68 protein-coding genes, 2 tRNA genes and 2 pseudogenes are annotated in these 84,529 nt (G+C 39.1%); 40 read left to right on the forward strand and 32 right to left on the reverse strand.

Features of this window, described 5'->3' with window-relative positions; genetic code table 11:
- Window positions 1-100 precede the first annotated feature (100 nt).
- From GGR21_RS18035 to GGR21_RS18060, 6 genes are all read right to left on the reverse strand, one after another.
- A complete protein-coding gene (locus tag GGR21_RS18035; protein ID WP_183308666.1) occupies window positions 101-967 on the reverse strand; it encodes an outer membrane beta-barrel protein in 867 nt (288 codons plus the stop codon).
- 7 nt (window positions 968-974) lie between these two features.
- Complete coding sequence (locus tag GGR21_RS18040) at window positions 975-3,269, reverse strand: M12 family metallo-peptidase (RefSeq protein WP_183308667.1); 2,295 nt, start codon at window positions 3,267-3,269, stop codon at window positions 975-977.
- Window positions 3,270-3,480: 211 nt separating this feature from the next.
- Entirely contained in the window at window positions 3,481-5,502 is a 2,022-nt protein-coding gene (locus GGR21_RS18045) for an OPT family oligopeptide transporter (RefSeq protein ID WP_183308668.1), read from the reverse strand.
- Window positions 5,503-5,606: 104 nt separating this feature from the next.
- Window positions 5,607-6,062, reverse strand: a complete 456-nt coding sequence (locus GGR21_RS18050) for a hypothetical protein (protein ID WP_183308669.1) — start codon at window positions 6,060-6,062, stop codon at window positions 5,607-5,609.
- A 6-nt stretch (window positions 6,063-6,068) separates the two neighbouring features.
- On the reverse strand, window positions 6,069-6,806 hold the full coding sequence (locus GGR21_RS18055) for a DUF4184 family protein (RefSeq protein ID WP_183308670.1): 738 nt from the start codon (window positions 6,804-6,806) through the stop codon (window positions 6,069-6,071).
- Between the two features lie 2 nt (window positions 6,807-6,808).
- On the reverse strand, window positions 6,809-7,576 hold the full coding sequence (locus GGR21_RS18060; protein WP_183308671.1) for a tRNA threonylcarbamoyladenosine dehydratase: 768 nt from the start codon (window positions 7,574-7,576) through the stop codon (window positions 6,809-6,811).
- 125 nt (window positions 7,577-7,701) lie between these two features.
- On the opposite strand from GGR21_RS18060, the gene purD reads away from it, so the two are divergent.
- The 8 genes from purD (at window position 7,702) to GGR21_RS18100 (ending at window position 16,721) form a co-directional block, all read left to right on the forward strand.
- Window positions 7,702-8,973, forward strand: a complete 1,272-nt coding sequence (purD, locus tag GGR21_RS18065; protein WP_183308672.1) for a phosphoribosylamine--glycine ligase — start codon at window positions 7,702-7,704, stop codon at window positions 8,971-8,973.
- Window positions 8,974-9,981 (forward strand): hypothetical protein, encoded by a 1,008-nt coding sequence (locus GGR21_RS18070; protein ID WP_183308673.1) that lies wholly within the window; start codon window positions 8,974-8,976, stop codon window positions 9,979-9,981.
- 102 nt (window positions 9,982-10,083) lie between these two features.
- Window positions 10,084-10,557, forward strand: a complete 474-nt coding sequence (locus GGR21_RS18075; RefSeq protein ID WP_183308674.1) for a DUF4251 domain-containing protein — start codon at window positions 10,084-10,086, stop codon at window positions 10,555-10,557.
- Between the two features lie 125 nt (window positions 10,558-10,682).
- Window positions 10,683-11,720: a UDP-3-O-(3-hydroxymyristoyl)glucosamine N-acyltransferase gene (gene lpxD / locus GGR21_RS18080; protein ID WP_183308730.1), complete on the forward strand. Its 1,038-nt coding sequence runs from the start codon at window positions 10,683-10,685 to the stop codon at window positions 11,718-11,720.
- A 22-nt stretch (window positions 11,721-11,742) separates the two neighbouring features.
- Entirely contained in the window at window positions 11,743-13,128 is a 1,386-nt protein-coding gene (locus tag GGR21_RS18085) for a bifunctional UDP-3-O-[3-hydroxymyristoyl] N-acetylglucosamine deacetylase/3-hydroxyacyl-ACP dehydratase (RefSeq protein ID WP_183308675.1), read from the forward strand.
- A 7-nt stretch (window positions 13,129-13,135) separates the two neighbouring features.
- Complete coding sequence (gene lpxA / locus GGR21_RS18090) at window positions 13,136-13,921, forward strand: acyl-ACP--UDP-N-acetylglucosamine O-acyltransferase (protein WP_183308676.1); 786 nt, start codon at window positions 13,136-13,138, stop codon at window positions 13,919-13,921.
- Window positions 13,922-14,015: 94 nt separating this feature from the next.
- Window positions 14,016-15,815, forward strand: a complete 1,800-nt coding sequence (gene typA, locus GGR21_RS18095) for a translational GTPase TypA (protein ID WP_183308677.1) — start codon at window positions 14,016-14,018, stop codon at window positions 15,813-15,815.
- A 72-nt stretch (window positions 15,816-15,887) separates the two neighbouring features.
- Window positions 15,888-16,721, forward strand: coding sequence for a bromodomain-containing protein (locus GGR21_RS18100; RefSeq protein WP_183308678.1), 834 nt, complete (start codon window positions 15,888-15,890; stop codon window positions 16,719-16,721).
- Between the two features lie 4 nt (window positions 16,722-16,725).
- Here the strand turns inward: GGR21_RS18100 and GGR21_RS18105 are convergent, their stop codons facing one another.
- The 7 genes from GGR21_RS18105 to GGR21_RS18135 all read right to left on the reverse strand — a co-directional run bounded on the left by GGR21_RS18105 (window position 16,726) and on the right by GGR21_RS18135 (window position 23,798).
- Entirely contained in the window at window positions 16,726-18,027 is a 1,302-nt protein-coding gene (locus tag GGR21_RS18105) for an NAD(P)-dependent oxidoreductase (protein WP_183308679.1), read from the reverse strand.
- Window positions 18,028-18,675: 648 nt separating this feature from the next.
- Entirely contained in the window at window positions 18,676-19,215 is a 540-nt protein-coding gene (locus GGR21_RS18110) for a DUF4269 domain-containing protein (protein WP_183308680.1), read from the reverse strand.
- A gap of 8 nt (window positions 19,216-19,223) precedes the next feature.
- A complete protein-coding gene (locus tag GGR21_RS18115) occupies window positions 19,224-20,450 on the reverse strand; it encodes an alpha/beta hydrolase family protein (protein WP_183308681.1) in 1,227 nt (408 codons plus the stop codon).
- Window positions 20,451-20,499: 49 nt separating this feature from the next.
- Window positions 20,500-21,096: a hypothetical protein gene (locus GGR21_RS18120; RefSeq protein WP_183308682.1), complete on the reverse strand. Its 597-nt coding sequence runs from the start codon at window positions 21,094-21,096 to the stop codon at window positions 20,500-20,502.
- Window positions 21,097-21,098: 2 nt separating this feature from the next.
- A complete protein-coding gene (locus GGR21_RS18125) occupies window positions 21,099-22,247 on the reverse strand; it encodes a porin (protein ID WP_183308683.1) in 1,149 nt (382 codons plus the stop codon).
- 28 nt (window positions 22,248-22,275) lie between these two features.
- Complete coding sequence (locus GGR21_RS18130; RefSeq protein WP_183308684.1) at window positions 22,276-22,932, reverse strand: SanA/YdcF family protein; 657 nt, start codon at window positions 22,930-22,932, stop codon at window positions 22,276-22,278.
- Window positions 22,932-23,798 (reverse strand): nucleoside phosphorylase, encoded by an 867-nt coding sequence (locus tag GGR21_RS18135; protein WP_183308685.1) that lies wholly within the window; start codon window positions 23,796-23,798, stop codon window positions 22,932-22,934. The genes GGR21_RS18130 and GGR21_RS18135 overlap by 1 nt, the downstream gene beginning before the upstream one ends.
- Window positions 23,799-24,066: 268 nt before the next feature.
- On the opposite strand from GGR21_RS18135, the gene GGR21_RS18140 reads away from it, so the two are divergent.
- The 3 genes from GGR21_RS18140 (at window position 24,067) to GGR21_RS18150 (ending at window position 27,457) form a co-directional block, all read left to right on the forward strand.
- Window positions 24,067-24,819 carry a sugar phosphate isomerase/epimerase family protein gene (locus tag GGR21_RS18140; protein ID WP_246348115.1) on the forward strand — a complete coding sequence of 251 codons (753 nt, stop codon included), beginning with the start codon at window positions 24,067-24,069 and terminating at the stop codon, window positions 24,817-24,819.
- A gap of 82 nt (window positions 24,820-24,901) precedes the next feature.
- Window positions 24,902-25,375 carry a 23S rRNA (pseudouridine(1915)-N(3))-methyltransferase RlmH gene (gene rlmH / locus GGR21_RS18145; protein WP_183308687.1) on the forward strand — a complete coding sequence of 158 codons (474 nt, stop codon included), beginning with the start codon at window positions 24,902-24,904 and terminating at the stop codon, window positions 25,373-25,375.
- Window positions 25,376-25,489: 114 nt separating this feature from the next.
- Complete coding sequence (locus tag GGR21_RS18150) at window positions 25,490-27,457, forward strand: carbohydrate-binding domain-containing protein (RefSeq protein WP_183308688.1); 1,968 nt, start codon at window positions 25,490-25,492, stop codon at window positions 27,455-27,457.
- 79 nt (window positions 27,458-27,536) lie between these two features.
- Here GGR21_RS18150 and GGR21_RS18155 read toward each other — a convergent pair whose 3' ends face one another.
- The 10 genes from GGR21_RS18155 to GGR21_RS18200 form a co-directional block, all read right to left on the reverse strand.
- Complete coding sequence (locus GGR21_RS18155) at window positions 27,537-27,962, reverse strand: amino acid-binding protein (protein ID WP_183308689.1); 426 nt, start codon at window positions 27,960-27,962, stop codon at window positions 27,537-27,539.
- Between the two features lie 12 nt (window positions 27,963-27,974).
- Complete coding sequence (locus GGR21_RS18160; protein WP_183308690.1) at window positions 27,975-29,276, reverse strand: phenylacetate--CoA ligase family protein; 1,302 nt, start codon at window positions 29,274-29,276, stop codon at window positions 27,975-27,977.
- Between the two features lie 112 nt (window positions 29,277-29,388).
- Window positions 29,389-30,699 (reverse strand): aminotransferase class I/II-fold pyridoxal phosphate-dependent enzyme, encoded by a 1,311-nt coding sequence (locus GGR21_RS18165; protein WP_183308691.1) that lies wholly within the window; start codon window positions 30,697-30,699, stop codon window positions 29,389-29,391.
- 3 nt (window positions 30,700-30,702) lie between these two features.
- Entirely contained in the window at window positions 30,703-31,293 is a 591-nt protein-coding gene (locus GGR21_RS18170; RefSeq protein ID WP_183308692.1) for a hypothetical protein, read from the reverse strand.
- A complete protein-coding gene (locus GGR21_RS18175) occupies window positions 31,293-31,880 on the reverse strand; it encodes an indolepyruvate oxidoreductase subunit beta (RefSeq protein ID WP_183308693.1) in 588 nt (195 codons plus the stop codon). The genes GGR21_RS18170 and GGR21_RS18175 overlap by 1 nt, the downstream gene beginning before the upstream one ends.
- Window positions 31,877-33,454: a thiamine pyrophosphate-dependent enzyme gene (locus GGR21_RS18180; protein ID WP_183308694.1), complete on the reverse strand. Its 1,578-nt coding sequence runs from the start codon at window positions 33,452-33,454 to the stop codon at window positions 31,877-31,879. Before GGR21_RS18180 ends, GGR21_RS18175 begins: the two co-directional genes overlap by 4 nt.
- Complete coding sequence (locus GGR21_RS18185; RefSeq protein ID WP_183308695.1) at window positions 33,455-34,216, reverse strand: amidohydrolase; 762 nt, start codon at window positions 34,214-34,216, stop codon at window positions 33,455-33,457.
- Window positions 34,217-34,385: 169 nt separating this feature from the next.
- The gene (gene fabG, locus GGR21_RS18190; protein ID WP_183308696.1) at window positions 34,386-35,132 is read right to left on the reverse strand and encodes a 3-oxoacyl-[acyl-carrier-protein] reductase; all 747 of its coding nucleotides are present in this window, start codon (window positions 35,130-35,132) and stop codon (window positions 34,386-34,388) included.
- A 23-nt stretch (window positions 35,133-35,155) separates the two neighbouring features.
- Window positions 35,156-35,752: a TetR/AcrR family transcriptional regulator gene (locus tag GGR21_RS18195; protein WP_183308697.1), complete on the reverse strand. Its 597-nt coding sequence runs from the start codon at window positions 35,750-35,752 to the stop codon at window positions 35,156-35,158.
- Between the two features lie 140 nt (window positions 35,753-35,892).
- Window positions 35,893-36,306, reverse strand: a complete 414-nt coding sequence (locus tag GGR21_RS18200; protein WP_183308698.1) for a phBC6A51 family helix-turn-helix protein — start codon at window positions 36,304-36,306, stop codon at window positions 35,893-35,895.
- Window positions 36,307-36,778: 472 nt separating this feature from the next.
- Here GGR21_RS18200 and GGR21_RS18205 point away from each other — a divergent pair, with 472 nt between their 5' ends.
- The 5 genes from GGR21_RS18205 to GGR21_RS18225 all read left to right on the forward strand — a co-directional run bounded on the left by GGR21_RS18205 (window position 36,779) and on the right by GGR21_RS18225 (window position 43,471).
- A complete protein-coding gene (locus tag GGR21_RS18205; protein ID WP_183308699.1) occupies window positions 36,779-38,389 on the forward strand; it encodes a CTP synthase in 1,611 nt (536 codons plus the stop codon).
- A 51-nt stretch (window positions 38,390-38,440) separates the two neighbouring features.
- Window positions 38,441-40,399 carry a membrane protein insertase YidC gene (yidC, locus tag GGR21_RS18210; RefSeq protein WP_183308700.1) on the forward strand — a complete coding sequence of 653 codons (1,959 nt, stop codon included), beginning with the start codon at window positions 38,441-38,443 and terminating at the stop codon, window positions 40,397-40,399.
- A 33-nt stretch (window positions 40,400-40,432) separates the two neighbouring features.
- Window positions 40,433-40,990 carry a YdeI/OmpD-associated family protein gene (locus GGR21_RS18215; RefSeq protein WP_183308701.1) on the forward strand — a complete coding sequence of 186 codons (558 nt, stop codon included), beginning with the start codon at window positions 40,433-40,435 and terminating at the stop codon, window positions 40,988-40,990.
- 3 nt (window positions 40,991-40,993) lie between these two features.
- Window positions 40,994-41,863 carry a beta-1,6-N-acetylglucosaminyltransferase gene (locus GGR21_RS18220; RefSeq protein WP_183308702.1) on the forward strand — a complete coding sequence of 290 codons (870 nt, stop codon included), beginning with the start codon at window positions 40,994-40,996 and terminating at the stop codon, window positions 41,861-41,863.
- Window positions 41,864-41,929: 66 nt separating this feature from the next.
- On the forward strand, window positions 41,930-43,471 hold the full coding sequence (locus tag GGR21_RS18225; protein WP_183308703.1) for a sulfatase-like hydrolase/transferase: 1,542 nt from the start codon (window positions 41,930-41,932) through the stop codon (window positions 43,469-43,471).
- A 61-nt stretch (window positions 43,472-43,532) separates the two neighbouring features.
- Here the strand turns inward: GGR21_RS18225 and GGR21_RS18230 are convergent, their stop codons facing one another.
- Window positions 43,533-43,904, reverse strand: a complete 372-nt coding sequence (locus tag GGR21_RS18230; protein WP_183308731.1) for a 2-amino-4-hydroxy-6-hydroxymethyldihydropteridine diphosphokinase — start codon at window positions 43,902-43,904, stop codon at window positions 43,533-43,535.
- Window positions 43,905-43,975: 71 nt separating this feature from the next.
- On the opposite strand from GGR21_RS18230, the gene kdsB reads away from it, so the two are divergent.
- Window positions 43,976-44,719 (forward strand): 3-deoxy-manno-octulosonate cytidylyltransferase, encoded by a 744-nt coding sequence (gene kdsB, locus GGR21_RS18235; RefSeq protein ID WP_183308704.1) that lies wholly within the window; start codon window positions 43,976-43,978, stop codon window positions 44,717-44,719.
- A gap of 3 nt (window positions 44,720-44,722) precedes the next feature.
- Here the strand turns inward: kdsB and GGR21_RS18240 are convergent, their stop codons facing one another.
- Window positions 44,723-45,439 carry a hypothetical protein gene (locus GGR21_RS18240; RefSeq protein ID WP_183308705.1) on the reverse strand — a complete coding sequence of 239 codons (717 nt, stop codon included), beginning with the start codon at window positions 45,437-45,439 and terminating at the stop codon, window positions 44,723-44,725.
- A gap of 144 nt (window positions 45,440-45,583) precedes the next feature.
- On the opposite strand from GGR21_RS18240, the gene GGR21_RS18245 reads away from it, so the two are divergent.
- The 8 genes from GGR21_RS18245 to GGR21_RS18280 all read left to right on the forward strand — a co-directional run bounded on the left by GGR21_RS18245 (window position 45,584) and on the right by GGR21_RS18280 (window position 61,966).
- Complete coding sequence (locus tag GGR21_RS18245) at window positions 45,584-46,213, forward strand: TetR/AcrR family transcriptional regulator (RefSeq protein ID WP_183308706.1); 630 nt, start codon at window positions 45,584-45,586, stop codon at window positions 46,211-46,213.
- A 12-nt stretch (window positions 46,214-46,225) separates the two neighbouring features.
- A complete protein-coding gene (locus GGR21_RS18250) occupies window positions 46,226-50,485 on the forward strand; it encodes an acyl-CoA dehydratase activase (protein WP_246348113.1) in 4,260 nt (1,419 codons plus the stop codon).
- Between the two features lie 399 nt (window positions 50,486-50,884).
- Window positions 50,885-51,436, forward strand: coding sequence for an RNA polymerase sigma factor (locus GGR21_RS18255; RefSeq protein WP_183308707.1), 552 nt, complete (start codon window positions 50,885-50,887; stop codon window positions 51,434-51,436).
- A gap of 186 nt (window positions 51,437-51,622) precedes the next feature.
- Window positions 51,623-52,810 carry a FecR family protein gene (locus GGR21_RS18260; RefSeq protein WP_183308708.1) on the forward strand — a complete coding sequence of 396 codons (1,188 nt, stop codon included), beginning with the start codon at window positions 51,623-51,625 and terminating at the stop codon, window positions 52,808-52,810.
- Window positions 52,811-52,995: 185 nt separating this feature from the next.
- Entirely contained in the window at window positions 52,996-56,304 is a 3,309-nt protein-coding gene (locus GGR21_RS18265) for a SusC/RagA family TonB-linked outer membrane protein (RefSeq protein WP_183308709.1), read from the forward strand.
- A 24-nt stretch (window positions 56,305-56,328) separates the two neighbouring features.
- Window positions 56,329-58,176 (forward strand): RagB/SusD family nutrient uptake outer membrane protein, encoded by a 1,848-nt coding sequence (locus GGR21_RS18270; RefSeq protein ID WP_183308710.1) that lies wholly within the window; start codon window positions 56,329-56,331, stop codon window positions 58,174-58,176.
- A 12-nt stretch (window positions 58,177-58,188) separates the two neighbouring features.
- Window positions 58,189-59,643 (forward strand): discoidin domain-containing protein, encoded by a 1,455-nt coding sequence (locus GGR21_RS18275; RefSeq protein ID WP_183308711.1) that lies wholly within the window; start codon window positions 58,189-58,191, stop codon window positions 59,641-59,643.
- 178 nt (window positions 59,644-59,821) lie between these two features.
- On the forward strand, window positions 59,822-61,966 hold the full coding sequence (locus tag GGR21_RS18280; protein WP_246348114.1) for an alpha-galactosidase: 2,145 nt from the start codon (window positions 59,822-59,824) through the stop codon (window positions 61,964-61,966).
- A 107-nt stretch (window positions 61,967-62,073) separates the two neighbouring features.
- Here the strand turns inward: GGR21_RS18280 and obgE are convergent, their stop codons facing one another.
- From obgE to hpt, 3 genes are all read right to left on the reverse strand, one after another.
- Window positions 62,074-63,255 carry a GTPase ObgE gene (obgE, locus tag GGR21_RS18285; RefSeq protein ID WP_183308713.1) on the reverse strand — a complete coding sequence of 394 codons (1,182 nt, stop codon included), beginning with the start codon at window positions 63,253-63,255 and terminating at the stop codon, window positions 62,074-62,076.
- A 200-nt stretch (window positions 63,256-63,455) separates the two neighbouring features.
- Window positions 63,456-64,028: an adenylate kinase gene (locus GGR21_RS18290; RefSeq protein ID WP_183308714.1), complete on the reverse strand. Its 573-nt coding sequence runs from the start codon at window positions 64,026-64,028 to the stop codon at window positions 63,456-63,458.
- 8 nt (window positions 64,029-64,036) lie between these two features.
- Window positions 64,037-64,573: a hypoxanthine phosphoribosyltransferase gene (gene hpt, locus GGR21_RS18295; RefSeq protein ID WP_183308715.1), complete on the reverse strand. Its 537-nt coding sequence runs from the start codon at window positions 64,571-64,573 to the stop codon at window positions 64,037-64,039.
- 273 nt (window positions 64,574-64,846) lie between these two features.
- Between hpt and GGR21_RS18300 the strand changes: the two genes are divergently transcribed.
- The 8 genes and pseudogenes from GGR21_RS18300 (at window position 64,847) to mobA (ending at window position 71,941) form a co-directional block, all read left to right on the forward strand.
- Entirely contained in the window at window positions 64,847-65,668 is an 822-nt protein-coding gene (locus tag GGR21_RS18300) for a patatin-like phospholipase family protein (protein WP_183308716.1), read from the forward strand.
- A 498-nt stretch (window positions 65,669-66,166) separates the two neighbouring features.
- A complete protein-coding gene (locus GGR21_RS18305) occupies window positions 66,167-67,858 on the forward strand; it encodes an alpha-amylase family protein (RefSeq protein WP_221233039.1) in 1,692 nt (563 codons plus the stop codon).
- Between the two features lie 84 nt (window positions 67,859-67,942).
- Entirely contained in the window at window positions 67,943-68,881 is a 939-nt protein-coding gene (locus GGR21_RS18310; RefSeq protein WP_183308717.1) for a ribose-phosphate pyrophosphokinase, read from the forward strand.
- 149 nt (window positions 68,882-69,030) lie between these two features.
- Window positions 69,031-69,696 carry a phosphatidylserine decarboxylase family protein gene (locus GGR21_RS18315; protein WP_183308718.1) on the forward strand — a complete coding sequence of 222 codons (666 nt, stop codon included), beginning with the start codon at window positions 69,031-69,033 and terminating at the stop codon, window positions 69,694-69,696.
- A gap of 7 nt (window positions 69,697-69,703) precedes the next feature.
- A complete protein-coding gene (locus tag GGR21_RS18320; RefSeq protein ID WP_183308719.1) occupies window positions 69,704-70,420 on the forward strand; it encodes a CDP-alcohol phosphatidyltransferase family protein in 717 nt (238 codons plus the stop codon).
- An 89-nt stretch (window positions 70,421-70,509) separates the two neighbouring features.
- A tRNA-Ile gene (locus GGR21_RS18325) sits at window positions 70,510-70,583 on the forward strand.
- Between the two features lie 263 nt (window positions 70,584-70,846).
- A pseudogene (locus GGR21_RS21140) lies at window positions 70,847-71,008 on the forward strand (site-specific integrase); the annotation flags it as partial.
- Window positions 71,009-71,446: 438 nt separating this feature from the next.
- The gene (mobA, locus tag GGR21_RS18330; protein ID WP_221233040.1) at window positions 71,447-71,941 is read left to right on the forward strand and encodes a conjugal transfer protein MobA; all 495 of its coding nucleotides are present in this window, start codon (window positions 71,447-71,449) and stop codon (window positions 71,939-71,941) included.
- Here mobA and GGR21_RS21065 read toward each other — a convergent pair.
- Complete coding sequence (locus tag GGR21_RS21065) at window positions 71,895-72,758, reverse strand: helix-turn-helix domain-containing protein (protein WP_183308720.1); 864 nt, start codon at window positions 72,756-72,758, stop codon at window positions 71,895-71,897. The genes mobA and GGR21_RS21065 overlap by 47 nt on opposite strands.
- Before the next feature lie 153 nt (window positions 72,759-72,911).
- On the opposite strand from GGR21_RS21065, the gene GGR21_RS18340 reads away from it, so the two are divergent.
- The 3 genes from GGR21_RS18340 to GGR21_RS18350 all read left to right on the forward strand — a co-directional run bounded on the left by GGR21_RS18340 (window position 72,912) and on the right by GGR21_RS18350 (window position 75,483).
- Window positions 72,912-73,541 carry a porin family protein gene (locus GGR21_RS18340; RefSeq protein ID WP_183308721.1) on the forward strand — a complete coding sequence of 210 codons (630 nt, stop codon included), beginning with the start codon at window positions 72,912-72,914 and terminating at the stop codon, window positions 73,539-73,541.
- A gap of 74 nt (window positions 73,542-73,615) precedes the next feature.
- Window positions 73,616-74,260 (forward strand): porin family protein, encoded by a 645-nt coding sequence (locus GGR21_RS18345; RefSeq protein WP_183308722.1) that lies wholly within the window; start codon window positions 73,616-73,618, stop codon window positions 74,258-74,260.
- A 35-nt stretch (window positions 74,261-74,295) separates the two neighbouring features.
- Complete coding sequence (locus GGR21_RS18350; RefSeq protein ID WP_183308723.1) at window positions 74,296-75,483, forward strand: BamA/TamA family outer membrane protein; 1,188 nt, start codon at window positions 74,296-74,298, stop codon at window positions 75,481-75,483.
- A 288-nt stretch (window positions 75,484-75,771) separates the two neighbouring features.
- Here the strand turns inward: GGR21_RS18350 and GGR21_RS18355 are convergent, their stop codons facing one another.
- The gene (locus tag GGR21_RS18355) at window positions 75,772-77,673 is read right to left on the reverse strand and encodes a DUF4139 domain-containing protein (RefSeq protein WP_183308724.1); all 1,902 of its coding nucleotides are present in this window, start codon (window positions 77,671-77,673) and stop codon (window positions 75,772-75,774) included.
- 186 nt (window positions 77,674-77,859) lie between these two features.
- Between GGR21_RS18355 and GGR21_RS18360 the strand changes: the two genes are divergently transcribed.
- The 3 genes and pseudogenes from GGR21_RS18360 to GGR21_RS21150 form a co-directional block, all read left to right on the forward strand.
- The gene (locus GGR21_RS18360; RefSeq protein WP_183308725.1) at window positions 77,860-78,867 is read left to right on the forward strand and encodes an aspartate-semialdehyde dehydrogenase; all 1,008 of its coding nucleotides are present in this window, start codon (window positions 77,860-77,862) and stop codon (window positions 78,865-78,867) included.
- A gap of 82 nt (window positions 78,868-78,949) precedes the next feature.
- Window positions 78,950-79,036 (forward strand) — tRNA-Ser (locus GGR21_RS18365).
- Window positions 79,037-79,276: 240 nt separating this feature from the next.
- Window positions 79,277-79,447: pseudogene (locus tag GGR21_RS21150) on the forward strand (IS982 family transposase); the annotation flags it as partial.
- Between the two features lie 599 nt (window positions 79,448-80,046).
- Here the strand turns inward: GGR21_RS21150 and GGR21_RS18375 are convergent.
- Window positions 80,047-81,534 (reverse strand): hypothetical protein, encoded by a 1,488-nt coding sequence (locus tag GGR21_RS18375; protein WP_183308727.1) that lies wholly within the window; start codon window positions 81,532-81,534, stop codon window positions 80,047-80,049.
- A 1,514-nt stretch (window positions 81,535-83,048) separates the two neighbouring features.
- Between GGR21_RS18375 and GGR21_RS18380 the strand changes: the two genes are divergently transcribed.
- Window positions 83,049-83,273 (forward strand): hypothetical protein, encoded by a 225-nt coding sequence (locus GGR21_RS18380; RefSeq protein WP_183308728.1) that lies wholly within the window; start codon window positions 83,049-83,051, stop codon window positions 83,271-83,273.
- Window positions 83,274-83,955: 682 nt separating this feature from the next.
- On the opposite strand, the gene GGR21_RS18385 is transcribed toward GGR21_RS18380, so the two are convergent.
- On the reverse strand, window positions 83,956-84,529 hold a 574-nt coding region (locus GGR21_RS18385), incomplete at its 5' end, for an integrase core domain-containing protein (protein WP_183308729.1).

Consider the following 84,529-nt stretch of genomic DNA (forward strand, 5'->3'; position numbering starts at 1 on the left):
GTACTGCGTAACAGTGGGAGAGTAGGTTACCGCCGTTTTTTAAGAAAGTGAAGTCCGCATACTAAAATATGCGGACTTTCTTGTTTTTTAGGCTATCGTATCAGAATTGGTAGAAGGAAAACCTTAACTTTAGACCGATAGACATAGGAATTACCTTGTTTGTTAATTCAATATCTTCGTTTGTATAGCTAGAGAGCATACTATGGTTATAAAATTCACCTTTATTATTGTTTATGATTTGATAATTAATGACATTCTGTTTGTTTTTAATTATATCATTAAGACCATAGTCGAAATATGCTCCTGTGTAAAATGCTTTATTGTTCTTGAGAGAAAATCTAATTCCCAGTTCGATACTCGCTATAAAAGCTATTTTAAGATCCAGATCTTCCTCTACTTTCTTATCCGGATATTCTCCGAATCCCATAAACTGAGGAGTATTAGTCCATATTCCCGGCTCATAAAAGAATCCCTGATTGGTATAATTTCCGGTTGACTTGTAACAGGCAGAAATGGGAATGCCAATTTTAACTCCGATATTAGTATAAAACTGATTAGTTCCTCCTGTCTTATATTGTATCATTACAGGAATATTCAGGTAATGAGCTGTTTGCTTTTCTTCGTACTTGTTTATCTCTGTTTTGAAATCGAAAACTTCCTGATCGCTAGGGTCTGTTATTCCTGTCAGTGTATTACTAAATGCAGCATTCTCTATCTTTGCATTATATAGCGAATATTCAAATCCAGAGAGCAGTCCGATTTTCTTTGTCAGGGCATAAATATAGTTCAGACTTATGCTTCCGCCCATTCCATTCTTAGAATCTCCAGAAGAAGGAGAGTAATTCAGAGTAGATAGCCCGCCTCCCATTCCAATAGAAAGTTCATGTTTATAGTCTTGTGCAACAGCATATCCATTCGAATATCCGTACAGGACTGCTAGTATGATTATCTTTATAATAAGCTTCATGATAATGTTATTTTACGATGGCTTTTAATTCTTTACTATATCCGTCTTTCCCTTTAAACCTGATTATATATGTGCCTTTATTGGCAGGTAAATCCAACGGTGTGGAATATTCCCTGATATGCACTGTTTTTATCAAGTTCCCTGATAGATTATATATTTCTGCTATTGCTCCTTCCAACGCATCCTCATCTATATCTGCCTCTAAGTATATTGTTTCGTGTATACTTTTGGGGTTAGGATAAACTTTTATATCGAAGCTTTTGAGGCGTATCAGGCTTTCGGTAGTATTGATATATCCATCCAAAGTTTTTATTTGGACTGAGTAGAGAGCTGTTGCATCCAATAAATCTGTGTTTTCAGGGCCAACTGAATATGAATAGTTTGTAGCTCCTAGTATAACTGTTCCATTCTTATACCATTGGCAGCCGGAAACTCTGAATCCATCTTCTGTTATTTTTGCAACCTTGAGCATTAATGTATTATTCCATTTAACCTTGACTACATCATCGAAATTATAGTTTATTGAGAATGTCCCGGTTGTCGATGCTTCGTTATAATTAGGATTTCCCGAGGCCTTTGCTGTTATCATATATTTACCCACAGCTAAAGCATAGTCTGTATAAGTCCCCTTCTTTTCATAGTAATAGCTATAAGATATTTCTATGTTATCTCCATCTATTAATCCTTCTATTGTTACAGGATCTGTGTAAATATGATTTCCTGTATATACTGCTGTTTTATCTTCTAATTTTAAAGTCAGTGTCCGGGGATTTATTGTGAACGTGGAGTTTGTTAGTAAAATCCTATATTCTGATGATACATCTTCATCTTCTCTGAGTATTTTGCATACAATAGGATAAGTTCCTGCATTTTCCCCGGATTGTCTCTCTAATAGAATCAGATCTCCTGATTTAGGACCTGTCCCAATGATGGAGTAACTCAATTCCGGCTCTGCTTCGCCGTAAGTTTTCGAATAATTCTCTATTGTTATATTTATCTGATTATCAGGTATTGTGTATCCTGCTGTTACATGCTTTGTCTTTTTCAGGTTAAGCACATTATTTCCGTCATCTGCGTGCCCTATGCTAACGCCGCTTACTTGTATGTCTGGTGAAGAAAAGTATGGTATCCGGTAATAGGTTCGGTTGTCAGCATAATATGATCCGCTTTCATATGACATTATAGTAGTATAACCACCTAATTGAGTGCCACGCCATCCGGCCGAATAGTTATATAAACCCGGACCGGCCTGGTAATTTTGCTCTTTGTGATGTCCACATCCCATATTATGCGCCATCTCGTGTACTACGGTATATCCTGTGGCAGCTTGTTGTACCCGGCATAATGAAAAACTACACCAGGCTTTATTGCCGTCCTCGTTAGAAAGCCTATAAGCCACACCTCCTGTATAAGATACGAGAGGTATGAGTACGATAAGGTCGGCTTTATATAGTTCCCTCAAGACATGTACTTCATCCAGATATCCATCGCCATCGTTCTGAAGTCGGCTCAGGTCCAGACTACTATCGGTTTCTTCATAATCAGTCTGATATTTATGTACTAAATTGAAAGAGATTCCTGTACCGGAATTGGCCATAGCAGTGTTTGATTTTTCCATAGCCATATTGATTACATTATCGATGCCCGAAGAAGAATAATCGGCCCATTCCTTTGCCTTTTGTGTATATACAACCATTACATCTATTACAACGTCTTCCTCTATATTATTCGATTGAAAGGTGCCGTTCTCATCAGATTTTAGCGTAAGGTCATTATTACTAGAAATATTATCGGGTATGATTGGTTCAGAGCATTCCAGTATATTTTTTCGTGCCACCGATATTTTATGCTGAGAAAGGTATGTCTGTCCGTTTATTACGGTGACATCAAATTGCTCATCCGATCCGGGTAACTCTGTTGATACTAATATGCCTTCATTAGATATGGATATATAACAGTATCCGAACTTCACGTCTACAAGTTCGGCGGATATGGATATTTCTTTATTTTCTCTTAGTGTCACATTTTTTATCACAGCTTTGTACGCCTTGTCTTCGAAGAAATCAAGCAGAATTGTGTCGTTCACATTCGATTGGGTTAGTTCCCGAAGCTCCTGATTGTAGCTGAAACGACGATAGTTCTCGGCATCTTCAAAATGAGATATAATCTCAGCAGATTCATTTTTTAGATACGGGATTTTTTGGCTGTCATTGATATTAATAGATTTCTGTGCCTGTATATTATTTGTAAGGCAACACAATAGAACAGCACTGGCAAAGACGACTCTTTGTAGCTTATTCATAGTATTTCAGATTAGAAAAGTTAGTCAGACAAAGTTATAGTTATTTAGAGAAAATGCAATAAAACAGCAGATTTATTTTAGATTTATCTTTTTGACTTATAATTAATTGTTGTATAGTTACTTCCTTATAAGATAAAGAAAAAGGGTTGCTATATGATGGCAACCCTTATGAAGCGGTTTTATTTCTTTAATCCGTAATCAATATTCTGGTTTATTGCTTTTTAGCCTGTAATGAAGAATATCCGAAATAGAATATTATAGCAGCGTACATCGCTAATGCAAGATATTGTGAGAGATTACTTTCAGCCCAGACTTCATTCATCAGGTCTAATCCTGAAAATTTGAGTATAGCGCTGACAACCCCCATCAAAGCCCCTCCGGCAATGAATCCGGAAGCCAGTAATGTTCCTTTGTCTACACGGGCCTCGTTTAATGCTTTATCCTTGCTGCGACTACCTACATACCAGTTAACGGCTCCTCCTACTACTAAAGGAATATTTAAATGTAATGGGATGAACATCCCTAAAGCGAAGGCAAGTGAAGGAACTTTCATAAAGTTAAGTATAAGCGCTATTGCTGCCCCAATACCATATAATATCCATGGTGCACCTGTCCCTGACATTAACGGATCAATAACCGCAGCCATGGCATTTGCCTGTGGTGCTACCAGTGCATCTTTTCCTGTAAAGCCATATGTTTCGTTCAGTATGATCATTACTCCACCCACAGTAGCAGCAGAAACGAGAGTCCCAAGGAATTTCCATGTTTGTTGTTTTGCAGGAGTAGAACCTAACCAGTAACCGATCTTGAGGTCGGTAATAAAACCTCCGGCCATAGAAAGAGCGGTGCAAACCACACCTCCCATAATCAGAGCTGCAACCATTCCGCCAGTTCCATTTAATCCTACGGCTACCATTATTACTGAAGCAAGGATAAGAGTCATCAGTGTCATTCCCGATACAGGGTTTGTTCCAACGATCGCAATTGCATTAGCCGCCACTGTTGTAAACAGGAAAGTAATAATACCTACAACTAGTATCGCAATAACAGCAAAGAACAGATTATGCATCACTCCAAGCCAGAAGAAAATGAAAGTGGCTATCAGGGCAAGGATCACACCTGTACCTATTATTTTCATCGATATATCGCGCTGTGTACGTTTATCCACCATTGCAGCAGCCTTTTTATTCCCTTTCATTTCTCCTGCGGCAAGGCTTATCGCACCTTTGATGATGGGCCACGATTTTATAATGCCAAGTATTCCGGCCATTGCTATACCTCCGATACCAATATGACGTGCCATCTCCGAGAAAATCACTTCGGGGGCGACATTACTGATACCATCCGCTAAAGATCCTCCTTCAAGGTAAGGAGCAGGATTAATACTTTGCAATAATGAATCGCCAAGGAAAGGTAATAGCGGAACGATGACGAACCATACAAGCAATGAACCCGCGCAGATAATAGCAGCATATTTCAATCCTACTATATATCCTAATCCGAGCACAGCAGCCCCGACATTCACACTGAATAATACTTTTGCTTTATTCGCGACAGTTTCGCCGAAAGGTAATACACGTGATGTGAAGACTTCCGACCATGCGCCGAATGTAGCGATTACAAAATCATAAAGTCCTCCTATGAGGCCGGCCAGTATAAGTGGTTTTGCCTGATTTCCTCCTTTCTCTCCTGATATCAGCACCTGTGTTGTAGCAGTTGCTTCAGGGAAAGGGTATTTTCCATGCATATCGGATACGAAATATTTGCGGAAAGGTATAAGGAAAAGAATACCTAAAACACCACCAAGCAAAGAACTTAAAAATACCTGAAAGAACTGTACCGAGATTTCATCACCATATTTTGCCTGAAGAATATAAAGTGCAGGAAGCGTAAAGATTGCACCCGCAACGATAACACCACTACTAGCACCGATGGATTGAATGATCACGTTTTCGCCCAGAGCATTCTTTCGCTTTGTAGCGCTGGACAGACCTACGGCAATAATGGCTATTGGTATGGCTGCTTCAAAAACCTGGCCTACTTTCAGTCCGAGATAAGCAGCAGCGGCACTGAAGATAATGGCCATTATCAATCCCCAGATCACTGACCATGGAGTTACTTCTTTATACTGTTTGTTTGGAGACATTATGGGAATATACTCTTCCCCCTGTTTCAATTCTCTGAAGGCATTTTCGGGTAATCCGGTCACCTTCTCTTCATTTTCTGCTTTCACGTGTCAGTAAATTTTATAGGTTAAATTATTATAGATGCAAATCTACATTATTTCCTGTAAACAAAAAAGCTGCCATGCAGCAGCTTTTTATAAGTGTGTCTATTTTAATCATTCCTGTAAGAAATATTCTTATGCTCACATAATTCTATTACCTTCGATTTTACGGCAAGAAGATCGTTGTATTTTAATTCTGCCAGCTCCAGTTTCCTTTGTTTCTGTCCCCCGTTGGTAAAGAAAACAATGTATGATTGTCCGATATTTATATTACTTACCGTTGCCCAATCTATAAGTATCTTTTTCTGTCCAGACAAATTGGCTTCTATCTTTTCGTTTGATATGTTCACCAAAGGGGCAGGAAGCCATAATGTATTCTTCAATAGTAAAATAATGGCCAGTAACGAGAGTATAGCAGATCCTATGAAGATTAAGCTTTTATAGTTACTGATCAGAGCTTGTGTAATCACAAAATATAATCCGAACAGCGTAAAGTATGAAAAGATAACAACGTTTGTCATTCGTTGGTTTTTGGTCGTGGCATAACTGATTCTTAATTCTTCCATGAGATTTTATATTGAAATTTTTATGAGATTCTTTATTAGTAAAGGCGTTACTATCAAAGCAATCAATGTTGCTGATATAAGATTAACAATTACCAGTCCGTATAGTTTATAATCGAGCCCGGTTAAGAACCGTATTCCTAAAACTATTCCGATAATTATAATAAAGGTCAACCAATATAAGTAATTTATCTTCTGAGGTTTCTTATCGCTTTCCGGTAGTCTTAAAATTACAAATATAAGGATGGCTCCTCCAATTAACGTACTCCCATGTTGCAATATTTTAAAAACAGGGATGGAAAATGAGGATATATCCACATTATCTTTCATTAAGGATATTCTTTCCACAAAATAACCTGTTTCATGCGTAAAATTATCCCATAACAAATGTGTTAAGATGCCTGTCAAGGTGGACGTGATCATAATAAGCCAGTTTTGCCTGAAATAACTGTTCCATTTAAAATCTTTAAATCCGGTAAGTCTTTTTTGAAAGAAAAGAGGCAGGTTACTGTACAAGCTGTCTCTTACTATATTATGAAAAATAAAAGCGATCAGTATAGCCAGCGGCAGATCGAACCAGAAAATCCCGTCAATTGTATGACTGTACTGGCTATTTATTTTCATTCGGATGAAATATTCGAAATCGGGAATCGTACTTCCGATAATTAGCCCTGTGAGTGAAACCCATTTCTGAGGTAAAAAAGTTAAAGGAAATACTGCAATAGGATGAGAAAATGTAAAGGGCATTGTCAGTTTCTTTTTACAATATCCTGAATAACCAGACTGGCGAGTGTAAATCCGAAAATCGCTGTAATATGCACTAATGTTCCATTTGTTTGCGCTTTAACACTGGGGTTTTCCTGTTTAATTATCTCGGAACTTTTCGATTCGTCAAACTCATATTTCATACCTTTATTCTCTAACACTTCATCACTATACACGCATAGGAACTTTTTAGCGGGTTTTATCCCTTGCTTCATTTTACGGCGAAGCGCGGCGCCCAACGGGCAACCTTTTACTTTCCAGAATTCGGCCACTTTTATCCGTGTAGGATCTATTTTCAGGGCGGCGCCCATCGATGAAAATAGCCTGGCTTTGGTACGGGTGGCAGTCTGTATCAGGTGTACTTTGTGTTTCAGGCTATCTATGGCATCTATGATGTAATCATAGGTATCCAGATGGAACGAACCGGAGTTCTCTTCACTGTAAACTTCAGCGATAGTTTGTATTTCAGCGTCCGGATTAATTTCTAACAATCTGTTTTTTAATACATCAACTTTCCTTTGTCCGACGGTTTTGGTTGTAGCCATTAGCTGGCGATTGATATTTGTTTCGCAAACTTTATCCGAATCTACTATTGTCAGGTGTTTAATACCTGTTCGTATAAGACTTTCAGCACACCAGCTGCCAACTCCGCCCACTCCGAAAAGAATAACTTTTATATCAGCTATTTTATCCATCATTTCGCTGCCAAGTAGTAGCTCTGCACGTTTAAATATCCCTTTTTCTTCTGTCATTATAACTTTTATCTACTTTTTAAGGTTGTAAACTTACAATAAATATTTTTGATTTTCATGTTAAAGAAATAATCATGTATCTTTGTCATCCAAACAATTAGAATCTTATTTTATAATCATCATCTATGAATATCTTATTATTAGGAAGCGGAGGTCGTGAGAATGCATTAGCATGGAAAATAAAGCAAAGTACAAAAGTAGAAAATCTGTATGTAGCGCCCGGAAATGCAGGGACACAATTCATCGCCCGGAATATAGAAATTTCTATAAACGATTTTCCGGCTATTAAGAAATTCGTTTTAGAGAATAAGATCGATATGGTGGTGGTTGGTCCCGAAGAACCATTGGTAAAGGGTATTTACGATTATTTTGTAAATGACACGGACGTAAACCATATTCCTGTAATTGGTCCTTCAAAAGAAGGCGCGAAACTGGAAGGGAGCAAGGACTTTGCCAAGCAGTTTATGATACGCCACGAAATTCCAACAGCACGCTATAAAAGTTTTACGTTGGCCGAATTAGATGATGCATACACATTTTTAGAAGAACTGGAAGCTCCTTATGTATTGAAAGCCGATGGTTTGGCTGCAGGAAAAGGGGTCCTGATTATAAATGATTTGGACGAAGCTAAGAAAGAACTCAAAGAAATGCTTAGCGGAATGTTTGGCGACTCCAGTAAAACTGTTGTTATTGAAGAATTTCTATCCGGTATAGAATGTTCGGTTTTTGTGTTGACTGATGGTGATTCATATAAGATACTTCCTGTCGCTAAAGATTATAAGCGCATAGGAGAGGGTGATACCGGGCCAAACACTGGCGGTATGGGTGCTGTTTCTCCCGTTTCGTTTGCCGATGATGTATTTATGAAAAAAGTGGAAGAGCGCATTGTTATCCCTACTATAGCCGGATTGAAAAAGGACAATATAACTTATAAAGGCTTTATTTTTTTAGGCTTGATCAGTGTCAAGGACGAACCTATGGTCATTGAATATAATGTGCGCATGGGTGATCCGGAGACCGAAGCGGTAATGCTACGTGTCAAATCTGATTTTGTGTCTTTGCTCGAAGGTGTAGCTTCGGGGACATTAGCCTCTAAAGAATTGGAAGAAGACACTCGTTACGCTGTGACCGTTATGCTTGTCTCGGGAGGCTATCCGGGCGATTATGAGAAGGGAATGGAAATCTCAGGACTTGATTCTGTAAGCGGTAGTATATTATTCCATGCGGGAACAAAAACAAACGGAGATAAAATTTTGACCAACGGAGGGCGTGTGATAGCTGTAAGCTCCTATGGCAATACAAAAGAAGAAGCGTTGGCTGCCTCATTTGGGAATGCAGAGAAAGTGAATTTCGATAAAAAGTACTACAGAAAAGATATAGGTTTCGACCTCAACTAAATGGGCGATATACTAAAGTCATATAAAAAACAGGTAGCCGAGGGTAAGACTTTTCTTATCATAGCTATTGCTTTCGCAATTGTTGTCCGGCTGGTCTATTTCTTTTATCTTGACTTTCCCGGGTTTATACAAACCGATGCATATATCTGGAATCAGTTCTCCTTTATTTTCGATACTTCATCGATTTCATTGTTGGCGAGTAGTATGGTTACCGCCGGCATGGCTGTTCTGGCAGCACATATCAATACCGAGCATGTCTTTGTCCGTCGCCGGACATTACTACCTTCTGCATTTATTATATTGCTTTTTAGCTGCAATCCTGCGTTTATATATATAACTCCTGAATATGTAGGCGGATTATTGGTGTTATACATAATTAATCTTTTCTTTACCTCATATAACTCGGAAAGGAAAGCACAGGCTTCTTATAAAGTGAGTTTCATGCTTGCTTTGGGTAGTTTCTTTGTTCCTGTTCTGCTATTGTATCTGCCAATAATGTGGTTAACTCTTGCTATTGCCAGGTGTTTTAATTTTAAGTCGTTTCTCGTATCACTACTGGGAGTGTTTACTCTCTATTTCTCAGCTTTCTCATTTTATTTATTCACCGATAGTTTAAATGTATTCCTGTCTCCGTTCACTTCTTTGAGCCTGGATACTTTAGAAGGTCTTCCTTTCTTCGATTTTGAAGCTACGCAATGGGCTATACTGGGTGTATCTTTGATTATGCTTATTATAATAATTTGTGATAATTATATAAACCGGCACAAAGATAAGATCAGGATACGTGCCTATTTGGGAACGCTTGATCTTCTGGCGGTGATGGCTTTACTGTTTTTTGTCTTTCTTAATTTAGGCACACAAATGCATTTGTTCGTCGCCTTGATATCAGGGAGTTTACTTTTAGCTCATTTTTATGCTTTGGTAGAACAAAGAATCACTATCTGGCTGTTTTATTTTCTGCTTATTTTCTATATTCTCATTTGTTTTTCATCATTTTTATCTTTGTAAATAGAACATTTCATGAGTTTTAAATGTTTTAAAATATGAGTTTCTATATATTTGTAAGTGTAGATATATTATTTTATAATTGATAATTAAAGGAGAAATGATATGAAAACATATGCTTCAATAATAGTTTTAGGGCTTTCTTTACTATTCTTTAGTTGCAAGTCTACCGATAGCGTGACTAAAGCAGAACAAAAGGCCCTGATTACTCAAAAAATAGAAGGGATGAATTATAAATTTGTTCCTCGCACAGCAAATCCCTCTCGCGGGAATTCGATCAATTTGAATTATTCTTACTATCTGAAAGTAAATAAAGACACGGTCAGTGCCTATCTGCCTTATTTCGGACGGGCATATTCTGCCCCTTACGGAGGCGATGGGGGTATCAATATCCTTAGCACAGATTTTGAATATACAATAAAGGAAAAGAAAACAGGAGAATGGGATATCAGCATAAACATAAAAGATGATCAGAAGAGATACGAACTGAATTTAAGCGCAGGAGATACCGGATATGGTTCATTGTCGGTACGTGATAATAACAGATCTCCGATCTCTTTTTACGGAAGTATTGAGTAATAAAAACAATATTTCACTTAGCCAAACTGTTTTTTTAAGGATAAAAGTCATATATTTGGAAAATTATTATTTATTTCGCATCTTCGAAGAGATGCAAAGTAAGTTTTGAACATTTTTTTATGCAAATATCCTTCACTGCAGAGCAAATAGCTACAGTATTAAATGGTACAATTGAAGGTGATCCTTCAGTTGTGGTACATAGCTTTTCCAAGATAGAAGACGGTAAGCCCGGAACTTTAACTTTTCTAGCTAATCCCAAATATACCCATTATATCTATTCAACCAATGCTACTATCGTATTGGTAAATAATGATTTTGTCGCCGAGTATCCAATTCGGGCAACATTGATTCGTTGTAGTAATGCATATGCTGCATTAGCTTTACTTTTGGATATGGTGGAAAAGATGAAACCTCAAAAGACAGGCGTTGAACCAATGTCTTATATCGCTGAAACAGCAAAACTGGGAGATAATGTCTATGTAGGTGCCTTTGCATATGTTTCAGATAATTCCATAATAGGATCTAACACTAAAATATATCCTCAGTCCTATATTGGGGACAATGTCAAGATTGGCGATAATACAATAATTTATCCCGGCGCAAAGATTTATTCGGGATGTATTATTGGTAGTAACTGTATCATCCATGCCGGAGCAGTGATCGGTAGTGACGGTTTTGGCTTTGCACCTGATAACGGTTCTTATAAGAAAATACCACAGATGGGAATTGTAATTCTTGAAGACGATGTGGAGATAGGGGCTAATACAACGATAGATCGCGCCGTGATGGATGCGACTATTATACATAAAGGAGTAAAACTCGACAATCTTATACAGATAGCTCATAATGTAGAAATAGGTGAAAATACCGTTATGGCTGCACAGGTTGGCATATCTGGTTCTACAAAAGTTGGGAAACATTGTATGTTTGGAGGCCAGGTAGGTTTGGGCGGTCATATTACAGTTGGCGATAATGCCAATATTGGTGCACAGTCAGGCATTATAAGCAATATAGAGCCTGGTGCCAAGATTATGGGTGCGCCGGCTATACCGGTAAGGGATTATTTTAAATCGAGCATTATATTCCCTAAGCTCCCCGAGATGTATCGTCAGATAGCCCAATTACAAAAGGAGCTTGAGGTGTTGAAATCTAACCAAAAATAAAATACGAAATTTAACTAACATAATGAGTAAGCAACATACGCTAAAAGATAGCTTTACTTTACAAGGAAAAGGTTTACATACAGGGCTACCCATTACAATAACATTCAATCCGGCACCGGATGATTTTGGTTTCAAAATAAAGAGAGTTGATCTCGAAGATCAGCCTGTTATTGATGTCCTGGCCGAAAATGTAGGTAATACCCAACGTGGAACTGTCCTTATTAAGGATGGTGTACAAGTAAGTACTATCGAACACGCAATGGCTGCATTGTATGCCCTAAGGATAGATAATTGTCTCATAGAGGTTAATGCACCGGAATTTCCAATTCTGGACGGAAGTTCGATACAATATGTCGAAGCCATTCATAGAGTAGGTGTCTTGGAGCAGACCGAAGAAAGAGACTATTTTGTTGTAAGACACAAAATGGAAGTAGTGGACGAGGAGACAGGTTCCAAGCTTACACTTCTTCCGGATGATAGTTTCTGTATTAATTCATTTATAGAATTCGAGTCGAAGTATATTCCAAATCAGTCGGCGACGTTAGAGGATCTGTCTGATTTTGAAAAAGAAATAGCCGGATGCCGCACTTTTGTGTTTGTAAGGGAAATCCAAAAATTACGTGATGCGGGACTAATTAAAGGAGGAGACCTTGATAATGCGATTGTAATATACGAACGTCAGATATCACAACCGGAGCTTGACAGTCTTGCAGATCTTTTAGGAGTCCCTCATAAAGATGCAACAGAGCTTGGATACCTGAACAATAAGGCAATACAATACCCGAATGAACCGGCACGTCATAAATTGCTGGATATAATCGGCGATATGGCTCTCATTGGGAAGCCTCTCAAAGGAAGGATTATAGCCACCCGTCCGGGGCATAAAATCAATAATAAACTGGCACGTTTGATCCGTAAGCAGATCAAACAGAACGAGGTGCAACCTCCTGTTTACAACCCCAACAAGGAACCTGTATTCGATATAAACAGGATAAAGGAACTGCTTCCTCATCGTTATCCATTTTTAATGGTGGATAAGGTTATCGAAATAGGTAACAAATATATTGTCGGAATCAAGAACCTTAGCGTAAATGAGCTTTTCTTTCAGGGACACTTCCCTCAGGAACCGGTAATGCCCGGAGTATTGCAGATAGAAGCTATGGCACAAATCGGAGGATTGCTGGTACTGTCTCAAGTGGATGAGCCCGAGCGTTACTCTACCTATTTCCTGAAGATCGATAATGTGAAATTCAGGAATAAAGCAGTGCCTGGTGATACCTTAATATTCAGGCTGAACCTTATGTCTGAGATACGGAGAGGTATTGCTAACATGAAGGGATATGCTTTTATCGGAGACAGGCTTATTTCAGAAGCCGAATTTACCGCTCAAATTGTAAAGAATAAATAATATTGTTATGTCAGGAATATCGATTCAGGCCTATGTTCATCCAGAGGCAAAGATTGGCGAAAATGTAGTAATCGAACCTTTTGCGTTTGTTGATAAGGATGTAGAAATAGGGGATAACAGCTTGGTTATGTCCGGAGCCAATGTTCGCAATGGATCTCGTATCGGTAAAGGATGTCGTATTTTTCCCGGAGCTGTAATTGGAGGAATTCCTCAAGACCTGAAATTTAAAGGAGAGGACAGTCTGGCCATTGTGGGCGATAATACCACAATAAGAGAATGTGCAACGGTAAACAGAGGTACCGCATCGAAAGGATATACTCAGGTTGGCAGCAATTGTTTGCTTATGGCATACAGCCATGTGGCGCACGACTGTGTCGTTAAAGACTTTGTTATTTTGGGTAATGCTTCGCAATTGGCCGGAGAGGTAGAAGTCGATCATCATGCCATTTTAAGTGGCGGTACTTTAGTTCATCAGTTTACCCGGATAGGTGCTCATGTGATGATACAGGGGGGGACCCGCCTGGGAAAAGATATTCCTCCTTATATAATAGCAGGTCGAGAACCCGTTTGTTATTCAGGAGTAAACCTGGTGGGTTTGAGACGAAGCGGATATTCAAATGAAAAGATAAATGAAATACAGGAAATATATCGTACAATATATCAGGCAGGCTTCAATTTTTCGGATGCTGTGAATAAAATAGAACTGGAATTTGAAGAAACCCCTGAAATGAGAATTATAGTTGATTTCATAAAAGGTTCTCCAAGAGGTATTGTAAGAGGTTATATGGGATAATGATTATAATGATATATATGCAAATCCATTTAGATATTCTAAATGGATTTTTTTAGCTAAAAAAATAGTACCTTTGCAGCCTCAATTTATACATATGCAAAATATTAGAAATATTGCGATTATCGCACACGTCGATCATGGTAAGACTACTCTTGTAGATAAGATGCTGCTTGCCGGACAACTTTTCAGAGAAAATCAATCATCGGGAGAACTTATACTTGATAACAACGACCTGGAAAGGGAAAGGGGAATAACCATCCTGTCCAAGAATGTATCTATTAACTATAAGGGAACCAAGATAAATATAATAGACACTCCGGGGCATGCCGATTTCGGGGGTGAAGTGGAACGCGTATTAAATATGGCCGATGGTTGTCTGCTATTGGTAGATGCATTTGAAGGACCTATGCCACAAACACGCTTTGTTCTTCAGAAAGCCATACAGATAGGATTGAAACCGATCGTTGTGATCAATAAGGTAGATAAGCCGAATTGCCGTCCCGATGAAGTACACGAAATGATCTTCGACCTGATGTTCAGTCTGGATGCGACTGAAGAGCAGCTCGACTTTCCTACGATATACGGATCGGCCAAACAGGGATGGATGTCTATTGACTGGACGAAGCCAACTGAAGATATAACCCCTCTCCTGGATGCTATCGTGGAATATATTCCTACACCCGAACATATAGAAGGTACTCCACAGATGCTGATAACATCGCTCGATTATTCCAAATATGTAGGACGGATCGCTGTCGGACGTGTACATAGGGGGACTCTGAAAGAAAATATGGATGTGTCTCTATGTAAGAGAGACGGGAGCATTGTAAAGACCAAAATCAAGGAAATAAATACATTCGAAGGTTTGGGACGGGCAAAAGTATCACAGGTAGAATGTGGAGATATATGTGCCCTGATTGGAATAGAAGGTTTCGAAATTGGCGATTCCATCGCAGATATTGAAAATCCGGAACCACTACCAACCATTGATATCGATGAGCCTACTATGTCGATGTTGTTCACTATCAATGATTCCCCTTTCTTCGGGAAAGATGGTAAATATGTGACATCACGACATATCCATGACCGGCTGATGAGGGAACTTGACCGTAACCTTGCGTTAAGGGTAGAGCTGACAGATAATGCCGACTCATGGACTGTATACGGGCGTGGCATATTGCATTTATCTATTCTTATAGAGACTATGCGCCGTGAGGGCTATGAATTGCAGGTAGGACAGCCGAAAGTGATCATTAAAGAAATAGACGGCCAGAAATATGAGCCGGTGGAAGAGCTTACTATTAATCTTCCGGAAGAGTATTCAAGTAAGATCATAGACTTGGTGACCCGCCGTCGCGGCGAACTAACCATGATGGGAAGTAAAAAAGACAGGGTATATCTTGAGTTCACTATTCCATCCCGTGGCATTATTGGGCTGAATAATACTGCTCTGACCCTATCGGCAGGAGAAGCTGTTATCGCTCACCGTTTCCTTGAGTTTCAGCCCTGGAAAGGAGATATAGACAAACGTGCCAATGGCTCTATTATAGCCAGCGAATCGGGGAATGCATTTGCCTATGCATTAGATAAACTGCAAGACAGAGGACGTTTCTTTGTAGAGCCTCAAACAGATATTTATATGGGACAGATCGTAGGCGAACACAACAAAGAGGGAGATCTTGTGGTAAATCTGACCAAATCCAAGAAGCTTACGAATGTACGCGCTTCCGGTACAGACGATAAGGCAAGACTTGCTCCGGCAATAATCTTTAGTCTCGAGGATGCCCTTGAATATATCAAAGAGGATGAATACGTAGAGGTTACCCCGCATTCAATCCGTCTTCGCAAGATATTTCTGGATGAAAATGACCGCAAACGTATAGCGAAAAAATAGGCTGTGGCATATTGCATAAGTCATGATTAAGTAATACCTTGCAGGTATTAAAACTCACCTTACTTGTGCAATATGAAACATATTATATATATCCTTACAGCAGTATTGCTATCGTCTTGTAGCTCTACATTCTACTATTCTTCACTGAATACTGCCAACGAATATGTGGAAAAGGTTGATAACGGAGACTTCCTCATCGAAACAGACAGCCTGTGGATAGCTTACTGTTTCAAAGGTCCCGGCGCTCCTATGCAGATCACTGTTTTTAATAAACTGGATGAACCTTTGTACGTTGACTGGGAACGTTCAGCATTGATTATAGATGATAAGGCTTTCTCCTATGCCGAAGCAGCAGGCTCTTTTACCTGGAATAACTATAACCCCGATGGCACTGTCTATAGCCCGGATTCTACATATACTTTCGATGATGAAATCCGTATGATGTCAGATCATATTAGTTTTATTCCTCCAAAAGCTATGATCAGCGAAATTCCTCTTAGTCTCGATCCTACTTTTAAGCATCTGGATAAGAAATTATACCGGAATGCTACCATGGCCGATAAGTATCAGGAAGTGGTTAAAACCCAGCGGGCCGATTTCTCCATGTCAGACAGCCCTCTCCGGTTTAGTAGTTACATCACTGTCTATGCCCAGCCGGATGAACCAATGGTGTTCGAACAGGATTTTTATCTGGCATCCTTATTTAAAACCGGGATCAGGCCTGGTAATATGGCCGGCGATATGATCAACCGTGGCGACTTATTCTATGTTGAGCAACCAGCAAATAATAACGCCCTGTATACAACACTGGGAATTGTTGCTGCCAGTGGGCTTATAGTCCTGGGTGCCTTGTATGGTGATGGTACATATGAATATGTTGACGACGGCTACGACTATGACTATTAACCTGTTATTGGCTTAACAGTTTCACTGCGTCCACATACTGTGCAATTCCCTTTGCCACCTGTTTTGCTTCCCGCATAGCCAATACTACTGTTTGCGGAGTGTGTACCACGTCTCCGCCGGCAAATACGCCTTTTCGTGTAGTCATTCCATATGGATGATCTTTTGTGATCACATATCCGTTATTGTCTACATCTATGCCCAGCGAAGTAGATACGATACGGTTGGCCGGTTTTGAGCCTATGGAGATAAGCACTCTGTCCATTGGTATCACCTTTTCCCCCTCAGGTGTTTCCACACGTATGGCTTTCAGTGTATTACCTTCCCCTATACATTCAATGGTACGGCTTTGCCATAAGAAATTAGTCCCTTCTTCCACGGCCTCGGTATATTCGGTTTTTAATGCGGGGATATTTTCTTCTGTTCCACGGTATATTATGTTTACTGATCTTGCACCCATTCTTAGCGCAGTGCGGGCTGCATCCATTGCTACATTTCCTGCTCCGATAATGGCTATATTCTCCCCTTCCAGTAAAGGTACCGCTGCACGGCTTATATCACCGTTATTGTAAAGATTGGCCATTCGCAGGAAATAAGAGGATTGCAGTACGCGGTACAAGTTTATTCCCGGAATATCGAGGGTTTTAGGGACTGATGTTCCTGAACCGATAAACACAGCGTCGTATTCTTTGTTTAAAAGATCGTCTACAGTCGCTTTTTCACCTATAATGAAATCATTGATAAAATTTACACCGAGAGTCTCTATCTTTTTTATTTCCCTGCGTACTATTTCTTTTGGTAAGCGGTATTCGGGAATGCCATACATAAGCACTCCACCCGGTTCTTTCTGTCCTTCGAATACTGTCACATGAAAACCTTCTCTTGCAAGGTCTCCGGCTACAGTAAGCCCTGCAGGGCCTGAACCTACGATGGCGACTTTGCCACGGGTTTTTGGTTTGATCCTTTCTTTGATCAGGTTCATATCACTATCGAAGTCGGCAATAAAGCGTTCCAGTCTGCCGACCTTCACAGGATTGTTTTTCTTGTTGAGGATGCAATGACCTTCGCATTGCTTCTCGTGAGGACATACTCTTCCGCAAATAGCAGGCAGATTACTTTTCTCATTTATGATCTGCATGGCTGCACCTACATTACCCATCGAAAGCTGATGCACAAAGCCCGGTATATCGTGTTCTATCGGACATCCCTGTACACACAGAGGGTTTTTGCAATTAAGGCAACGTTTAGCCTCATCTATAGCTTCTTTGGTTGTATAGCCTGTATTTATCTCGGCGAAATTATTCTTCATATAAAAAATCTTATTTTGTAATCTTGAGTTTGCAAAAGTATATCTTATTTTGTAAACTTCATATAGCAAAATGGATATTTTGTGTAAAAAGTTGACAAAGTTGACACATATTTTAGTTTAATAGTTTTTAAGTTTTAGCTACACTCTGTTCCGCTGAACGCTGTTTCTAGCTTGCTAGTTTTATTCTTCAATATTCCCTCTAGTAAACCAGTATACTTTTCGCTAGTACACAGAATTGTTAAAACCTGACAAATCTGACATATTTTCATAGTACATGACAAAAAATAGAATATAAACCTATACTGCCCTTACAGGGCGCCCTTTCAGTATTTATGTTTCCCGACCCAAGGCGTTGCCATTGGGCTATATTATGTAGCCCTTTCAGGCCATCCGGAAAGATAATAGGCTGAAAGCCTGATATATTCTAGCCCGGGGCAACGCCCCGGGTACTGATAACCCAAGAGGTTGCGCCCTGTAAGGGAAACATAATAAGTCTTTTAGATATATGTAAAATATTTTTTGTCATGTACTATGCATATTTTACTCCTTTTTTTATACTTCATCTTTTTTATTGGCACATTGGCATATCACCGCATTTGCTCATTGTTTACAACATAGATAAAGCAGTTGTAAAATAATGAAAAGTTTTTATGGAAGAATACTTTTTAATTCTGTGTCAGATAGTTTTTCCAGTTCGAGAAGGTCGGTGTAAGGTTTTGTGAGGTTTAGTAATTTCCCGAATGCAGGTTCTGTTTTGTAGCCTTGTTTTTTCAGTTCTATAATTTCCTCCCGGAATTTTTCTCCTGCCATATTTAATATCCGGTGCTCAATAAGCATATGCCTGTATCCGTTTTGTGTAAAAGAGGGCTTATCTTTTGCATATATTTCTATCTCTGTGCCGTCATACCTGAATGAGGCGACAAAGGCATCTTCTTTAAAATATCCGGCAAAGGGTTTATATTGAGAAAAGTTTTCTGCAACAATTTTCTGAAATCCTTTTAAATCCCGTGTATTACAAATAATATCCAGATCGCTGTCTTTAATATCTATCCCAATCGGTATAGTTCCCACAAGAATGGGATCGTATTCTTGTAAAACAGATAAAACATTCGTTTTTTTCAGAACATGATAAGCTTTTTGTTGCCTTTCGTTTCCTGATGAGAGATACTCAATATCCTTCCAGTTCATAGGCAAAACTATAGCTTGCTTAATGCTTTCAGGACGAAGACAGGGTAGGTTGTGGAATGAGTGCCTCCATCGTAGAGGTATTTATCTACATCTACCTCTCTTTTTTGTAAGCGGATAAATGCCGAATCGGTATTGAATGTGGGTACCCATGTATCCTTTGTGCCATGTACAAGTTCAACTTTGCCTAAGGCATTGAAATCACTTACGTCATTGTCTTCCAGGGCTTTCATGAATGCGTTGTCGGTTCTTTCCACAATTCCTTTCACAAATTCAGGGGAAAAAGCTTTTGAGGGAGCAGAAGGTATTTGTTTCGACTGCATGATCTTATCTGTCCCTGCATATTTTTCAATAACCGGTATCAGGTCAGGTTGTACTAACTGGTTTAAATCCTTGTTGATGCCATAAACAGTATTATATGTCAGCAATACCCATAGGTAGGATGCTGTAAAGTTAGGAGAATCGCCGGTGGTCTGCTGAATGACGTGGGTCGCCGTAGCCACTTTGTCATAAGCGCCTGCCCCTGCAACGGTGATAATGTCTGTAAAATTTGATCTGTTTTCGCTGAACGATTTTAGTGTAGACATGGTTGCGAAACCTCCTTCGGAATAACCAAAGAGGAAGAGTCTGGAAGTATCTGTATGCAATGATTTATCTTTTGTAAATGAAGGAATGGCCTCAATTAATTTTCTTGCGGCCTCAGCCAGAGAAGGTCTTACTTCATAGTAATGTATATCTTTTTCATCACTTCCATAACCGAAATAGTCGGGAACAACAATAATATATCCGTTTTCGTGGGCAGGAGGGATCAATGTAAGGGCGTCTCTTAATGTGCCAGCATCTTTGAAAGTATTGAAAGACGGAGCTTCCGATTCGGAAAATAAAGTTCCGTGTTGTACCGAAACTATTGTCAATGGTTTCTCTTTTTCATTATCCGGAAGATTTGGATAGCCGATAAGCCCCGATAATATTTTTGTATTGCCGGAAGGATCGACAGCCTCGTATGTCACTTTACAGAAAGTGATATCATATTTTATCTTTGCTAATTCTTCGTTTACCCGCGATTCAGATACTTTCAGGTAGTTTATGGCATATTCCTTATAACTTTTCTTTATATCATCGGCTTTTATTGTGCGGACGTTTTTCTCACTTTTTATTAAAGATGGTTTGCTGGCTGACTCGCAGGATATGGAGAAAACAAATAAAGTTGCTATTAAGTAAGGGACATACTTTTTCATGATTCCGTCGTTTAGAATGAATCACAAATATATCAATAAATCCCAATGATCAGGGTAGGTCGTAGGTAATTCTTTCTAGGTCGCTGTAATCGTATTGTCCCGAATTTACCAGCTTTTCCATATTCTCAAAACAATTCAATCCTGCTAATCCCAATCCGTTCGGAGCTATTGACATTTCCGTGATAAGGAAACCGTTACTCAACAGGAAAAGACCTTTTTTATCTTCTTCGGTGTCCCATATGAAGTCGATAATTCTTTGGCCTTTGATTTCGAGGATTTCGTTTGATAAGTTTTCTGTTTTATGGGGTTTACTTTTTGGAGCTATTTCTTCATAACTGGCCATCCGTCCCAGATGTTTTCCTAATTGCCGGAAGAATGCCCGTCTTTCTTCTCCTTTGTTCAGGACTTTGTTTTTTTCTTTATCAGGTTTATTTACAGTCTCAATAGCCTGATTTGACGAAAAACTTGTCGCTCTTTTATCTATATTCTCTACAGCTATTTCTTCATCTTCGAAATAAGGAATCTTTACAAAAAAATCTTTGTCAATTTCGAGAAAGCATTCTCCCTGATCGAGTCCGCCGATTTCATATTCTACCCATTGATAAATATCGGTGATGGTTTTTCCTATAATATCTTTTGCCTGCATCTTTAAAATACGATTTGTAATTGTCCTTGTACGAGGTTTGAATTAGGCGCTCCCCATTTGTTGGAGTAGTCCGAATAAGTATAATTCAGTTGCACACGGCACGATTTGTAAAAGTAATAATTTACTCCGGCTGTATAATCAATCACTTCGCTATTTATATCCTTATCAGTATTTAAATAATCTACTCTTCCAAAAGCGTTCAATTTCTCAGGAATGAAATACCATAATCCAATGCCATGCAGGCTCTCTTTCTTTATTCCGCCATCATTTGCCCTGATATATTCGGCACGGGCATAAAGCCTGTCCGATTTATAGTCCGTACTTGCGATCCAGCGGTTGCGCACATGGTCTCTCGTTTCTGTTTCCCCGTTTTTTGTGTAGGTAGCTTCTCCGAAGTATGCGCCGCCACCTATGCGGAATCCTTTTACGGGCTGTAATAATATATTCCCGGCAAAGTCTTTCGTATTATTGGTTTCACTGGTAATAAGACCTGTTCCCTGATATAATCCTATTTTATATTCCAGCAAATGATGTGTTTTTGTTTCGAACAGATTTCCGTAGACTTGTATTCCCAGGTCACGGCCTCCATTGTTTTTCCCATTTTGTAATCGTAAAACGTCATCACCCATGCCGATCAGTGTTGAAACGGAACGACTGTTAGAAACAGATTCCAGCACCGTGGCCGAAAATTGGTTCTCTAGCGATAAAGGTATTTTTGCCTGCCCAAGTTTTACATTGAAAGCGCTGGATGGTGTCCAGTCTATATAGAATTCGGTCAGGGTAGGATTCACAAACTCCATCATGGCAAAATAGCTGAAATTCTTGAACAATTCGCCCCGCATATGCAGAAAAATGACGCGGGCGTTTACATCATGCTTTATATTGCTTACATCATTGTATCTGTACATCATCAGTCCATATCCACCGAACTGCATATAAGGCGTATTAAATGCGGTTCTTACTTTCTCTATTGCCTGATCGAATGATCCTGGTTCCTTTTGGGGTTGGGCACTTATCTGTATGGAATCGGCTTCGTTCTGGGTTAAAATATTTTTCTCTACCAGTTTCTTTAAAAGCTCATTATTTACGTCTTGTGCATAGGTAAAAGTGTATACTGTAAATAAAGTAAGCGCGAGTAAAAGTTTCTTCATTAGTTCGTTGTCGTATCTATCTATTCCGTTAATCTATATTTATTGGCTCTCCCAAATGCCGTGGCTGCTTATTTGTAACTATATCCACAAATACCTTTACACGGGCAAATATTTCCCGTATTTTAGTTTTAAATGACCATTTACTTAGTCTCAGGTCTTTTGCGTTGTATCCGTATGCATCCAATCCTTTTTGCCGGGCAATGAATACGGCCCGTTCGTTATGAAATTTCTGAGAGACTATGATAAATGAATCCTGCCCGAATATTTTATTCATTCTTACAACGGAGTCAAGTGTTCTTAGTCCTGCATAATCGCAATGGATAATGCTGTCCGGCACTCCGGCCTCGATAAGGGCACTGCGCATATCGTCGGCTTCGTTGTAGTGATGCCAGCGATTGTCTCCACTGACAACAAAGGCCTTTACCTTACCTGCCTCATAAAGCTCTTTTGCGGCCTGTATGCGATAGGTAAAGTAAAGGTTTTGCCTGTTGCCGATATATCTGGCCGCCCCTAAAACTAAAGCAGCCTTTTGTGAAGGGACGCTGTCGGTATTATTAAAAATATATTCTTTTGCATCGTGTGGTATTTTCCAGTTAGCAAAGGCAATAACTGCACCGACAAGCAATACTGCTATGAAAATTATCCCCACGGTCCGTTTAATGATTTTCTTCGTTCGGCCTTTCATTAAATTCTATCCAGTACTTTTCTGATAAGGTCTTCTATCGATCCTTTATAATTAGCATTCGATTCTCCGGCCAGGCGGTTGGCAATAATTGTGCAGACAGTCATGGCCTTATGTCCCATCAGTCTTCCTAATCCGGCGAGCGGTGCGCTTTCCATTTCATAGTTGGTGATTTTGTCGCCTTTAAATTCGAACGTTTCTATTTTGCTGTTCAGATCGGGATTGGCTAATGGCATGCGCACATATCTACCCTGAGGTCCGTAGAATCCGATAGCAGAAATGGTCATTCCCATTATCATATCATGGCCTACACGTTGAACCAGTTCTTCATCTGCCGGAACAAAATATGGCGCACAGTGCTGAGGGTTCCAGTCTACATATTTCTTGAACGCTTCTTCATAAGCAAGCAGAGCCACTCCGTTGCGCCCTTCGTAATAATTTAGTACGCCGTCGAAACCGATAGATTTAGCAGCTACGACATACGAACCTATTGGACAGTTGGGTTGTAACCCACCCGAGGTCCCTACACGAACCATTGTCAGTTGTTTGAAATCTTTTTTTACCTCCCGGGTTTTAAAGTCTACATTTGCCAAGGCGTCCAGTTCGGTAAGTACAATATCGATATTATCCGGGCCTATCCCGTGCGATATTGCTGTAATACGTTTGCCTTTATACACTCCTGTGATGGTGTGAAACTCACGGCTTTGAACGTCAACTTCGATGCTGTCAAAGAATGAAGCTGTAAGGCTTACCCTGTCGGGGTCACCCATCATTATTATCTTATCAGCTAGTTGTTCGGGTTTGATATGAAGATGGAATACACTACCATCTCCGTTGATAATTAATTCTGATTCCGGTATTATTCTCATAATTATTTCTTTATAGTTTAAATGCAAAGATATGCAAATCCGGTTGTATATTCTATAATCTTACTTTTTTAAATAAGTTTAGTTAATAAAACGGGATATGTGAAATAGCTATAGAAGCAAATTTCATATATTTGTAGTATATAATAAAACTTCTTAGAAGAATCTTAAATTTATACCATATAATATGAATAAAATCAAGCACTTTCTATTTATTGTGTGCGTGTGCACATTTGTTTTTAGTGATACGGCCCGGGCAAATGAACCTGAAATGAATCTGCGAGACGATGGTGAATTGTTTAAAGTGGCAATAGCAGGTTATACTTTTGTTAATTTTAATCTGGATGAAACCCTGAAAATGATGGAAGAGGTAGATGTCCATTATTTATGTATTAAAGATTTTCATCTTCCACTGAATAGTACAGATGAACAAATAGCTGAGTTTCATGCAAAACTTGCGAAACATAATGTCACAGGGTATGCTGTAGGGCCTATTTATATGAAAACGAAAGAAGAAGTAGACAAGGCTTTCGATTATGCCAGAAGAGTAGGAGTGAAGTTGATTGTCGGTGTACCTAACCATGAATTACTCCCTTATGTGGAAGAGAAAGTGAAGGAATATGATTTTAAATATGCCATCCACCTGCACGGTCCTGATATTAAATTATATCCGAATGCAACAGATATTTATGAGCGTGTGAAAGATCTTGATCCGCGTATTGGCATGTGTCTCGATATTGGCCATAATTTGCGCGACGGACAAGATCCTATTGCAGATCTTAAAAGATACAAAGACAGGGTTTTCGATATTCATATGAAGAATACGACTGCGGCCAGTAAAGAAGGTAAGACCGGAGAAATAGGTCGTGGAATTATCGATATTCCGGCTTTTGTAAAGATGCTGCGCGAGGTTAAATATGATGGAGCATGCAGCCTTGAATATGAACGGAATATGAAAACACCGTTGGCAGGTATAGCCGAGTCGATCGGATATTTCAGAGGAGTAATCGATGCAACTAAATAAAGGAATGAAATGAGCGGGATAAGTTTTATCCCGTTTTTTATTTTGGTCAATTATTTATATTTTTGGCATAAATAAAGATTTTATGAAGATAACCCTTCTTGTTATAGGCAAAACCGATGCCGGTTATTTTGTGGATGCGATCACTGAATATCAGAAAAGGCTGGAACATTATATACCTTTCGATATTCAGATTATTCCTGATCTGAAAAACACTAAAAGTCTGACTGTTGAGCAACAAAAAGAAAAAGAAGGGGAACTAATCCTTAAATCAATACAACCCGGTGATTACATTGTTTTACTCGATGAAAAGGGGAAGGAATATACTTCCGCGCAGTTTGCATCTTACATCGAAAAGAAAACTCATACTGTATCGAAACGCCTTGTGTTTATTATCGGAGGGCCTTACGGCTTCTCTCAGGATATCTATAACAAGGCGAATGAAAAACTGACTCTTTCCCGTATGACTTTTTCACATCAAATGGTGCGTCTTATATTCGTAGAGCAGCTTTATAGAGCTATGACAATCCTCAATAATGAGCCCTATCATCATGAATGATACAACTTCGGGTAGATTTTCCTATTTGTCGATAGAATAACCCTATTTGTCGAAACTGTTTGCCTCATTTTCAGAAAGAGAGTAATATTGCATTCAATCACATACTTTCTGATTATGAATATTAACAAATTATTTATCGGATTTTTTAGCCTTATTTGTCTGATTGCATTTTCATGTAGCAATGATGATGTTTCAGATATAATAGATGATGGCGATATTGATGATGACGATGAAGAAGTTGTTATTGACGATGACTTCAAGACGGACACAAAAGATACGACATTTGTCAATGCTGTACTTATAACCTTTACTAATGACGGGGTTTCTATAACAAATCCTTATGAAGATGACGGGGTTTCCATAACCGAGAGCAACGGAAATGTTGTTGTCACATCCACAAATACTACTACAGAATTTAATTACGTTTTGTCAGGACAAACAAAAAGCGGATCTGTCAAGATTTATAGCGATCTGAAATTCGGACTTGGTTTTAATGGTATCGATATAACAAGTACCGATGGTCCTGCGCTCAATATTCAATCGGGTAAAAAAGTGACGATTACCCAGGTAGGAGGAACATCCAACCGCCTTATCGATAGCAGTACATATACTCCGTATGGCGATGAGGACATGAAAGGAGCTTTCTTTAGCGAAGGGCAATTGAACTTTGAAGGTAGCGGTAGTCTCACAGTATATGGCTTTTATAAACATGCTATTGCCAGCGATGATTATGTCAGGGTAAAAAGTGGAACTATCATTGTGAAAACGGCGGTAAGCGATGGTATTCATGCCAAGGATTATTTCCGCATGGATGGCGGAACTGTAGAAATTAAAGCTTCCAGCGATGGCATTGATTGTGATGAAGGCTATATCCGCATCGATGGAGGAAACATTACGATAAAAAGCGCCGACGATGGTATTGTGGCCTCTTATGAAGATTCTGATGCATCTATAACTCCATACATTACTATAGACAACGCTACAATTGATATCACAACTACGGGGCAAAAGGCTATGGGTATAAAAAGTGATATAAGTTCGGTAACCGTGAATAGCGGGACAATTAATATCAATGTAAAAGGTGAGGCATCAAAAGCTTTTAAGACCGGTGGCGATATGGTTCTGACCGGTGGCGATCTGACTCTTGCAACTTCGGGTAGTGCATTTTATGATACCAGCGATCAGGATATATCTTCTGCAGCCGGAATAAAGTGTGATGGTAACCTTACCATTAATGATGGAACAGTTCTGAAAATAACCAGCTCGGGCGCCGGAGGTAAGGGTATCAGTGTCGATAATGATTTTATAATGGAAGGCGGAACGGTAACCGTTACAACAACAGGTGAACAGTATAAATATGGCTCGGACGACACAGCTGCTAAAGCTATAAAAGCAGATGGAAATGTTACAGTAAATAATGGTAATATTACAATAAAGACTTCCGGAGTTGAAGCCGAAGGCTTGGAAAGTAAAAAGACACTGACCATAAACAATGGTAATATAATTATTGAAGCTTACGATGACTGTATCAATGCCTCAAATCATATAGCGATAAACGGAGGAAATATTTATTGCTACAGTACAACTAATGATGGAATAGACTCAAACGGGACTCTCACTGTAACAGGAGGAGTTGTGATAGCTTCCGGAACGACTTCACCCGAAGAAGGATTCGATTGCGACAACAATACTTTCAAAATAACAGGGGGCATCCTTATCGGCACAGGAGGGGCTACCAGCAGTCCTACATCGAGTGTCTGCACACAACGATCCCTGGTTTATAGCACTACCGGGACGGCGAATGAACTGATACATATAAAATCTTCGGACGGTACTGCTATCTTAACTTATAAGGTGCCAAGGACATACAATACAATGACATTGTTGTTTAGCAGTCCCGACATGAAAGCAAATACTAGTTATACGATATATAAGGGCGGAAGCATCACCGGAGCTACGGAGTTCTATGGATTTTATACCGGAGGCACGTATACCGGAGGAAGTTCGGCAAATACATTTACTGCCAGTTCCAGTTCTATGGTGAATACTGTAGGAAGCTCATCGGGTGGAGGACGTCCTTAGAAAATATAAGTTCTTGTTTAAGATAGATAATTGATGTTGAGGAACGGGTTTTGCAGTGATGCAAGACCCGTTCCGTCTTTTATTGCTGTTTCAGATTTGACTTATTCAGAATATCGCATTTATAGGATATTAGTATTTCAACGCATTTATCTATATCGGTAGGTCTGATCACTACACTTGCTGTTTCTCCTTCCGAAAATGCATACATATATTCTATGAATATATTTTCTTTGGCCAAGTATTCCAATACAATTGCCAGAGCACCGGGCTTGTTCGGGCAGTTGAAACATACTACATCTGTTACACTTACACCGAAATGTGCTTCTTTTAAGACTTTAACCGCATGTTCCACATCGGATACAATCATACGCAGTATGCCGAAGTCTGCGTTTTCTGCGAGGCTAAAGGCTGTCATGTTTATTCCGTTGTTGCCCAGTATATGGGTAACGTCATTTATCCTGCCTGTTTTGTTTTCTATGAAAACCGATAGTTGTTTTATTGTCATGGTCAATCGATCTTAGTTAAATGTTCTCTTATCTAATACCCTTTGTGCTTTACCTTCACTGCGCTTTATGCTGAACGGTTCTACGAGCTTGATATCTGCACTAATTCCCAGAACGCTTTGCAGGCGTTGGGCTATTTTCTTTTTGAGTGCGAGCATCTTTGTTATTTCATCCGAATAGAATCCATCCCGCACTTCTACTTGTACTTCCAGTATATCCAGATTGTTTATTCTATCGACCACAAGCATATAGTGAGGTTCAAATTCTTCCATTTCCAGTATAACGCTTTCTATCTGCGACGGGAATACATTTACTCCACGAATAATAAGCATATCGTCGCTGCGTCCCACGATACGGCTCATTCTCACATTTGTGCGCCCGCATTTGCATGGTTCATCCATCAGTGTACACAGGTCTTTTGTCCTGTATCTTAATAGTGGTAAACCTTCTTTTGTTAATGTCGTGAATACTAATTCACCTTGCTCTCCGTGTGGCAATTGCTCAAGGGTATCAGGAGAGATGATCTCTGCATAGAAATGATCTTCAATGATATGAGAACCATCTTTGTACTCACATTCATGCGCTACCCCCGGGCCCATTATCTCGCTTAGACCGTATATATTATAGGCATCAATACCCATTTTTGCTTCGATTTCCTTACGCATATTTTCTGTCCATGGTTCAGCTCCGAAAATACCTGTGCGCAATTTGAATTCTTCACGGGGTATTCCTGTTTTTGCCATGGCTTCTGCCAGATAAAGGGCATAGGATGGTGTACAGGCAAGGGCCGTTGCACCGAAGTCGTGAAGTAACTGGATATGTTTCGATGTATTACCGCTCGACATAGGAATGACAGTTGCCCCGAGATGCTCAACTCCATAATGTAAACCCAGTCCTCCGGTAAACAATCCATAGCCATATCCGACCGAAAAAATATCGTTTCTTGTTGTTCCGAATGCGCTAAGGCAGCGGGCTGTCATTTCCGACCAGATAGAGAGATCTTTGCGGGTATAGCCCACAACAGTGGGAGAGCCTGTTGTTCCCGAGGATGCATGTAATCTGACAATCTCCGACATCGGTACGGCAAACAGTCCATACGGGTAATTATCCCTCAAATCCTGTTTGGTCGTAAACGGGAGTTTTACGACATCATCAATTGTATTAATGTCTTCGGGAGTAACATCCATCTCCTGCATCTTCTGCCGATAGAAGGGGGTGGAGTGATATACCCTTTCTACAAGTTTACGCAAGCGCTGCCCCTGAAGATTCCGTTTTTCTTCAGTACTCATGCACTCTTTGGGTTTATTCCAAATCATAGTATATTTTAGTTTTTAGTTTTATCGTTTATTTTGTCATTTTGAACGGAGTGAAAAATCTCCTGAGTATAAAGATGCTTCGCTTAGCTCCAGAATGACAAAAAGAAATTTCTTAATGATCTATACTGAACGCCTTTAATCTATTATCCAATACATCATACAAATCTTCACTCATCCGAGAACAGCATGCCCTTACGCCCTGTTGCTCGCTTCCGGTAGTTGATAAGGCAATAGAACTAATTCCATAATAAAGTAATTCCTGCATCAGTTCGCCGCAACTCATATCCTGATAACCGATCGTAAAGAAAAAGCCATCGGAAATATCTCTGTCGATATCCTTATCATACACTACATGGAAACCATACTTTTTGAAAGATTCTTTCATCCGGTGTGCACGTCTGGCATATTCGCTGGTTTCTTCCACGAAGTTGAAATCGCCATCTGAAGCTGCTTTAAGCATGGCTGCATATCCGTATTGGGTGGTATGCGTAATACCCGAAGTAATCATATATAATATTGCTCCTACGAATGTAGGGCCGAAAATCCCTGCTCCTGAATATCGCTTTGCCAACGCTTCTGATTTCAAAGAAAACAGTTTGTCCGATACACAGACTACTGCTGCCCGCTGTCCCGCATAACTGAATATTTTGGATGAAGACAGCATCAATATGTAGTTTTCTGTATATTTTGCTACTGTCGGTACATATGGCGATTCGAACGGATGTCCGAAATCGGTACGAAAATCCATGCCGAAGTAGGCAAGGTCTTCCAAGATGATTACTCCGTATTTGGTTGCCAGTTCACCTATTATTTTCAGTTCGCTTTCGGTAAGGCAAATCCATGCGGGATTGTTAGGATTGGAGTAGACGATAGAGGAGATGTTACCTGCTTGAAGTATATCTTCGAGTTTTTCTTTTAGCTTCTCTCCTCTGAAATAGTGAATGTCAAATTCCAGATAATTGATTCCCAATACTTTCAATTGCGATTTTTGGATAGGGAATCCCGGATCGATAAAGAGTACGGTGTCTTTCTTTTCATCGTATTGATTGCAAACAATAAATGAACCAAAAGAACCTGCGACCGATCCTGTAACAGGAATGCAAGACACAGGAGAAATATTCACATCAAGAAATGCTTTTACAAATCGTGCGGCCTCATTCTTCAATACAGGGATACCTTCTGCTGCTGGATACATGGACGCTACTCCGGCGTCGAGTGCTTTTTTCTCGGCTTCTAATCCTATCTGGCATGGCTTTAATCCGGGTACTCCCTGATCCATACGGATAAACGGAATGCCTGTGACCTGCTCCAACCGGGAAGCTATTAATAATACTTCGCCGATAGTGGCATTTTCCAGATTTGTTATTTTTAGATCGTCAATAACCTGTTTAATGAGTTCCTGACTGAATACTCTGTTTTGCATTTGTTAGCTATTTAAGAGTTCTTCTATTTGCTTTATAAATTTATCTTGTTTTAGCCTTAGCTTTTTTATTTCTTTTTCTAACCAGATTTTTGAAACGGTTAAATTTACTTTAGTATTTTCATCTACATCTCCTTCCATTTGTTCTGAGAATTCGATATAGTCTTCATTATGCCTGTAATAAGGATATGGATGTCCTATCCATAACATTTGCCACTTTTGATTTGTGTCAGTAAAAATATTTTCCCATTCTTCCAGATTAGACAAATCCCCACAACAACTGGTCGTTAATTTTATTTCTTCATTTTCGGGAATAATAACTATTCCTCCATAGAATTCTTTCTCAAGTTCTTCGCCAAGATCTTTATCTGATTTCTTAACTTCTGCTAAAATTCTAAAATCAGTATTACTAATAGTATCAATATTAACCAGCCAGGAACGTTTTTGTATAGGTTCTAAATAGGATAAACCGCTGTCATGCATACACCTTTTCCAATAGATATACCAATCTTCGTCGGTGTCATCATAAATTGGAGACTTATGATTTTCTTTAGCATAATCATAAGGTGCAAATTCAAGAGTATTGATAATATGCATTATATTTTTATCTGTTCTTCTCCTGCTTTCTTCCCTCCTTCAAAAGCCTTGAGATTCATTTCTACTATTTTTTCTCCTTTGCGGGAGAATACTTGCCGTATGGCGTCTTCTAGTTTTTCCTGATCGATACCTAAAATAACAGATGCGGCCCCCAGCAATGCCATGTTGGTTGCCCTTCCAGAACCCGCTTCTTTTGCCAGAGTGTCTATATCCAAAAGAATCACATTCGGTAATAAAGAAAGTTCCTTTGTTATGGCATCCTGATCGGGGTAATTCGGAATATTGATAAACGGAGTTGAATTCGTTACTATCCATCCTTTCTGAGAGAGATAGGGGAGATAGCGTAATGCTTCCATCGGTTCGAGGGATATAATGGCATCCGCGCTCCCTTTTGCAATAAGGTCGGAATATATTTCTGATGAGGATATACGTAAATTCGACTGTACATCTCCTCCGCGCTGGCTCATACCATGTACTTCGGCCTGCTTGATGTGTAAACCCTCTTTTAAAGCGGCTTCTCCTATTATGGCTGCAATGGAAAGTATTCCTTGCCCCCCGACTCCCGAAAGTATTATATCTAGTTTCATTTTTTCCTTTTTAATGTTTGAATACATTCTCTACGTGGGATAATAACCGATACACCCTTGTATTCTATCTCTTCTTTTATCACGCTTTTTATCTCATCCATATTCTTAGGGAGAGGAATAACCACCCGTACGTGCTCTTTCTCTACGCCTATGCCATAGCAGATTTCTTCCAGTTTTTCAGTCCCAGCCGAATCCTGTCCTCCGGTCATGGCTGTTGTCAGGTTATCAGATATGACGACTGTTATGTTCGCCTTTGAATTTACGGCATCCAATAGCCCGGTGATACCCGAATGGGTAAATGTAGAGTCTCCGATCACAGCGACAGACGGGAACAATCCTCCGTCGGCAGCCCCTTTTGCCATAGTAATAGATGCCCCCATGTCCACACAGGTATCGATCGCCCTGAATGGAGGTAGTGCCCCGAGCGTGTAACAGCCTATGTCGCTGAAAACTTTAGCATCTTTATATTCCTCAACTACTTCGTTCAGAGCTTTATATACATCAGAGTGTCCACAACCTGAACATAAGGCTGGCGGACGGGGTACTATATTTTTGCTCGCTTCAAATTGTTTCTCCATTTCAAAGCCCAATGCCGCACGGACATTATCGGGAGTGAGTTCTCCTACTCGTGGTAATTCACCAGTCAATCGCCCTTTCACTTTGCCGCTTTCATCGAGTAATCCGCGAAGTTGTTCTTCTACAAAAGGCTGCCCGTCTTCCAATATCAGAACTTCGTCACATTCATCCATTACTTTTCTGATCAGTTCCTTTGGCAACGGATATTGGGATATTTTCAATACAGTGCGGTCACATCCCTGTGGAAAATTCTCCATCAGGTAGTTATACCCGATACCGCATGCGATAACCCCTTGCTTATTTCCTTTCTTGTATGAATTGTATTCGGATGCGGTTGATAGTTTCTCCAGCTCAGGCTGGCTGGCTAACAGTTCGTTATATCGTCTTCTGGCATTTACCGGAAGGAGTACCCAGCGGGATTTATCTTCCGGAAATTTTATCGGGTTCTGTTCTTTAATTCCGGATGTAACCACTTCTGCCCGGGAATGAGCCATACGTGTGGTTAGCCGTACTAATACAGGAAGTTCGTATTTTTCGGATACTTCGAACGCATACCTGATCATATCGTAAGCTTCCTGCTGTGACGATGGTTCGAAAACAGGAACAAAGGCAAATTTACCGTAAAACCGGGAATCCTGTTCATTTTGTGAAGAGTGCATCGACGGGTCGTCGGCAACCAGTACAACCAATCCTCCGTTTGTTCCTGTCATCGATGAATTCACAAATGCATCGGCGGCAACATTCAACCCGACATGCTTCATGCAAACCAGCGCCCTTTTTCCAATATATGAAACTCCGAGGGCAGCTTCCATCGCTGTCTTTTCATTCGCACACCAACGGCTGTGTATCTTTCTTTCCTGTGCTAAAGGCTGCTCTTGTATATATTCCGTTATTTCGGTGGATGGTGTTCCCGGATAAGCGTAAACACCTGCTATACCGGCGTGGATTGCTCCTAAGGCAATAGCCTGATCGCCCAGTAATAATAGTTTTTCTTTCATTTATATTAGTGTAAATTTATCAGCGTCATGTAAAGCGGGGAATGATTCCCTGAATCTGGTCAAGGATTTTAGTTCTATACTCCCTGATACGGCTTCCTCAATATTATTCTCTGCTGAAACGATTGTTTTACCCAGATAGTCTATTAATGCCGTTCCGCCACAATAGTTATTGTCCGGATCGTTTCCTGTACGATTAACTGCAGCTACATAACACTGGTTTTCGATGGCTCTTGCCCGTAGCAGTATATTCCAGGGTTCGATGCGTTGTGTCGGCCAGTTCGCTACATAGATAATCATGTCGTAATCTCCTTTATTCCTTGAAAACACAGGGAAACGAAGGTCATAACATATCTGCAATAATATTTTTACTCCCTGATATTCTACTATCACACGGTCTTCTCCGGCAGTGTATTCGTTATGTTCTCCGGCATAGGTGAAGAGATGTTTTTTGTTGTATGTAGCATAGCTGCCATCGGGTTTCACGAAGTAGAAGCGGTTATAATAATTCCCGTTTTCTTCGGTGGCTACACTGCCGGCAACGGCCGCATTCTTTTCTCCGGCTACATGTTGCATCCATTGCAGGGTTTCGGTAGCTGCCTTTTCAGCAATGCCATTGGGTGTCATACAAAAGCCCGTAGTGAACATTTCCGGCAGGATGATAAGATCGGCATCAGGTGAAGCGTCGATTATCTTTCTTGCCTGATTTTTGTTGTATGTAGGGTCCTGCCACTTAATATCGGTTTGAATTAAAAGTATATTCATGTGTATCAGATATGTTAGTCCAAACAGACTTCGAAGATAAGTCTTTTTAGTAAGATATAAAATAGCAGATTGCTAATTTATCGTAAGATTATTGGGCGCTTGTGTAAAAAGAAAAGCGGTCTGGAATGCTAAATGTTCCGGACCGCCCTGTTATTCTTGTGAAAATGTATTACATGTTCATTCCGCCGCAAACAGGAATAGCTTGCCCTGTAACGTAGGCAGATAGGTCAGACCCTAAGAATACGGCTACATTAGCTACATCTTCAGGTGTTCCTCCACGGCGAAGGGGAATTTGTTCAGCCCATTTTTTCTTTACGTCATCAGAAAGTACACCTGTCATTTCGGTGATGATGAATCCCGGGCAGATAGCGTTCGCACGAACGTTTCTCGATCCAAGTTCCTTTGCTATTGATTTAGCCAGGCCGATCATTCCTGCTTTAGAAGCAGAATAGTTAGTCTGTCCTGCATTTCCTGACAAACCTACAACCGAACTCATATTTATGATGTTTCCGCTTTTTTGTTTAATGAAAACAGGTGTAAGCGCATGGATGAAATTGAACGCTGATTTCAGATTGATGTTTATCACCATATCCCATTGTTGTTCATTCATACGCATCATTAGTCCGTCACGGGTGATGCCGGCATTGTTAATAAGGATATCTACCTGTCCGAAGTCTTTTACTATTTCTTCCACTACTTTGTGAGTGTCGTCGAAGTTAGCAGCGTTTGATGCATAACCTTTTACTTTCACGCCGAATTTAGCTATTTCGGCTTCTGTGGCCTTTGCATTTTCATCGATAGCCAGGTCAGTGAAAGCGATGTTAGCTCCCTGCTCTGCATATTTAAGAGCGATAGCCTTACCGATTCCTCTGGCTGCTCCTGTAATAATAGCGGTTTTACCTTCTAATAATTTCATAATTTTATAAATTAATATATGATTTAATCTTTTTTCTTCTTTTTAAGGCCTTCAAAGATCAGATAAGCGATATTCTCCCTTTGCGATTCGGTTTTCAGGCTTTCGGCTCTTATCTGCCCGCGGATGTATGGTACCTCCAGTCCTTTCAGCGCATGGTGAAGTATTTCGGCTGTAGCCTCAGTGTCCGGCATTTCGAAAATATCTTCCTCTACTCCTTTGTTGAGGATGTCCTTTAAAACCTGTATCTCTTTCCTGTCAAAAGATTTCCTTACGTTCTGCACACGCCATATATCACGGAAAAAATCTGCTTTGAGTGTCCCGTTACGGGCCACTACATTTTTTACCGCATCGAAACGGGTATAAAAGAACAGCATAAGCTTTTCGTCAGCCGGAAGTTTCTTGCTGGCAACAGTTTGCAGGGCCTGGTACATCTGGTTTAGTTCCGATTCCAGAACGGCCTGATAAACCTCGTTCTTGTTGTTGAAGTATGTGTATAATGTGCGCCTGCCTTTGTGCGAAGCCAGAGCTATATCGTTCATAGTCGTATTTTCTACTCCCAGTTTGGCGAATAGTTGACGTGCTACGTCGATCAATATATTTCGGGTTTTGTTTATGGTCATATATTAAAAATGCACACAAATATTATAAGTGTGCAAATTTAGTATAAAAATTATGGAATCAGTAATAACTTTTGCGTTTTTCTGAATTCTTCCATTGCTTTTTGTTAAAAGTTGACAAAGTTGACGCATTTTTCACTTTTTTATTTTCCTGTTTTTCTCGTTTCAGAGGATGTGTGTGATTGCTTGTCGTTTCTGTCCAGTATCATTCTTACAGTGCGTAAGTCGGGCATATAATCCTTGGTTGTGATAGTTCTCGATTTAAATTTCAGCCTTGAGTCATCCGTTTCGTCAGGTATATATGTGTCTTTTTCTACAACCGTTGTGCCTTCTTTCAGCCGTTTTTTGATGGACATATAAGCCAGTGACATTAATTCTTCATTGCGGTACTTGATGGCTTCTTCCACCTCTGTCTTAAATTCGGGCTTTTCGTTCATCCATGTATAAAATATCTGTCTGCTGATGCCTAGTATTTTGCAGGTTTGCGAGATAGAGAAAAATTCGGTTCCCAGTAATTCGATGATTTTAGTTTGTAGTTCTTCATTAAATTTTGCCATAAGAGTTTTCTGATACAGATAAAACAGCAAGAATTTAATAGATTTTTTTTAACAATCAGCATATGCATTGTTAAGTTAATAGCCATATTAACAGAGCAATGGCAAAAATCAACAACGAGGTCATGAACATAAAACCCCCGGTGCGATCGTTTTTTTTCGATTCGTCATTATTCCTTCGTCTGATAACTCCGGCTCTGAACCAAAGGTAAATACTCGAAATAAAAAGAATGCTGCCTATCGTTATTAAGATTGAATAAATGTTCATGATATAACTGTTTGATAATAGATTAACATTTTGAAACGACCTATTGTTTTGCGTTACGCCAGAATCCTAATAGTCACTGATTTATAATTTAATAATTATTTTGATTTAAGAAGTTCAGGCGTTTGTCTTTTTGCTGATTACTTCTAAATATTTTTTGTACTTTTGTGCTTTCTTTTTAGTATCTAAAAAATATAAAAACTAAAAGTCGTGGCTAATACGAAGTACATATTTGTGACAGGAGGAGTAATATCCTCATTGGGAAAGGGAATCATTGCGTCTTCACTGGGAAAACTATTACAGGCCAGAGGGTATAAAGTAACAATTCAGAAGCTCGATCCGTATATCAATATCGACCCGGGTACACTGAATCCGTATGAGCATGGTGAATGCTATGTTACGGTCGACGGGCATGAAGCCGATTTGGATCTTGGGCATTACGAACGTTTTCTGAATCAGCCTACACATAAGGATAATAATATCACTACCGGACGTATTTATCAGAATGTGATAAGTAAAGAACGTAAAGGCGATTATCTGGGTAAAACCGTTCAGATAGTTCCTCATATCACCGATGAAATCAAGCGAAACATTAAGATGCTCGGTACAAAATATGACTATGATTTTGTAATAACTGAGATTGGCGGAACAGTCGGCGATATAGAGTCACTGCCTTTTATCGAGAGTATACGCCAGTTGCGCTGGGAGCTCGACAAAAATTGCCTGTGTGTGCATCTTACTTATGTGCCATATATAGCTGCGGCAAGAGAAGTAAAGACTAAGCCTACGCAGCACTCCGTGAAGCAACTTCAATCGGAAGGAGTTCAGCCCGACTTGCTTGTTCTCCGTACCGAACACCAGTTGGATAAAGATATCCTTCGCAAAGTGGCATTATTCTGTAACGTAGAAGTCGATGCAGTAGTACAATCAGTCGATGTGCCTACTATTTACGAAGTGCCTTTAAATATGCAGGCTCAGAATATGGATGAGATCGTGCTTCGTAAACTTGGTATGCCTATCGGCGATAAACCGGAAATGAAACCCTGGCGTGAATTTCTTGATAAGAAGAAAAATGCCAAAGAGACAGTCCGTATAGGCTTGGTCGGTAAATATGTTGCACTGCCCGATGCTTACAAATCTATCAATGAATCTTTATTGCAGGCGGCAACATACAACGACAGAACGCTTGATCTTCAATTTATATTATCTGACAAACTGACCGAAGAAAATGCAGAAGCTACACTTGCTTCGTTGGATGGCATAGTTATTGCTCCTGGTTTTGGGCAGAGAGGGCTCGAAGGAAAAATTCATGCCCTGAAATATGCTAGAGAGCATGATGTGCCTACTTTTGGGATTTGTCTGGGTATGCAATGTATGGTAATAGAATTTGCCCGTAATGTATTGGGCTTGGAAGATGCAAATTCGACAGAAATGAACCAGCATACTCCATTCAAGGTGATTGACCTGATGGAAGAACAAAAGAATGTTACCAATATGGGCGGAACAATGAGGCTTGGCGCGTATAAGTGCGAACTGGAAAAAGGTTCGCTCGTCTATCAGGCTTATGGTAAGAAGCTGATAGAAGAACGTCACCGCCATCGTTTCGAGTTTAATGGCGATTTCAGGGACGACTATGAAAGTCATGGGATGAAATGTACGGGTATCAATCCGGAAATGGGTTTGGTTGAAGTTGTGGAGATGCCTGAAAAAAAATGGTATCTCGGAGTACAGTTCCATCCCGAATATAATAGTACGGTTGTTTCTCCCAACCCTTTATTTATGAGCTTTATTAAAGCAATAGTAGAGAACAAGAAAAAATAATAAATAGGTCTGTGACCTCAAGAAAGGAATTTAACTTTATACAATTTTTAGATGGATAAGAATACGGTTATCGGGTTTATACTTATTGCTGTAGTAATAATAGGCTTTGGTATATTGAATCAACCTTCGGCGGAAGATATCGAACGCCAGAAACAGCAACGCATAAAAGACTCGATTGAATACGCTCAAACACTTCAAAAGGAACAGGAGAAACTAACACTTGATACAACACTGGTTTCCAAAGAGAATAATGTTGTCGATGATTTTTTTGCACAACCTGTTCAAAAACAGGATTCCTCTTCGCAGACAATAGATTCGTTGCAAAATGCTTCAAAACAACAGCAGGAACAATTTACCACCCTTGAAAATAATAAGCTGAAACTTGTTTTTTCTACGAAAGGCGGGCGCATGGTAAGCGCTCAGCTAAAAGAGTATATGAGTTACAATAAAGATGCAAAAGAGAACTCCGATTCTCTTTATCTTTTCAATAACGACGGGGACTTTTCATTGGCTTTGACTAACAGGCAAAATAAGGTTCTGCATACCAATAACCTTATATTTACTCCGTTAAAATCAGAAAACGACAATTCGCTTATCATGCGTTTCTCATATTCTGATAGCCAGTATGTCGATTTCATTTACAAGCTGGCGGATGACGATTATACAATGAAGTTCGATATCAGTATGGTAGGAATGCAACCGCTTCTCGATAGGGAAAAAGCAGATGTGTTTGAAATAAACTGGGCACAAAAACTTCGTCGTCAGGAAAAAAGTGTAAAGAATGAGCAACGCTATTCTCATCTTTATTATAAATATGTAGGTGGTGATGTGAAAGAGTTGAGCGCAGATAAAAACGAGCAGGTGGAAGTAAAAGAGCCTGCCAAATGGATCGCGTTCAAAAACCAGTTCTTTGCCCCGATATTGATTGCCGATGAGAAGATCGAAGTCGCTCTTCTTGATTCAAAAGTATTACAGACAACCGAAGATAGTGAATATCTGAAAGCCTTTGACGCTACTCTATTTGTCCCTGCTCAGGTAGATATGAATGCAGGAACAATGAGAGCCGGGTTCTCATATTATATGGGGCCGATGTCATTCTCACTGTTGAAGGGGTATGACAAACATATTGACGATGCCAGCAAACAACTCGATTTAGATAAGCTTGTTCCACTGGGATGGACGCTGTTCCGCTGGATAAACCAATATGTTGTGATTCCAATTTTCAATCTGTTGAAAGATACAGGGCTATCGATGGGTATTGTTATTCTGCTACTGACAATAATAGTAAAACTCGTTATCTCTCCATTGACATATAAATCGTTTATGTCATCTGCCAAAATGCGGGTATTGCGCCCTCAGGTTGAGGAGCTCAACGCCAAATATCCGAAGCAGGAACAGGCAATGGAAAAACAGCAGGCTACGATGGCACTCTATAATAAGGTCGGGGTTAATCCGATGAGTGGTTGTTTTCCCCTGCTGCTGCAAATGCCTATACTGATTGCTTTGTTCCAGTTCTTTCCCAATGCGATAGAACTGCGTCAGCAGAGTTTCCTCTGGGCAAACGACTTGTCTACCTACGATGCTGTAATAAACTGGGGAACTCACATCCCATTGATCGGGTCGCATCTGAGCTTGTTCTGTATATTGATGACTATAACAAATATCATCTATACAAAATTCAACATGGAAATGACCAATACCGGGCAACAGCAAATGCCGGGTATGAAGTGGATGATGTACCTGATGCCGCTGATCTTCCTGTTCGTGTTGAACGATTATCCTTCAGGTCTTACATACTATTATTTCTTATCGCTGCTGATGACTATTCTATTGACTATTGCGTTCCGCTATATGATCGATGAGAAAAAGGTGCTTGCCAAACTGGAAGCCAATAAAGCGAAGCCGAAAAAGAAATCGGGTTTTATGGCACGCCTCGAAGAAGCACAGCGTATGCAACAGCAACAGCTGAAAGAAAAGAATAAAACCAATAGTACAAAACGTAAAAGATAAAACCTCTATTACCTTACCAAATCTCTTTCTGTGATGAAAACATTATATGTAAAAGACAGAGAAGAATGGCGTAAATGGCTGGAAGTTAGTTTTCAGACAGAGAAGGAAATCTGGCTTATCTATCCAAAAAAATCTTCAGGAAAAGAGGTTATATTATACAACGATGCCGTAGAAGAAGCACTGTGCTTCGGATGGATCGACAGTACACTGAAAACGCTGGATGAATACCATACCATCCAGCGTTATTCTGTTCGTAACCCAAAGAGTACCTATTCCCAACTGAATAAAGAAAGGATCATCTGGCTGCATAAGAATAATATGATCCATTCGACCGTTGTTGATTCCATACGCTTTATTCTGGAAGAAGAATATATTATTCCCGGCTACATTATCGAAGAAATAAAAAAAGATGAACTGGCATGGAAGAATTTTTCCTCTTTCTCTGATTCTTATAAACGTATAAGGATCGCCTATATCGATATGGCCCGCGATTATCCCGATCATTTTCAGAAACGCCTGAATCATTTTATCGAAAAAACAAGGGCTAATAAGCTTATTAAAGGCTATGGAGGTACAGATAAATACTATTGAAAAATGAAAATCTGCTATCTGATACTGGCTCATAACAATTTCCTGCATCTCGACAGGCTGATCGACGCGCTTGATGACGCAGACAGCACTTTCTATATCCATGTAGATAAGAAATCGGGTGATGCTTACAATCCTTCAAAAGATAATGTCAGAATAATTCCCGAACATATCGATATAAACTGGGGAGGTTTCACTATGGTTGAGGCTACTCTCGCTTTGATGCGTAATGCGGTGAGCGGTAGTCCTCTGGCCGATTATTTTATACTTATCAGTGGTGTTGATTACCCTGTCCGGTCAAAAACGTTTTTACTTGATCAGCTGAATCAGCGAAAAGAGTATATTGATATCGCTCCCGTCCCGGTTCCTTATAAACCCTTAGAGCGTTATCTATACTATTTTTTCGACTTTAAGAGACGCGATGCCCGGCTTTACAATCCGCTTTTGCTGGCGGAGGTATTATTGAAGAAACTGAACATAAAACGTAATCCTCCTTTTAAAATATATGCAGGTACACAATGGTTTGCCCTGACAAATAATTGTGTGAAGTATATTCTGAAAACAGTGGAAGAAGATAGGCGATATGTAAGCTTCTTTAAATATACCTTAATTCCGGATGAAGCATTCTTTCAAACGATCATAGGTAATTCTCCATTTTCAGACAATACGGCCGCCAGTCTGACATATACTGACTGGGAGGTGCCTGTTCCTCCTGCGACGATGACAGACAATCATATTGAATTTCTGAAAACACATATTGAATTTGACGACGAGTACGGACAACGTTTCCCTTACTTTGCCCGCAAGTTTGATGGTAATAGCAGGGAACTATTGGATAAAATCCAAGAAGAATTATGGAAAGATATAAAGAATTAAAAAAGATATAATTATATTTAGCCTTTGATTTTTTTTAGCAAACCCAGCCCTCATTTTATCTATGAAATGAAAACACACACAGCCTTATCAGCGTCATCATTCGCCCTTGGACTACTGGCATGTAACCTTGGGACTATTCACGGTCAGAATACACAGCCGAACGTTATACTCATCCTTGCCGATGATATGGGAATCGGAGACATCAGAGGACTCAATCCCGACTCGCAGATAGATACCCCAAATCTCGACGAAATGTGTGCTCATGGTATATCTTTCAACGATGCGCATTCTTCATCAGCCTTATCCACGCCTTCGCGCTATTCTATTCTCACAGGACGCTATAACTGGCGGACAACTAAAAAAGGTGGTGTTTTGGGTGCTACTTCACCCGCGATGATCACTCCCGGCCGCAAAACTATTGCCGATATGTTCAAATCAAAAGGTTATACGACAGCAGCTATCGGCAAATGGCATCTTGGACAGGACTGGGCTTACAAAAGTAATAAAGAAAACGTCGATAATATCGATTTTACAAAACCGATTACTAATGGTCCCACCGACAGAGGATTCGATTATTTTTATGGTATAGTCTCTCCAACGGGAGCACCTCACCTATATATAGAAAACAATATGGTGGAAAAACAACCGAATACGACTTTCGAAGACTCGGGCACAGGATTATATAAAATCAAAGGCGGTATCGGGCATAGCGACTGGAGTGCAGAAAGTATGCAACCACATTTTGCAGATAAGATGCTCAACTATCTGGAAAACGGCAAAAATTCGGAACAGCCATTTTTTCTTTATATGGCTTTGACGGCACCGCACATACCATTATTACCGAGCCCCGAATTTAAAGGTAAATCTTCAATCGGCGATTACGGCGATCTTGTGATGATGATAGATGATATCGTAGGACGGCTTAACCAAAAACTGAAAGACATAGGCAAATATGAGAATACCATCGTGATGTTTGCTGCAGACAACGGTTGTGCAGGATATATCCATGTGGATAATATGAATAAAAATGGCCATTATCCCAGCTATATATACCGGGGATATAAGTCGCATGCCTGGGAAGGAGGACATCGTATTCCTTTCATATTATCGTGGGGTGACAAATATGACCATGTAAAAGAAAATTCACTTGTGTCGCTTACAGATTTATATGCTACTTTTGCCGATATGTTGGGCTATAAAAGTGGTGATGCCGAGGCAGAAGACAGCTATAGCTTCTGGCCTGTACTTGCGGGAAAAGGTACGACATCCCGTTCTGATCTTATTGCTACTTCCGGAGGCGGTTATTTCACCTATCGGACTCCGGAGTATAAGCTGATATTTAATGCGGGCAACGGCTCCGACCAGCAATATAAAATGAATGGTCATCCTCCTTTGCAGCTCTATGATATGTCGAACGATCCGGAGGAAAAGGTGAACTGTATAAATAACCCTGAATATGACGGTCAGGTTAAGGAAATGGTTGCTCAAGTAAAAAAATATATAGAAGATGGCAGATCGACACCCGGTCCGAAATCCTCTAACGATGGCGGCAATTTATGGAAGCAGATAAAGGATATAATGGATGGCACTTATGCTGGTAAGCCTTAGGTGCTTGATTATTAGGTGATTTTTAACAGCGCTTTTACTTGCAATTTCTATTTATATTGCCTTATTTTTGTAGGCTGGGTAGCAATTCTGTAATATAGCTTCGTGAAATATCACCGGGCTTCAATACTTCATCATTCCAGATAACGAGGTCTATATCTATTTTTACAATTCCTTTTACCTTATCCTCTTCTTTTCTGCCAATCTTCTTCTCGATCTCCTTTAATGATAAGGCGATTTTTTCCTTTTCTTTATTTGTGTAGATAACGGCGAGTTGATTAAGAAAATCATTTTTATATGTTATGCCGTAAGGAGAGGTAATCGAAGTTTCCGAATAATTAATTTCTTCAAATAGATCATTCAGCATCTGATGACAAAGGGCCAGATTAGCCTCTCTGTCTTCATTTGTTCCTATACTTAATAGTGCCTTGTTCATAACAGATGCAAATATACATTCCATTTCTAAAATATACTTTATCTTTACGTATTCTTTTAAAGTAATTATTGATGAATTTTATAGCTATAATTCCCGCCCGTTACGCATCCACCCGCTTTCCGGGGAAGCCATTAGCCGATATGGGCGGAAAGCCGATGATCCAACGGGTATATGAACAAGTAAAAAAGGCTGTGGATGAAGTCTGGGTAGCAACCGACGATACCCGTATTTTCGATGCGGTAGAATCTTTCGGGGGAAAGGCTGTAATGACTTCTCCCTATCATCGTAGCGGGACTGACCGTATTCAGGAAGCATATGCTACAATAAATAAACCGTTCGATGTGATCATCAATGTGCAGGGTGACGAGCCGTTCATTCAACCGGAACAAATAGAGGCTTTAAAAAATTGTTTCGATAGTAAAGATGTTGAACTTGCGACATTAGTGAAGCCATTCAAAAAAGAAGACGGTTTTGATGTGCTGTTCAATGCCAATTCTCCGAAAGTGGTGATCAACAAGAAGAACGAAGCTATCTATTTTAGCCGTTCCATTATTCCATATATACGTGACGTGCATCATACCGAATGGCTCGATAAACATACATTTTATAAACATATCGGTATGTATGCTTACCGGTCAGATATTTTAAAGGAAATAACACAACTGCCACAATCTATTCTCGAAAAAGCTGAATCGTTGGAACAGCTTCGCTGGATAGAGAATGGATATCGCATCCGTGTAGGCTATACTGATTTGGAAACCATTGGTGTAGATACTCCTGAGGATATGGAAAAAGCTTTGAAGTTCTTTCAATAATGTTTAATCGCTTAAAAATAAAGCCCCTGTTATCCTGTAATATTCATATTCTATTCCTCCGAACAAAGGACTCTTATAACTGAAGCTTGCTCCGGTGTCCATATCAGGATCTTCTCTGTATGTATTGTTCAATATGAGTATGTTTCCGAAATCATACGATATATGTATTTGTCGATTGTCATAAAAAACACTTTTAGCCCCTTTCAGTGCCAGTTGTTTGTCTTTTTTGAGATCAACATTTCTCTCTTTCTTAAAATCTGATAGCCTTATTTTTTTATTTACTTTAAAGTTTTCAGTATTATTTTCTTTAAATCCATATTGCTCGCAAATTTGCTTTTGTTGTTTGCTTAGCTTGCCGAAATCGAGACCTGTTTTAAATATCCAGTCCCAGTGCTTTGTCAACTTCAGGTATTCATCCTCAGTGATTTTTCCTTTGGACTTGTCAGAACCATATTCTATGGTTCCGGGATCGAGAGTCTTTGTCCTGAATTCTATGATCTTGCCATTGCTGATAACGCACAGGCCGTATTCAATTCTCTGATATGAATGTCCACCGTTATCATTTTTAACAAAACGTGTCCGGCAAAGTATTTCTCCTTTGTCGTTAACCGAAACTGGATTCATTTCACTGTGCACATAAGAAGGGCCTGTGGCAAATGCGGTAAAGGGATAAAAAGCGAGTAGGAAAAATAGAAAATTTGTGTAGAATAATCTTTCCATAAAGGTCAGGTTTTACTTCCAAAAGTAAAAATAAATAAGATTAGTTCCGGTTTTTTTAAATAATTATCTTTAAATTTTAATTAAACACTTGTTTAGTCTAATAGTCTTTCTTATTTTTGTATCTTAAACAATCGTTTAGAACACATGTTTAATAATGAAGAATCGTCGGTAGTTAAAGACCGTATACTCAACGAAGCGCAAAAACTTTTTATAAAAAACGGCTTTAAAGGCACAAGTGTCAGGGATATAGCAAAGGCATCGGGGACAAATGTCGCCATGGTAAATTATTATTTCAAGTCGAAGTACAGCCTGTTTGAAATTATTTTTGAAGAGGCATTGGACGTATTGACCGGAAGGGTATTTGCTACCATAACATCAGATCTCCCTATCTATGAACTGATAGAAACATGGATTCATACCTATTATGAAATCCTTTTCGAGTACCCCCAGATAGCCGCATTTATCCTTAATGAAGTGACACTCAATCCGGAAGGACTGACTCACCGCATTAAAAACCGCAATCCGCTGAATGCTTTCACCAAGATAGAAGAACGAATAGAGGAAGAAGCGAGAAAGGGAACGATCCGCAAGACTCCGGCTGCCGATTTTCTGCTGAATATTCTATCCCTATGCATGTTTCCGTTCTTGTTTGGTAATCTGGCAATGACACTTATGGAAGTGCCGCGTGAAACGTATAATATGTTGATTGCTAATCACGAGAAATATGTAATAGAGTTTGTGATAAATGCGCTGAAACCTTGTGACAATAATTAAAATCCACACTTCATGATACAGAATAAACAACAATATAAGATGGGGATCGACGTGGGCTCTACCACTGTCAAAATTGTCGTTTTGGATAACAATACCCACATTATCTATAAATCGTATTGCCGCCATCAGGCGAATATACAACAAACATTGGTGTCTGAGTTACAAAAAGTAGCGCAACAATTCCCGGATGCAATGTTCAATATTAATATTTCCGGTTCGGCAGGCATGGGTATAGGTGAGCGCATCGGTATTTCTTTTGTACAGGAAGTAGTGGCAGCCGTTGAGGTGGTCAAGACTGCATATCCTGATGCGCATACGCTGATTGACCTCGGAGGAGAAGATGCTAAAATGGTGTTTTTTGCCGAAGGGCGTCATCCTGATATCCGTATGAATGGTAGTTGTGCCGGAGGTACGGGTGCTTTCATCGACCAGATGGCCAGCCTGATGAATATAACTATTGAAGAACTTGGGGAAAAGGCACTCGATTATACAAAAATATTACCCATTGCTTCCCGCTGCGGTGTATTTGCCAAAACCGATGTGCAAAACCTGATTAGCCGTAATATACCTGTTGCCGATATATCTGCGTCTATTCTGCATGCAGTGGCTTTACAGTCGGTGACAACTCTGGCACGTGGTTGCGAGGTGATTCCTAAGGTTATTTGCATCGGAGGGCCACTGACGTTTATTCCTGCTTTACGAAATGCATTTCAGGATGTTTTGAAAATACAGGCGTCTGATATCATAGTCCCTGACAACGGGGAATACTTTCCGGCATGGGGTTCTGCTCTTTACGAAGGAGAAAATGCGAAATATAAAGAATTAAACGGATTAATTGAAAAACTATCAGAATCCACATCATCAAACCATATCGATGCATTAGAGCCTCTCTTTAAAGATGAATTGGAATATATAGAGTGGGATGCTAACCGCAGGGTGAAGGAATTACATTTTAAAGCATTAGGTGAAGATAAATATGTAGAATGTTTTCTGGGTATCGATTCGGGATCTACCACATCGAAGATTGTAGTCATGGATTCCGATGCCAATATTATATACAAGTTCTACGGAAACAATGAGGGTAATCCGCTTAAAAAAGTAATGGAAGGATTATCTCAATTCTATAAGGAAGCAGAAGAAAAAGGAGTAACAGTTAAATTCCTTTCATCGGCAGCTACCGGTTATGGTGAAGACCTGATGAAATCGGCACTGGGACTTGATTACGGTATTGTGGAAACAATCGCTCACCTGTCCGGAGCACAGTATGTCGATCCGGATGTGTCATTCGTGCTCGATATTGGCGGACAGGATATTAAATCTATATTTATCAGTAATGGTGTAATTTCCAATATCGAACTGAATGAGGCTTGCTCGGCGGGCTGTGGTTCCTTCCTGCAAAACTTTGCGACAACGATGAATATGGAACTGGCTGATTTTACACGGGCAGCTTGTCTGGCGAAGTTTCCGAGCGATCTGGGGTCGCGTTGTACCGTATTTATGAATTCGAAAGTAAAGCAATCTTTGCGGGAAAATGCAGGAAATGATGATATTGCAGCAGGGCTGGCATATTCCGTAGTGAAGAATTGCTTATTTAAAGTCCTGAAAATATCCAATCTGAACCAGCTGGGCGATCATATTGTCGTGCAGGGAGGTACATTCCGTAACGATGCCGTTTACCGTGCATTGGAAATGCTTTCGGGTAAGACGATCAGCTCTACCGATCATCCTGAATTAATGGGTGCGCTTGGTGCTGCACTCTACGCCCGGCGATTGACCGAAAAGAATATAGCGAAGACTGTGTTCTCAGGTAAAGAAGCCTTGTTCGACATAAGCTCCATCGACTCCAAAGAACTGACATGTAAGGGCTGTACTAATATGTGTTCGGTACTGCGTTTCAAGTTCAATAACGGGAATATAAGTTATGCCGGTAACAAATGTGAGAAGGTATTTTATAATAAAAATATTGACCGTAAAGAAGGGTATAACGCCTTTGACAGAAAAAATAACATATTATTCGATCGTCCGGTAAAGGCTGAAAATATAGAAAAGGGCAAGACAATAGGTATACCTCGAGTGCTTAATATGTTCGACGATTATCCGTTCTGGCATACTCTCCTTAGCGAGTGCGGGTTTAATGTCCGTCTTTCTCCTGAATCTACTTTTCCGCTTTATCAGAAAGGGGTAGGAGGGGTGATGTCGGATAATATCTGTTTTCCGGCTAAATTGGTGCATGGGCATATCCTTTCTTTGATCGAGCAGAAAGTTGACCGTATATTTTATCCGATCGTACCTAAGGAAGAAAAAGAATTCGGACAATCATCCAATTCATTTAACTGTCCTGTTGTGAGTGGTTATCCGGATGTTATTCAAAGCTCGATAGACCCGCAAGGGCGTCATGGTATTCCATTTGATGAACCTGTGATAACATTCTGTAGCGACAATGCTCTGTATAAAGGATGCTATAATTATCTGTCAGGTTTAGGTGTGTCAAAATCAGTTTTTGAAAAGGCATTTCAAAAAGCATTGGGTGTAAAAAATGATTTGAAGAAAAATTTATATGATTTCCAGAAGGATTTGTTAGATGAGGGCATAAAATCCGGAGAACTGACATTTGTTGTCGCAGGACGTCCCTATCATACCGATCCTTTAATACATCAGAAAGTCGGTCAGATCCTTTCCGATCTGGGTGTTACTGTCCTTACAGATGATGTTTTCCGTAAACCGGACAGCCATGGCTTTGGCAAGTTAAATATCGTTTCGCAATGGGCATTTCCAAACCGTGTGGTACAAGCTGCGATGGAAGTCGCTAAATTACCTCAGAATGTACAATTGATACAGCTCAATTCTTTCGGTTGTGGCCCCGATTCATTCTTTATGGACGAAACGCGCGATATACTGAAAGCTGTAGGCAAGAATATAACTGTCCTCCGCATTGATGAGATAGCCAGTCCGGGATCGATACGTTTGCGGCTTCGTTCACTGGTGGAATCTTTGAAGGCTGTAAAAAGTACGGATATTGTCACAGATACATCATACAAAGGCTATTCGGTGCCGTATAAGAAAGCAAAAGACGCTCATAAAACCATCCTTCTGCCCTGGCTTTGCGACTTTATCTCTCCTTTTGCCCCGGCATTGGGTGAATTGCTGGGATTGAAAGTGGAAAATCTGCCAAAGTCAAATAAGATATCGGCCGACCTGGGGCTGATGTATGGAAATAATGAGGTTTGTTATCCATCCACACTAGTACTGGGAGATATAATCAATGCCCTGCAATCGGGTAATTATGATGTGAAAGATATTGTGCTGGCTATCACCCAGACGGGAGGCCAATGCCGTGCTACAAATTATATAGCACAGATAAAGACCGGCTTGCAAAATGCCGGATTTAATGATATTCCAGTCATCGCTTTATCTTCGGGAGAAACATATCAGAATGGAGAAAGTGAATTTTCCCTTGACTGGAAAAAGGTTGCTAAACTGGCAATTCCGTTGGTATTGTATGGCGACGGACTGCAACAAATGCACAGTGCCATTTCTGTGAGGGAGAAGAAAAGCGGAGCTTCACAGGAAGTATTCGATTTTTATATAGAAAGAGGTATAGACGCTGTACGGGCTAAAGATGTCAGAACGTTATTCCGTTTATTAAAAGAAGCTGTTGAAGATTTCAATAATATCCCGATTTATGAAAGGAACTTCACAAAAGTTGGTTTGATCGGCGAAATTTTTGTGAAGTATAATAACTATGCGCAGGCTAATATTTCAGAATGGTTGCGATCGAAAAATGTAGAAGTATCCACTCCGCCATTATTGGATTTTCTCACACAATTCTTTGTGAATAGCAAAGTAAATATTGAAAACGGACTGGCAGAAGAAACCATCTTTTCAAAAACTCTGAAACCTCTTATCTGGTGGTATATCAATGGAAAAGTGAAGAAGGCAGAGAAGATACTCAGCAAATTCAAATTCTATGAAGCATCAGAATCTATTTATGCTAAGGCTGAGGCTGCATCGGAAGTGCTGAACCTGTCCAACCAGTTTGGTGAAGGATGGCTTATTCCGGGAGAAATTGCGCACTATGCACGTAAAGGCGTAAATAAGGTGGTTTGCCTGCAACCTTTCGGGTGTATTGCCAATCATATTGTGGCAAAAGGGGTAGAGAAGAGAATGAAGGAGATCTATCCGAATATGAATATTCTGTATCTGGATATTGATGGCGGAATAGCCGAAGTAAACCTGCAAAACCGCCTCCACTTTATGATACAGGAGATATAAGTGACTGTATTTGCTATAAATAATGGAAAAAGTATACTATAATTTTGTAAGTTCACAAAATTCTTATACTTTTGTACCGCCTTTTTAAGGTAATAGGATTGTCTCGTGGTGTAATGGTAGCACTGCAGATTTTGGTTCTGCCTGTCAAAGTTCGAATCTTTGCGAGACAACAAAAAAATATACGCAAAATAATAATTCCCTGACTTTCGAATAGAGAGTCAGGTTTTTTATTTTACCTTTAGGAAATAGATATTTGAAGTAACCTTTTGATAGCTTGTTAATATTATCTTTATCGCTGTTTGTTGTTTTTGAGTTTACCTTAACATACTTGTAACATAGTGTAGATATCTTTATGTGAGATTTTTATATACCTTTGCTTTACCCAACATACTTTTTTTAATGCAGAGTAAGGAAACAATAAGTTCTTATCTATATAGGAAACACGTGAATGACCTTTTCAGTTATGGAGTCAGCATGGGGTTTTCAGACCAAATATGTATGGATGCTATTCATGACGTATTTTGTGTTTTATATGCCAATGATAAGAAGCTGGAAGATATCCTGAATGTAAAACATTACTTGTTTATTAGTCTTAAAAATAGATTAATAGATATATATAGAAGTTCCCGGAAAATAAATATGCTTGAAAAAATTGAAGATTTTCCTTTTGTAATTGAAGTCTCTATTTTAGATTCGATAATTGCAGATGATGAGCATGCTATTCTAAAAGCGAATGTAGAAAAGCTGATGGAACAACTCACCGACAGACAACGGGAAGCTATCTACCTGAGATATATGCAGGAATTAAGTTATGAGGACATAGCTCCCCTGTTGGATATGACTCCCGAATCAGTTAGAAAGCTTGTATATAGAGGCATTGAGAAAATGCGAACACATGTTAAGGATGATAGTAAACTATTGATGTTGTTATTATTCCTTTTCCCTTTGTAATTAAAACAGGAATCTTGCCCAGACCTGTATCTCTACTCCAAATATTGATTTTCAAATTGGCCGAATAGTTAAATTTGAATTTTATTTTTAAAAGTGTCCACAAATTTCTGAGATATCCGTCTCTAATATAGAATAGTTTCACTGGATTTATTATAATTCAGTTTTAACCCAGAAAAACACATGTCAATGAAAGAGAAAAAGGAGTATATATATTTTCTTAATAATAAAAATTTTATAGAATGGAGAATTGCCCGCTCGGAAGAGTTAAATGAATATTGGAAAGAATATCTGCAAAATCATCCGGAAGACGAGGAGGCTATTAATACCGCAATCGAGAAATGTAAATCCATAAGATTGAATGATAGGAAATTGTCTGATATTCAAATAGAAATTCTCTGGAATAGGATAGTGCAGGATGCTGAGTCCGTGACAAGCTTAACAAAGAGGAAGAAAAGGAAGAAAGTAACTTTATACCTGTCTATAGCTGCCTCTATTGCAATATTGATTGTTTCCGGCATCTTTATAAATAATAAAATAACAGAACAATCCAATATTGTGGAAACTATTGTCGGAGAAAAGCTTCCGGACGAAAAAATTCAACTTCTTTCAGGAAATAAAGTGATAGCTCTCAATTCCGACACTCATCTCACCGTAGATAAAAATAATAAAATAGTAATAGAAGGAGATGAAGATAAGAAAGAAGAAAAGCTGTCGGCTTCGGGTAAAATGAATAAACTGCTTGTCCCCTATGGGAAAAGAACTACCCTGACATTAAGTGATGGTACTAAAGTATGGATCAATTCCGGATCTGAATTAGATTTCCCTTCTCAATTCGGCTCTGATAAGAGAGAGATAAAAGTGAAAGGAGAAATATATATAGAGGTCGCTGAAAATAAATCCAGCCCCTTTTTCGTGCGAACCTCCGAATTTGATGTAAAAGTACATGGTACGAAGTTTAATGTTTTGGCGTATGGGGATTCCTCCGAAAAGTCGGTAGTGTTAGTTGATGGAAAAGTAGAAGTGAATACAGGTGATGCGGCACCGGTACTCTTGTCTCCGAATGAAAAACTAGCGGTGAATTCGGGACAGGTACACAAATCGGTAATAGATCCAATAGAATATATATCGTGGAAGGATAATGTTCTGGTATTAAATAGTGTAACTATATCTGAGATTCTGAAGAAGATAGAGCGGTATTACAATTTTTCATTCGAAACAACATCTACAGATCTCGCGCTCTATAAAAGAACGTGTACCGGGAAACTGCTGTTGTCAGAAAATATTGACGACATAATGAGAGCCCTGTCTGTATTTTCATCAACGACATACACAAGAGAAGATAATAAAATATATATAACCAATAAAAACGAATAGCCTATGTAAAGACACATTGTTAAAAGAAAAATCGGACAGTAGTGGAAGTACTATCCGATTATAATTTAATTCATAACCTACTGACCAAAGAAGAATTACAAATTAAATCTATTTACAAATGTATGAAAGAAAGAATTAACTTTAGTCGACAAGTTCTTAAAAAGAACTATAGAGTCCGAAAAATTATGAAAATCACAACATTCTTTTTATTCGTATGCATGATTTCGCTTAGTGCCGGAAATCTGCATTCGCAGAAAGCAAACATTTCACTTAATGCTAAAAACATTACACTAAGACAGGTTCTGGATAGGATAGAGCGTGAAAGCGATTATGTTTTTCTGGTAGCTGACGATGCTTCATCAGAGCTAAGCCGAAAGATAGAAGTAAAATCAGAAAATGAAAATATAGCAAGTATTCTCGATCGCATATTGAATAAAACCAGTTTAGCCTATTTGATTACAGGACGACAAATTTCAATTTATAAAAATGCCTCAAATAACGTTGTATCGTTGGCCAGTAAAGAGGAACAAGAAGAACAACAGCAAAAAGGATTCCCCGTAAAAGGAAATGTAACCGATGTCGATGGCAATCCTCTTATCGGAGTAACAGTTAAAATAAGAGGGAACGCGACGCAAGGAACAGTTACGGATATTGATGGAAGTTATTCTATTACGGTAGCAGACAATAGAGATGCGTTGGTCTTTAGTTATATTGGCTTCAAGACACAAGAGGTAGACATCGACAATCGTAAGATTGTGAACATTACTTTATATGAAAACACCGATGAACTGGCCGAAGTTGTTGTAGTTGCTTACGGAACTCAGAAAAAAGCGAGTATTATCGGTGCAATATCTTCATTACCTCCACAAAATATAAAAGCTCCGGTTGCCAAAGTATCATCTCAATTAGCCGGACAATTGGCCGGAGTGATTGCCGTTCAACGTTCGGGAGAAGCCGGAGTAGGATCTACATTCTGGATCCGTGGGATGAGCACATTCAGTGGAGAGAATAAACCCTTGGTTCTGGTAGACGGGGTAGAACGTGAACTAGACCTCGTTGATCCTGAAGATATAAGTGAGTTCTCTATTCTGAAAGATGCCGCAGCCACAGCCATTTATGGAGTTCGCGGGGCAAACGGGGTTATTTTGGTTACAACCCGTTCGGGAGAAATAGGTAAACCCAAAATTACAGTAAAAATGGAACATGGTATTGTTGCTCCTACGCGGGTTCCTAAAATGGTCAATTCTCATCAATATGCTGAAATGTATAATGATGCGGTCGGTTATTCTTTCTATAGTCCTGAGGCAATAGAAGCTTACAGGACAGGATCGGATCCGGTACTATACCCGAATGTGGATTGGGTTGACGAATTGTATAACAGCACATCTTCCAATACCCGTATCAGTACAAATATATCCGGAGGATCGCAAAGTGTCAGATACTATGTTTCGGCCAGTTATTACAACGAAGGCGGGCTTTTTATCAATGACAATTCGAATGAGTATAAAACATCACTTAATTATAGCCAGTTCAGATTCCGCTCGAATATCGATATCGATATTTTTAAATATACAACTATAAATGTAAATCTGGCAACATCGTTTGAGAAGAAAAACCAACCGGGAACCAAAGGTAGTGAAATATGGAAATATGCTTTACAAACTCCGTCGAACCGTTTCCCAATGGTCTATCCCGATGGAAGTCTGCCGGGGCCGGGTGAAAGGCAGGGATTCAACCCATATTCCCTGTTGACACAAACCGGATATGCAGAAAGATTCTGGAATAATACGCAATCGCTTTTCGGAATTACCCAGGATCTTGGCGAGTACGTAACAAAAGGGTTGAAAGCCAATATTAAGGTTTCTTTCGATGCGCAAAACTACAATCAACTGAGCAGAAGTAGGACCGCAGATGAATGGAGTGCCACACGCAATGCGGATGGAGAGTTGGAATACCACCAATTAGTAAAAGGGGATGAAGCCTTGCAGTACTCGGAAAGTAATAGTGGACGGCGGACACTATATCTTGAAGGATCGCTTAGCTATGCCCGTACTTTCGATGCGCATAGTGTTTCAGCTTTATTCCTCTACCAACAGTCTCAAAAAAACAATATAGGAAACAGTGATTCAGACGCAGCACTACCCTATCGTAACCAGGGGATTGCCGGACGTTTGACCTACGATTACGACCAGCGTTATTTCATAGAAGGAAACTTTGGATATAACGGATCGGAGAATTTCTCGAGAGGACACCGGTTTGGTTTTTTCCCTTCAGTTGCTGCAGGCTGGATGGCTTCCGGTGAAAAATTCTTTCAGCCATTGACCAATGTTATTGATATGCTGAAGTTTAAAGCTTCTTATGGTTTGGTAGGAAATGACCAGATCGGAGGTAATCGCCGCTTTATCTACCTTCCGACAATTCAGAGCGGAAACGATTATTTTTTCGGCGAAAATGCCCAGAAATATACCAGTATCCGTTTAGGTGACTGGGCCAACGAAGATGTGGGCTGGGAAACAGCTCATAAGCTTAATATTGGAGCTGATATTTCGCTTTTTAATAAAGTAAAGATTCAGGCAGATTATTTTTATGAAAAAAGAGATGGTATTTTTCTGTCACGAAGTGCAATTCCTTATTATGTAGGACTAACAAATCAACCCTGGGTAAATATCGGAAAAATGAAGAATAGAGGTATTGACGCTTCTATAGAATATCATCAAAAAGTAGGACAGGTTAATATTACAGCCCGAGGGAATTTTACCCATGCGCGGAATGTTATCCTCGAACGGGATCAGCCGGAGTGGAAATACGCACATCAAAACAGACAAGGCCAGTCTATATACCAAAGTTTTGGCTATGTAGCTGCCGGAATATTTAAAGATCAGGCAGATGTAGATTCATGGGCCGATCAGTCGGCAATCGGAGGTTCACAGCCCGGAGATATCAAATACCTGGATCTGAACGGAGATGGTATAATCGATGGTTACGACCAGAAAGCAATAGGATATACGGATATTCCCGAAACAGTATATGGCTTCGGCGCTTCATTCGAATGGAAAAACTTCGATTTCTCTATATTCTTCCAGGGTAATGCCAATGTAAACTTTTCGATGCGTACCAACATGACTCAGCCATTTATATCTGCTAACATGAATGAATCGAATGTTTTCGCCGATATATACAATAACTATTGGACTCCCGATCGTCAGGATGCCAAATATCCCCGTTTATCTATGGGGACAGGTTCCAATGATGTTACATCTTCATTCTGGCTTGCGGACGGATCTTATATGCGCCTGAAAAATATCGAGTTGGGATATACATTGCCTAAGGCGATCACAAAGCGTCTTCGTATAAATGATTTGCGTTTCTATTTCTCGGGAGTGAATATATTGACATTCAGCAAGTTTAAACTTTGGGATCCAGACTTACAAACAGGTGCGGCAGAATATCCTCTTAATAAAGTATATAGCCTGGGCTTAGCCTTATCTTTTTAATCGTAAATAATAATTTGACATATTATGAAAAAAATAAAATCACTGATAATTCTCGCTCTATTGTTTATTTTACCGGGATGTGATTCTTATCTGGATCGCCAGCCTGATGATCCGTTGAATGTCGATAATATCTTTTTGAAATATGAAACTACCCTTCAATATCTGGTAAATGTTTACTCATGGCTTCCTGACGAATCAGATCCCTCGGGACAAGTATTGTCAGTAGCCGGAAGTTCGGATGAATGTTCAGTTTCTTTTACCAGTCGCTTTTTCGGGCTATATAACCGGAATATGATTTCTCCCGAAACAAGTAATTCAGCATTCAGGAGTTATACGTATATCAACCTGTACACAGGTATACGGGAAGCTACTTATTTCATGCAGAATCTCTACAAGTATCCTGAAAAAAACACCGAAGACATTACAAACAAGAAAATATGGTATGCAGAGGCCCGTTTCCTAAGAGCATATTATTATTTTCTGATAATGCGTTTTTATGGACCGGTTATCCTTCTGCGTGATGAGATTGTCGATTTCAAGTCTGATGACCTTGCCGATAGGGATAGAGCCCCATGGGACGAATGTGTGAATTGGGTAACTGACGAACTGGATGCAGCAGCGGCCGATTTGCCGATAACCCAAAATTCCACATGGTGGGGTAGAGCTACACAGGGTGCTGCTATGGCAGTAAAAGCCCGTTTGTTGTTGTATTCGGCACGTCCCTTGTTCAATGGGAATAGCCTATATAAAAATATGAATAACAAGGATGGGGAAGCTCTTTTCCCTCAGAATAAGGAGGCAAGTAAATGGCAACAGGCAGCGAAAGCATCAAAAGATATCATCGATTTGAACCGGTATTCCCTTATCAATAATGATAAAGTCACACCTTTCGAAAATATTCGCAATGTATTTATCACCAGATATAATTCTGAGATGATATACACATCGGAAAGAAGTGCATACAAGGCAAGGGTAGCTACCACGCCATCTAATATAGGTGGAACAAGCTATGGAGGAGTCGCTCCTACCCAAAAGCTTGTAGATGCCTTTGCTATGGATAACGGAAGATATCCGATTACAGGATATACCAATAGCGGTGCAAACCCTGTTATCGACCCCCAATCAGACTATACCGAATCCGGATTTTCTAATTTTACCAACCCATTCTTCAATAAAACGTTGAACACGTTCAAAATGTATCAAAATCGTGAGCCTCGTTTCTATGCTAATATTTTCTGGAGTGGACAAAGCTGGATAGCCGAGAATAAGACAGTAGACAATATTCAATTTTATACGGGAGGAGTCTCCGGACCTTCAAATACTCAAAACTATTCTCCTACCGGATATTTACCGTTGAAATTTATAGATACAAGATTGAATACAATTGATGGACAATGGGGCAATATTTCTCATCCTTTGTTCCGATATGGAGAAGTACTACTCAACTACGTTGAAGCATTGAACGAATATGATCCGGACAATGGTGATATCTTAAAATACTGGAATGAGATCCGACAGCGGGCCGGCGTCCCTAATATAGAGGAAGTATATCCCGAAGTCGTAGGAAATCAGGATTTACAGCGTGAATATATCCGTCGCGAACGGCAGGTAGAATTGTGCTTCGAGAATTTACGTTACTTCGACACCCGTACATGGATGACTTCGGAAAAAGATGACGATGGCCCTGTATACGGAATGAATATATCCCACACCAACCATGATCCTGACGGAGCATTCTGGAGACGTACGGTTATACCGTCCGAAGGTGGATACCCGGGGGTACGAATTTTTGCAAAAAAGAAATATTTATTACCTATAAATCAGGGAGAACTTGACCGTGTAAAAAATATCACACAAAATTATGGTTATTAAAATCCAAGAAATATGAAAATCCATAAATATATATCACTTTCAATAATGATGCTAAGCATGTTGACAGCATGTGAACCAAGTCATCTGAATGACAACCTTCTCGATTCCAAAGTTTCTTTTTCCCGTGGTGGAATTAATTCTGTATTATTTTATGATGTGGAAGGAACCTTTACTCATTCTTTCTATGCAGTAAATCCAGGTTACTTTGAGGGGGAAACCAAGGTGACAATAACCAAGAGTACTGAAATTCTTAATAAATATAATGAGGATAATGAAACTGCTTTGAAAGAACTTCCTGCCGATTGTTATACAATCCTGAATGCAGAAGGGCAAATAACCAAAGATGGAAGGGCTTGTAAATTTGATATCCGGTTCGATTGTGATAAGTTACGCGATTTGTCTCAAGTAGAAGATTACAGTGACCTGGCTGACTATATTGTTCCTTTCCTACTCACTACCGATGGAGGCATAGACGTAAATGAAGATTTAAGCACCGTGCTTTTTCATCCGGACATGAGACGGATTTTGGTGTCAATTTTAGAGCCGGGTGATACTATCGTGCAGAAAAAGGATATAAAAGGCACTCTGGAATATAAAATCTTTATTAAACCGGCTACTGATAATAACTGGGAATCAATATTCGATGTTACCTCAGGAGATGCCGCCATTCAATATATAAATGAATCTCTTATCAAGAGAGCGTCTCTTAGCGCATATTCTGCTCTTACACCTATGCCTTCGGAGGCATATACTATCGATTTCACCAATGTTATCAATCTTGGCACACATGTAGCTACCATGACAGTTAAAGTAGACGCATCCAAAATTCCGGAAGGATGCTTCTCTATTGCCTGTTACCTGAACGGCGCGACTATAGCCGGAGAAGATGTCCCTATTGAAGGAAAACCATATAGGATTATTAATTTCCAGAATGTCGATCCTATCAGTACAGTCGGAAAAGTCCCGGTCGACAAGAATAATGATGATGAATCGTATCTTGGCAAGTATCTGACAGATTTCGGTTACACTGCCCTTTCAAGATCAGGATGGGTATTCTCTCCGGAATCGTACCATAATAATTCTTACAGTAACGCTATTGATGGAAATACGGGTTCAAACTGGGAAAACCGTTACAATGACAATGCGAATTCAGCAGGACCTAAGAGTACACTCCCGTTCAATGCTATATTGGATCTTGGATCAGTGCAGGATTTCACCGCTATTGAAATATGGAGGCGTATGCATGCAACTTATGTGAAAGACTTGCGGGGATATGAAATATATGTCTCGGATGATAAAGAAAACTGGAAGTATGTAACTACGATTGACTATGGCACAGAAGCAGAGCAAAGGGCTATGTATAATATTTTCCAAAAAGTAAGTGGTCGCTATATCAACTTATATATCACCAGAAGTAACAGAAGCGCTAATGTTTCTTTTGCCGAAATATTCATATGGAATAAATAATTGCCCATAAAATCCCATAAGCAAAAAGAGGGAGAAATTCTCTCCCTCTTTCTTCTTTAAAATATTAACAGACTTATCAAAGTATAATATTAAAATGAGTAGACCAATAATTATAATAATACAATCGTTTGTTATTTTCTTATTATTTCATTTCTGCGGAGTTATAAATGCAAACTCCATGAATACAGAAAAACTGATTAATCTGCAGACTAAAGACCTGTCGATGGTAATGACAATAGGTAAAGACAGCGTTGTCTACTTCCAGTATTTTGGAGAGAGAATAGATGATGCCTCGCCTTTTTTGAATAAACAAACTTACCGCAGGTGGGACTATGGAACCGACCCGCAAGCTTATCTGGCTTCGGGTGGACAAAACTACAGGGAGCCAGCCTTGCGGGTAACGCATTCCGATGGTGATTTGAATACAGAGTTGTTTTATACCGGTCATAAGCAGACCAAGTTAGCTGACGGAAATATTATACAAACCACTATAACCATGCATGATAAGAAACTGCCGCTTATAGTCGAACTTGTCGTAACGGCTTATCAACGCGAGAATGTATTCTCCCAAAAAATCAATATTAAAAACAATGAGAAAAAGGATGTGATTTTACATAATTTCTATTCCTCTTACCTGCCTGTGCGGGCTAAAAAATACTATCTCAATTCTTTTTATGGAGAATGGGCGCAGGAGATGTCCATGGAAGAATCATTATTAAATCATGGGATAAAAACAATTGAGAACAAAATGGGTATACGCACTTCTCACACCGAGAATCCATCTTTCGTCCTGGCTTTAGATACACCATTGAACGAGAATGTAGGGAATGTTATCGGAGGAGCGTTAGCATGGTCGGGCAATTATAAGTTGAATTTTCAGGTAGATGAATTTGATATTCTTTCTATTACAGCCGGAATGAATCCTTATGCGTCGGAGTATACACTTGCGCCGGACGAGACTTTCCATACTCCCGAAATGATCTATACTTACAGTACATCCGGAGCCGGGGGAGTTACCCGTAATCTGCACGACTTGGCGCGTAATTATGGCGTATATGATGCTAAGACCATTCGCCCGACATTGCTTAACAGCTGGGAAGGGGCTTATTTTAAATTTGATGAGAAGACCATTACGGATATGATAGATGATGCCGCCGGTATGGGACTGGAAATGTTTGTCCTCGATGACGGCTGGTTCGGAAACAAATATCCACGCCGCAATAGCAGTCAGGGACTTGGCGACTGGCAGGTGACAAAAGAGAAGTTGCCTAATGGTATAGCTCATCTTGCCGATTACGCAGTGAATAAGGGGCTGAAGTTTGGTATCTGGATAGAACCCGAGATGGTAAATCCGAAGAGTGAATTGGCAGAGAAGCATCCCGACTGGGTTGTAAAAGTTAAAGGCCGGGCAGTACCTACTACCCGTAACCAATGGCTGTTAGACCTTACTAATCCGGAAGTTCAGGATTTTGTGTTCAGCGTGTTCGATGATGTGATGAAACAATCAAACAATATCTCGTATATCAAATGGGATGCTAACAGGCATGTGGAATCGGTAGGTTCGATGTATCTTCCTGCTGACGGGCAGTCACATTTCTGGATCAAATACATACAGGGCTTATACAGCGTATATGAACGGATCAGGGCTAAGTATCCGCATGTTATTATCCAGGCTTGTTCTTCGGGAGGAGGGCGTGTCGATTACGGCGCACTGAAATACCATCAGGAAATATGGACAAGTGACAACACCGGACCACGAAGCCGTATGTTTATCCAGTACGGGACAAATATGATTTACCCGGCACTGGTAACCGGGTCGCATGTGTCATCTTCACCAAACCATCAGACCGGGAATGTAACGCCGATCAAATTCAGGTTTGATATGGCTATGAGTGGACGTTTGGGCATGGAACTACAACCAAAAGATCTGTCAGCTAAAGAAAAGGAATTTGCTAGAGTTGCCATCGAAAACTATAAAAAGATCAGAGACATTGTTATGCAAGGTGATTTGTACCGCATCATATCACCATACGAAGATAAAGGATTATATGTAATCATGTATGTGAGCAAAGATAAGAAGCGGGCTGTTGTTTTCGATTACTGTTTCGAATTTCAGGGAAGAGCAAATAACTCTCAGCAAATTAAGCTCAATGGCCTCGATCCCGGTAAAAAATATAAGATAACAGAATTGAATGTCGAAAAATCTAATTTCTGGGGGAATGGGAAAATTTTATCCGGACAATATCTTATTAATGAGGGCATTAATCCTAAATTGGAGAAAATGTATGAGAGTGCTGTTTTTTATATCGAAAATGTAGACTAGGCTTGGTACACTTTCTGAAATTTTTAAATATAGAAAAACGGGGTTGTCCAATTGTGCAGCCCCGTTTTTTTATAATCGTTTTTCCGGCTTCTGTCGCCCCGGTAAAATTAATCCTCTTTATCATCGAATTCTTCGCCCTCTTCGTAATAGAATTCGGGATCGAAATCATCTTCTTCGTCTTCCCATTCTTCTTCTATATCGTCATCTTCCAGAATATCCTCATCATCGTTTTCTTCAAAGCCCAGCTTCTTCAGGTCGAGATTACGATGGCTTATTTCGAATGATTTTTGATACTCTCCATCGGCATTCAGTTCTTTCCATAACAGGTCTTTCAGTTGTGTTATATTATAACCTGTAACAGAAGATATAAAGATATGTGGTATGTCAGGTAAATCTTCACTCAGTGCTTCCATGAGTTCTTCATCCAGCATATCCGATTTGGAAATGGCCAATACCCTGCGTTTGTCCAGTAGCTCGGGATTATATTGAGCCAGTTCATTTAATAATATCCTGTACTCTTTATGAATGTCATCGGCGTCAGCAGGAACCATAAACAGTAAAAGTGAATTACGTTCGATATGACGAAGAAAACGCAATCCCAGTCCTTTACCATCACTCGCGCCCTCAATAATACCCGGAATATCGGCCATGACGAATGATTTGAAATCGCGATAACCGACAATGCCGATCTTCGGTTCGAGTGTGGTGAACGGATAGTTGGCGATTTTCGGTTTTGCAGCAGATACTACTGATAGCAATGTTGATTTTCCTGCGTTAGGAAAACCTACCAGACCGACATCTGCCAATACTTTCAGCTCCAGGATAACTCTCCGTTCCTCATAAGGTTCACCCGGTTGGGCATAGCGTGGAGCCTGGTTAGTCGGCGTTTTGAAGTGATTATTGCCACGTCCGCCACGTCCGCCTTTTAGCAGTATAACTTCTTGCCCGTCTTCGGTCACATCGCAGAGGTACTCTCCGGTTTCGGCATCATAAGCGACTGTCCCGCATGGAACTTCGATGATCTTGGAATCTCCGCTCTTTCCTGAGCTCAAGCGCCCCGAACCGCTTTCTCCATGTCCGGCGAGTATGTGTCTTTGGAACTTGAGGTGGAGCAATGTCCACATGTTGCGGTTGGCACGCAGGATAATATCTCCTCCGTTACCTCCGTCTCCCCCATCGGGACCTCCTCTCGGAATATATTTTTCGCGACGGAAGTGTGTAGATCCCCGTCCTCCTTTACCCGACCGGCAATAGATTTTGACGTAGTCTATAAAATTTGATTCAGCCATAATTTATATATTTCAAAATTTCAGGATTTCAGGTTTCAAGATTTTGCATATATACAGATCTATTCTGAGTTTATATTCAATATCCTATTCTATAAATATTGAAATCTTGGAACCTGAAATCTTGAAATATAATTTAGATAACAAAGGAAGTTATAAGCCGGTTCACGACCTATAACTTCCCCGATATATTGTTTTAAGTATTATTTTACCTTGTCTACAGCTTCGGCGATCTTTTCAAAGATTTCGTCTACCGTACCTATTCCTTTGATGGAAGTCAGTTTACCTGTATTCTGATAATGTTCTTTAAGCGGAGAAGTCTGGTTTTTATACACATCGAGGCGTGATTTTATTGTTTCCAGATTATCGTCCGAGCGTCCCGACTGTTGTCCTCTCTTTATCAGGCGGTCTATCAGCTCCGGTTCTTCTACTTCAAGGCTTACAACAATAGAAACTTCCTGACCTCTTTCTGCCAATATCTTTTCAAGAGCATCACTTTGAGCAATTGTGCGGGGAAAACCATCGAAAATTACGCCTGCGCAATCCTTTTTGCTATCGAGTACATTGGCTAGCATGCCGATCACTACGTCATCCGGCACTAACTGGCCTTTCGAAATATAATCTTCCGCCAGTTTACCCAGTTCTGTACCGTTTTTCATTTCTGCGCGCAGAACATCACCGGTCGATATATGTGCAAGGTTATATTTCTTTATAAGATTTTCGCTCTGAGTTCCTTTTCCTGAGCCCGGAGCTCCAAAAATTACAATATTAAGCATGATTAGATTTATTTTTTGATTTTGTAAATATCTGATAAATTACGTCCGTAGCCGTCATAATCCAAACCGTAGCCAACGATAAAATCATTTGGTATTTCCAGCGCTACATAGTCCAGTTTTAACTGCACCTTCAGTGCATCGGGTTTTAAAAGCAATGTAGCTACCCTGATTTCTTTAGGTTCGTCACATTCCAGTTGTTCCAATATCAATGACATGGTATGTCCGGTGTCTACTATATCTTCCACTATGACAACAGTGCGGTCTTTAATGTCTTCTTCCAGGCCATATATTTCTTTCAATTTGCCTGTCGAAGTTATACCTTTGTATGACGATACTTTCACAAATGAAACTTCGCACGGAATAGTAACCCGTTTCATCAGTTCCGCTGCAAATATAAATGATCCATTTAGTACACAGACAAATAAAGGATCCTTGTCGGCTAAGTCTTTATTCAGTTTATCGGCAACTTCGCCTATTGCTTTCTCTATAACCTCCTGAGAGAGGAATAAGTCGAATTCCTTATCTCTAATTTTCACCGTTTTCATGCGGGTGCCTTTTCTTAAATATTATTAAACTGCAAAAGTAGTATAAATCGCTCAATTGTGAGTAATTAATTCCATATTTTAATAATCCGGCTATGAATTATCTATCTAAACAAAGAGGGCTATTTCCCTTTTTAGAAATAATTATGCCTTTGTTTATCTAATATTTTGTCTTACTATTTGATTAAATGTTAAATACTGTTTTATCTGACATAATTTTTTCAGTATCTTTATTATCATTACTTTTGAAACTCATTTACCGGTTATTGGAGATGTATGGAAGAAAATAAGAGTATTTACAAACTGGGAGTTGCGCTTAGCGGAGGTGGAGCGAAAGGCTTTGCTCACTTAGGTGTTCTCGAGGCACTCAACGAAAAGGGATTGTACCCTGAAGTAATATCGGGAACCAGTGCCGGAGCATTTGCCGGGGTTCTGTATGCCGATGGATATACACCCCTGGAGATCAAAGCTCTTTTTCAAAAAAAAGTATTCAGGGAGTTTGCCGAATTTACAATTCCTCATGGCGGGTTCTTTAAAAGTGAGGGCTTCCATTCTTTCCTGAAAAAACATTTGCGAGCTAAACACTTCGAAGACCTGAAAATTCCTTTGCGCGTAGTTGCTACAGATATAGAGTACGGAGACAGTCATGTGTTTACCTCCGGAACATTGATCCCTTCAGTAATTGCCTCTTGTTCGGTGCCGATTATATTCAGGCCGGTTGAGATCAATGAACATTATTATGTGGATGGGGGTTTATTTAAAAACTTCCCTGTATCTACTATTAGGAAAGAATGTAAAAAGATAATTGGTGTAAATGTGAGTCCTTTGATGAAATCGGAATTTAAAAGTTCGATAAAGTATATAGCAGAGAGGTCTTTCCATTATATGTCGGTTTCGAATACATTGCTCGATCGTAATCTGTGTGATTACCTCATCGAATCAGACTCACTATTCAAATATTCGATGTTCGATCTCGATCATGTGGAAGAAATATACCAGGCTGGTTATGAGCTGGCTTTGGATTTTCTGGAGGCAAATAAAGAATCATTAGCTGAAGATTTTCCGGAATCAGCGATCGGTGAAATGAGGATGGGTTAAATAGACCCCGGATGCGAAACAACTACATAAATGGATTAATAGTATTTTATTTTTTGTGGATATGTTTATCTATGTAAGATAGGAATTATAAGTTATGAATTATGAGTTATGAATTGGCTAACGCCGAACGTTGTTTCGAAGTATCGACGAAGCCAATTAAGGAGAATTATACTTTGCGACTTAGCGTCTTTGCGAGAAAATCTGTCAGGTGTGTCAGGTTTTAGTTAGTGTACTAGAAAAAAGTATACTAGTTTACTAGAAGGGATATTAATAAAACTAGCAAGCTAGAAACAGCGTTCAGCGGAACAGAGTGTAGCTAAAACTTAAAAACTATTAAACTAAAGTATGTGTCAGTTTTTAACTAAAAAGCCAATAGCTAATAGCCAACAGCTAAAGAAGTGTCAGGTTTTAATAAAATAAATGCACAACAAAAAATTCTGCAAAAGTGTAACTTTTGTAACTTTTTAACAATTCTTGCAATAATAATATTCAATTATAATGAGCGAAAAAGTATTTATTTATCAGGTGTTGCCCCGATTATTCGGTAACGATAAGAGCGTAAATAAAGAAAATGGTACCATTGACGATAATGGTGTCGGAAAATTCTCTGATTTCGATAATAAGGCCCTGAAGGAAATCAAAAAAATGGGCTTTACCCATATCTGGTACACCGGAGTCTTAGAGCATGCATCAAAAACAGATTATTCTGCTTACGGGATACAAAAAGATCATCCGGATGTAATAAAGGGTAATGCAGGTTCACCTTATGCTATCCGTGACTATTATGATGTATCTCCCGATCTGGCAAACGATGTCAATAGCCGTATGGCAGAATTCGAAGCGCTGATAGAACGTACACAAAAAAACGGGATGAAAGTTATAATAGACTTTGTTCCCAATCATGTGGCACGCCAGTATCATTCGGATGCCAGACCAAAGAAAGCGGAGGATTTTGGTATCGATGATGATACTTCTGTCTTTTTCGATCCTGATAATAATTTTTATTATATTCCGGATCAGCCATTGGAACTTCAATTCGAAGTACAGCAAGGTGATGATGCATATAAGGAATTTCCCGCAAAAGCCACGGGAAACGACTGTTTTAACAATAAGCCGGGTATAACCGACTGGTATGAAACCGTAAAGCTTAATTATGGAGTCAATTATAATAACGGGCACAGCACATCTTTCACTCCTATTCCCGATACATGGCTAAAAATGCGGGATATTTTACTCTATTGGACGGCCAAAGGTGTCGACGGATTCCGTTGCGATATGGCGGAGATGGTTCCTGTGGAATTCTGGAATTGGGTTATCCCTAAAGTCAAGTCGAAGAAAAAATCATTGATCTTTATTGCTGAGGTCTATAACCCTTCACAATATCAGAATTATGTACATTGGGGACTGTTCGATTACCTCTATGATAAGGTAGATCTTTACGATACTCTCCGGGATGTTATCTGCGGACACAAACCGGCTTCTGAAATCACTTTCTGCTGGCAGCGTATAGATGGTTTACAACCTAAAATGTTGAACTTTCTCGAAAATCATGACGAACAACGCATTGCCTCTGATTTTTTTGCGGGGGATGCCTTTAAAGCAATTCCGGGGATGATCGTGACTGCTACAATGAATGTGAATCCGGTTATGCTATATTTTGGCCAGGAGCTAGGCGAACGTGGTATGGATAAGGAAGGATTCAGCGGACAGGACGGCCGTACTACCATATTTGACTACTGGTCGGTAACATCTGTCCGTAACTGGCGTAATGGAGGCGCTTTTGGTAATTCGGGATTGAATGATGAGCAACTCCGGTTGAGAAAATTTTATTTACAATTGATCAAAATTGCGAAAGAGGAAGAGAGTATCGTTTCGGGCAAATTCTTTGACCTGATGTATGCTAATTATGAAAATCCTGAGTTCGATTCTACAAAGCAGTATGCATTTCTTCGCTCAGGTAAAAAAGAATTTCTATTGATTGTAGTTAATTTTGATTCTCAGTCAAAAGATATATCGGTACAGATTCCGGAAAATGCATTTTCCTATATGGGAATAGACTCCCAAAAGGTAAAAAACGCGAAGGAACTCCTTTCCAATAAAAATGTAGTCTTAGGATCTCGTTGGGATAAAGTGCTGTTTATGAGCATGGAAGCATATTCGGGTAAAATCATTAAATTTTCTATTGATTAAGATTCTATATAGTGATTAGTTTTTTATAATTTTGCACCGTAAGAAACTAAAAACAAACTAAAACCTTAAAGATTTATTGTAGAGATGGATAGTAATATACCTTTCAAGATTTTCTCGGGAACAAAATCCCGTTATTTGGCTGAAAAAATATGTGCAAGCCTGGGATGTCCTCTTGGAAAAATGAACATCGAACGCTTTGCTGACGGCGAATTCTCAGTATCATATGAAGAATCTATTCGTGGGGCACAGGTGTTTCTGGTGCAATCGACTTTTCCATCTTCCGATAATCTTATGGAACTATTGCTGATGATAGACGCGGCAAAAAGAGCTTCCGCTCATTCAATAATAGCCGTGATTCCATATTTCGGATGGGCGCGTCAGGACAGGAAAGATAAACCCCGTGTGTCGATAGGAGCCAAACTGATCGCAGATATGCTGGCTGCGGCAGGAATAAACCGCCTTATCACAATGGATCTTCATGCAGATCAGATACAAGGCTTCTTTAATGTGCCTGTAGATCATTTGTACGCGTCGGCTATATTTGTCGATTATATCAGATCGTTGGAGAAAGACAACCTGGTTATAGCTACCCCTGATGTAGGAGGGACAAAACGTGCCAGTTCATACGCCAAATATTTTGGTATACCAATGGTTATCTGTTACAAACTAAGGAAAAAAGCAAATGAGATATCGGAGATGCAGATAATCGGAGATGTAGCGGGTATGGATGTTTTACTGGTAGACGATATCGTAGATACAGCAGGAACTATTACCAAAGCCGCAGACCTGATGATTGCAAACGGAGCTAAATCGGTGCGGGCGGTAGCCAGCCATGCAGTGATGTCAGATCCTGCATCGGAAAGGGTGGATTTGTCAGGGCTAACGGAAATGGTCTTTACCGACAGCATCCCATATTCCAAGAAATGCGAGAAAGTTGTCGTCCTTTCAGTAGCCGATGTGTTTGCCAATGCTATACGGCGTGTGCTTTGCAATGAATCTATAAGTTCGTTGTATGTTTTATGATCAGGTGGTGCCTATAAACTAAAATAACAAGGAGAGATTGAGCAAATCTCTCTTTTCGTTTATGATAAATTCAGGAGCCAAATTTGTATATATCGTCAAATAAAGATACTTTTGCAACTTACAATAAATATGCATTATAAATTATAATAATGAAAGTTCATCACGAGGGACGCGGAGTTTTAGTAACATACTTTATAATACTTGTTCTGTTGAACGGGGCTTTGTGGTACTTCTTTCACCATTTGGCTCTTTCATATATTATCGGAGCAATCTCGGTTGTCCTGTATCTTGTTGTATTGAATTTTTACAGAAGCCCTTATCGCCGGTTTAAAGGAAACACTGACGGTATAGTTGTGGCTTCGGCTGATGGTAAGATTGTCGCTATTGAAGAAGTATATGAAGGTGAATACTTTAAGGACAAACGAATCGTTGTATCTATCTTTATGTCGCCGTTTAACGTTCATGCAAACTGGTACCCTATAAATGGGAAGGTTTTGCTTTCGAAACATCATGAGGGTCGTTTTATGGCAGCTTATCTACCAAAGTCAAGTACCGAGAATGAAAGGTCTACTGTAGTTATGGAGACTCATGATGGTAAATATCAATTATTACTGAGACAGGTTGCCGGAGCAATGGCGCGTCGTATAGTGACGTATGCACAAGTAGGTGAAACTGCGCATATAGATGAACATCTCGGCTTTATAAAACTAGGTTCTCGCGTAGATGTGTATTTACCTTTAGGAACCGAGATCCTTGTAGAGATGGATCAGAAGGTTATAGGTAACCAGACTGTTATCGCGAAGCTAAAATACTAAATAAGAAATGAAAAGACATATACCCAATTTATTTACGTCTCTTAATCTGTTTTCCGGTTGTATTGCTACAATAATGGCCTTTCAGGGAGATTATTTATGGGTGGTGGTATGGGTTATTGTTGCCGCTTTTTGCGATTTTTGCGATGGCTTTTCTGCCAGGTTGCTGAAGGCCTATTCGCCAATGGGGAAAGAACTCGATTCATTGGCCGACATGGTTAGTTTCGGAGTAGCCCCGAGTGTAACGATATATGCATTTTTGTCCGAAAACATATATAAGATAACCCAAGTTCCTTTTTTGCAGGAGTATCTGCCTTATATAGGATTTTTGATAGCTGTGTTTTCTGCTTTGCGCCTTGCTAAGTTTAATATCGACACACGTCAGTCCGATTCATTTATCGGTTTAAATGTGCCGGCAGACGCATTATTCTGGGTGAGTTTTTGTTATGGCCTGACTTATGATGTACCTTCTGTCAGCCCTACATTAATGTATATATTTATAGCAGCCATACCTGTATTTGCTTCACTCATGGTTTCGGAGATTCCAATGTTTTCACTTAAAGTAAAGAACATTAAGTTTAAAGGTAACGAGTACCGGTATTTCTTATTAGTATTTATAATCGGGATGGTGGCCTATATTGGTGTATTAGGAATTACCGGTGGAATATTATTGTATATTGCGCTGGCAATCATCGATAATAGGAATAATGTGCCCCAGGAAGAATAAAAAACAGTATGTTTTTTTATCAAAAGTTTGTAGTTCTCGCTAAAAAGCAGTAATATTGCATCCGATTTCGGGATAACCTCCGAAAATCAGGTCCTATAGCTCAGTTGGTTAGAGCATCTGACTCATAATCAGGGGGTCCCTGGTTCAAGCCCAGGTGGGACCACATTTCACAGATTTTTAGAGGACTTTAGAGTTCCTAAAACATTGAAAAATAAGAGATTATCCTTTTTGGGTAGTCTCTTAATGTTTATTAAAGACCCTTGTAATCTTTAATTTTTGGGTATAGTTTTGGGTACGGTTTAAATATCGTACCCAATTTTTTTTTAAGTAATTTATCTATACCTAAAATTTTAAATTATGATTATTAAGAGAAATATTATTTTTGATTTATAAGCTAAAAAAGTAAAAGGAGAAACAAGCAACACGAATTTATTAATTCGCATGCGCGTTAATTATGGCGGTGTTAGGATTGATTTTCCTACGGGTTATAGAATTGATTCTAATAAATGGGATAAAAGCTTACAACGTGTAGAAAAAGGAAGTATAAACAAGTTAGAACAAACAGCATCGGATATAAATGCTCATTGAGATAAAGAATGTATGCCACAGGCATAACAAAATAGAAACAATAAGACAATCTCAAACAAGGATGACCGCTTTTTTGCGACTGCAAACTATTGCTTTCCGAAGTATGCGGCTCCTTACCTATAAATATTGAAAAGGCGAATTGTAGCATATTGATGTCTACTGATAGAAGGTTGTTTTTATAGTAAAATGTTTGAGAAAGGTTTTTTGAAGCCATGCAGCGATACCTGTAACAATAAAAAGAGGATGAATAATTACCCTCTAATATAAATAGTTACAGTGTAACGCAGGAAGTTTATGCTGGCAGGTTGCTCCTCAGCAGAGCCTACTTCCTCTTCAACATCCTAATACAAAGGAAATTATTTTTAATAGTAGCTTAAATATTAGGATTACAACATAGAAGTCGTAATCTATGTTTAATCTCAATAAAAGTAGAAATATATGGAAAGTAATAACCCAAGAAAATGGAAAAAGGGAGGGCGAAAACCAAAGTTAGACGCTGCGGTTTATCGGTATTCAATTAGTTTTAATTCTGTAGAGAATGCAAAATTTCTATCATTATATGAACAATCGGGAGCTAAAAATAAAGCTTATTTTATAACCGCGTGTATTTTCAACAGGACACTGAGAGTAGTCAGAATTGATAAAAGTGTACAAGATTATTACATGAGATTGACAACATTTTTCGGAGAATGTAGAGCCGTAGGAGTTAATTATAATCAGGCAGTGAAAGCTTTAAATTCTAATTTTTCAGAAAGGAAAGCGATGGTTTTACTTTATAAGCTTGAACAAGCTACCATCAAGTTGGTACAAATTCAGCAAAAAGCGATTGAATTAACGAAGGAGTTTAATGATAATTTTTTTCTGATTTCAGATAGGCTTTGTCAAACTATTTTTTCTTATATTCCCTTGGAGATAAGCCCGCGACCCGTTTAAAATATTTGCCGAAAAATGATTGGGAAGGGAAACTCAGTTCATCACTGATTTGCTCAACCGTCATATTGGTGGATTTGAGCAGTGCTTTGGCTTCCAATATTACATAACTATCTATCCAATCATTAGCAGACCGGCCTGTATTCGCTTTTATCAAAGTTGACAAATATTTGGGCGTCAGGCATAATTTATCCGCGTAAAAGCCGACACTTCGTTCTTGTCTATAATGATCTTTAACCAGCGTAAGGAATTTATCAGCCAAAATTTCATGTTTAGATTTGTTTTTATCATCCGGCACCTTGTGGAAACTATGGCCTGCACCATAAAAAAAGGCCTTGGTCAGATGCCTTACTGTTTCCATGCGATAGGGATTATCTACATTTTGTATAGCCTCTTTCATCATCGCATAAAAAAAGGTTACTGATCTTAATCCTTTATCAGATAAGGGTACGGTCGGATTGTCACTGATAGAATAGAATAAGGAGGATTTCGCCTGTATATTCAGATTATTTATAAATTGCTGGGACATGACGATGATGAGTGCATTGAAATCCTCACTCATATATTTATGCTGGAGTATCTGTCCTGGCAGGAGAACTGTCAGGCATGGAGCTTCGGAAATATGAGGCTTCAGGTTAATCTCGCCCTCCGATCTTCCCGACAGACAAATCTGGGCTGTTGTAACATCAACCTTGAACGGATATCCGAACTTAGATTTTATTATTGGTTTATCCAGTAGTATAAGGTCATTGCCGATAGAAGTGATTTCCGCCTCTTTTATATCAACCTGCCAATTTAGTAATTGTATATTTCCTTTCACGATCGTCTGATATTTCCAGTAAAATTAGACTATTAAATTAAATAAACAACAACAATCCGACCTTTCGTCCAAAATTGCATCCTTTTTGACCTTTTGTGTGCAAGAGACTCCAGATACCTTTGTCCCCGGATATAAAGCGAATCAAATAACGAAATGAAGAAAATCGTATTAGCGTTTGCCATAGTAATGATGGCTGGAATTACATCAGTAAAAGCACAGGGATTAATGGGTTTTATCAAGGAAAGGGTCTCCATAGGGGTTAAAGCGGAAGCTAACTATTCAAACTTCATTCTTTCCGATATGCCGGATACAAAAAGTGAAATGGGTGTTGGAGCGAACTTTGGTCCGGCTATCAGGATCAACCTCTCTAAACATTTCGCCATTCAGGAAGACATCCTGTTTACGTATTCAACTTCGGAATATACTCAAAATGGTGTAAAAGATACTTATCAGTATTTCGGAACGGAGGTCCCTATCTATCTGGTGGGACAATGGCGTACATTTTCTGGTGGACGTATTTACGGTGGTGTTGGTCCATATTTCGGTTATGGGTTTAATGCCAAACGAAAGGACAGTGATCTGGACTTGTACAAGAAAGTAGAAGGAGAAACACCGATGAAGCGCATGTCTTATGGTGCAGCAGCACATGTAGGATATGAGTTCAGGTTCGGATTACAAATTAATGCCAGCTATAAAATCGGAGCCAATGTGTTGGATACCAAAAGTGGCGATTCTAAAATGTGCCCCCAATCAGTTTCATTGGGAATCGGATACAATTTTTAAATATAAAGAGCAGGCGGCAGGTACATCTTAGGATTAAAGTAAATCTGTCTTCTATTTATTAGAAAAAATATAATATGATGAAAAAATTCATACTCATTTTGATGATAGGATGTTGCATCTCTTTGAATGCACAGGAAAGCAATAAAAAGCATTTGGATGTGAAGGCTACATGGGGAATAAAAGCAGAAGCCAATATCTCCAATTTTTTCATATCAGGGACTTCGGTAATAGACAGTAAGATGAAATTGGGATTTACCGGCGGGGCATTCTTAAATTTAGAGTTTTCAGAACATTTTGCTTTACAGGGAGAACTGATATATCACTATAAATCATCTGATTTCGATAGAGAAGATTTAAAAGGAAAGTATGAATATTGGGGTACGGAAATTCCTATATATGCTGTCTATCAATGGAAATTAGCAAAAGGAAACCGGCTATATGCCGGAATAGGACCTTATACGGAATTCGGATTCAGTGCCAAACTGAAAAGAAATGGAGAAAAGATTGATCTGTACGAAAAGGAAAAACTGGCAGAAGTCTCTGCTATGAAAGATAGCAACGTTGGGTTTGGTGTGATCGTCGGTTATGAATTTGCCAATGGCATTCAGATAAATGGCAGTTATAAAGTAGGAATAACAAATATCTTGGATTCTAATAGCAACTCTGTTTCATTGCATCCAAACACTTTTAGCCTGGGAATCGGATACCGTTTCAAATAATCGGTCAGTAATAATACAAGAAGAAAAGTTCATCAATGAGAAATGAAGTAAAAGTCAAGATAATATTATGTTTTCTGTTATCCTTAACATTGCCATTGTATTGCCAAGAGAAAAAAGATCAGGCCTTAACTACGTATAATGGGAATATTGCGGATACCATTAAAGCAAAAGAGAAAAAGAAAGATTCCTACTGGAACAGGCTGATTCATGGCAATATTGACCGTTCTTATGAAAAAACAATAGATATTACATTTGCCGGTGCGCCATCTTATACACGGGAGGCCAGTTTTGGCATAGGAGGTATGGCAACAGGGCTATACCGCTTAGACCGGAGAGATTCAATCATGCCTCCCTCTGACATAACATTGGTTTTCAATGCCTCTGTAAAAGGTTTCTTCGCTCTTGAAGCAAGAGGCAATAATTATTTTAAAGGAAATAAGACCTTATTGTCATATAATGTAGGGTTTACAAGAAAACCTCTCGATTTTTGGGGTATCAGTTATGATGCCTCCAATGTTAATCCTGTAATCAGTTATACCCGCCAACAATTTAAGATCGATGCTAATTATCAATATAAGTTGCATAAAAACTTTGCGATAGGAGGAACACTCGATTTCACTTATACAGATGTTTCCAGGATAGATGATATTACATATCTGGAAGGACAAAACCGCTCTTTTATTGCTACAGGCTTAGGCGTATCCTTAAAATATGACAGCCGGGATTTTATCCCTAATCCCCAACGGGGATGGTATATTATGTTTCGCCAATCCATATTCCCCGAGATATTCGGAAATACAAGCAGGACGCTATACCGGACAACTTTCATTGCAGACACTTATCAAAGGGTATGGAGTGGGGGATTATTAGCATTCGATCTTTTTGCCCAGTTCAATAGTGATAATTCACCTTGGGCTCTCAGGGAAGAGCTTGGTGGAAATCAACGTATGCGTGGATATTACTCCGGACGCTATATTGATAATAATATTGTATCGGGGCAGATTGAATTAAGACAACATATTGTCCAACGTTTCGGATTTACGACATGGATTGGTGGCGGAACTGTATTCCCGTCTATTAAGAAGTTTGATATGAAAAACATCCTTCCTAATTATGGTATTGGCTTACGTTTTGAAGTCAAACGCAATGTCAATGCAAGGATAGATTATGGGTTCGGAAAAGAAACCGGAGGATTTGTGTTTAATATAAGTGAAGCGTTTTGATGATTACAAAATAAATTTCATAAAATACCAATAAATTTTGAATAATATAAAAGGTGCGTGTAATAGAATTGTGTACAACTAGTTACGTCCTTATTAGACTCTTTGAAAAGTATAGTGCAAACTGATTTTTAGTATTGTTTTATTTTTTGAGAAGAAAGAAGCATTGTGCAATAGAAAATTAATATTCACAAAATAGAAATAGCATACTCAGTACACCTATAGAAATAGATATTACCCCATTACCTATACTTAAAAATATAAGTAATGGGGAATCAACAGTTTCTTGTATTATTCAACAGTGAGATTTCTGCTTCTGGGAGATTTAACTTTATATTTTAAAACAATCTCTTTCCTGTCCGAAGGCTTTAGTTCCATGTTCCATTTCACTTCTCCTGTTTCGGCATTCAGAGCTCCTCCCGACAGGTTTTCAGATTCTACTTCTATTTCAGATATTGTCGATACAGGTATCTGGTCGAGTAATACGAAATTAATAGCTTGATTCTTATTGTTCCTGATGCTGATTTTCCATTCACGAATATCTTCCTTCTTCGATCCTAAGAATTTCTTCGAACTGTAATCTTTCCCTTTTTCGCGGTTAACCATTATGCTTTTATCCTTGCCCAGCGAGATATTCAAAGTATCGGATGTGTTTCGTGTATCCAGAATGGTTTTTCCGATATAAGTGTTTTCAAAAAATATGTTGGCTTCACCATCCAGTAGATTGTATTTCTCCCAGTCTGTGATATTTGCCAATAGAAACGCATCCTTGCTGATCTTTGGTATGGCAAAGTATTCATAATCGGCAGGCAATTCGTATCGATCTACTTCTATAATGGTATTTTTATTATCCGACTTGATGGAGTAGGGTGTTTTAATCTCGAATTCCACTGTAGTCTGAGTTGTTACCTGCGCTGTCGGCATAGCTATATCAGCCCTTTTAAATTCAGGAACAGCTGGCTTACTTTTTTCAACTTGTTTTACTTGTATGCCGGACACGGCCCCTGTGAGTTGTTGTTTCTTTGATGTTCCATATCCAACCACTACTACTTCGTCTAACTGGTTAGCATTTTCTTTCAATCTTACATTCATATAAGAGTTGGTAATGGGCAGCGTCTGGCTTTCATAACCAATAAAAGAAATTGTCAGTTCTTTTCCGTTCTGAGGTATAGCCAAAGAGAAGCGTCCGTCAAGATCTGTGATTGTGCCTATAGTAGTTCCTTTTACTACTACCGATGCTCCGATAACAGTTTCATTCTGTTCGTCAAGCACCACTCCTGATACCTGGTTGTTATCAACCTGTGTATTATAACGGGGAGGAGCTGTATAATAATTAAGGAAATATGTTTTTAGTTGAGGGACTACATTTCCTGTATTAGGATCGGCAGATGAGACTTTCAATTTTATGTTCTTCCAGTCCTCTTTTGTATTTTGTCTTATGTTGGCTTTGTAGATAAGCTGTATAGGCTTATCCACATTAATGGCGCGTATATCGTAAGTCGGGAACCAACCTGCATTATTCACATAATATGTCAACTCCACATTTGCCCTAACTGTTTTCTTTGTTTCCACCTCTATTACAACTTCACCTATCGGGGAAATCTTGGTTGTACCCTGTTGGTTCTGCTCTCTGTAGATAGCATCTCGTTGACGTTCCAATTCGTCTATTTTTTTATTTAACTCTATATCCTTCAGTTTCAGGGCAGCTATACGGTCTCTGTAATAGTTTGCCGTTTCCCTTAGGGTGACGAGACTGACACCAGTATTCGAACCTCCTATTTTCTTGTTTTCATTCAGAAAATTCAACTCTTCTTTGATTATCTCCTTGTTGGTTTTCTCTATTGCTATTTTGTCCAGAATATCTTCGAGTTGCTTCCCGAGTCCGGTAGCTATGACAGCCTGTTTCAGCGTATCGAAGTTTGATTGGTGATTGACAGACATCACCATAACTTCCCCGTCCATTTTTACCTGCACACTTTTCGCATCGATATATGGAGAAAGATTAGTGAATCGGATTTTTGATTTACCGGGTAGCAGGTCAACGGCTTTTTTTCGCAGGACTTGTGCTCCATTTATGAAGACTGTTGCTTCCGAAACTTCGGACTTAACAATGACTTCTTTTTGTTCTTGTGATAATAATATTACCGGAAATAAAAGAAAGATCAGCATTGTAAGATGTATATGTTTTCTCATAATAATGGATATTAAGTGTTAATTTTCTCTGTGCTACGGCAGGCTAAAGTAAAAAAATATAAGCAGAATGTAAAATATAGAGGCCATATATTTTCTTTATAAGATAAAATCACTTATTATTTCTGTAAAATAAGTATATTTGCAACCCAATTTAAGTTTAATAATTTACTCTTTATCAATACAAAAATGAAAATTGCTATTGTTGGTACCAGCGGTGCTGTAGGTCAGGAATTTCTAAGAGTTCTTGATGAACGGAATTTTCCGATTGACGAATTGGTTTTATTTGGTTCTGCAAGAAGTGCAGGCAATGTATACGAATTTCGCGATAAACAGTATGAGGTAAAAGAGCTGAAACATAACGATGATTTTAAAGATATTGATATTGCTTTTGTATCTGCCGGAGGTAGTGTCTCGGTCGAATTTGCTGAAACAATAACCAAACATGGGGCCATAATGATAGACAATTCGAGTGCATTTCGTATGGATAAGGATGTGCCTCTGGTTGTGCCAGAAGTGAATGGTGACGATGCAAAGGTACGTCCGAAAGGTATCATTGCCAATCCTAATTGCTCTACAATCCAAATGGTTGTGGCGATGAACGTGATAGAAAAAATATCACATATCAAACGTGCCCATGTAGCAACTTATCAGGCGGCGTCGGGTGCGGGTGCGGCAGCTATGGATGAATTGATAAATCAATTTAAACAAATTGCGTACAATACAGATGTTACAGTAGAAAAATTCGCATACCAGCTGGCTTATAATCTGATTCCTCAGATCGATGTATTTACGGACAACGGTTATACGAAAGAAGAATTGAAGATGTATAATGAAACTCGTAAGATTATGCATTCTGAGATTGAAGTGAGTGCCACTTGTATTCGGGTTCCTGTACTTCGTTCACACTCAGAAGTTATCTGGGTGGAAACAGATCGTCCTGTGTCGGTTGAAGAGGCGAAGGCTGCATTCTCTAAGGCTGAAGGTGTTATTCTTCAGGATAATCCTGCGGAAAAAGAATATCCGATGCCATTGTTTGCCGCAGGAAAAGATCCGGTATATGTGGGACGTATTCGCCAGGATATAGCAAATCCGAACGGATTGACACTCTGGGTAGTCGCCGATCAGATAAAGAAAGGTGCAGCGTTGAATGCTGTACAGATAGCCGAATATTTGATTAAAGAAAAAGCTATTTAATTTGAAGAACTTGTTTGTATAATCAAAACAAACGATTATATTTGCATCGCAATTGAGCAGAACATGCTTTATTGAGATTTCAGGAAGTGTGGGTGAGTGGCTGAAACCACCAGTTTGCTAAACTGACGTACGGGTAACTGTACCGGGGGTTCGAATCCCCCCGCTTCCGCTGACAATACTAAATAATTGAAACAGAGCTGATAACCAGTTCTGTTTTTTTATTTGTGGTGGGGTGCGGTCGCCACACTTTACCTCGCTTATTATCAATCAATTAAATATAATTATATTTATTATTAATCTAATGTGAGTTCGAAATAATATAATCATCTAAATATTAGCATAATAGATGATATTTGATTAACTTTAAGTAGTTCAGATTCAAAGTTTTAAATCAAAAAAACACTCTATTATGCTAAGTAGTTGTGAAGTTACAGATATTTTCTATTTATGTGATGAATTTACCACTGATTTTGAAGATTTTTATCCTAAACGTGCTTTGCGTGAAGATAATAGTAAAAAGCATCGTAATAAACCTAATCGGTTATCTGACAGTGAAGTAATGACTATACTGATTGCTTTTCCTAAATATTTATCTCCTTTAAAAGTAAATCGATTATTAATAATTTCACTTTTATCTATTATTTCTTTTTTATTATTTACAGTGATGGAAAGTAATACTGTTTTTTTATTAAGTTCGTCAGGTGCATATCCGCCAATATTGTAACTCTCTTGAAAATGATACTCATATGGTAAAAAATAAGAAAAGAAATTAGTAATGTTGCTTTCATATTATGAGTTTTATTTGAAAGAGAGGGAATTCTTATCCCCCTCTTTTTGTTAGAAGGCTTTAATTAAATTAGAGCTATACACTTTATTTTAGTCACAATGATAAGACGGGTGATTAGGGTTACTACCCTGTTGTGGAGGCTCTGCTACACAAGATCTACTTCGAGTCGCTGTTTTAGTTATAGGTTTTAATTGATTGATTAAAAACCTGTTAGTCGAGAATGTGCCCCCCGCTTCCGTAAATGAAACTATAAGAAGTAATAGATCTTAGGTAAATCTTGCAATATCAGCATATTGCAGGATTTTTTATTCCCCTGTCTTTCTATCGAAAATCATAAATTACCTGCTATCCTTCGTCGTTTACAGATTTTGTTTTATTTTTTTGTTAGTAAGTTATTGTGTCGCATGTAAATCTTTAACACAACGTACCGAACATCCGCTCGCTCTGGCCTGCAACTGATTAGCGAGTAAAGTATATGGTTTAAAATACAGGTTGTAGGCCTGATATTCGTGTGAATTTGTCCCGATTGTAGCATTCCATACGTGGCCTTCGATTCCAACATAAGAGTCTATCTCATTGTTATTATTAGGATTTGTAAATGTTGCAAAATCTCCGGATTTCGGATCTCTGTACCCGGCTGCCGCAGTATAACCCATAACTCCGTCTATTCCTGTACCATCACTGAAATTGCCAGGTACCGGTAAGTTTGCAAAAGGGGTATCCCCGGGTGTATCCACATATGCGACACGCCACCCCGGAGGGCATGGGTCATAAGGTGTTTTCTTCAGCAGATTTTCGTCATACCACAGATTATCATCCTGATCGCTATTACTCGTATTGGCTGTGTACCAGTCCCCTAAAGAACCATTCGAATAATAGAATGTAAGTGGAGCTTTTATAGATGCCCTCAAATTATTATTATACGTGACGGGGAGCGTACTGATATCGCTCTTTGTAACGGTAGGATGTATCATGTCAACATATGAGTAAAGTACCTTTTCTGTACTGCTGGTAGTAGTTGCCGCTCCGGGGAAAGGATCTTTGCGACCCCATTGATACAGTAAACCCATCGCTCCCAACGCGCCGAATGTGGCATTCGTCGCACCCAAGCAACGATCCATAAACTGCAAACCATTATAGCTTTTATATTCAGTTTCCGGATCATAATCTGTTACCCAAATATGCCAGCTCCAATAGGTTATGCCACCTATAGTATATGCTATTACGGCATTGCCTGGTTTCAGTCCTGTTACAGCAAATGTCGATTGAGAACCGGCATCCGCAATTATAGGGGTGTACTGAACCACACCCGGGGCATCTTGCCAAACTAAATTCATAGATCTGTCTCCAACTGCATCCTGTATTTCGTTATCCTGTAACTTCTGAGCCCATACTGCATAAGCTTTCATAACAGGAATTTTAACTGTCTGGCCGGGATTTACAATATAACAATTAGACAAGTCTAAAGCAGACGGGTCTGTAGGATCTGTAGGAATCGGTTCAACAATAATAGTATCCGATCCGTTATTTCCGCCTCCGCTATTGCTACGGGCTGTCAGCATATCCCATTGTTCTCCGTCCCAGTAGTAGAATCCGGGGGATATACTATCTGCTTCTATGGTTGCAACATTATATACAAGTAAACCCACACTTGCCTTTTTCTCATCATTATAACCTTCATCTGTAGGCTGCATAAACGGTTGCAAAGTCTTTAACTTCACTAATTCCACACGTGGCGGTAAAAAACCTCCAGTCTTACTGGTCACATTGTTAGCATCTGCAGCCTGAGATTTAATTTGTAACAGGGCTGTTTTTGTCGGAGCTTCTCCCATACCGACAGTAACTTGAGCCCATGTCGATGTAAATAAAAAACTTATCAATAATATTGATATTATTCGGAGATGACATTTTTTCATATTCCGAGTTTTAATTTTTGTAGACAAATGTGAAGTTATATCCTTTTTCTATAACATAGAATATGAATTTTTGTTTTTAAAAAAACAGATTATTTTTTTTAATAAATAATATGGTAGCAATTTTCTAAAAATAACTTTGACCATTTAGTCGTTTTGGTGATAATTGTTCAAAAATAGAGAAGTATTTATTCCATGATAAATACATTTTTAGTTTTCCTTTTTGCGAATATTTATCAAATTTGACTATTACAAATTGAACAACATAAGATAAGCGGACTTTAAATATAAACAATGTAAACAAACAATCATTGGTATATTCCTTATGCTGATTACAATATTGGGCTTTAGCTATACTTGTGATAATAGTAGGATCGGGGGAAAAGCCTGTCACATCTTAGAGAGAAACCGGGGTTAACGGACAATACATATAATGCACATAGAGGGCTGGCTTTATAGGTCAATGCTGTCAGACAAAAAGAAAAGCATTATGGGGTTTATGCCTATTTTAATCTGGGGTTATTATATTGCCTGAAAGGACTTATTCTATAATAGGTAGTTGTTTAACCTGCATTAAAGAATCATCAGCCATAAAGGCTAATACAATAGGATACAGCTGGATAGGTGTAGTGAAACTACAATTGGAGGATAAAGACGGATTAGCAGATATCTATAAATCTCTGTAATTATTAAAAAGTACTGATCATAGCTGTGATATTACTTATTTAAGCGCCATTACAAATGTATTTTATGCTTATCAATTAAAAAATGAAATAAAGCCGGATAAGGCAAATATTGATTTGATTGATCAATATGAACTTGATTCTCGCAAAACGTATATTAAAAATCTTATGACTGATAAATTCTATACATTATTGGAATCATAAGACATATAAACACCTTAATCTATGAGCAAATGTTAAATTTCTCCTATATATAGGATTATCCACAACCCGACATTCATAATCCTCTTATCTTCCTGATAGTATTATTGGGTTTAGGTATACCATACAATATTTCACTCTCAGAACAAGTCATATTCGTTAGAATAATATGTAAAAGATACTATTTATGTTTTACAACATTGTGCTTTGTTAATTAGAATTCATGAAACAGCCAATTTTAACAAAAAAAAACAACTGTTTGTCTAATACTCTATTAAGGAAAACATAATTTGAAGGATTATAATTTTTTGTTAGAATCCTATGGAAATTATTCATTCAGATTATCGATATAAGGAAATCAAGAAACAAGTAATAATTAATAATACTTATTCACCACTAAAAGACTAATATCTATGAAAACAATACTCCTGCTGCTGACAGCATTTATGGGTGTGTTGTCCTTATCCGGACAGCTGAACACCCTTCACAACCTTTACTACCATTAGAAGGAGATTCAGTGTATATCTTAGGAGATATTCACTATAATAAGAAAAAAGTATCAGATAATGAACTAATCTAGGCACAGAGTATAATACCATGTACTATTACCACCTATTTATACAACCTGAAGGAGTAATTGATACATTTACTGATACTTATGGAAAAATAATCCTACCATCGGGAGATACCCTAAGTCTTGTGTTGCACGTAAAAACAAAACAAACCATACTGGATATACCCAATAAGTATTCTTATAATACAGATTCAACAAACAACAAACGTAAATTACTGGAAACCTGGCGCTGGTATAGTAAAGGCTAGCGCTACTCTGTATTTGAGACTGTCAGGAATATCAATATAGCCGACAGTACGACAAGATACTTTTTCATGGGAACATCAGGCAACAGCAACCTGGATACTTCAAAGACCATTTTAGTAATAAATGTGTAGTCTAATCAGTAGAACGATCAATCTAAAAGAACAATAAAAACCGCCTATAGATACACACAGAAAAGCAACCAATACCGTTTTCCTCTTTCACAATATAGAAAGCAAAGTTAATGGATACATTAAGATTAGGGAGAAAGGTAATTTACCATGGAAACAATTGGTATATTCATCGTGCTAGCTATTGTTTACTTTCTATTTATCCATCCTCATGTAAACCCGAAAACCGAATCTAAGCATTTAAGGACTTGTGGTTTTAAATACATGTCTATATTCGTTCTACATAGTGAAAGAAATCCTACAATGGGATCGACTCAGGTTGTATTCTTTGAAGATAAGATAGTATTTCAGTGACAAATTAATGAGACATGTAAAATAGAAAGAGGTCCGGATGGCGATTACTCTTTCTATTTGAAAGATACTCAATAGAAATACAAAATTGTGCTATATCGATAGATACGATACAAAATAAGTGATATTGTTTTGTATCGTATTTTTCTTTCCAAACACCCTATAGGTTTTTGGGAAGGGGATTTGAAAAGAAAAATACTTAGCTCTATTTCATACGTTTGATAAGTTTTAAATATTCATAGTTACGAGGTATTACTGTTTCATTAGAATTCCAAAACTTAGATGTTACATCAGGTTGTATGGGGATTAAATTTTCGACCGATTTGAGCTTCTGATAGGGCGTTTTTCCATTCAGGGCGGAATGAGGTCTTTTCTTGTTATAAAACTCCTGCCATTCAACGGCTAAATACGCTAAATCAAGAGAGGTATCAGTTAAATCAAAAAATGACCAAAATTCTGTTTTATCAGTTTGTTGAGTCCTTTCAACTTTACCATTCAAGTGAGGACTTCTTGATTTTATTGGTCTGAATTTGATAAAATGTTCATGCAGTTCTTCTTGGAAAGCATCATTGAAGAATTCTGTTCCCCAGTCTGTTTGTATGTGTTGAATGGGAAATTGTAACGTATCAAGAATCTCTCCCAGAAAGTGGATAGTACTTTCAGCTTTTTTATTGGGATAGACTCTAATCACTTTCATTCGGGTACAATCATCAATAGCAGTAAATTGATAAGCTTTATCTCTCAATTTAGTTACATCCAGTTGTACTCTTTCGCCTGGA

Source organism: Dysgonomonas hofstadii, assembly GCF_014196915.1.
GTDB classification, from domain to species: Bacteria; Bacteroidota; Bacteroidia; order Bacteroidales; family Dysgonomonadaceae; genus Dysgonomonas; species Dysgonomonas hofstadii.

Bases quoted from the DNA above. Each gene is read 5' to 3' on its own strand.
- GGR21_RS18035 (WP_183308666.1), bottom strand. From the start codon at position 967: ATGAAGCTTATTATAAAGATAATCATACTAGCAGTCCTGTACGGATAT.
- GGR21_RS18040 (WP_183308667.1), bottom strand. From the start codon at position 3,269: ATGAATAAGCTACAAAGAGTCGTCTTTGCCAGTGCTGTTCTATTGTGT.
- GGR21_RS18050 (WP_183308669.1), bottom strand. From the start codon at position 6,062: ATGGAAGAATTAAGAATCAGTTATGCCACGACCAAAAACCAACGAATG.
- GGR21_RS18055 (WP_183308670.1), bottom strand. From the start codon at position 6,806: ATGCCCTTTACATTTTCTCATCCTATTGCAGTATTTCCTTTAACTTTT.
- GGR21_RS18060 (WP_183308671.1), bottom strand. From the start codon at position 7,576: ATGACAGAAGAAAAAGGGATATTTAAACGTGCAGAGCTACTACTTGGC.
- purD (WP_183308672.1), top strand. From the start codon at position 7,702: ATGAATATCTTATTATTAGGAAGCGGAGGTCGTGAGAATGCATTAGCA.
- GGR21_RS18070 (WP_183308673.1), top strand. From the start codon at position 8,974: ATGGGCGATATACTAAAGTCATATAAAAAACAGGTAGCCGAGGGTAAG.
- GGR21_RS18075 (WP_183308674.1), top strand. From the start codon at position 10,084: ATGAAAACATATGCTTCAATAATAGTTTTAGGGCTTTCTTTACTATTC.
- GGR21_RS18085 (WP_183308675.1), top strand. From the start codon at position 11,743: ATGAGTAAGCAACATACGCTAAAAGATAGCTTTACTTTACAAGGAAAA.
- lpxA (WP_183308676.1), top strand. From the start codon at position 13,136: ATGTCAGGAATATCGATTCAGGCCTATGTTCATCCAGAGGCAAAGATT.
- typA (WP_183308677.1), top strand. From the start codon at position 14,016: ATGCAAAATATTAGAAATATTGCGATTATCGCACACGTCGATCATGGT.
- GGR21_RS18100 (WP_183308678.1), top strand. From the start codon at position 15,888: ATGAAACATATTATATATATCCTTACAGCAGTATTGCTATCGTCTTGT.
- GGR21_RS18105 (WP_183308679.1), bottom strand. From the start codon at position 18,027: ATGAAGAATAATTTCGCCGAGATAAATACAGGCTATACAACCAAAGAA.
- GGR21_RS18110 (WP_183308680.1), bottom strand. From the start codon at position 19,215: ATGAACTGGAAGGATATTGAGTATCTCTCATCAGGAAACGAAAGGCAA.
- GGR21_RS18115 (WP_183308681.1), bottom strand. From the start codon at position 20,450: ATGAAAAAGTATGTCCCTTACTTAATAGCAACTTTATTTGTTTTCTCC.
- GGR21_RS18120 (WP_183308682.1), bottom strand. From the start codon at position 21,096: ATGCAGGCAAAAGATATTATAGGAAAAACCATCACCGATATTTATCAA.
- GGR21_RS18125 (WP_183308683.1), bottom strand. From the start codon at position 22,247: ATGAAGAAACTTTTACTCGCGCTTACTTTATTTACAGTATACACTTTT.
- GGR21_RS18130 (WP_183308684.1), bottom strand. From the start codon at position 22,932: ATGAAAGGCCGAACGAAGAAAATCATTAAACGGACCGTGGGGATAATT.
- GGR21_RS18135 (WP_183308685.1), bottom strand. From the start codon at position 23,798: ATGAGAATAATACCGGAATCAGAATTAATTATCAACGGAGATGGTAGT.
- GGR21_RS18140 (WP_246348115.1), top strand. From the start codon at position 24,067: ATGAATCTGCGAGACGATGGTGAATTGTTTAAAGTGGCAATAGCAGGT.
- rlmH (WP_183308687.1), top strand. From the start codon at position 24,902: ATGAAGATAACCCTTCTTGTTATAGGCAAAACCGATGCCGGTTATTTT.
- GGR21_RS18150 (WP_183308688.1), top strand. From the start codon at position 25,490: ATGAATATTAACAAATTATTTATCGGATTTTTTAGCCTTATTTGTCTG.
- GGR21_RS18155 (WP_183308689.1), bottom strand. From the start codon at position 27,962: ATGACAATAAAACAACTATCGGTTTTCATAGAAAACAAAACAGGCAGG.
- GGR21_RS18160 (WP_183308690.1), bottom strand. From the start codon at position 29,276: ATGATTTGGAATAAACCCAAAGAGTGCATGAGTACTGAAGAAAAACGG.
- GGR21_RS18165 (WP_183308691.1), bottom strand. From the start codon at position 30,699: ATGCAAAACAGAGTATTCAGTCAGGAACTCATTAAACAGGTTATTGAC.
- GGR21_RS18170 (WP_183308692.1), bottom strand. From the start codon at position 31,293: ATGCATATTATCAATACTCTTGAATTTGCACCTTATGATTATGCTAAA.
- GGR21_RS18175 (WP_183308693.1), bottom strand. From the start codon at position 31,880: ATGAAACTAGATATAATACTTTCGGGAGTCGGGGGGCAAGGAATACTT.
- GGR21_RS18180 (WP_183308694.1), bottom strand. From the start codon at position 33,454: ATGAAAGAAAAACTATTATTACTGGGCGATCAGGCTATTGCCTTAGGA.
- GGR21_RS18185 (WP_183308695.1), bottom strand. From the start codon at position 34,216: ATGAATATACTTTTAATTCAAACCGATATTAAGTGGCAGGACCCTACA.
- fabG (WP_183308696.1), bottom strand. From the start codon at position 35,132: ATGAAATTATTAGAAGGTAAAACCGCTATTATTACAGGAGCAGCCAGA.
- GGR21_RS18195 (WP_183308697.1), bottom strand. From the start codon at position 35,752: ATGACCATAAACAAAACCCGAAATATATTGATCGACGTAGCACGTCAA.
- GGR21_RS18200 (WP_183308698.1), bottom strand. From the start codon at position 36,306: ATGGCAAAATTTAATGAAGAACTACAAACTAAAATCATCGAATTACTG.
- yidC (WP_183308700.1), top strand. From the start codon at position 38,441: ATGGATAAGAATACGGTTATCGGGTTTATACTTATTGCTGTAGTAATA.
- GGR21_RS18215 (WP_183308701.1), top strand. From the start codon at position 40,433: ATGAAAACATTATATGTAAAAGACAGAGAAGAATGGCGTAAATGGCTG.
- GGR21_RS18220 (WP_183308702.1), top strand. From the start codon at position 40,994: ATGAAAATCTGCTATCTGATACTGGCTCATAACAATTTCCTGCATCTC.
- GGR21_RS18225 (WP_183308703.1), top strand. From the start codon at position 41,930: ATGAAAACACACACAGCCTTATCAGCGTCATCATTCGCCCTTGGACTA.
- GGR21_RS18230 (WP_183308731.1), bottom strand. From the start codon at position 43,904: ATGAACAAGGCACTATTAAGTATAGGAACAAATGAAGACAGAGAGGCT.
- kdsB (WP_183308704.1), top strand. From the start codon at position 43,976: ATGAATTTTATAGCTATAATTCCCGCCCGTTACGCATCCACCCGCTTT.
- GGR21_RS18240 (WP_183308705.1), bottom strand. From the start codon at position 45,439: ATGGAAAGATTATTCTACACAAATTTTCTATTTTTCCTACTCGCTTTT.
- GGR21_RS18245 (WP_183308706.1), top strand. From the start codon at position 45,584: ATGTTTAATAATGAAGAATCGTCGGTAGTTAAAGACCGTATACTCAAC.
- GGR21_RS18250 (WP_246348113.1), top strand. From the start codon at position 46,226: ATGATACAGAATAAACAACAATATAAGATGGGGATCGACGTGGGCTCT.
- GGR21_RS18255 (WP_183308707.1), top strand. From the start codon at position 50,885: ATGCAGAGTAAGGAAACAATAAGTTCTTATCTATATAGGAAACACGTG.
- GGR21_RS18260 (WP_183308708.1), top strand. From the start codon at position 51,623: ATGAAAGAGAAAAAGGAGTATATATATTTTCTTAATAATAAAAATTTT.
- GGR21_RS18265 (WP_183308709.1), top strand. From the start codon at position 52,996: ATGAAAATCACAACATTCTTTTTATTCGTATGCATGATTTCGCTTAGT.
- GGR21_RS18270 (WP_183308710.1), top strand. From the start codon at position 56,329: ATGAAAAAAATAAAATCACTGATAATTCTCGCTCTATTGTTTATTTTA.
- GGR21_RS18275 (WP_183308711.1), top strand. From the start codon at position 58,189: ATGAAAATCCATAAATATATATCACTTTCAATAATGATGCTAAGCATG.
- GGR21_RS18280 (WP_246348114.1), top strand. From the start codon at position 59,822: ATGAATACAGAAAAACTGATTAATCTGCAGACTAAAGACCTGTCGATG.
- obgE (WP_183308713.1), bottom strand. From the start codon at position 63,255: ATGGCTGAATCAAATTTTATAGACTACGTCAAAATCTATTGCCGGTCG.
- GGR21_RS18290 (WP_183308714.1), bottom strand. From the start codon at position 64,028: ATGCTTAATATTGTAATTTTTGGAGCTCCGGGCTCAGGAAAAGGAACT.
- hpt (WP_183308715.1), bottom strand. From the start codon at position 64,573: ATGAAAACGGTGAAAATTAGAGATAAGGAATTCGACTTATTCCTCTCT.
- GGR21_RS18300 (WP_183308716.1), top strand. From the start codon at position 64,847: ATGGAAGAAAATAAGAGTATTTACAAACTGGGAGTTGCGCTTAGCGGA.
- GGR21_RS18305 (WP_221233039.1), top strand. From the start codon at position 66,167: ATGAGCGAAAAAGTATTTATTTATCAGGTGTTGCCCCGATTATTCGGT.
- GGR21_RS18310 (WP_183308717.1), top strand. From the start codon at position 67,943: ATGGATAGTAATATACCTTTCAAGATTTTCTCGGGAACAAAATCCCGT.
- GGR21_RS18315 (WP_183308718.1), top strand. From the start codon at position 69,031: ATGAAAGTTCATCACGAGGGACGCGGAGTTTTAGTAACATACTTTATA.
- GGR21_RS18320 (WP_183308719.1), top strand. From the start codon at position 69,704: ATGAAAAGACATATACCCAATTTATTTACGTCTCTTAATCTGTTTTCC.
- mobA (WP_221233040.1), top strand. From the start codon at position 71,447: ATGGAAAGTAATAACCCAAGAAAATGGAAAAAGGGAGGGCGAAAACCA.
- GGR21_RS18340 (WP_183308721.1), top strand. From the start codon at position 72,912: ATGAAGAAAATCGTATTAGCGTTTGCCATAGTAATGATGGCTGGAATT.
- GGR21_RS18345 (WP_183308722.1), top strand. From the start codon at position 73,616: ATGATGAAAAAATTCATACTCATTTTGATGATAGGATGTTGCATCTCT.
- GGR21_RS18350 (WP_183308723.1), top strand. From the start codon at position 74,296: ATGAGAAATGAAGTAAAAGTCAAGATAATATTATGTTTTCTGTTATCC.
- GGR21_RS18355 (WP_183308724.1), bottom strand. From the start codon at position 77,673: ATGAGAAAACATATACATCTTACAATGCTGATCTTTCTTTTATTTCCG.
- GGR21_RS18360 (WP_183308725.1), top strand. From the start codon at position 77,860: ATGAAAATTGCTATTGTTGGTACCAGCGGTGCTGTAGGTCAGGAATTT.
- GGR21_RS18380 (WP_183308728.1), top strand. From the start codon at position 83,049: ATGTACTATTACCACCTATTTATACAACCTGAAGGAGTAATTGATACA.